Here is a 115343-nt window from a genome sequence, read left to right on the forward strand (position 1 = left end):
ACAATTAGGACACAGATCCTGCAAAACCTGTCTGCAGCTCCTTTATTGCTGGTGAGAGAAAGAACGTCTTTTGCGGAAGGGTGGTTCTTTCTCTCTTTTTTTGTTTTTATGTAACATGTATATACTAAAAAAGCGTGCCGCAAAATGCAACACGCTCTGGTAGGAATATTTAGTTAACTCAGATAATAAAATGCAGTTTTTGTGACGCCGGAGGGAATTTTAATTTGGCGTATGACAGCGAGGACGGCATAGAGATCATATACGAGATGAGATATGAGCCTGCTGATGAGTCTTGAAATTGTGAGAAAATATGAAGAAATTGTGAAATTAGCACTCACCACTTGACAGTGCTAACAAATCGTGATATAACTATAGTCGAAGATCAAGGAAGAGGAAAAATAAAGGATCCGAATCCTGATCGGGGCTGTTCTTACGAAGGAGCACAGATGAGTGAAGCAGGTACCTCGTAAGGACTTCATAAATATCAGGCAGTGCCTGCAGGTTGCAGACACCATAGAGATTGGAGTGATTTGTATGATGATGCCGAGTATTTTTGGAGAAAGCTTATTTGACGATTTTGATGACTGGTTTGATTTCAGGATGCCGAAGATGCCTGATGTGGACAGAGTTCTGTACGGCAGGAATGCCAGGAATATGATGAAGACAGATGTCAGGGAGAAGGATGGCAAGTATGAGATGTCTATCGATCTGCCTGGCTTCGACAAAAATGATGTGAAGGTAGCATTAAATGACGGATACCTCACTATCAGTGCAGAGAAGGGCCTTGACAAGGAAGACAAGGATAAGAATAAGAAGTATCTCAGGAAAGAGAGATATGAGGGCTCTATGACCAGGAGCTTCTATGTGGGTGACGATATCACAGACAAGGATATAAATGCAAGCTACAAGAACGGAGTTCTGACCCTTGAGCTTCCTAAGAAGGATCAGAAGCAGATCGAGAAGAATGATTCTCATCTGATCGAGGTTCACTAAGTCCTGCCGGCGTTAAGCGCCGGAATGGATCTGAATGAGCTGTGAGAACAAGGAGTTTCTCACAGCTCTTTATTTTTGCAAAAAATAAAGGTACAAATATAAAAACGGGCTTTTTATTCTCTGCTGTTTTTAGTATAATAATGAAAGCAACTGAGTAATTTATATTAAGAGAGGAAATGTATCGCAATGAATTATCAGATTATCGGGGACAACGACTGTCCGCTTGTAGAGTTTCGTATGGACAGGGGCGAGGGACTTCTGATCGAGAGAGGATCGATGGCCTATATGAACGGGATTGAGCTTCAGGGGAAGCTTAATTCCAGAGGCGGGCTTCTTGGGGCTATTGGGAGAAGCATCGCCGGCGGTGAGAGCATGTTTATCACAAATGCATGCGCCGTGCAGGATGGTGCTGTACTGGGTGTTGCGCCTGCTATTCCAGGCGAGATAAAGAAGCTTACTGTCGGCAGCAGGCAGTACAGGCTTAACACCGGTGCTTTTCTTGCCTGTGCCAGCTCTGTGAATTACAACATAGTGACACAGAAGCTTTCGCATGCCTTCTTTGGAGGGACCGGAGGTCTTTTCGTGATGGAGACCATAGGCCAGGGGGATCTGCTTGTGAATGCATTCGGGAGTCTGATCACCCTTGAGGTCACGCCGGATCATCCGATCACCGTGGACAATGAGCAGGTGGTCGCCTGGGATGCAAGTCTTGACTACAGGATAGAGATCGCCTCAGGCATGTTTGGATTCATGACCGGGGAGGGCTTAGTCAACAGGTTCAGCGGCAGTGGAGAGGTCATTATCCAGACCAGAAATCTCAGAAGTCTGGCAGATAGCCTGTCAAAATATATACCGAAGGGAAACTGATATGGGAAAGGGGATTACCCTGGACGCAATGTAGACACTTTCTTCTGGTGATAGATACTGCAGATACCGGTGATATCACAAAAAAGCTGTCGTCAAAAGACGACAGCTTTTTTAATGTCCGGATCGCTTCAGTATTAAGGTGGATATTGCGACATAAGGGCCTTTGTAAAATGTCCTGACGATTGAGTTTACAGCGGATTATATATATAATGATGGAAATTGTTCAATAAAAGAAAGGTAATAGCTATGAAAGAGATCTGGAAACCGGGAAATATGCTCTATCCCATCCCCGCTGTACTGGTATCGACGAGGGGAGTCGATGGGAAGGACAATCTTTTCACTGTGGCCTGGACCGGCACCATCTGCACAAATCCTCCAATGGTTTATATATCTGTAAGAAAGAGCAGGTTTTCCTATAAGGCTCTCCATCAGACCGGGGTTTTCGCTATAAATCTGACCACAGAAAAGCTTGCTAGAGCGACCGATTACTGCGGTGTGGTCAGCGGCTCGTCCCATGATAAATGGAAGGAATGTCATCTCACAAAAGAGGAGGCAAAGGAAATCCCGGTATCTCTTGTAGCAGAAAGCCCGGTCAATATCGAGTGCCGTATCACAGAGGAAAAAGAGCTTGGAAGCCATGTATGTATGATGGCACGGGTTCTCTCTGTCCATGCCGATGCAGATTTAATAGATCTAAACGGTGCCTTCAGGCTTGAAGCAGCTCATCCGATCGTATACTCGCACGGGACTTATTTTTCCCTGGGGAAAAGGATAGGGAAATTCGGCTTCGCAGTGAAAAAAAGATCGAGGGATAAGAGATAAAAATGAGCATTATTCTACTTGACATTCCAAATAGATTTGATACAATTAAAAAGTACACAATGTAAATGAGTGTCGGTCTTAAAGGAGAAGAAATATATGGCTACAGTATATGACTTTACAGTAAAGGACAGAAATGGCAATGACGTAAGTCTTTCGGAATACAGAGGTAAGGTCCTTCTGATAGTAAACACTGCTACCGGATGCGGATTTACACCTCATTACAAGCCGCTCGAGGAGATGTATGAGGATCTTAAGGACAGGGGCTTTGAGATACTTGATTTCCCTTGCAACCAGTTCGCGGACCAGGCCCCTGGCAGCGGAGATGAGATCCATGAATTCTGCACGCTGAAGTATGGAACGACCTTCCCGCAGTTTGAGAAGATCGATGTGAACGGTGATAATGCAGCTCCGCTCTTTGTCTATCTGTCTGAAGAAAAACCTTTCAAGGGCTTTGGAAAGGGGATAAAGAACGCGGCTCTTAATAAATTCTCCGAAGTGAACAATAAGAAATTCGGTGAAAAGGCATATATCAGATGGAATTTCACGAAGTTTCTCGTTGATCGTGACGGAAATGTCTTAAGACGCTTCGAGCCTACCGAGGATATGAAGCTTGTCAGAGAAGAGGTAGAAGCTGCTTGTAACAGAAGCAATCCTTCGTGTGAGAATTGATGATCCTCCTTTAGACCCGGTCAGCCTCTGACCGGGTCTTTATTTATAATCAGAATGAAGCTAAAGCCTGAAAGCAGTCCATTCTCTGCCTGCGACAGCCTTCTGATCCTATTGTACACAAGGGGATTGACTTGTCAAATAATCCTTGTAACCATTCCAAAAATTATGATAGAATAATATGAAAAAAGTGAAGAAGAAAAAGGAGAAGCCATGGTAAAGCATATAATTCTCTGGCAGCTAAAGGATGAGCTGTCAGATCAGCAGAAGAGTCAGATAAGGTCGGAGATAAAGAAGGGACTTGAGGATCTGGCAGGAAGGATAGATGGACTTGTGGAGATCCATGTGCAGGATAAGTGCCTGCCGTCGTCGAATGCGGATCTGATGCTTGAAGTCACTCTGTCAGATCAGAAAGCTCTGGAGGCCTATGCGGTAAATCCGCTGCATGTGAGGGTAAAGGACAGCCTTATCGCACCAAATGTCAAGTCCAGGGTATGTATTGATTACGAGGTCTAAGATGAAGCAGGGGGTGGGTGCCATGGATTGTCTTGCGATCTGGTATACATTCCAGTACGGGAAAATAAAGGGGAAGCTTATAGTGATCGCAGTCATATGCCCGGTTCTGGCGGTTCCATGCTGCCCGGATGAAAAAAGGAGGTATATGATGAGGAGCATAAGAGGTATCTGTATGAATCGCTTGAACGGATGAAGAATCCATTCTATGTTGAGAAACTCGTTTACTATGGATATAAGGTGCCGGAGAAGTACAGGAAATACTGCCCGGCTGAAAATATGCCTGTGTCTTTTTATCTGAGAGATGCTTATGAAGAATTTGAAGTTAGATCTTAGGCAGAGAATATGTGTGACGTTAGTTTGTCTTATCATGTCGTCGGGTGTGATCATACAGGCGGTTATGTCATATAAGATAGATATTGCGCAGCAGAAGGAAAGAGCAAGGCTCAATGCAAAGGTGTATGCAGAGGAGCTTAGGAACGATTTCGAGAATGGACATAATATCACTGATGCAGTGGAGGATACGGTCATAGCTTCTAATGGTAAGGTAAATAATTTTGAGGCTGTGGCGTCTCATGAGATGGAGGATTATATATCGAGCATACAGCTGGCTCCTGATTCAAAGGTAGAGTATATATATCCTCTGAAGGGCAATGAGGACGGTAAGATAGACCTTATGGCTTATAAGGGACGCAGGGAGATCGTAAGTTACAGCATCAGGAACAGAAAGGCCTCAATGCAGGGTCCATTTGAGCTGAAGCAGGGAGGCTACGGCATTGCTGTCAGGAATCCTATATATATCAGACAGAAGGATGGGACAAGGAAGTACTGGGGCCTTTCGATAGTGATAATAAAGGTCCCGGATATATTTGACAAGACGCTGGGTGCGCTGGAATCGTTCGGCTATGACTATTGTCTGGATACGACATATTCGCCTATTTCTTTGAAAAGCGTAAGAGTAGCCTCATCCACAGGTGATAATGTAAAGCTTGTCAATCCTGTCAGTGCTAAGTTTCAGGCCGGAGGCTGCACCTGGACTCTTAATGTGGAAAGGGTGGGAGGATGGAGCTCTGCCAGACTTCTTACCGTCTTGCTCTCAGGCCTGTTTTTAGTGATCTTTTCAACTGTGATCACATATCTGCTGCTGCGTACGAAAAAGCAGCATAAGGAGCTTGTGAGGGCGGCTACGACAGATGAGCTGACCGGACTGTTAAGCCGCAGAGGCTTCATAGAGACCTTGACGAAGGAAATGAGCAGGGATAAGGATAAGATGGTGACGGCTGTTTTTATCGATCTCGATGATTTCAAGCAGATAAACGACCTCTATGGGCATGTGACTGGGGACGCTGCTCTTGTGAATCTGGCAAATAATCTGATCGCAGCATTCCCGAAATCGTCTATAATCGGACGTACCGGCGGAGACGAGTTCTGCGTAATGATAATAGGTAAGAGCCCTGAGGAAAGTGAGAGACTTATAAGGGAGGCTGTTGGAAAGGATCAGACCTTCTTTTTCGAGAACAAGAAATACAGCTATACCATATCTGCGGGATATGTTGATTATCCTGGTCAGACTGACGATCTAAAAAAGCTCATCAACTATGCTGATGAGGCTCTCTATTCCGCCAAGCTGGCAGGCAAGCACAGATGCGTGAGGTTCGATAGCTCTATGGCAGATATCAAGCGCACACAGCTTGGCTTCTCGTTCAAGACACTTGCAGAGGGTATACCTGGAGCCTTTATGATATATTGTGCGCAGGGCCGTGAGGATATTCTTTTTGCAAATAACGACCTGATAAATATGATGGGATGCAGGGATCTGGATGAATTTATTTCTCTTACAGGGGGAAGCTTCAGAGGTTTTGTACATCCTGATGATCTGGACCTGGTCGAGACATCCATCTGGCAGCAGATGCTGGAGAGAAGGGATGATCCGTTTCATCGTGATGACTATGTCGAGTACCGGGTGAAGAAAAAGGACGGAAGCATTCTTTCTGTAGTGGATATAGGAAGACTTATTAGCACAGAGAATTATGGTGAGATATTCTTTGTCTTCATCAGGACCAAGGGTGAGCTTGCCATTAACGTCTAAAGAAGACATTAAGCTTCGCGATCTTTGTGGTATTCTTTATCCTGATGGAATATATTTCATTTAAGATAACTAATGCGACCAATGGATTTGAGCTCTCGATAGGAGCAAATGGGCTCAGTTTCTATCAGGCAGGAGATGCGGCAAGAGCGACCGCTTCACTAGCTTTGCAGCTGGGATTTTCGGCCGTGGCAATTGGGCTGTCGTCCTATCTTCTTGACAAAAAGGTGGATCTGTAAGGACAAAGACGCGAGAGATCGCGTCTTTTTGATTTACATTTCCGCTGAGTTGGATTATATTATATCTAGAGGTTGACCGGTTCGAACCGGATTGGATTTATGTCACAATGGTGTGATGAGCAGGAAACGGCAGGATTTTCTTTTTGAGTTTTATGGAGGATTTATGTCGGAATATGACGAGATGACAAGGATGTCTAAAAGAAGTGCTATTGACGATATGACAGGACTGCCGGGAGAAAAGGAATTTTATCAGGCAGCCCTGGTGCTCGCAAGAGAGAAGATGGACTCCGGGGAGTTCGAGAACTTCTGCCCAACTTTTTTTAATGTCAAGAACTTTCGAGCATATAACAGATCATGCGGTATAGAGGGCGGAGACAAGGCAATCGTATTCATTGCGACCACTCTGAGGGAAATGTTCCCGGAGGCACTTATAGGCCATTTTGCCGGGGATCATTTTGCTGCTCTTCTGCCAAGAGAGGGGATCCCGGACAGACTTGATTTGGCTATTGAAAAGATAAATGGTTTCTTTGCAAACGCACTTATCGCGATAAAGGCAGGAGTAGTGATATATGACGGGCCGGTCGATGCAGGAGAGGTCACACATGCCTTTGATAAGGCCAAGACTGCCTGCAGGGCGGCTATGAATGATTCTGATTCATCATATGCTGTCTATTCTGAGGAAATGGATAAGGCTCTTGCTAAGAAGTATTATATCCTCGATAATTTCGATGAAGCTCTGAAGAAGGGCTATATAAAGGTATACTATCAGCCTGTAGTCCGTACTATAACAGAACGGGTATGCAGCTTTGAGGCTCTTGCCCGCTGGGAGGATCCTAAGGAGGGGATGCTCTCTCCCGGACTTTTCATCCCTGTACTTGAGGAGTCAAGGATGATAGGAAGGCTTGATGCCTATATCATAGAGAATGCAGCCAGACTTATCCATGACAGAATAGCAAATGGATGTGAGATGCTTCCTGTATCTATAAATCTCTCAAGACTTGATTTCTCACTGATCGATCCTCTGGCAAGAGTCGAGGAGGCAGTGAAGAAATACGATATACCTAAGCGCTATATCCATGTCGAGATCACAGAGACAGCCGTAGCAAAGAGCAGAGGTGAGCTGGAGAAGGCCATAGAGAGCTTCAGGGAGGCCGGCTATGAGGTCTGGCTTGATGATTTCGGTTCTGAGTATTCGTCTCTTAATGCCCTGCATAATTTCGATTTCGATATGCTAAAGATCGATATGGGATTCTTCAAGAATTTTAATGAAAAAGGAAAGAATATCATCACAAGCGTAGTATATATGGCTAAGTGTCTTGGCATCCATACCTTAGCTGAGGGTGTGGAGACCAAGGAGCAGATGGAGTTCCTCAAGAAAATAGGATGTGAGAGGATCCAGGGCTACTACTATGGCAAGCCTGAGAAATTCGAAAATGACCTGATGGAGTTCGACAGGAAGGGGCTTCTGTTTGAGACAGAGAAGGGCAGCAGGCTGCTTGAGGCAGCCGGTATGGTAAATATGGCTGACCGGTCTCCTGTAGCTATCTTTACATTCGATGGGAATCATGTAAGACTTCTTGCTGCTAATGATGTCTATTGCACAGAGCTTAAGAAGGAAGGGGTAGATGGAGTAGAGCAGGAGAATGAATATCTCTCTGATGACTGCAACAGACAGGTATCCCATATCAGAGCCTTCATGAAGAGGGTATACAATGAGCCTGACACCTATGTCTATTTGAAGAATGACAGCTATATGAGCGTTCATGCCCAGAGGATTGCCGGGGATGAGGACGAATGGATAGGCCAGTCCTCCCTGTTTGCCCTGTCTACTGACAGACAGAAGAAGGCCTGCAGCAGGATTGATGCTCTGACGAGACATATAAGCCAGATCTTTGACGGATACTATTATATGGATCTGGAGTCGGATCAGATAGAGGTGATCCAGCCTATGCATGTAGATATGGGTATAGGTGAGGTGATCAAGGGGATAGATGATTTCAATATAAAATATTCAAAGGAGCTTGTACACCCGGATGACAGGGAGAGATTTCTCACCTTTATAGACCCTGAGAATATTAGAACGGCTGTCAGGGATTCAGGTAAGGGTAAGTCTCAGGATCTTTTCCGTATTAAAAGGAAGTCAGGCAGATATCACTGGGTTGTATTTTCGGCTATACTCATAAAGGAGCCGGGGCAGCATGATTGCATACTTATATCCGAGCATGAGGACCTCTGGGAACATAAGGGCGACAGGTCCGGACTTCTGCCTGTTTTTGCTTCTTCATACAGTGTCTCTGTGCGTACGGATGTATCTGAGCAGAAGAAGGATAAAAATAAAAAACCCGTTCATTATTGGAATGGCACTATTCCTGATCGCAGAGTAGGATACAGGAGAGCATCAGACATAGCTCTTGCAGACTCGAACCAGGCTCTTCTCGGAGTTGAGGCCTGGTGTGATGATGCTATATCAATGGGACTTAGTGAGAAGGACCCGGCTGATGGTATAAGGACATCGATCGCAAGGATTGCTGAAAATCTGCTCGCAGAAAGATTCTTTATTTTTGAAGAAAGAGAGGATGGGACAGTTTCCTGTACCTATGAATGGAATGCAAAGGGCGTAGCCCCTCTTATGGCTGAGCTGTCTGGGATCAGGAAATCCGATCTCGCGCCACTGTATGAACTTTTCAATGATCATAAGGTCGCTATAATAAGAGATTTCAATGAATTCATCAAGCTTCATCCAGATATGAAGCTGCCTGTAGCCGGAGTCAGAAATGTCATTTCCGGAAGACTTACGATCGCAGGAGAGCCGTTAGGCTTTACTGTAGTCATAAATTCTGACTCACAGAGGCTTAATTCCAATGGATATATGCTGTCTACACTGACTAATTTCCTCGCATCAATGATCTCCCATAAGAATGTGATGAATGCGGCAGAGGACAGGACAAGAAGAGATCCGCTTACTGGCAGCTTGAACAGATCCGGACTCAGGCATTATTTCGATAATAGAACATCCACAGGAAAGATAGGCCTTATAGTATGTGACATAAAGGGACTGAAGGATATCAACAACGCAAATGGCTATGATGCCGGAGATAAGGCCCTTGTCCGTGTGGCCTCTGTACTGAAGCGGATAGCCGATGCCGACCATGTCTGCCGTATAGACGGTGACTCCTTTATGGTCATTGAGGAGGATATGGACGACGCAGGCATCAGGTCTGTCGCTTCCGATATCACCAGAGCCTGCTTTGCCGAGGGTGTAAGTGTCTATTCCTCCTACTGCATCCTTACAGGCGCAGTTGATAGGAACCGCTTTGATGCCGCGCTTCTCGTGATGGAGGATGAGATCAATACCCAGCAGAGGAGAGGGGATAGGGTATAGGGTCAGGTAATTGACCATATATCAAGAATCTTCTGAAAGCCTTCATTCACAGCAGCAGGGGTCACCTATCAGCTTACTCCGCATCTGGAAGCTGTTTCATCAGACGATAATTCGTCCGATTCGGATGATTCCGTTCCGGTTCCAGCAAAGGTGACCGGAGTAAAGATTTCTAATTCGAAGGGCCCAAGGGTCAAGGTCTCATTCACAGACCAGGATGATGCAGATGGCTACCAGATCTCATATTCATACAATGGGGTCACAAAGAAGAAGAACGTGAGAGGGGCATCGGCAAAGTTTTTCGTACCTAAGGGCAAAAATGTCACAGTGAAGGTCCGTGCCTATAACTATAACGACAAAGATGAGAAGCAGTACGGCTCCTGGTCTGCGGCCCTGAGCAAGAAGAAAGACAGGAAATAAAAGGCAGCAGGCCTTGTTCCTGAAAAAATGTAATATGGCAGATCATTGATCAGCCGTAGCTTTAATAAGCACCCGATCCAGTTGATGCTGAGTCAGGTGCTTTTTATATCTGTTGCCAGTTCCTGCTGTGTCACCTTTGCATCTTCCCTGAAAGAGGATGGCCTTAAGCCCTATCCCCTCCCAAAGCCATTGTAATTCCTTATATTTTATGATATCCTATTCCCGTTACATGGATTTTACAAATGGGGGTTCATTTACATGACCGAGCAGGAGAAGATCAAATATATCAAAAGACGCAACAAGCGCATGAAAAGAGCGAAGACGCGTAAGAAGAGGAGAAGGATTCTCGGCGTTACCATCGGTGTGATAGCAGCCCTGTATCTGACATTCGTGTTCTGCCCCTTACCATTTATTGCCAGATGGAGGACGGTATATATAGAGACCGCTATGACCACCAATTCGCATAAATGGCTTGCGACTATGTTTATCCCGCACTATATAATCGATAAGGTGATGGATGAGAAGAAGGCTCAGGAGGCTTATCAGAAGAAGCTGAAGAGTAAATGGGATACGGCGGAGGTCGGAGCAGATGCTGGTACGGCAAAGACCGATGAGGAGGCTTTCTTTGACAAGTACTGGGAGCTTGATTCTGAATCCTTCAGGGACTATCTGAAAAGGGAAAGTGTCTTCCTTTCGGATGGATATAACAATCTCCTGATCGATAATATGTATCGCAATCTGCCAATCTATACAGTGGAGGGTGACAGGATCCTTGCGGTGGATGCTGCTAATAACACTATAATAATAGGTGTGAAGGGCGAGGGATATTCAGGAAAGCTGGCTATTGTAAAGAATATAAACCAGGTTTCAGTAAAGAATTCGGCCTATCTGGGTAGTCGCGGAGAGACTTGCGGAGTTTATGCGAAGAGATATGACGCTGAGGTGACTATCAATGCGAGTGCATTCAGGGATGTCGGAGGGCATGGAAGCGGTGGCCTGATACGTGGCGCCTGCGTGGAAAACGGCAGGGAGATAGGTACACCGGAAAGAGGCTACTGGAAGTTCGCCGGAGTCAGAAGCGATGGCAAGATGTATGTGAGTAATTATTATTCCACAGACATAAGCGACTACAGATGGGGCCTGGAATTCTATCCGGCTCTTATAGTGGATGGGAAGAATGTCGTAGACGGTACCTTTGGAATGGGTATACAGCCCAGGACAGCGATCGGACAGAACAGCGCCGGAGACTTCATGATGCTTATAATAGATGGACGTCAGGTTGGCTACTCTCTTGGATGCACGGTTTCCGACTGTGAGAAGATACTGAGCCGTTATAAGGCCTATCAGGCAATAAACCTTGATGGAGGAAGCTCAGCGATCATGTGCTACAAGGGGAAGCAGATCACTAAGCCATCGAGCGTGAGCTCGCTGGGGCGTTTCCTTCCGAATGCTATAGTAGTCAGCAAAGCCAGCTGATGCGATAAGAAAAAATAAGGCGGCAGAATGATATTCTGCCGTTTTTTTTGATTTCAGAATAGGCTACTGAGGCTGGACTGGTCATATTATTTATATTAAAACTGGTTATTTTTCCCTTATCAGAAAACTGGTATAACTATATCCATCAGATCTGAAAGAGAAATATGACCAGATGGGTTGTGATAGGTAATACCAGTTAAAGGAGGACTCAGATGACAGAGAATGCTGCAGATAGGATCGAGCTGAACAGAGGGCTCGCTAAGATGCTGAAGGGCGGAGTGATAATGGATGTGACCAATCCCGAGCAGGCTAAGATAGCCGAGGCTGCAGGAGCATGTGCAGTTATGGCTCTTGAGAGGATACCGGCTGATATCAGAGCTGCCGGCGGAGTTTCAAGGATGAGTGATCCTGCCATGATAAAGGGGATTCAGGAAGCGGTTTCGATCCCTGTAATGGCCAAGTGCCGTATAGGACATTTCGTCGAGGCCCAGATACTTGAGGCGATAGAGATCGATTATATCGATGAATCAGAGGTTCTTTCTCCTGCAGATGATACCTACCATATTGATAAGACTAAGTTCAAGGTCCCATTCGTATGCGGAGCCAGGGACTTAGGTGAGGCCTTAAGGAGGATAGCCGAGGGCGCTTCTATGATCCGTACAAAGGGTGAGCCTGGAACAGGAGATGTGGTGCAGGCGGTCCGCCATATGAGGCTTATACAGAAGCAGATCCACGAGCTGACTTCGCTCCGCAGTGACGAGCTCTATGAGGCTGCAAAGGAGCTGGCTGTCCCGGTCTCACTGGTAAGCTTCGTACATGATAATGGCAAGCTTCCTGTCGTGAATTTTGCGGCCGGAGGCGTTGCTACTCCTGCTGACGCTGCCCTTATGATGCAGCTGGGAGCAGAGGGAGTCTTCGTTGGCAGCGGAATCTTCAAGTCCGGAAATCCGGAAAAGAGGGCGCAGGCTATAGTAAAGGCTGTCACAAACTTTGACAGGCCTGATATCCTTGCCAGACTGTCTGAGAATCTTGGTGAAGCTATGGTCGGGATAAATGCTGACGAAATAGCCCTTATCATGGAGGAGAGAGGAAAATGAGTAAAAGAAGGATCGGCGTCCTGGCCCTGCAGGGCGCCTTTTATGAGCATGAGCGGATACTTGTAAGCCTCGGAGAGGACACATCAGAGGTGAGGAGAAAGGAAGATCTGAAGGGCATCAGTGCTCTTATCATACCAGGAGGCGAGAGCACGACGATAGGGAAGCTCCTTAGGGAGCTTGATATACTCGATCCCCTGAAGGTTATGATAGATAACGGACTTCCTGTGATGGGGACCTGTGCCGGAGAGATCCTTCTTGCAGATTCTGTTGATGGCAGGAAATCAGACTATATAGCAACGATACCTATGAATGTGAGAAGGAATGCATATGGACGGCAGCTGGGAAGCTTTATAGCAAATGAGGACTTTTATGGCATAGACGGAAAGGTTCCTATGTGCTTTATCCGTGCTCCATATATAGAGTCTGCAGGCCAGGGCGTAAGAGTAGTGGCAAGATGTAATGGAAGGGTAGTTGGCGTAAGGTATGACAGCCAGCTGGCTATATCCTTTCATCCTGAGATAAGCGGAGATACGAGGATACACAGCTATTTTCTCAATTCTGTGATGCAAGGCCAGTCTCTATGATATTTGCAGACTTTTCTGCAAGCTCCTTTAATGGCTCCCGGACATCGGGAGCCTTTTTCTTCCATCTGAGATAGATCCCTGTGAGCGCTGACAGATAGCCGGTCATCAGGCTCTGGTATTTTTCTTCCCTGCAGAAATGCATGAAGAATGGGAGAGATGTGACATCGGTGGTAAAGGAGTAGAAAAAGCCGGGATCATCCCCGTAGAGAAGCTTTTTCATAGCGGGATCATCAGTATCAAGAGCCTCGTAGTAGACCTCTATACCCAGGACCAGATCATCTGGATCTATTGCGTCAAGTTTTTCGCTGACTTTTTCAAGATAGTCCTGCTCTATTTCAAATACCAGATCATCAAGTGTCTCGAAATGTGAATAGAAGGTCTTGCGATTCAAGCCGGCATGATCCGTAATAGCTGTTATCGTAATCTTATTTTGCGGCATGCAAAGGACAAGTGCGAGATAAGCTTCCTTAAGGATCTTATCAGATCTGCGGTGTTTCTTTTCATTTCTTTCCGTCTGCATTATTTACAGCTTCCTCTCCTGAATATATGCATTGTTTCTCCTCATTTTCTCACATTAACCTCATTATGTCAAAAATCAAGATTGCTAAAAAGCGCGCAGACTACTATAATGTCAGGAAGTGAGGTGTATTATGACTATAGAAGAAAGAGCAGAAAAGGCAGCAGCTCTAAAGGCTGCCGGACAGTGTAACTGCGCCCAGGCGGTGCTTAGAGTATTTGAGGATCAGATATCTGTCTCTGATCAGGAGCTTATGAAGCTAGCGGCCGGCTTTGCGGCAGGAATGGGATGTATGGAGTCCACTTGCGGGGCGCTTATAGGAGCTGTGATGGTAGCCGGAGCCCTTACTGACGGACGGGGGACTGCTGCCCATGCCAGAAATATGCTATCGGATTTTCGGACCAGCTCCGGGGCTCTTGTCTGCAAGGACCTGAAGGGCCTTGAGACAGGAAAAGCCCTCTGCGAATGCCCGGACTGTGTGAGAAATGCGGTCCTTGCATTAGGCAGAGAGCTTAATATAGCTTAGATATTGAAGCTTCCGACTGTACGGCTCAGGCTGTCTGACTGATTCTTCATGCTGCTTGCAGCTGATACTACAGTCGCACTGCCAGCCGACATGGCCTGGAGGTTTTCGTTTATGTTCTCTACTCCCTCAGAAAGCTGGGTTTGGATCTCTGATATGGTGCTGATCGAGCTTGTGATATTCGTAATGCTTGCCGAGAGTTCCTCGCTTGTGGCACCGAGTGTTCCGGAGACGTCGTTGTAGTAGCGGGCATCGTTTGTATAGGAATCGGCAAGGTCGGAGAACTTATTGTAGTCCGGTATTACATTGTCATTTATGAAATCAAGTATGGCCTGGCTCTTTGCCGAAAGGGTATTGACTCCGTTCAGGACATTTTCTATTATCTCATTTATCTTTTCTATCTCTGTGCTGGTGTTCTGCGACAGATGCTGTATCTGCTCAGCCACGACAGCAAATCCAAGACCAGCCTCACCGGCTCTGGCTGCCTCTATCGAGGCATTCAGTGAGAGAAGGTTGGTCTGATCAGAGATATCGCTTATGCTCTCACTGATCGATACAATATCGTTTATGGAGCGGGCACCCTCTATTGCGTCAGCAAGCTCTTTGCGGCTGGTCTCTGTGATTGATATGGTATTGTCACGGCTCTTTAGAAGCTCTGCGACTATCTTATCTACCTTCTCGATGACCTTTGCAGAATTCTCTGCCATATCACTTGCCTTCTGGGCCAGGTCGCCGACACCAGACTCGACCTCCCGGCAGGCTGAATCGATAGCCTGGATCTTGGCGGTCTGCTCATCTACGCTTGCAGCTGTCTCTTCCATCGTGGCGGAGATCTCGGTGATGCTGTCGTTCATCCTTCCGATCTGTCCTGTCGTATTGTCAACGCTTCCTCCTATATCCCTTGCTATAGCGGAGGTCTGCTTTATTGTCCCTATGAATCTGGTCTTCATCTCGTCCGCGAGATACTTTATCTCCTCGGTCTCTGTCTTCATATGAGGCATCTTGTTTTTTCCGACAACAGCCTCCTTTATGAAATCCATAAAGCCACTTACCGGCTTCAGATTCCTGCTTATCACTATATTCATCACTATCACTGTAATGATTATCGAGATAACTGAGATCAGGCAGGCTATTGCTATAAGCTCAATCACAGAGGAGATAAGGATCCTGTCTGACTGGGTCACGCAGAAGGTAAAGCCATCATCCTTTAGAGTATATGATGAAAGAAATACATTTCCTTTGCCTGAATTATACTCTCCTAAGGTGCCCTTTTCGATCAGTCCCGTGATATTTCCAGATGCCTTCTCATTGACATCCTTAGGGACTGAGATCGCTCCATTTTCATAACGGCACATATAGTTGTTGTTCTTGTCGAGAAGGAATGCGTTTTCTCCGTCCTTGAAATTGATACTCTTAAGGACGCTGTCCTGCTTGCTGAGTGCGAAGTCCTCAGCTATAACGCCTGCTGTATTACCCTGGGTATTCTTTATCTGACAGGAAATAGTGATAAGCAGCTGCCCCGTAGATGCGTCTACATAAGGATCAGATACTGCGACCTTGCTGCCGCTGTTTGCGGCGTCCTTGTACCATTGACGGTCTACGACCTTGAAATCTGAAGGAAGCTTTTCCTCACTGCCTGTCATCATAAAGACTGTATTATCAGAGTAGGCGATATAAAGATCTGTTACCATATCACCAAGCTCACCATTGTAGCTGCGGATAACTGACTTCATCTTCTCCTTATCTTCCAGCAGATCATAGGCCTCGGTGCTTTCTGCGACTCCCTTTACAAAGGTCTTCTGGCTGTTGATCAGGGACTCAAGCTTGGATCCGCTGTATTCTGCCTGCATCTTCACTTCTTTTCTGAAGAGTGCAGCCTTTGAAAAGTTTGCGATCGTGGTCAGGATCGAAGCAAGTAGCAGAAGCACGATCACATTCAAAAGGATCACTGTCCGCGTGATCCGGGATTTGATGGTCAGGGTTTTCCCGTTCCCCCTTTTTACGTTCGTTTCCATAAGGTTACCTCCTTTGGATAATTATGCATTTACTTAAAAAACAGGATACTATATTTTAGCCAGAGTGTAAAGAGGCCGAAAGCACAGAGACGAGAACGAGCGTAAGCGAAGTTCGAGTCCTGTGCGAGGCCGTTCTGCGAGATTAGCGAAAGCAAGCCGCAGGCGCAGCTTGAGCTTAACGAGCAGAACTACCTTAGCCGAAAGCCTGTAGGTGAGAACGAGTCGAAGACGAAGTTCGAGCTTAACGAAGACAGCTTCCTTGTTAATGAGAGCAAGCCAAAGGCGCAGCTCGAGGCCGAAAGCATAGAGATGAAGACGAGCGATAGCGAAGTCTGAATCCTATGCGAGGCCGTTCTTTGAGATTAATGAGAGCGAGCCAAAGGCGAAGCTCGAATTTAGCGAAAAGAACTTCCTTAGCAGAATAGGTGCGAGGTGCAAGGGGTCAGGCTCTAGGACCCAGGCGTTAGGCTAGACGAATAAATATTAGCAAATTGTAGCAATTTTATACATTATAAGATCAACTGACCTGATCTGTGATTTATTTTTCCAGTGCTGCTGGAATCGGACGTTCCTTGCCTGTGTATTCGCTTACGTCGATACGGATCACTGTGACGATCGAGGCCATTTTTTCATTGAATGAAAAGTCCTCACCGGTCTGGGTCTTCATAAGCAGGGAAAGCGAGCGTTCTTTTTCTGCAACATCATCTACTATGACGGCCCTGCCCTGACCGCAGATGGACTTATAGATCATTCCGTACTGGCAGGCCACCTTGCCGGCGAAAAGCTGGGTGTCGCATTCCATTGAAAAGGAGACGCGTGGATTCTTTCTTATCACATCGAGCTTGTAGCCGGCCTTGGCGCAGTGAAGATAGAGAGTGAGCCCTCCATCGTCTGTCATCTCATATCCGTAGTTCATGGGGATCACGTATGGCATACCGTCATCTGAAAGGGCAATGTGTATGACCTTAGCAGTATCCAGTATATACCTGAGCTTGTTTTTATCAGTTATCTCTCTTTCTCTTCTTGTCATAGTAACCGTCCTTTCTTTACCAGATATTTTATCACACATGTCTCCTGGTTAACAGGAGGGAATTGTCTTTTCACTGAATTATGTTAGAATGTCTTTAACATAAAAGGATCAAATCGCTGGATGTCTGCTTGTGAAATGTTTTCGGATCAAATTGTTTAGGAGTACGGTATCTGGCTGGAGGACATAGGTATATAAAATGTATTCATTTTTGCTGGCAGTCATCTATCTGATATTTATAAGCCTGGGGCTGCCGGATTCCCTGCTTGGATCCGGCTGGCCGGCCATGCATACGGCGTTTGGAGTGCCATCGTCCTATGCAGGATATGTATCGATGGCTATCTCATTTATGACGATAATATCAGCGCTTTTAAGCCCGGGACTTCTGAAACGGCTTCATACCAGATGGATAGTTATCATTTCAATAGCTCTTACAGTGATGGGACTTTTGGGTTTCTCATTTTCATCAGAATACTGGATGCTCTTTATCTTTGCCATACCATATGGTCTGGGAGCCGGTGCGATAGACGCATCAGTGAATCACTATGTGGCAAATAATTATTCAGGAGCGGTGATGAATTTTCTCCACTGCTTCTATGGAGTGGGAGCGGTGATAAGCCCTAACATAATGGCACTTGCTCTAAGTAAGGCCAGATGGAACGAAGGATACATATGGACCGCCTTTATACAGCTCGGGATACTTTTAGTCTGCATCATCTCACTTCCTCTCTGGAAGAAAAATGAAAACGGCGAAGAGGATAAGGAGGAGGGAGCCGGTATCAGGGAGGCCATCAGGGTCTCTGGTGTGATCCCTACACTGATAGCTTTTTTTGCCTACTGCTCAGGAGAGGCAACCTGCTTTCTATGGACATCAAGCTATTTCGCAGCTACAAGGGATGGGCTTAGTAAGAGCATGGTAGCTTCATTCGGCTCGCTTGTATTTGGAGGCCTGATGATCGGGAGACTGATCTCCGGCTTTGTCTCAAACAGGCTTGGAGACCGGCTTCTGATCAGGATCGGAATATCGGTAGAGCTTATCGGAATATTCATAGTAATGCTTCCGCTGAAAAGCTATATTCCGGCGGCAGCAGGCTTTGTCCTGATAGGAACTGGCATGGGACCGGTCTATCCGGCCATACAGCATATGGCGCCATATAACTTTGGAAAAAGAAACAGTGCAGCAGTGATTAGCCTTCAGATGGCCTCGGCATATGTAGGAAGTACCTTTATGCCTATGGTATTCGGCAATCTCTCCCGCATCGCCGGAATCGGGATAATGCCTTTTTATCTGCTTGCCTTTGCAGCGCTTAATATGGTCATGCTTGAGAGGACCTATGCCATACTTAGGAAAAGGAAAGCCTGATCAGTTAAGTAATAAAGATATTTCTCCGAAATAGAAATAAGAGAGATTTTTCGGAGGAAGAGAATGCAGATAGAGGATCTTTTATTAAAAAACAGCTCTGACAAAAAGACCGGCATGGCCGCAGAGCTTTTATCAGATACAAAGAATACAGACGAGACAGTAGGGACGACAGGCACAGGTCTTGATGGTGCCAGGGTGAAGGTGGAGAAGGGAGACAAGGTCTTTCGTGCGCCTGTCTATAATAAAAAGGAGATAAGGACAGCCGCTCAGGCCTATGAGAAGCAGGCTAAGGCAGGATCCTCTGAGAAGAATATAAAGGATCAGATGATCCTTGCTGCCCATACCATGTCAAAGAAGGACTACAAGGCCATGATGGAAAATGGCTTTGACCCGGCCGATACGGATTCAAAGACATTTGTGACAATAGCCGATAAGATAAGGATATCGATGGCAAAGGCCGGCAAGGATATGTCTATCACCGGCAAGGTTAAAAGGGCAGCTGTTGAGGCGGTCTCGGGTTCGACTGCTGAGGCAAACGGAATAGAGGAAGCTTTGAAGAAGACAAGCGGCGATTCGGCTTTGCAGGCTGTGCCTAAGCAGAGCCAGGCAGCAGATGTAAACGCTGCTGTTGACAGGACACTTGAATCCCTTTCTAAGGAGGATCTGCCTGTTAGCTCCTCTACAGCATCCGAGGTGAGGGAGGCGGCCTCAATGATATCCCAGCTTCCAGATACCATAAGCGCAGAAAGCAGCATCTATCTGATAAAAAACGAGCTTGATCCGACACTTGATAATGTGATAAGGGCAGCATATGCCGGGAATACTGACCTCTCTTATGATGCTTCCATTTCAGACAGCGACATAAAGGAGCTTCTGCCACAGATCAGCGGAATAATAGAAGGCGCAGGCCTCCTTGCAGATGGGTCCCAGATCGATAATGCAGTATTACTGTTGAAAAATGGAGTAGATCTGACTTCAGAAAACATAAAATTATTTAATGATCTAAACGGCAAGAAGACCATGGATCAAGGCGACCTGCCATGTGCTGTGACCGACACTGTAAAAGAAGGAAAGAGGATAAGCGACATGATGGCGGTAAGCGGCTTTTCGGCTATGGATAAGGCAAGGGATGCCATGCAGACTATAAATGCAGCGGACCCGGACGATGCTTCTCGTATTGTGCTTTCTGGAAAGACCCTTACCATTGCGAATCTGAAGGCATCAATGACAGCCGGATCAGAGGAGCAGCCGCTAGCCAGCGGTCAGGATGCTGCTCTAAAGGTTGTGACTGCCCAGAGGCAGCTTGAGGAGACCAGGCTCCTTATGACTACAGAGGCGAATTTCGACCTGATAAAGCGTGGAGTATCAATAGATACGACGGCTCTTTCTGATCTGGTAGAGAAGCTTAAGGAGCGGGAGAGATCGCTGGGAGAGGTTCTCTTTCCTGATGATGATAAGGCGGCCCAGATATTTGACTATACGACAGAGGCCGTAGGTCAGGCTGGGAATGCTCCTGCAGCCCTTATTTCCTCGTTCAAAAGATATGATGATATTTTTTCGGAAACTCTTACGGACCTGTCTGATAAGGCCACAGGCATTACAGGTCTGAGCAGATATATAAAAGCAGAAAAGCTTTATCAGAAGCTTTCAACGCTGCCGGATCAGATGTATGGAGATACAGTCGAAAAGGCATTTTCTGATATAGATCAGATTCTTGAGGATAATGGCCTTGAGGCTTCTCTGAATAATCGGAGGGCTGTGAGGATCCTTGTCTATAACAACAGGGAGGTAAATGCAGACAGCATAGAGCAGGTAAGGACTGCCGATGAGAAGGTGCAGAGAGTCTTTGGCAATATGACTCCGGGCGTCGTGATGAAAATGGTAAAGCACGGCGAAAACCCGCTTCAGATGTCCATGGATGAGCTCTATGACAAGACTGAGCAGATAAAAAAGGTCATGGCCTCAAGCGGATCACAGGCTGATAAAGATGCAGAGGATTTCGCGGAATTCCTGTGGAAGGCAGAACAGAGCGGAAAGGTCACGGATGAGGAGTCCCAGTCATTTATCGGACTCTACAGGCTGATGCACCAGATCGACGAGACGGACGGAGCACCTATAGGAGCCCTGCTGGCTCAGGGAGCTGACATCACTATGCAGAATCTGATGATGGCTGTCCGTTCTGAAAAGTATGCCGGACATGACTATGTGATAGATGACAGCTTTGAGGCACCTAATTCCCATATCACGAATTCGATCACTGATCAGATAGGAGCTGCCTACAGGAGCAGATGGGCACAGATCCTTTCTGACAGGGAAAGAAACCAGGTCGAGTATCAGACCATGAGGACCCGTGACGCAAAGGCTCTTATGACACCTGACAGGCTTTCGGCTATAGGAGGAGAGGAGGCCTATTTTCCTATGTCGCCGGATGAGCTTGCAAGTGCGCTTGAGGCAGAGGGGCCTGAAGAGGAGAATACAGAATACCAGCAGAGACAGGCTGAGATCGAACAGGCGCTTACAGAGACAGGTCAGGATAGCTACAGGCTTATAAGCTATGCTGGAATCCCTGATTCTCCTTTGAATCTGGCAGCCATAAACCAGATGCTAAGTAGTCACAGGCTTTTTTATACAAGGCTTTATGGAGAAAACGGCAGGAAGACTCAGGGCTTACTTTCACAGAGTATGGCTGATGGGGAACAGATGACTCTTGATGATGGCTGGGAAAAGCTGATCGAGGACTTTTCAGAGGCCATGGATTCTCCGGAGGAGCTGGCCCGTGCCGAGAAGGAACTTTATGATACAGCTGAGAATGTTCTGAGGAAATCACTTGCCGACGATGCATCAGCAGGTCGGATCGATATCAGGCTCATCCAGCAGTCAGTGAGACAGCTTTCCATGATGAAGGAGCTTTCGGAAAAAAAAGAGGAATATGCAATACCTGTAATGGTCGGTGATGAACTGGGCAATATGAATGTCCGGATCGTCCGCGGCAGTGATGAGAAAAAGGGACTTATTGATCTGGCTATGGATTCTGATACTACCGGAGAGGTCTATGCCCGCTTTAAGACTACAGAGGATGGCGGCATCGAGGGCAGGATAAGGACTGACCGCAGAGAAAGCCGCGAGACTCTTAGTGAAAACCTCGGAAGCCTGGCTGCAAGGATACAGGAGAAGCTGAAGGGAACACGGGTATCGCTCGTAGCCGAATATGACCGGGGCGTAAATGCAGCTGCTGTTCTTACCAATACAGATGATCCGGGCTTTGAGACCTCGGATGAGAGGACCAGTCGGGTCCAGACGAAGACACTGTATTCAGTTGCGAGAAGCTTCGTCGAGACAGTAGGAGAGCTGTTCTAAAGGAAGTAAGGTTTCTATGGAAAAAAGCACCAGAAGGGTTATTGTGGCGCTGATCGCAGTGTCAGCGCTTATTTATGCTGTACAGATTGCTGTTTTTCATGATGTGAGGACTACAGCTTTCTATTTCCTACAGGATATGGCCTTTATGCCGATTACTATAGCCATTGCTACTATAGTGGTAGGAGAGATCATAAGCTTACGGGAGAAAAGGGAGAGACTTGAGAAGACCCAGATGCTTACGAGTTCTTTTTTTACAGGGATCGGAGCATATCTTCTGAAGGAGATCATAAGGATGACTGATACCGATCAGTTCATCACTGAGGTCGTGCGTGGCAGCTCATACGATAAAAGGCAGGAAAAGGAGATCCTTGACCGGATAAGAAAAATGGACCTGACTGTACATATAGACAGGGAGGGCTATGACAGGATAAGGCAGATCATCCGGGAAAATCAGACCAATATTTTTATAATCGCATCGAATCCGCTTGTAATAGAGCATGAGGCCTTTACAGATATGCTCTGGGGGATCTTTCATCTGATGGACGAGTACCGGCTGAGAGGTGATTGGGATGATCTTTCGGCTCAGGATATAGAACATTTCGATCAGGATTTCGAAAGAATACTAAGAGCTATGCTGATAAACTGGGTCAGGGATGTTCGCTATCTGCGGGAGAATTTCCCTGACTTCTATGCGGTGGCAGGAAAAAAGATAGGGAGCCTGTAATTAAAGACACGTGATCCATATTGTAATTTGTGATGATGCGGTTGAAAAAAATCCTGATTCTGATATGATGGAAAGGGTATAGGGCGAGATCATCTGGATATTTCAGGAAGGATTTTATGATAGATAGATACGGGTTTGTAAAGAGGATAAAGAGGCATCTGGCTATATCATGTGCTGTGGCGGTGGGCTTTTCACAGGCCATGACCCTGGCAGATGCGACGGAGAGCAGGAGCAGCTCATACAGCAGCATGTATATAAGGACCGGGGACAAGGCAACTGATATGGTAAATATTGCTCTGGCCCAGCAGGGAAGGACAAAGGCTGACTTCGGTTACACTGAGTCCTGGTGCGCCGACTTTGTATGCGATTGTGCGGCCCTTGCCGGAGCGTCTGATGCAGTTCCTTTCAATGGGAAGGTATCTTCTCTTTATAATTCCGTTATAGCTGCCGGCGGAGGAGAGGTCTCATCGCCCGAGAAGGGAGATCTGGTATTCTATTACTGTACTGTTGACGGCTTTGTCCATGTGGGCATCATGGCCGATCAGACCAGGTCGATAGAGGGGAACTATACCAGCAAGGTCACTGTGGTAAGCGGGGTCTATAAGGACACCCATGGACATTCCCTGGCTAATGGCACTGTGATGAGAAGGTTCGTAAGACCGGCATATAATGGAGCAGTGACGCCGGCTCCGGATACAGATAAGAATAATACAGACGACAATTCTAATAAGAATAATTCAGATAAAAAGGCAGATAACAGCAAGAAGGACAATAGCAGCAAAAAGGATACAGACAAGAAGGACAATAGCAGCAAAAAGGATACAGATAAGAAGGACAATAGCAGCAAAAAGGATACAGACAAGAAGGACAACAGCAGCAAAAAGGATACAGACAAGAAGGACAATAGCAGCAAAAAGGATACAGATAAGAAGGACAATAGCAGTAAAAAGGATACGGACAAGAAGCTTGTGTTTTCAAAAAAAGGCGCAGGTGATTATCAGATAGCCACAGAAAGCACGCCACTTACCCTCAGGAAGACTCCTGGTAAATCGGGAAATCCGCTTATTGGTATCCCAAAGGATATGGTCATTGCTGTGACGAAGACCAGTGGATCAAAGAGCGATGACTGGGCTTATACCTCCTATAAAGGTATCAAGGGATATGTGTCAATGGATTTCCTGAAAAGGGTGAAGGCTCCGAAGAAGGGAGATTCCATAGCATATGAGGATGCGCTCTATTCAGTTATCTCAGTATCAGGAAAGAAGGTAAAGGCTGCATATAAGAAAAATACAGATGCAAAGGCTACATCTGCTGTTATACCGGACAGCTTCATAAGAGGAAGCTATACCTATACGGTTACCTCGATAAGGAGCAAGGCGTTTTCCGCCTCAGGGAAGCTTGACAGTGTAGAGATAAGATCAGAAAGCATAACAAGCATTTCAAAGAATGCCTTCAAGGGTCTGGATAAAAAAACTATTATCAAAGTTCCTGAAAAGAAGCTTTCCAAGTACAAAAAGCTGATAAAGAGATCAGGGGCTAAGCTGGAGGTCAGTAAGAAAGCGTAAGGAATAGAAGAGTCTTTATCTGTCAAGTGAAGTCAGCCTTTTACTGATCTCTACCTCCTCTCCCTGATCTGAGGGCTGATAGAAGTGCGTTCCCTGGACTGAGTCAGGAAGATACTGCTGCTTTACATAGTGACCAGGGAAATCATGTGGATATTTGTAACCTATGCCGTGACCGAGCTTTGCGGCGCCGGAATAGTGTGAATCTCTCAGATAGGCGGGTTCCTGATCGGTAATTGTGCTCTTTACATTGTCCATTGCTGCATAGATGGCATTAGTGCAGCTGTTGGACTTAGGAGCACATGCAACATATATAGCGGCCTGTGAGAGGATAAGCTGGCTTTCAGGCATACCGACGCGCTCCACCTCCAGAGCGGCAGAGGAAGCCACGACCATAGCCATAGGATCAGCATTCCCTACATCCTCAGAGGCACATATCATGATCCTTCTGGCAATGAATTTCACATCCTCTCCGGCAGTAAGCATCTTGGCAAGATAATATACAGCGGCGTCAGGATCTGATCCACGCATGCTTTTGATGAAGGCAGAGATCGTATCATAATGACCATCACCATTCTTGTCATAGCCTATGACTCTCTTCTGTATGCATTCCTGTGCTACGTCCATAGTGATATGGATCAGACCATCTCTGTCAGGATCTGTAGTCACTGCGGCCAGCTCCAGCGCATTCAGTGCCCGGCGGGCATCACCGTTTGCCATATCGGCGAGAAAATCAATGGCATCCGGATCGGCTTCTATATTCAGCCGGCCAAGACCTCGGGTCTGGTCGGAAAGAGCACGGGAAAGAACTGCCTTGATATTCTCAGGGGTCAGTGGATGCAGTTCAAAAATGATAGAACGTGACAGAAGGGCAGAATTCACCTCGAAATAAGGATTCTCAGTAGTAGCGCCGATCAGTATGACAGTTCCGTCCTCGACAAAGGGAAGCAGATAGTCCTGCTGTCCCTTGTTGAAGCGGTGGATCTCATCGATGAAGAGGATGGTACGCCGTCCATACATACCTAGAGTATCCTTGGCCCGTGCGACGACCTCCTCCATATCCTTCTTCCCTGATGATGTGGCGTTTATCTGCATGAATTCAGAGCTAGTCGTATTGGCAATCACACGCGCTATAGTAGTCTTTCCTGTGCCGGGAGGGCCGTAAAAGATAACAGAGGACAGCTTGTCAGCTCTGATGGCGCGGTAGAGCATCTTATTATGCCCCAGGATGTCATCCTGTCCCACTATCTCATCGAGTGTCTTAGGCCGCATACGCTCAGCAAGAGGCGCCTCGCTTTTCTTATTTTCATTTGCCATATAGTCAAACAGATCCATTGCAGCTCCTTTAAGAATTCTTTTTAGATATTCTATCACAAACTTTTGTTTTGTGGTAGAATAGGATTTATATCCGATGAAAATATTTTTTGCAGAAAGGAGATAGAATGGCTGATATATATGTGGCGAGTGACAGCCGGTATGACAGAATGAAATACAACCGGGTAGGCAGGAGCGGACTGCTTTTTCCGGCCGTATCGCTGGGCTTCTGGCATAATTTTGGCAGCATAGGCGATTTCGGGAACATGAGACAGATGATGCGGACTGCCTTTGATCTGGGTATCACGCAGTTCGATCTGGCAAATAATTACGGACCGGAGTATGGAAGGGCGGAGATAAATGCCGGCAGGATCCTTCATGAGGACTTCATGCCCTACCGTGATGAGCTCATCATCACGACAAAGGCCGGATTCGATATGTGGCCGGGACCATATGGAGATCACGGCAGCAGGAAGTATCTGATCGCGAGCATCGATCAGTCGCTTAAGAGACTGGGACTTCCTTATGTGGATATATTCTATCATCACAGGCCGGATCCGGATACACCGCTTGAGGAGACCATGGAGGCCCTGCTTCAGATAGTAAGGAGCGGAAAGGCTATCTATGCTGGTATTTCAAACTATAATGCCGAGCAGACCAGGGCAGCAGTCAAGATAGCGAGGAAGATCCATCTGCCTCTTGTCGTGAACCAGAGACGCTATTCCATCTTTGACAGAAAAATAGAAAGGGAGGGCCTTATGGACACCGCAGATGAGGAGGGTCTTGGGATCATAGCCTTCTCGCCGCTGGCGCAGGGGCTCTTAAGTGACAGATATTTAAACGGCATCCCGGCAGACAGCAGGATAGGCCATGACCCAAGGTATCTCCACAGGGAAGACCTGACAGAGAAGAAGCTTACAGCTATTAGGGCACTGGATCAGATGGCCGGGGAGAGAGGACAGTCTCTTGCTGATATGTCGCTTGCCTGGGCACTAAAGAATCCGGCAGTGGCTTCAGTCATCATCGGGGCATCTAAGCCTGAGCAGATAAGAGACAATGTGAACTTCCTGCAGAATGACACATTTACAGATGATGAGCTTAAGAGGATAGATGAGATCACAAAGGATATTTGAGGAAAGGCAAAGGAATGGGAAAAAGAATAGGATTCATTGGCGCAGGCAATATGGGATCGGCAATGCTTGCCGGTATACTTGGGGCAGGACTTGCCAGAGCAGATGAGGTGATCGCCTCGGTAAGGAGTGAGGAGACAGCCGGCAGGATAAGGGATAAGTACGGGATCGAGGTGACCCATGACAATAGAAGAGCAGCAGAGGCATCGATAGTCTTTCTTGCAGTAAAGCCGGCCCAGCTCCCTGGAGTCTGTGATGAGATAAGAGAGACGATAGGGGATCAGCTGATCATTTCTGTGGCAGCAGGCTTTGATCTGAAAAAGCTTCATGCCGCACTTGGACAAGATGCTCATATCATACGTTCGATGCCTAATACACCGGCCATGGCAGGAGAGGCAATGAGTGCGTTATGCACAGATGATAAGGTAAACGATCAGGAGAAGACGACAGCGGTCAGGCTGTTTGAGAGCTTTGGGAAGGCAGAGCTTGTGGCCGAGGATCTGATGGATGCCGTGACAGGAGTTTCAGGATCATCTCCGGCCTTTATCTATATGATAATAGAGGCAATGGCTGATGCTGCCGTTGCAGAGGGAATGCCGCGCCGCCAGGCCTATGTGTTTGCTGCCCAGTCCGTGCTTGGCTCCGCAAAGATGGTACTTGAGACAGGAAAGCATCCGGGCGAGCTAAAGGATGCTGTTACATCTCCGGCAGGTACTACTATAGAGGGATGCGCTGCTCTGGAGAGAGACGGGATGAGGGCGGCAATGATCGACGCTGTCCGTACTGCAGCCAGGAAATCAAGGGAGATGTCCGGAAAATAATAAACAGAATGGCTGTTTGGAGGCCCTGGATTGTGCATAGTGCACAAACCGGGACCTCTATTTTTGTGAACTATTTTGGAAGAAAATGATTGATAAAGACAGAATATCGTGCTAATATTTGAAATGTAATGAAGGGTTGTGATAGGAATTGAAGGATTATAGAAAGGACAGTGGATACAGTGCTTACAGAAGAGAGACTTTCGAGGATACTCTCGCTGGTAGAGACAAAGGGCTCAGTGAGTATTGCAGATCTGCTTGAGGAGCTAGGAACCAGCGAGTCGACTGTAAGACGTGATCTCGACCAGCTCGACAGCGAGGGGAGGCTTACCAGAGTAAGGGGCGGTGCGATCGCTAAGGAGAACAGGCGGCTGCTGCGCGATGATGAGGTAAGCAGGAGAAAGATAAGGATGGTCTCTGAGAAGGAGACCATTGGGTCCATGGCTGCCGGGCTTATAGAGAAGGATGATTTCGTATATATAGATTCAGGCACCACGACAGCTCAGATGCTCGGCCATATATCACAGAAGGAGGCTACATATATCACGAATGGACTAAGCCATGCTATGACTCTCGGTGCACTGGGCTTCAGGGTCTTCGTTCTAGGAGGAGAGTTCAAGAGCACGACTGAGTCGATAGTCGGAGAGGAAGCCGTGGGACTTCTGATGAAGTACAACTTTACCAAGGGCTTCTTCGGTACTAACGGTATCACAGTAAAGGAAGGCTTCACGACACCTGAGCTGAAGGAGGGCATGGTAAAGAAGGCTGCCTTTGAATCGTGCAGACAGAGATTTATCCTTGCAGACAATTCAAAGTTCGGAGTTGTATCTGCGGTAAGCTTCGGGGGATTTTCGGAGGCAGATGTGATAACCGATCATGTGCCGGGGAGCTTCAGAAGATACAGTAACATAAGGATGGCAGAATGAAGGCGGATTCTGCGGATCAGGAGGCAGATCATGATAATGACAGTCACCTTTAATCCCTCGCTTGACTATATAGTAAGCGTAGATGATTTCAGGACAGGACAGGTAAACAGGACTACAAAGGAGCTGCTTTTCCCAGGCGGCAAGGGACTGAATGTGTCTATGGTGCTTAAGAATCTGGGAATGGATTCTGTTGCAGTGGGGTTCATGGCAGGCTTTACCGGCAGGGCCATTGAACAGATGATGGAAAGCCGTGGCATTGATACGAGCTTCATCGAGGTGGAGGAAGGTATCTCAAGGATCAACGTGAAGCTGAGAAGCAGGGAGGAGACAGAGATAAACGGAATGGGACCGGCTATCTCAGCGGAGAATATAGACGAGCTCTATAAGAAGCTTGATGCGCTATCAAGGGATGATATCTTAGTCCTTGCCGGATCAATCCCTTCAGTCATGCCTGAGTCCATGTATATGGATATCATGAAGTATCTTAAGGGACGGGGAGTCAGGATAATAGTGGATGCGACAAGGGATTTGCTCGTGAATGTGCTTCCTCTGCATCCATTCCTGATAAAGCCGAATAATCACGAGCTGGGTGAGATCTTCGGGGTCAGGCTTGAGACAAAGGAGGAGGTGATCCCCTATGCCAGAAAGATGCAGGAAAAGGGAGCGGAGAATGTCCTTATTTCTATGGCAGGACAGGGGGCTTTGCTTATAGACGGGGACGGAAGGGTCACCGAGTCGGATCCGCCAAAGGGCAAGGTCAGAAACTCGGTCGGAGCCGGAGACTCCATGGTGGCCGGATTCATTTACGGCTATCTGACCAGTGGAGGGGATTTTGAAAGGGCGTTTTATACAGGACTTTGTACAGGAAGCGCTTCGGCGTTTTCAGATGATCTGGCCACGAGGCCGGAGGTTGTATCCCTGCTCGATCAGCTGGGAAAAGGAGGTATATTATGAGGGTAAAGGATCTGCTTTCGCCGGAATGCATAGAGCTTTCCGGAAAGGCTTCTGACAAGGCAGATGTGATCAGACAGATGGTCGACCTGATGGTCCGCCGCGGCAATATCAGCGACAGAGAGGCCTATGAAAAAGGAGTATTTGCAAGAGAGGAGGAATCTACTACAGGTATAGGAGACGGTATAGCGATTCCTCACTGCAAGTCAGATGCGGTAAAGGCACCGGGGCTTGCAGCAATGGTGCTGCCGGATGGTGTAGAATTTGATGCACTTGACGGTCAGCCGGTACATCTTATTTTTCTTATAGCAGCGCCGAACACAGAGGATAATGTACATCTGGAGGTACTTGCCAGACTTTCAGAGCTTCTTATGGACTCTGATTTCATAGATGCTCTTTTACATGCAGGATCAAAGGAGGAATTCCTTGCAGTGATCGATAAGGCTGAGAGCGGGCGGCAGGAGGCCGATGTGAAAAAGCAGCAGGCGCCGTCAGATCAGAATGACTATGAGGTCCTTGCGGTTACAAGCTGTCCTAACGGAGTGGCTCATACCTATATGGCTGCAGAGGCTCTTGAAAAGGCCGGAAAGAAGCTTGGAGTAAGGATAAAGGTAGAGACCAGAGGAAGCGGCGGAGCAAAGAATGTAGTGACGGACGCTGAGATCGCCGCAGCAAAGGGGATCGTGATCGCAGCTGACGCAAATGTCCCTATGGACCGCTTCGATGGAAAGCCTCTTGTCGAGGCAAGAGTCGCGGACGGGATCCATAAGCCTGAAGAGCTAATAAACCGTGCAAGAAAGGGTGATGCTCCTGTATATCACTCTGCCAAGGGCGTGGGGCATACTGATGATTCTGCAAAGGGCAGCGCCGGACACAAGATATACACAAGCCTTATGGCCGGTGTTTCAGCCATGCTTCCTTTCGTAATAGGCGGCGGTATCCTTACAGCTATAGCCTTCCTTATAGACACTATTCTAGGCTTCGGCACGACAGGAGGATCAAACTTCGGATCCATGGTGCCTCTGTCGGCCTTCTTCAAGTATTCGGGCGGACTGGCAATGAGCCTTATGGTGCCTGTGCTGGCCGGCTTTATAGCTTATTCGATAGCAGACAAGCCGGGACTTGCGGTAGGTTTTCTTGGCGGACTCTTAGCGGCGAACGGAAATGCTCTTGCGGATAATTTCGCGAAGATATGGCCTGATGGACTCGGAGGCTTTCAGGGCTTTATAGACCGCTTTGCCTTCCAGCACAGCGGAAACACAGTATCAGGCTTCCTCGGAGGTATTGCAGTAGGCTTCCTGGCCGGATATATAGTCCTCTGGCTTGAGAAGAGTACAGAGAAGCTTCCTAAGTCAGTTCAGGGAATAAGACCTATGCTCATATATCCGGTGATCGGAATGTTTATAGTGTCTATTATCATGTGCTTCATATTCAACCCTCTGATCGGACTTATAAACACCGGGCTTTCGGACATGCTTACTGCCCTCGGACGTTCAGGAATGGTATGGCTTCTAGGCATGATTCTTGCAGGAATGATGGCTGTTGATATGGGAGGCCCGATCAATAAGGCAGCCTATGTATTCGGCACATTCATGTTGACAAACGCATCAGAGTATTTAAGCAAGGGAGCTCAGCAGTCTGATCCTAAGGTAGCACTCTGCTATATGTCGATGGCAGCCGTGATGATTGGCGGTATGTGCCCTCCTGTAGGAATAGCTATCGCATCGAAGCTTTTCCCGGGCAAGTTTACCAAAACTGAGAAGGAAGGCTTTGTGTCGAATATAGTAATGGGAGCAAGCTTCATAACAGAGGCTGCTATCCCGTTTGCAGCATCTGATCCGGCTCATGTGATCCCGGCGACCTTCTGCGGATCAGCAGTAGCAGGCCTGCTTTCAGCCCTGTTCGGCTGTACACTGATGGCTCCTCACGGAGGTGTCTTCGTAATAGCTACTATAGGCAGATGGCCTCTCTTCCTGCTCGCATGGCTGATCGGATCCTTTGTCACAGCGATCCTTTTGGGAGTGCTCAGGAAGGAAGTAGCAGAAGACAGATAAGGGTAAAACAGTCTTTAAGAAAGAGAGCATATCTGTTATAATATAAGCAATATTGATTCGGAATAGCACAGATTTTCAGGAGGAAATATCATGAAGGAATTCAAGTACACGATCACAGATCCACAGGGTATTCATGCAAGACCGGCAGGCCTTTTCGTAAAGGCAGCTGCCAAGTATCCATGCAAGGTTACTATAGCAAAGGACGGTAAGGAAGTAGATGCTAAGAGGATCCTGGGAGTTATGAGCCTCGGTGTCAAGCAGGGACATGAGGTAACCATCTGCACTGACGGCGAACAGGAGGAAGAGGCCTGCGCTGAGCTGGAGCAGTTCATGAAGGATAATCTTTGATATTTCGGGTGCCGCAGGAAGTGTCGTGACATATGACAGGTCCTGTGGCGCCTTTTTTGTAATAAGACAAAGAGAGGTAGATAAAGGTGCAGAAGGAATATTTGGGAAAGGCTGTTTTCACAGGAATAGCCATAGGAAAGATAAGCGTCTATCACAAGAAGGATTCAGTTGTAAAAAGGGAGAGGACGGATGACCCCGAGAAGGAGATAAAGCGTTATCACGAGGCCAGCGAGGAAGCCAAAAGGGAGCTTGCCGCTCTTTATGACAAGGCCTTAAAGGAGGTCGGACAGGCAAATGCAGCCGTATTTGAGGTGCACCAGATGATGCTTGACGACCTCGATTATCAGGAGTCAGTCGAGAATATCATCCGTACCCAGAATGTAAATGCAGAGTTTGCAGTGGCTACGACCGGGGACAATTTCTCTGAGATGTTTGCCAATATGGACGATGATTATATGAGAGGAAGGGCAGCTGACGTCAAGGATATCTCGAACAGGGTCGTAGGTATCCTTTCAGGGACAGGCGGATCAGGCTTTACTGCAAAGGAGCCTTCTATCCTGCTTGCTGATGATCTGGCCCCGTCGGAGACAGTCCAGCTTGACAAGTCACTTGTCCTCTCATTTGTGACAAGGCATGGCTCTACGAATTCTCATACGGCCATTCTGGCACGTACTATGAATATACCTGCTCTAATAGGCGTGGATTTCATAGAGGATGATATGGAGGGACATACTGGTATAGTTGACGGATATACAGGAAGGTTCATTGTAGACCCTGATCAGGATGTCCTTAAGGAATATCAGGATAAGAAAAAACAGGAGGAGGAGAAGCGGAGGCTTCTTCTGGAGCTTAAAGGCAAGGAGAATATCACTAAGGACGGAGTGAAGATCAATGTCTTTGCCAATATCGGCTCGGTAAAGGATGTGGCTGATGTGCTGGCAAATGATGCCGGCGGTATAGGACTGTTCAGGAGTGAGTTCCTATATCTGGGCTGCGATGATTATCCATCCGAGGAGGAACAGTTCAAGGCCTATAAGACAGTCGCAGAGAACATGGCTGGGAAAAAGGTGATAATCAGGACTCTTGATATAGGGGCAGACAAGCAGGTCGATTATTTCCACCTGGATCACGAGGACAATCCTGCCATGGGCTTTCGTGCCATAAGGATCTGCCTGAAGAGACCGGAAATCTTCAAGACCCAGCTTCGTGCTCTTTACAGAGCAAGCTATTACGGTAATATCTCCATAATGTTCCCTATGATAATCTCGGTCGATGAGGTGAGGAGGATAAAGGAGATAATAGCCGAGGTAAAGAAGGAGCTTGACCAGCAGAATCTCCCTTATAAGGACTGCGAGCTGGGTGTCATGATCGAGACGCCTGCTGCTGTCTGGATGTCAGGAGAGCTTGCCAGGGAGGTCGACTTCTTCTCCATAGGTACAAATGATCTGACGCAGTATACCCTTGCCTGTGACAGGCAGAATCCTAACCTTGAGGACTTCTCGGATACGCATCATCCGGCTGTATTAAGAGAGATAGAATACACTATAAAGAAGGGGCACGAGGGAGGAGCCTGGGTAGGTATCTGCGGTGAGCTCGGAGCTGACACCTCACTTACCGAGACATTCCTTCGGATGGGAGTTGATGAACTTTCGGTATCTCCATCCAGAGTGCTTGCGGTAAGAGATGCGATCAGGAAGACGGATCTGTCCAGATGAGCCCTCTTTACAAAATTACCCTTTTCCTGTATAGTAAAGATTGCGGCAAAAACGCAATTAAGTTAAGAGAAAGGTTTTTATGGACGTTCCGTTAGAATGTATTGGTCGATTGTATCAGAAAGTGGCTGGGAGGCGAATAAGCCACATAAGTGAGAGGTTCCCGGAAAGGATCGAGGGCGTGGATTCATTGTTCTCGATCCCTGATGTGCTTGATCGGCACGAGGTTGACAGACCTCTTATAGTCACGGATCCGCTTGTTTCAAAAAGCTCCTTTTTCGAGAGCTTCATAAATGACAGGGAGACAGGATACGTCGTATATCACTGGGTCAAGAAGGATCCTACCATATCACAGGCAGAGGAGATAGCGGAGTTCTATCAGAAGAATGACTGCGACTCCTTTATCGCTATCGGCGGAGGAAGCGCCATGGATGCTGCAAAGGGAGCAGCAGCGGCACTGGCAAGACCGGGTAAGCGGCTTTCTGATATGAGAGGCATGAACAGGGTCAGGCATGATACTCCGTTCTTTATAGCGGTGCCTACTACAGCCGGATCAGGCTCTGAGACTACAGGCATGACAGCTCTTGGTGAGAGCACGACAGGCTACAAGATCACGATCAATGATCCTCATCTCATGCCTGATGTGGCGGTTCTTGATCCTTCGCTTCTCATAAGTCTGCCTAAGGAGGAGACAGCCTATTCAGGAATGGATGCTCTTTCCCATGCAATCGAGAGCTATATGAATACGCCGTTTCATCTCGATAATACCGCAGAGGACTGTGAAGACGCAGTAGAGGGAATAATGGACGCCCTTCCCAAGGCCTTCGAGGACGGAGAGGATCTGGCTGCAAGAGAGGAGATGCTTATAGCATCTTTTACTGCAGGAAGAGCTCTGTCGGCAAGCGGGATCGGAAATATCCATGCTATTTCCCATGCGGTAGGAGGAGCATTGTCTCTTCCGCATGGACTTGTCTGTGCGGTGGTAATGCCATATGTGCTTAGAGAGTACGGATCAGTAGCGGTACCATATCTCGCCAAGCTTGCTTCTATATGTGATATAGAAAAGGACGGCACCAGACAGGAACGGGCCATAGGTCTTATTGATACTATTCTTGACATGAACGAGGAGATGGGTATCCCGAAGCATCTTGAAATTGATGAGGCGGATATACCAAGACTCGCGGCATTTGCTTACAGGGAGGTCAATCCCTGGTATCCGGTGCCGGTCAAGTTTGACAAAAAGAGATTTGCAAAGATTTTAAGGCTTGTAAGAGCCTGATACAATGAGAGCGAGGTGACACCTTCATGGAATCGGATAATCATTATCGAGCGATGTATACAGATTTGAAAATGACATGGAGGAAATGTCACTATGTTAGATATATACAGGACCGACGATGCTGTAATACATGAAAGCGATCGTTTTGAGCCCGGCTGCTGGATCAAGCTGACCGCGCCATCTGCCGACGAGTGCGAGGAGGTGGCCACAAAATTTAAAATGGATATAGATGATGTCAGGGCGGCGCTCGATGAGGAGGAAAGCTCCAGAATCAGTGTTGAGGATGACTATACCCTTATACTTATCGATATCCCTACAGCAGAAGAAAGAAACAGCCGCCATACATATACGACTATACCGCTTGGCATCCTTTTACGGGATGATCTGATAATGACCGTATGCAACGAGGAGACATCTGTCCTCCGGTCCTTTATAGACCACAGGGTAAGAGAGTTCTCGACAAAGAAGCAGATGAGGTTTACATATCAGATCCTCTACAATACCAGCATGGTCTATCAGTCGCTTCTGCGAACTATCGACAGACAGCGTACAGAGATAGAGGAGAGGATAAACGGCGATCGTACAGAGGATGGAGATCTGGTGGATCTGCATGAGCTCGAGTCCAACCTCGTTTACTTTGCGACATCACTGCGTGCCAACAATCTCGTTGTCGACAGGCTGACCAGATATACAAAGATCAGGCAGTATGACGAGGATGAGGATATACTTGAGGACGTGATAGTCGAGACCAAGCAGGCTATAGAGATGACATCCATCTACCGTGATATAATAAACGGTACCAGGGATCTGATAAGCACCCTGATCAATAACCGTCTGAATAACGCGATGAAATATCTTGCGGCAATAACGATCGTTCTATCAGTTCCTACTATCATAGGAGGACTCTGGGGGATGAATGTCGATGCCAGATGGATGCCCTTTTCGCATACGCCGTTTGGATTCGCTATACTTTGTCTGCTTACTCTTATCATAAGCATAATAACAGCAATAGTACTAAAGAGAAGAAAGATGCTTTAGGAAAGGAGAGAAATGAAGATCTTAAGCTTCTGTGTACCATGCTATAATTCGTACACATTCATGAGAAAATGTATTGACTCGCTTCTGCCAGGAGGAGAGGATGTAGAGATCCTTATCATTGATGATGGCTCTACGGACAGGACAGGAGAGCTTGCTGACTCCTATCAGAAGGCCTATCCGGGCATAGTAAGAGCGATTCATCAGGAAAACGGAGGCCATGGTGCAGCCGTGAATACAGGTATCCGCGAGGCAAAGGGACTTTATTTCAAGGTAGTGGATTCTGATGACTGGGTGGACAGGGATGCCTATCTTCAGATCCTTGATACATTAAGACGTTTCTCTGAGATGGAGAAGCCGGTCGATATGCACCTGTCCAATTTCGTCTATGAGAAGCTGTCTACAGGTCATCAGAGAAGGATGCTGCTTTCACCTCTTTTCCCGGAGAATCAGATAATAGGCTGGGACGGGATGAAGAGAAATATCAAGGGCTTTTCTATCCTGATGCATTCTGTGATCTACCGTACAGGCCTGCTGCATGACTGCGGTCTCAAGCTTCCTTTGCATACCTTCTATGTAGACAACCTTTATGTCTATATACCGCTTATCCATGTAAAGACCCTTTACTACGAGAATGTAAGCTTCTACAGATACTACATAGGCCGCGAGGGTCAGTCAGTGGCTGAGCAGACGATGATAAAGAGGATAGACCAGCAGCTTCGGGTCAATTATGCTATGATAGACGCAGTAGACCCGTGGCAGGTAGAGGAGCCTCATCTGAGGAAGTATCTTCTGTCATATCTGGAATCAGTGACAGTGGTCTCCACATCGATCGGATATCTGTCAAAGGATCCTGTGAACTATAAGAAGATAGATGACCTCTGGAAATATATCTACGATCACGACAGGAGGACCTATCATCAGCTCAGATACGGAGTCCTGGGCTTTGCGATGAGGTTTAAGGGAGCGGCTGGCAAGAGGTTAGGGATCTTTTTCTATCATCTGGCCCAGAGATTCATTGGATTCAACTAAGGGGATTGACAAAGTTTTAACAGACTTGTATTATGAACGGAGGAGGACGGGGCAGATCCTGTCCCATTCCAAAGCCTTGATGAAGACAAGAGGGACGGTTCCTATGTCTTCGAAAAAATAAGTTAAAAGGACAGGAGACCGTCCTCCTGCCTTTTGGAGGAAAAAATGTCTGATTACAAGAATCTGAAAATCGAACAGGATGGCGCAACAGCAGTGCTTTCCATCTGCAGACCAAAGGCTCTCAACGCTCTGAATTCAGAGACTATCGATGAGCTTAACGACGCCCTGACTGAGATCGAGGCAAATGACGAGATCAAGGTCCTTATCCTTACAGGCGGTCCTTGCTTCAACAAGAAGCTCGGTGGAGACGATCCTTACCGTTCATTTGTAGCAGGTGCAGACATCTCCGAGATGTATGGATTTGATGCTCCGGCAGCAAGGAAGTTCGGAATGAAGGCAAGTGTTCCTTTCTTCAAGCTTATGAACATGAGACAGGTTACTATCGCTGCTGTAAACGGATTCGCTCTTGGCGGCGGCTGTGAGATCTCAATGGCCTGTGATATCAGGATCGCTTCAGAGAACGCTATTTTCGGACAGCCTGAGTGCGGACTCGGTATTATCCCGGGATTCGGCGGCACACAGAGACTTGCAAGGCTTGTTGGAATGGGAAGAGCCAAGGAGATGATCTTCACCTGCGAGAATATCAAGGCAGATGAGGCATACAGGATCGGCCTTGTAAATAAGGTAGTTCCTAAGGAAGAGCTTATGCCGGCTGCAAAGGCAATGGCAGAGAAGATCGAGGCAAATGCTTCATATGCTGTATCAGTAGCAAAGGCTGCTATAAACAACGGCTATGATATGGATATCAAGAATGCAGTTGAGCTCGAGGCAAATCTCTTCGGTGTAGTAAATGATACTCACGATAAGAAGGAGGGCATGGGAGCCTTCTTAAAGATCGACGGAAAGACAGACAAGAACTTTACAGATTTCTGATATAAATGGTGATATAGCCCTTATGTATCCCCGGCGCCATTGACGCCGGGTGATTTTTTAGGAGGAAAAATGGCAAAGAATCCAGTAGTTACAATAAAGATGAGCGACGGAGCCGTAATGAAGGCTGAGCTCTACCCAGAGATCGCTCCGAACACAGTTAATAATTTTATAAGCCTTATAAATCACGGCTTCTATGACGGAGTGGGCTTTCACAGGGTGATAGAGGGCTTCATGATACAGGGAGGAGATCCTGACGGAAACGGTACAGGGGGCCCTGGATATTCTATTAAGGGAGAGTTTGCCTCAAATGGCTTTAAAAATGATCTGAAGCACACAGCAGGTGTCCTTTCAATGGCTAGGACAATGGATCCGGATTCCGCCGGAAGCCAGTTCTTTATCATGCATAAGGATGCTCCGCATCTCGATGGAGAATATGCAGCCTTCGGTAAGATAATCGAGGGCATGGATGTGGTAAATAAGATAGCAGAAACAGAGACCGACTGGTCAGACAGTCCATTGGAGCCACAGGTCATGGAGGAGGTCACAGTAGAGACCTTTGGCCAGACCTATCCTGAGCCAGAAGAGGTATGAGGGCAGCTTTTCTATGCATATTCCATGAGGTGACCGGCCTTTACTGTCCGGGCTGCGGAGGGACAAGAGCACTACGCTTCCTTCTGCACGGCCATCCCCTGCTTTCGCTATGGTATCATCCTCTAGTGATCTATGGCGTTTTTCTTATCATCTATTACTGCATAAGGGCAGTCACGGCCCTTATTGCAAAAGAAAACAGCTCGTCCGGGTCCGGAGGAGCTGTAGTAAGAGCAATAGCTTTGCTTGACAGAAAGCAAAAGCTTCATAGGGATGCTCCCCTCTGGGGAGCGCTTGTCCTGCTTGTTATAAACTGCATATTAAAGAATGCTATCCTGCTGATCGCCGGAGTGGATCCACTGCCATAGATCAGTCTAGCTTAATGCCTGAAAGAAGACTTGAAAGGTCAGTGCCAAAGCCCTTCTTTTCAGGCTTTTTCTTATCATGATGGTCACTGCCCTTTCCCTTCGGACGGTTATTCCTGCGGGCCTTGTCAGGACGTTTGTTGTCTGTCCTGTTCTCATGCTTTGCCTGACTCTGACCGCCGTCTTCTCTCATAGTAAGGGAAATCCGTCCCTTTTCCTTATCTACATCAAGCACGGTAACATCTACTATATCACCTATATTCAGGACGTCGAGCGGATGATTAATATGCCTGCTTGAGATCTGCGAGATATGAACGAGGCCGTCCTCATGGACGCCTATATCTACAAAGGCTCCGAAATCTACGATATTCCTGACTGTACCCTTAAGCTTCATGCCAGGGGTCAGGTCATCCATGGAAAGTACATCGCTTCTAAGCACAGGGCGTGGCATCTCGTCACGTGGATCACGGCCAGGCTTCTTAAGCTCCTTTATTATGTCATCAAGCGTCATCTGACCTATGTTAAGCCTTGTGGCAAGGGAATCGACTGAGGATGCCCTTTTTTCTATATCGCTAAGAGCACCCTTTCTTAAGTCATCCGCGCTATAGCCGAGCAGGGAAAGCAGATCATAGGTCTTCTGGTAGCTTTCCGGATGGACACCGGTATTGTCAAGAGGCTCCTCTCCGTTACGGATACGGAGGAAGCCGGCACACTGCTCATAGGCCTTGGGCCCAAGTCCCTTTACCTTGAGCAGGTCACCCCTTCTGGTAAAGCTGCCGTTTGCCTCACGGTATTCGATGATGTTTTTGGAGGTGGTCTTCGTGATACCTGATATATAGGATAGAAGCGGAGCAGAGGCTGTATTCAGATCGACTCCGACTGAGTTTACGACCGACTCGACTACGCCTGACAGAGCCCCTGAAAGCTTCTTCTGGTTCATATCATGCTGATACTGCCCTATTCCTATGGCCTTTGGATCTATCTTTACATATTCGGACAGAGGATCGATGAGACGACGGGCAAGGGATGCCGCTCCACGTCCCTCTACATCGAGATCAGGAAGCTCCTTTGCAGCAAGCTCACTTGCCGAGTAAACGGAGGCGCCGGCCTCATTTACGATCACGTACTGAAGCGGGCGGGATGATTCCTTTATTATTTCAGCAATGATGCCCTCAGATTCCCTTGAGGCTGTACCGTTTCCAAGAGCAATGAGATCCACTGAATATCTGTCTATAAGAGCCCCGATCTTCTTCTTCGTGCCGTCTATATCATTCTTTGGCTTGAATGGGAAGACCATATCTGTAGTAAGTATACGTCCTGTGCAGTCACATACGGCAATCTTGCAGCCATGGACAAAGCCCGGATCCCAGGACAGAACGGTCTTTCCTGCTATAGGCGGGGAGAGAAGAAGGGAACGGAGATTGGCCTGAAATACCTTTATCGCTCCATCCTCAGCCATATCGGTAAGGTCACCTCTGATCTCTCTCTCGATCGAAGGGGCTATGAGTCGATCGTATGAATCTTTTATGGCATCCTTAAGGACAGGGGTGGTGACCGGATTTTCGACAGTTATGACCTGTCTCGTAAGATAGGATAGAATATCCTCACTGGGTGCAGTAATGCTTACAGAAAGACAGTCCTCCTTTTCCCCGCGGTTCATTGCGAGGATCCTGTGGCCGGGGATGGTGGAAAGCTTTTCAGAATAATCATAGTACATCTCATAGACGCCTGCATCATCTCCTTTTTTCTTTGATGAAGAGATAAGCCCCTGCTTTCTGGTAAGCTCCCTGATATGGCTTCTGTAGCTGGCATTATCAGAAATCGATTCGGCTATTATATCACAGGCACCCTGGATGGCATCCTCAGGTACATGGACGTCGTTTTCAGGATCTACATATCTGCTAGCCTCGTCGATAAGAGGGGTGGTGATCTTCTGCGAGATGATAAGCCGAGCAAGCGGCTCAAGTCCCTTTTCCCTTGCTATAGTCGCGCGGGTACGTCTCTTTGGCTTATATGGCCTGTATATATCCTCGACCTCGGCAAGGGTAAGTGCTGCGTCGAGGCTTTTTGCTATTTCGGGAGTCATGGCTCCTGCTTCCTCGATCGTGGAGCGTACAGTGGCCTTTCTTTCCTCGAGTCCCCTCAGATAGGTCAGGCGGTCGCCTAATACGCGGAGAGCGTCGTCGTCGAGACCTCCGGTGATCTCCTTTCTGTATCTGGCTATAAAGGGAATGGTATTTCCTTCGTCCAGAAGCGTTATCGCAGCATCTACCTGCGATTTCCTGACATTCAGTTCCTGTGCTATTAAAGCGTTAATATCCATTGAAATTTCCTGCTGAAAAGAATTAAATGATACATCGTCAGATTATAGACCAGTTTGATCTGTGCGTCAAATGAACTGAGGACTTGAGAAAAAGACAGGATTTATTTATAATAAAAGCTATGGAAAGATTTGAAAGCTTAAGCGATCAGGATACGAGACGGTTTGCCGAAAAGCTGGCAGAGAAGGCTGCTCCGGGGGACGTTTATACCCTTTCCGGAGATTTGGGCGTCGGGAAAACCGTATTTGCCAAGGGCTTCGCCAGGGGACTGGGAGTGACTGAGCCGGTCACAAGCCCTACATTTACAATAGTTCAGGAATACACAAGCGGACGGCTGCCCTTCTATCATTTCGATGTATACAGGATCTCTGATCCTGATGAAATGGAGGAATGCGGCTTCTATGACTATCTGGACCGCGGAGGAGTCGTCCTTATCGAATGGGCAGAGCTTATAGAGGATGTGCTTCCGAGACCCCGTACAGAGATCACCATTTCAAAGGATCTTGCGGGAGATGATGGCTACAGGCTTATAGAGATAAGGAGACGCTGAAGGGATAATAAGGATGAGGATATTAGGAATAGATTCCTCAGGACTCGTCGCATCGGTAGCGGTTATTGACGATGATGTCCTGCTTGGAGAATTTACAACAGATTACAAGAAGACCCACAGCACCACGCTTATGCCGATGCTCGATCAGCTGATACAGATGCTTGGGATCCCGCTTTCATCGATAGATGCGATAGCTGTAGCAGCAGGGCCGGGCAGCTTTACAGGACTGCGTATAGGAGCAGCGACCGTAAAGGGGCTTGCTTATGCCCTCTCTATTCCGGTGATAGCGGTTCCGACCGTAGATGCGATCGCATACAATCTATACGGATCAAGGAGACTTATCTGTCCTCTGATGGATGCCAGAAGGCAGCAGGCCTACTCGGGACTCTACAGGTTCTCAGAGACCAATAAGTTCATAGTCAGGAAGGAGCAGGCTCCTGAGAGTATAGCCGACATAATCGAAAGGATAAATATTGAGGATCTCCCGGTCACCTTCTTAGGAGACGGGGTCCCGGTATTTAAGGATTTCATAGAGAAAAATACTACTGTGGACTATGATTTCGCTCCGGCCTTCTGCAACAGGCAGAGAGCTGGCGCTGTTGCTTCTCTTGGCAGATTATATTTCGACAAGGAGTTCTATACCTCGGCAGAGGAGTTCAGACCTGTATATCTGCGCAAGTCTCAGGCTGAGAGAGAGGCAGAGGAAAGAAAAAAGGCCGGATCTGGCGCAGGAGGATACAATGCTTGATGTCTGCCTTCTGGGTACAGGCGGGATGATGCCTCTGCCGAGAAGGTTTCTTACATCACTGGCTCTTCGCTTCAATGGCAGGACGCTTCTGATAGACTGCGGGGAAGGCACTCAGGTAGCTATGAAAAAGGCAGGAGTTTCTCCATATCCTATCGACGCTATCTGCTTTACCCACTATCATGCCGATCATATAAGCGGACTTCCTGGTCTGCTGCTTGATATGGGAAATTCCGACAGGACGGAGCCTGTCCATCTCTACGGACCCAGAGGCCTTAAAAGGATAGTATCGGCGCTTACAGTGATTACTCCCCAGCTTCCCTTTGAACTTGTCTGTCACGAATACCACAACGACGAGGAGATCTTTGCAGTCAGCGGTATCAGGGTAAGGGCCTTCAGGGTCTGTCACAATATGATCTGCTATGGATACACAGCAGAGATAGACAGGAAGGGAAGATTCAATGCTGATGCAGCAAGGTCGCTTGGAATCCCGCTTGAGTACTGGCATCTGCTGCAGAAGGGTCAGGAGGTAGGAGGCTTTGTACCGGGTCAGGTAATGGGACCTGACAGGAAGGGACTGAAGGTCACCTATACTACTGATACCAGACCAGTCAGATCGATAGAAGAGAATGCAGCAGGCAGCGATCTCTTTATCTGCGAGGGAATGTACGGAGACCCTGAGAAGGCAGCAAGCGCCAAGGAGAAAAAGCACATGACCATGCAGGAGGCTGCCGGTCTTGCAGCAAGAGCCGGAGTAGGGGAATTATGGCTTACACATTATTCTCCATCTATGACAGATCCGAGGATATATACAAAGGAGCTTGAGAGGATATTTAAAGCCACAACTGTCTGCAGGGATGGATGGAAGAAGGAGCTTGATTTTACAGACGAAGGAGAGGCCTGACTATGAGTGCGAGAAGAACGGCGCGAACGGTTATATTGGTACTTATCTGTGCATGTATAGTAGTCGGATACTACACCTATCTGGACAGGACCACGTCTGAGAAGGCGAATAATTCTGAGAATGTAAGGATCACTGAAAAGGACAGGCTCCTTACTATGGACTTCGAGAAGAATTATCCTCCAACTCCGCGCGAGGTCATAAAGGTATACAACAGATACTTGAATCTATGCTTCGGTGGCAGCAAGCTTTCTTCAAAGGATATAAAGACTCTTGCGGGCAAGATCCGCCAGATGATGGATCCAAAGCTTGCCGATGCGAATCCGGCAGATGACTATGAAAGGAGTCTGTCACAGGAGATAAAGGAGTATAAGAGCAGAAAGTCCAAGATGATAAGCACCGATGTATGTGATACCTCCGATGTGATATACGGTAAGCTTGACGGCAGTGATGTAGCCTATGTCAGGGCGACATATTCCATTAAGGAAGCCTCAAGCTATCAGAGGACCTTTCAGAGGTTTATCCTCAGGATGGATGATAAGGATCACTGGAAGATAGTCGGATTCGAGCTTACTGATGCTGATGGCAATCCATTAGCTCAGGGACACGTGATAAAAGCTGGAGAAAAAACAAAGTGAAGATTTTAGGAATTGAAAGCTCCTGCGACGAGACCGCAGCAGCTGTGGTCTGTGATGGCAGGAAGGTCCTTTCAAATGAGATATCAACCCAGATCCCCATACATACTCTCTATGGCGGAGTAGTACCGGAGATCGCTTCGAGAAAGCATGTGGAGAGGATCACCCAGGTCGTCGATCTGGCCTTGAGAAAGGCGGATGTGAGCCAGAAGGAAATAGACGCGGTTGCGGTTACCTACGGACCGGGGCTGGTTGGACCTCTTCTGGTAGGAGTATCCTTTGCAAAGGCATTTGCTTATGCTAATGGAAAGCCGCTTATAGGGATAAATCATATATCAGGTCACATAAGCGCGAATTACATAGCTTCACCTGAGCTAAAGCCTCCATTTCTCTGCCTTGTGGTATCTGGAGGACATACACATCTGGCCAGGGTTAAGGACTACGGAGTTTATGAGGTCCTGGGCCGTACTGTTGATGATGCGGCAGGAGAAGCCTTTGACAAGGTCGCAAGAGCCATAGGCCTTGGATATCCTGGCGGGCCAAAGATTGAAAAGGCTGCCAGGGAGGGGGATAAGGACGCGATAGATTTTCCTCAGGCTAAGGTAGCAGACCATCCATATGATTTCTCATTCTCAGGACTTAAGTCGGCAGTGCTCAATTATCTGAATCATCAGAAGATGTCGGGCGAGGGTATCTCACGGAATGACGTCGCAGCTTCATTCCAGAAGGCGGTAGTAGAGGCTCTCACAGGTCATGTGTCAATGGCCCTGGAGGAATTCGGTGAGAAAAAGTTCGCTCTGGCAGGAGGGGTTGCTTCTAACGGAGCCTTAAGAGAAGCAGTAAGAAAGGCATGTGAGGAGCACGGAGTGTCATTTTACTGTCCTGATCCTATCCTTTGTACGGATAATGGGGCGATGATTGCCGCTGCCGGATACCATGAATACCTTAAGGGGACGCGGTCCGGACTGGATCTTAATGCCATTCCTTCTCTTTCCTTATGAGAAGATCAGTGAGGGTCTATGCTTAGAGAAAAAGCTCTTTTATACATCGAAAAAAACAGGGAAAATGTGATCGATCTTCTGACCGCTGTGACCGAGATTCCGGCTCCTACCGGAGATGAGGGTGAGCGGTCAGAATTCATATTGAATTACCTTGAGAATAACGGCGCAATCGGAGTATACAAGGATGCAGCCGGAAATGTGATCTATCCATATGGTATCAGAGCCGGAAAGCACAATGCAGTGATGATAGCCCATATGGACACTGTCTTCAAGAGGGATGTAAGCCTTTCCGTAAAGGAACATGACAGTAAGCTGTACTGTCCCGGCATAGGAGATGACACTGCAAATCTTGTCTGTCTGATGCTTCTTGCGGCTTTTGCTGCCAAGGAAAAGCCATCTATCAGATGCGGCATATACTTCGTTTTCGGGACCTGTGAGGAGGGCCTTGGGAACCTGAAGGGCAGCAGGCGATTTATGGAGGAGCATGCTGACAGGATCTCGCATTTCTGGGCCTTTGATCTCTATTACAGAAAGATCTATACAGATGTGGTAGGCTCCCTGCGCTATAGGATAAGGATCAATACCATAGGCGGACATTCATATCTGAATTTCGGAAACCCAAACGCTATTTATGTGGCTTCACAGATCATAGGCGACCTCTACCGCCTGAAGCCTTCTCAGGATGAGGTCTTTACCTATAATGTCGGGACTATAGCCGGAGGAAACTCTGTAAACAGCATAGCTGAGGAGGCCTCGTTTACGATGGAGTTTCGTACCGCTGACCCTATGGTAATGAAGAAATGCGATCAGGCTATCCATGATATACTGAAGCGTTATAAGCCTCTTACCACAGGGATTTCCATAGAGCTTCTGGGAAAAAGGCCATGTGCCCAGGGCGTTCCTGAGGAATCCGTTGAGAAGATGATAGAGCGGGCAAGAGAGAGTATAAGGTCAGTTATAGGGATCGATCCGGAGGAGACCTCAGCATCTACAGACTGTAATATACCTCTTTCGATGGGAGTTCCTGCCATCTGCATAGGACTCTGCGACGGAGCCATGCTCCATACCGAGGAGGAATGGATCTGGAAGGATTCTGTTGCAAAGGGCCTTAAGCTGCTATTTCATCTGACCTACAGATACTATATGGATGAAGATTGAAAGCTGCTTGAGGTTTTTTAAATAAATGATTGAAGCCTGAACTGCTTTTCTTGTAAAAAAACGGGTTTTTCCCGGCCTTTTTTCCGGGAAAACAAAAAAATCACTTCACATTCATTTTCAAACTGATATAATAGCCCTTGGAAACAGGGAAGAGGAAATGCTCCCTGCTCACTATCAATGTTACAAGGAGGAAATAGTTAATGAATTACTTCAAAAAGGGACTTGCAGTTGCACTTGCAGCAGCCTGTGCATTTACCTTTGCACCGGTTGCAGCTACTACACTTGCAGCAAATGCGGAGACAACAGACAAGACAGAGGTAAGCTATTCAGTAAAGGGTGAGAAGAAGACTGCCCAGACTGATGCAGCTCTTAGTGCCTCGAAGAAGACAAATGCGGCTATCGAGCTTGATACAGTTGTAAACAAGACAACTACCATAGCAGTAGCCAACACCTCAGCAGCTGTATACTATATGCCTGAGGACGCTACAGTAGTAAGCGCAAAGCCAGCAGGATCGGATGATAAGACCGCTACTGTTGCCGCTTTAAAGGCAGGCACTACAAAGATCAACATCACTGTAGGAAGTGCAAAGTATTCGATCCCTGTAAATGTTTCATCAACAGGATCTGATGTGGTAAAGACTCAGGTCAATGGAAAGGATGCAAGCGAACTCGATCTTGATTCTTACGCTTCTACAGCACCGAATGCTGTAAAGTCAGTAAAGATTACAGGAAGCTCACTGTGCGGACTGCCTGTAGTATATGATCTTTATACCGATAAGGACGGAAAGGCCATTGCAGGAAATTCAAATGCAATTGCTTCGGTTGCCCAGGATGGTACAGTTACAGCTGGAAAGACAGCAGGAACTGTTTATGTAAAGGTCTACACGGCTGATTCAAACGCAAGGCAGATAAAGGGTGATGCAAAGTGGGTAAAGGTCACTGTAAATACTGACGCCCAGGCCATCATCACAGCTCCGTCAGAGATAAAGCTCGACTTCAAGAACCACTCAAAGGTCGACCTCGCAAAGGAGATCACAAGCAATGCAAAGAACGCTACAGTTTCCTATACAAAGAAGGCATATGACAAGCAGAATGTGAATGCAGCTGATATCACAGGAACTGTCTTAAGTGCAAAGCAGATCGGTGAGATGACTCTTGTCGTAACCGTTGGCAAGGGAACTGATACCCGTGCCACAAGCAAGGAGATCAAGGTTTCTGTTGTTGATGAGATAAAGAAGAGCGCAGCTAAGATCACTGTTGCTCCTAATGTCCGTCTTCTTGTCGGAGGTACGCAGGCTCTTGACGCAGAGACTACAGCTACTGGCGCAGCCATTAGCTACAGTTCTGATAATACTTCTGTTGCTGATGTAGACAGCGCAACAGGAATCGTTACTGCCAAGGCAGCAGGTATTGCAACCATCACCGTAAAGTCTGCAGCAACAAATGACTTCGATCAGGCAACTGCAACGGTTACTGTCATAGTTGACAAGCAGGAGATCGTAGTAAAGCCACAGACAGTAAAGGGTGTGAAGGTCGCTAACGTAAAGGGAGCTAAGGTAAAGGTCAGCTGGAAGAGTCAGGGCGGAAATGTCCTCTACCGTGTATATAAGAAGGTAGGCTCATCAAAGAAGTGGTCTGGAAAGAACGTTACCGGAAGCAGCACTACTCTCGCTGTAAAGAGCGGAGCAAAGGTTACTGTAAAGGTAAAGGCTTATACAGTCGATGCCACAGGCAAGAAGACCTGGGGTCCAAAGGCTACAGTAGCAAAGGCCTTCAAGACTGACAGAAAGTGATCTGGAAAAGACAAGATAAAAAAGGGCACCCATATGGGTGCTCTTTTTTTTAGGCAGAGGCAAGCTCATTTAGTCGTATAAGGAAGCTTGTCTGGTCTGTCACAAGCTCCGAGTCCATACCGAAGGCTCTTGCACCCTCGACATTTTCACTGCGGTCATCGAAGAAGATGCTTTCCTTCGGATCAAGCGAGTATTTCTCACATAGAGCTGCATAGATATCACGGTCCGGCTTTGCCTTATGGATCATGTAGGAGACCATGGCTCCGTCCATATCGTCCATGAAATCAGAATATTGTGTGTGCTTCTTGAAAAGTCCCTCTGGATAGTTGGAGAGAAGGTAGAGATTATAGCCGGCCAGTTTCAGGCGATGTACCATATCCCATATCTTGGGGCGGGGAACATGCATGAATTCACCATGCTCTATGAACCATCTGATCACCTTTATATCAGAAGGATAGAGTTTCTCGAAATCGGCAATGATCTCTTCGTCAGTTTCGATTCCAAGATCAAACTTATGCCAGATACCCTGTGGAGAGTCAAACATTTCGTGACCTACCCGTTCTGCCTGGTCGAGAGAGAGGCCATAGTCAGTTAGCATTGCCCTCCAGCGGTAGAGAAGCAGAACATCTCCCAGATCAAAAATGATATTCCTGTATTTTTTCATCAAAAATTCACCTCGTCTATGGAATTATAACAGTTTTCATGGTAAAATCAAAGTGATAGACAAAGTACAAGGAGGTGCCGGTATGGGAGCTTTTCAGATCACAGGATATGGATATGATCCTTATAGTGCATACCAGAGCTCTTTAGCTACAGGTGCAGGAAGAGATGAAAATACAAAAAAGCCTGTCTTAAATCCCGGTGAGTCGGAGGAGATAAAACCCGGTAAGAAGTCATCACCTGCTGAATGTGAGACATGCAGGAAGAGGAAATACCAGGATGGATCAGACGAAGGAAATGTATCGTTCAAGTCTGCCGCCCATGTGAGTCCTGAGGCTGCCGGGGCTGCGGTAAGAGCCCATGAGGGCGAGCATGTGGCCAATGCTTACAATAAGGCAAAGCAGGGTGGCGGTAAGGTCCTGCAGGCTTCAGTAGCGATACATACTGCTGTATGTCCTGAGTGCGGCAGAGTCTATGTGTCCGGCGGTACCACGACGACAAAGATCGCCTATCCGAACGAGACCAATCCATATCAGAGGAATGCTGCCTCCTATGACAGGGCAAGGGGTCTCGTCGGATCTAACCTTGATCTTACTGCCTAGGCTATGCTGAGGGCAAGCTCCATCATATCGGTGAAGGATCTTTCTCTCTGATCACTTGAGAGTTCCCTTCCGGTCAGGATCTCATCGGAGATAGTGAGTATCGAAAGGGCTTTTTTGTGAAGCCGCGCAGCCTCCATATAGAGGGCTGCGCTTTCCATTTCTATGCAGAGCACGCCCATCCTTATCCAGCCATCATTGGCGTCAGGATCGTCACAGTAGAATGTATCTGATGACAGCACATTTCCAACCTTTACTGAAAGCCCCGATTTCCCGGCGGCTGTATAGGCTGCATTCAGAAGACCGAAGTCGGCTGTCGGCGCAAAGGTTCCCTTAAGTCTGTACTGAGAGGCAAAGGCAGAGTTGGTGCAGGCTCCCTCTGCCAGGACTATATCTCTTACTTTGCAATCCTGACTTATGGAACCGGCTGTGCCTACCCGGATTATCTGATCTACATCATAGAAGCTGAAAAGCTCATGGCAGTAGATCCCCATGGACGGCATCCCCATACCGGCTCCCATTACGGAGATTTCTTTCCCGCCATATGTCCCGGTGAAGCCGAGCATATTTCTGACATCGGTTACCAGCCGTGGATTCTCAAGAAAATGCATGGCTATGAATTTCGCTCTGAGCGGGTCCCCCGGCATCAGGACAGTCCTTGCGAAATCCCCCTTTTCTCCTCTGTTATGTGGTGTTGCCATAGATTCATTCCTCCTAATTTAATAAGCATTTTCAAAGGTTACAGCATGAACAGGCTTCCTTTTTAGAATGTTCAGGTATCTTTATTTTAACAGAAAGAAGAAGTTTTTTCTATCCAGATCTTAGCAACGGAAAGATTTAACTGCTGGTCTGCCAGAAACTTCTACTGGAGCTAGTAAGATTATTGTTATGCTTATGGCAATTGAGAATAGTAATTCCGCTAAGTCATTAACTGCTATTAGTGATGGAAGAAGTATTACTGCGAAAAAGACCGCATAGGAGATCACTTCTATTGATCAGCTCCTATGTCCGCAGCTGTCGAGTGAGTGAAGTAAACGACTGTCTTTCCGAGGTTATAGGAATGATTATATTTACTATCCAGGGATCTCCGGAATTACATGACATGAATCCGTAGTATTTTTCTACAGTATTTCTTATATTTGACAAGCCATATCCATGATCAAATTCATCAGAGGCATCTGAAGAAACAGCTGACATCTTGTCAGGTATGTTATTTTCACATGATATTCGAAACCGGTTATCCAGACCAGTAGACACATCAAATTATATCATAAAAAGATCAGAAAAGATAGAAAGGGTTATGAAAAGAAAGAAATAAGCAGAGAATAATTGAGAAAAGTTATTAAAACCTTTTTTTAGTCATTCATCAGCGCGTTTTGATCATTCATCGCAGATTTCTAAGGTGAAGGGATTTTTGTGCTACAATATATCCATCTGATGGTCAAAATAGATATGAACGTGAGGTGACAAGGTGAAAGAAAAGATTATCAGAATACTAACGGGAATTGGCATTGCTATTTGCTCTTTGGCAGTTATGGTAGCTCCGGTTGCAGAATATGCATGCAGGTTCTATTGGTATCAGCCTAATGAGCCAGGCAATCTAAGGGTTTTATTTTAAGGAATTATGAACGGGAGGATTTTATGAGAAAACCATTCAAAATAGTTTTAGGAGTATTGGCTATGACTTGCATTATGAGTACGGTTGGACAGGCTGTACACGCGAATAATCATACGGATACGCCGTTTGATTTTGAAGTGGATTACTGTGCTGGAACTGATCAGATGGTTGATAAGCCACGCCGTAAAATGGATAACACAGCAAGCTATGTTAAATTGACGGCAAAATCAGATGATGCCTGGCCGAGTTTTAGGGGAACCAATTCCTCTACAAATTATACGTTGGGATTGGATGAGGAAACTGGTTCGTCTAGTAAGCTGAGGGCAGGAAATTATAGATATATATCAAATAGTGCATATCCAAAGTATAAGTACACCTATCTGATGCTTGGAAGTAATGATAATAGGGTCCGTTTTATTGGAAGATGGAGCCCTGATAATATTAGTGGCAGGTATTGATGAGAAAAGGAGATTATCTCTACATCAGATATATTTTCATAGCGGGGCTTCTGATCATGTTGCAGGCAGCCCTGCTTCTTATCGCTATTGATATCGACAGATGGACCGGTCATGGAATGCCAGGATATGCTGATTATATATCCCGATGGTTTCGGGGACCGAGTATCAGGACAGGAGACTTTAAACCGGATATTCCATATTACTGGCTGTCAATTCAGATATGCTATATACTGGGATGTAGCGATGAAATAAGCAGGGATCTGAATGATGGCTGTATAATGAAGCTTATAAGGATACCAGACAGAAAAGTATGGTGGAAAAGAAAGATCAGGCAACTGCTTTGTTATACGGTATCTTTTTTTCTGTGCCTTTATATGATGATCATTATAACTGTGGCAATTACGGGTGGTATGAATTCTGATGCACATATATGGGATGCAGGCTATTCGGATACAAGGCTTCTTAATAAAACGATCATTTGTCTAATCTTTATCCAGGCATCACTTGGTATATGCGCAGGGATGTTTCAGATGCTGATGGAGATGCTCACGCGGCAGACAGTCGGTATATGTATAAATATTTCTATAGCGCTGATGTCGGCCTTTCCAACTGTTGCGGATAAAAGCCCTTATCGCTATACGATGATAGACAGACTTTATGATCTTGCTATAAGCAGCAATTACAGTATATACCTGGTTTCAGTATTGATAATAGCTGTTTTTTCAGCTATAGCAATGATTCTTTATATAATAGGTGGAAGGAGAGCAAAGAAAGTTGAGTTCCTTTAAAAGATCATCAGGTCTTTATATATCGCTATTTATAAGAAAATGGAAGTCGTATTTTTTCCTGGTCTCTATGCTGATACTTCTTGGTGCTGCCATCTATCAGGCTGTGTCAGTCGGTATTGACGGTAGTACAATGACGGTCTACAAGACACCTGTGGATATCTATATATCATGGATCGGAGGAGGCTCGAGAGATAATATTGCCTATTGGTATTATTTCCTTGGACCATTTATAGCTCTTGCATATTTTGTGATAAGCTTTTCATGGGAAAGAGAAAAGGGATATCTGGTACAGACAGGAATACGTCTTGACCGTAAGCATACGGCATTGGTAAGGGGGATTTACGTTTTTATTGGAAGTGCGGCTGCTTTTATAGTGCCAGAGCTTATTAATATGGCTATGATCGCAGTTATACGTCCTGCTTTGCTTCCTGAGCCGCTTGTTGCAATAGGACCGGCATCGGACTTTATAGGAGCAGGCCTTTATTATACACACCCTCTTGTCTATATACTGCTTTATATTCTGTTTGATGGCTTGGCTGTTGGGACAATGGGTCTTATTGGGGCCGTGATCACGCTGATAGCCGACAATGGTGTTGTATCCATGGGCATACTGTTTGGTATCTATTATCTGCTGTTTCTGGTAGCTGGATTTACGGACAACAGTGATTTCTCTCCAGCCCAGTTCCTTATACCAGGGACTGGACTTGGGACTGTATGGCCATTGATATTGATAAGCGTAATCGCCATTGTGTGTATTCTGATCATTGTTTACAGCGGAGAACGACATGAGGACATTTAAAGGGTTTATACCTTTGGTGACATGCATCGTACAGGCAGCGACAATAGTTATTTCTGTTATGACAGAGAACCATGCTCAGATGCCCGTCTCATTCAGGAATTACTCCTTTATGGATATGTATGTTCAGATAAACAGCGCTACAGGAAGTTTTTTTACATCACTTTTTCCTATGCTGCTCGCTCTTTTTCTGATATGCTCGATGGGAGAAAATATCCATGAGCTTTTCTGTTACGGGAGCAGGAAAAGGATGTATTCAGTAACCAGTAGAAGAATAGCGGCCTATTCCTGCATTTATGTACTGGCAGATATTATTTCTACAGGAGTGATCTCAGTAATATATAAAAAGCCTTTTTGCAACTGGCTTGATCCGGGAAGCTATTATACGATGGTGACTGGAGAGGTAAACAGATATGCTGCCTTAATATTCATAGTTCAGACCATGCTTCTGATAATAAGGACCCTTACATATGGGAATCTACTTTATAGTGCGTCAGGAAGAATACGTATAGCAGCATTTTGTGTATGCGCCACACTTGGAGTGCTGGATTTCCTCCATCTGCCTATACCGCTGTTATCCGGGATCAGCTCACTTGATTATTCATTCTGGAGAAGCAGTGGCTTGATACGATCTGCAAGGATAGGCTTATGCATGGTGATATATGTAGTTTCATTGAATATGGCATACAGACAGAATATCCGAAAGGAATACTATTAGATGTATATTGAGATAAAAGACTATACTAAAGTGATAAAGGGAGCAAGGGTACTTGATGACATAAACACTGCATTTGACAGAGGCCATATCTACGGGATACGTGGAAGGAACGGATCAGGAAAAACCATGCTTCTTAGGGCTATATGCGGACTCATATTCCCTGACAAGGGATCTGTAAGTATAGATGGAATGGTAATAGGAAAAGACAGGGATTTTCCGGAAAGCTGTGGCGTGCTTATAGGATATCCTGAATTTATTCCCTATCTGTCTGCCTATGAAAATCTGAAACAGCTCAACCGTATAAGGAAGCTTTCATCCGATGAGAGGATAAAAGAGGTACTTGAGGAGGTTGGTCTGGACAGTAATTCGTCCAAGATATTTCACAGCTTTTCTATGGGGATGAAGCAGAAGCTCGGAATAGCGGCAGCATTGATGGATCATCCGGCCCTGATCATACTTGATGAGCCAACTAATGCGCTTGATCAGGAGAGTATCGACAGGCTTCATGACATTCTGCTAAAAGAAAAGGAAGGTGGTGCCTGCATACTTGTATCCTCACATGACAGGGAAGAACTGTCAGAGCTTTCGGATCATATAATCTCAATGGATTCTGGGAGGATCGTAGAATGAAACGAAAGTATATTGTGATCATTTTTTGTCTGATACTTTTGATGGCGCTATGGGGCAGGCTCATTATCAGATGTAATGAGAAGACTCCGAAGGCAGAAGAGATAAAGACCAGGATGGGTGAATGGGGACGCCTGACTGATGACGTGCTGATCCGCTTTAAGGACGTGAAGATAATGACATCTCAACAGGCTGAAGGAAAATATGGAAGCAGGCTGACAGAGAATGTCGATTCGGATGGTGTGGATTACATGACATTTGTAGTATCAGGAGAGGCAGAAAATACAGGGAGTAAAAGAAGGGATGCTTATCTTTATGACCTGTATCTGGAAAATGATTACTATTCCAATGGTATAGCACAGGATATTCAGTCTCTTCTCAATACACCGGATGTCACCTTGAAGCTGGACAAAAATGAGACCAGAGATTTTTGCATCGGATATATAATCTATAAGAATCAGTTCAGGCCGGCTGTCTGGAAACATATAAAAAATATGGATTGGAGACTGGTGGGCGAGCATTACCCGAAAAAAAGGATATTCGAGCTGGATGCTTCAGCGCCCGGCAATTCTGACAAGCAGGAAACAGCCAAAGAGGACTCTGATGCGGAAAATGCCACTATAGTAAAAATGGCCAATGGTGCACAGTACTGTAATGAAGGAGAGTGGATCAGGGTAAAGAACCTGTCAGTGCGTGTGAATAGGAGCTACTTTACAAAAAAGCAGGATGGATGGGTAGACCTTGCAGAGGTAATGCCGGACCATGAGGCCGATGGGACTATAAAAGGCCCATATACATATCTTGTTGTAGATCTAACCTTTAAGCAGAAAAAAGGCACTGATTCACTTGGGTTCTGCTCCTTTTCAGCCATGCATTACGCAAAGGGTGATCTTCATCCTGCGTGCATCACGCTGACATCATCCACATATTTTTCTGATCATATGACCAGAGAGCAGAGAGAAGACAGGGATGTCCTTCTAACACAGATAAACACAGGAAAAGAGGTTCATACAAAGGTAATCTATACACTTGATGATGCTGATGATATAAGGGATGACAACACCTATGCTCTTCAGGTTACTACGACCGGTCAGATGCCGGAAAATGATAAGCCCAATAACTACAGACTGATATTACTTAAACCGGAAAAGGAGACCTGAGGGTCTCTTTTTTTATTTAGAAAACCAGCCAGATACCGGTATAAAAAAGAAGCTTTTAATTCATCATACTTTGCGTTATTATGTAGCTATGATTACTATAGATTTGATAACAGGCTTTTTAGGCTCAGGAAAGACTACATTTCTCAAGAAGTATGTCAGATACCTGCTTTCACAGAAAGAAAATGTATGTGTGCTCGAGAATGACTATGGAGCCGTAAATGTAGATATGATGCTTCTCTCGGACCTCTATGACGAGGGATGCGATGTGGAAATGGTCGCCGGTGGCTGCGACAGCGACTGTCACAGAAGGAGATTCAAAAGCAAGCTGATAGAGATGGGTATGCTCGGCTATACGAGAGTTGTGGTAGAGCCGTCCGGTGTATTCGATGTGGATGAATTCTATGACAGTCTTCAGGAGGAACCGCTGAACCGATGGTACAGGGCAGGATCGCAGATTACAATTGCAGATGCAGGACTTGCTCTGCCTCTTTCTGATACCTCCAGATATGTATTCGCCTCCGAGGCTGCAAATGCCGGCAGGATAGTGATAAGTAAGGTCCAGCAGAATCCTGCCGATTCCAGTGACAGGATAATTGCTTATTTAAATGAATCCCTTGCCGCGATAAGCTGTGACAGAAGGATTACAAGGGATGATGTGATCTCAAAGGACTGGAGTGAGCTTTCTGATAAGGATATGCAGCTTATTGAAAATGCGGGCTATAGGGATTATTCATTTGAGAAGCAGCAGGTCCTCGATGAGCACAGATATGAGTCTCTTTATTTCATGGAAAAGGGATTTTCGGCTGATGATCTGAAGGAGAAGGCAAGGACAGCTATAGATGATCCCGCATGCGGAGGAATAATCAGAATAAAGGGCTTCTGCGGGGATCGAGGCAGGGGCTTTACTGAAATAAACGTCACTAAGGATGATCTTACTGTAAGACCGGTAAAGGATGGACAGGACATAGTCATAGTGATAGGGGAGGGACTCAGAAAGGAGAGGCTTGCACAGATATTCGGCGAGCCGGCGGAAATCCATGCAGACTGACAGACACGGGCTCCTTCGCGTTGCCAGGGCAGCTCTCCATTTCTGGGAGGAGCCATGTATTTCCGGGACAAGTGGTTCTGGCGCGGTCTTTTTCTGTGGATGCGGACTTCAGTGCGTTTTCTGTCAGAACTACAGGATAAGCCGTGGAGGCGCCGGGAAGAATATCACTACAGACAGGCTTTCGGATATTTTTCTCGAGCTTGCTGAAAAGGGAGCTGATAATATCAATCTGGTGACAGCCGGACATTTCATCCCGCAGGTGACAGATGCTCTTATCAGGGCAAAGGACAGGGGACTTTCTATTCCAGTGGTCTACAATACCTCATCATATGAGAGGGTGGAGGACATAAGACGGCTTGACGGACTTGTCGATGTATATCTTCCGGATTTCAAGTTCATGGATAATGAACTGTCGCAGAAATACACAAGGGTAAGTGACTATCCGGAAACTGCTAAGGAAGCTATCCGGGAGATGGTGCGTCAGACCGGGGAGGCGGTTTTCTATATAAAAGGGGAAAAAGGCAGACTTGACGCAGAGGAGTATAATGAATCAGGAGAGGCTCTGATGAGTCATGGCAAGGAGGTGCTGATGCAGCGTGGTACCATAGTAAGGCATCTTCTGCTGCCGGGATCTGCAGATGATTCGAAGAGGATAATCAGATATCTGCACGACACCTATGGTGATACTATATTCCTTAGCATCATGAATCAGTATACACCTATGCCTCAGACTGCTTCTGATCCGCTGCTTGGCAGAAGGGTAAGGGACAGCGAGTATGATGAGGTTATTGATTTTGCTATAAGCGAGGGAGTATGCAATGCCTTCATTCAGGAGGGCGATGTCGCAAAGGAAAGCTTCATACCTGATTTCGATACGAATCAGGGAGTTTAGATTCAGGAGGAAAAGATGGCTTGTACAACACTTCTTGTAGGGAAAAACGCATCCTGGAACGGATCGACTATGATAGCAAGGAACGATGATTCCGGTTCAGGAAAATTTACAGCAAAGAAATTCACAGTAGTAGAGCCCGAGGACCAGCCAAGGGAATATGAATCTGTGATCTCGCATCTGCATATCACTCTGCCGGATGATCCGGTCAGATATACGGCTATGCCTAATGCGCTTAAAGGAGAGGGAATCTGGGCTGCCTGCGGGATCAACCAGTATGGAGTTGCAATGACAGCTACGGAGACCATCACCTCCAATCCGAGAGTGCTGGGAGCAGATCCTCTTGTGGAATATCAGAAGAAATGGGAGTCCGATAACCTCTACTTCGGTACCGATTCTGTAGTCGAGGAGGAGGGAGAGGATCAGGAGAAGGCTGGTGGAATAGGTGAGGAGGATCTCGTTGTCATTACTCTCCCTTATATACATTCTGCCCGTGAGGGTGTCAGGAGACTAGGAGAGCTGCATCAGACCTATGGTACCTATGAGGAAAACGGAATAGCTATTTCTGATAAGGATGAGATCTGGTGGTTTGAATCAGTGGGAGGACATCACTGGATAGCAAGGAGGGTCGATGATGACGGAGTTGTCGTGATGCCTAATCAGCTGGGTATCGACAGCCTTGATATCGATGATGCACTTGGAGAGCAGGTAAGCAATATGTGTTCACAGGATCTGCTTTCATTTATAGATAAGAATCATCTGGATCTTGAGAACCATTATGATGACGATGAATTCGACAGCGACATGGAAGATGACGAGAGCAGCGATCACTATGTGATAAATCCGCGTATAGTATTCGGAAGCCATGACGATGCAGACCATGTCTATAATACTCCAAGAGCCTGGTATATGCTGCGTTATCTGGAGGGTAAGGATATGTACGAGGGTGACGAGGCTATCTACGGACCTGAGGATGATGACCTTCCCTGGCAGGTATTTCCGTCAGTAAGGCTTGCTCCTGAGGATGTGAAGTATCTGCTTTCGTCCCACTATCAGGGCACAAGATACGATCCTTATCTCAGCTATGGCGACAAGTCCTCTGCCGGAGCCTATCGTTCTATCGGTATCAACAGGAATGATTTCCTGGGCTTTGCGGAGCTGCGTAGCGGCGCTGAACCGATCGAATGGGTAGCATTCGGAAGCAACGCATTCAACGCTATGGCCCCGTTCTATACGAATGTCTCAAGGATACCTGACTATCTGTCGAATACCACCGGAAGAGTGTCAACTGACAATTTTTACTGGACCTCAAGACTTATAGCTGCTCTTTCTGATGCTTCCTATGGAAAATGCCAGAATGTGATCGAGATCTATAATGAGAAGGTCATGTCAAAGGCGCATGCTATAATAAACAGATTCGATGAGAGACTTGCAGAGACCCGTGATACAGACAGGCAGGCCATATGCGAGGAGGCAAACGACCAGATAGCTGATATGCTTAAGGACGAGGCAGACAAGGCTCTTGCCAAGGTTCTTTTCTTCAGGAGCAATGACATGAAAAACCAGTATGCCAGATCGGATCACTGAGGCCGGCTTCTTTAACTGCACGGTGAGTTTGGAGGTGCGAGGTGTGAGGTGTGAGGTGCGAGGTGCGAGGTGTGAGGTGCGAGGTGTGAGGTGTGAGGTGAGAGGTGTGAGGTGTGAGGTGAGAGGTGTGAGGAACGCTAAGTGACTTACCATGGCAACAGCAGATGATCATACGCTTATCTTTGAAAGCTCGATCAATATACCCCAGAAAACACCGACCAGATATAGGAGCAGAGTGATGCGTATATTCTCCTTGGGATGATGGTGGTTAGTGCGGAAAAGAACCAGAAGACCTACACCGGCTCCAACAAGGAGGCCTGCTATCATTGCTCCAAATGACATCATACCAGACAAATATAGCTGGGTTAATACCACAGAGGCACCGCAGTTAGGGATCAGACCAATAAGTGCAGCCAGAAAAACGCTTAGTACAGGAATGGCATTTAAAAATCCGGCTATGCGTTTAGCGCCAAGGGCATCCACGAGGATAGTCAGAATAAAGGCGATCACGAAGATGAAGATCACTATATGGAGAGTATGGGTAAGTGCGGCTCTTATGATCCCGCCCTTTTCTGAGTCCTTATAATCGGCATGCTCTTCTGTACAGAGGTCGTGGATATTCTTTTTGGGATCATTTCTGAATCTGGTGTGACGGATTACAGCATCAATCGACAGGCCGGAGATTATTCCAATAACAGCCTTGATAAGAAGGATAAGAAGAATCCTTTTCAAAGCGACCTGCTCGGAGATGAATATAGGAAGCATCTCGTCTGAGGTCGACAGGAATACAGCAAGCATTGTGCCGACAGAGATAAGGCCTCCTGAATAGAGACTTGCGGCACTGGCCGAAAATCCGCACTGGGGAACTATGCCGAAGAGACCGCCGAACAGGGGACCGGCCTTACCCATATCGGCAAGGATCCTGCTGGTCTTTTGGCCGGCATGGTGCTCCAGAGCTTCCATAAGCAGATATGTAACAAATAGAAATGGTATAAGCTTTGCTGTGTCTATAAGCGAATCAATTAAAGCGTCAAAGATCATTGACATGTATTTTCTCCTTCCTTTTTCCTGCACTCATCACAGAGGCCGACAAGAACTGAATATCCGCAGTCAAGTAAAAAACCGTGATCCTTTTGCAGGTGGGACTGTATGTTTTTCATGAAAGCACAGTCCAGATGTATCACCCTTCCGCAGCTTTTGCAGTAGAGGTGGAGATGGTGGGGACAGTCATGGCCGGCAGACAGATACTGATAGTATTTCTCACCCTTGTCACAAAGCCTGTGCCCTCTGATCGTACCTGCCTCCTCAAGGCGGTCGAGATTCCTGTAGACCGTAGCCTGATTAATCGTAAGACCGTCAGAGCGCATCCTCTCCAGAATGTCTGATGCGCAGATCATCTCATCCTCATGCTTACTGAAAAAATCCCTGATCCAGCTCTTATACTGTGATCTGTAGTCCTTCACTGTTTTCTTCCTTTCCTTGAGTGACATTTGCAAACGATTCGCAGCAATCCTTATTATACACATTTGCGAATGATTTGCAAGAAGCAAATAAAAAAATCCCGCCCGGGTTTTCCGGGCGGGACTAATAACATCTATTTAGTGGAACTGCCTGTTTACAAGAGGAGAAAGCAGCGGGTAGAGGACAGCAGCGATTATTACCCCGAATACTGCCTGAAGCAGATTTGCCGGAATGCCGGCAGCACTTGCGGCAAGAGCTGCGTTAAGTGATGATGGATCAAGCCCTCCCTGAGATGTGAATGCTGTAAGGAAGGTCTCGAAGACGAAGTAGCCTATTATCATGAAGGCCTCGGCGACGACTCCGCCGGCGATCACAGGGATCACATTCCTTCTGTTCTGGGTAAATCTCTGGATCAGGCCAACGAGACCGGAGGCGATGGCAGCTACCAGAGCCTTAATCACGAATGTCGCAGGGACGTAGGTGATGTATCCGCCGATCAGATCAGAGAGCATGGAGCCGAAGCCTGCTGCAAGAGAGCCCCAGAAAGGTCCTAAAAAGATGCCGGACAGGAGTACAAATCCGTCTCCAGGATGTATATAGCCTTTTGTGATAGTAGGAACCTTGATCAGATAAGTTCCAAGGAAGGTAAGCGCGGCAAAAAGCGCAGCTGTGACAGCGACTCTAAGCCTTGAAGCTGATACTGATTCCTGATTTTTGTTTATCGATTCATGTGTAACCATTCTGATACCTCCATTTCAGGTCCAATAGATTTTCCTTGAATTATACTCAGATTATGATACCATGGAAATATCCAGTTTTTAAATATTTGATATGACCAGTTGGAGGCAGATGGATCTTTATGAGGAATAATGAACCAGCATATTTAAGGATATATTACAGACTTCGTGATGCAATAGTAAGGAAGGCATTCAGATATGGCCAGAGACTTCCATCAAAGCGGGCTCTTGCTGAGCAGACCGGCCTTTCAGTGATAACTATAAGTCACGCGCTTGAGCTCCTTGTCGATGAGGGATATGCAGTTGCAAGAGAAAGAAGTGGATATTATGTAAGCTATAATGACGCGGACCCCTTCCTTTCCCAGGAGGAAAGGCCAGAGCCTGTAAGAAGCGGGGAAGTAAGAGAGGAGTTTGTCATGCCGCCCGTCCCGGAATTCTCCTTTAATTCCTATGCAAGGGCGGTAAGGAAGGTCTTAAATGATGAGGGAGAGAGGCTTTTTGTGAAGTCAGAGAATCAGGGAAGGACTAATCTGCGTCAGGCCATTGCAGCATACCTGTCGAGAAACAGGGGGATCAATGTGAGTGCAGATCAGATTCTGGTAGGAAGCGGAGCTGAATACCTTTACGGTATGGCTGTTTCCATGCTTGGAAGGGATATGATATATGCCGTCGAGGATCCGTCCTATCAGATGATAGAAAAGGTCTACAGGCAGAACGGGGTAGCCGTGGAGAAGCTTCGGATGGGAGATAACGGTATAGAAAGCCGTGAGCTTAAAAGAGCTGAGGCAGGTGTCTTACATGTGACACCATTCCATTCCTATCCCTCAGGAGCAACTGCCGATGCCAGCAAGAGGACGGAGTATGTGAACTGGGCAAAGGCAAGGGAAGGCTATATAATCGAGGATGACTATGATTCGGAATTTTCAGTAAAGAGTAGGAGGGAGGATACGCTTTTTTCCATGGAACCAGAGGAGCATATCATTTATATCAACACCTTCAGCAGGACCATCTCTCATGCAACAAGAATAGGCTACATGGTTCTTCCTGAGAAAAAGGCGGCAGCGATGCTTGAAAGGATAGGGTCATATTCCTGCTCTGTACCGGTGCTCGACCAGGAGGTGCTAAGAGAGCTTCTCGATTCAGGAGAGTTCGAGAGGCATATAAACAGGGTCAGGAGAATACTAAAGAAATGAAAAGCGTTTTTTGTTGAGTTCCACTGGTATCTAATGTATAATATGCTCATTGGAGGAAACGGTAATGGGTTTTAATGAGGATTTCGGACGGACCTGTGATCAGATAATAGACAGGGTAACAGACGCAGTAAAGAATGGAAACTATTCCAATCTTAGCTCAGATATCACAGATACTGTAAAGCGCAATATGAGCTCTTCCGCCTACAGGCCATACAGACAGCCGCAGACGGCTAATCCTTATATAAGGAATAATACTATGCAGCAGGTGAACGAGTCAAAGCTGCATTCGACCCCTTTCATGACAAGACCTGCTGACACATCAGCGCTTTCCGCGACTGCGGGACTTCTTCTTGGCTTTACAGTTGTGAATTTCATTGTCGTTGCTGTCTTTATCATCCTGGCGCTGGTTTCCGGTATGGTTCCCTTTCTTGGAGGAGGGCTTAGGATCCTCTTTATAGTGGCAGCCTGTGTGTTCGGAGGCCTCGGCGGAGTTTTTATCCATTTCCTGAGAAAGACTAACAGACAGAAGCAGGCCAGACTGATATTTAACCGATACAGACAGATACTCGGCAACAGCGAATATGCCTCGATCGATGATATTTCTGCAAGGGCGGGAGAACCCCATGAGAAGGTCATAGAGGATCTTAAGACCATGATGGGAGCAGACCTGCTTCCGGGGGCCTCGGTTGATCCTGAGGAGACGACGCTTATTCTGTCGCAGTATGCCAGAGGACAGTACAAGGCTCTTTTATTTAACCAGTCACAGAAGGCTGAGGCAGAGAAGGGTCTTCCGGAGGAGGCTGTAGAGCTTTTAAGACAGGGCGATCAGTATATAGCCAGAATCCACAGGGCAAATGATCTGATTCCTGAGGAGGGTATGTCAGAAAAACTTGACGATCTTGAGGACATAATGAAAAAGATCTTTGCGGAGGTTCGCAGAAGCCCTGAGAAGAGAGATGATCTGCGCAGGCTGATGGATTATTATCTGCCGACTACAATGAAGCTTGTGGATGCATATTCCCAGATGGAGACCAGGCCGCAGACCGATAATATCTCCTCGACAAAGCAGGAGATAGAGAATTCTCTCGATGTGATAAATGAGGCATGTCGCAAGCTGTTTGATACTATGTTTGAGGAGGAAAGCTGGGATATCAGTTCAGATATAAATGTGATGAAGACAATGATGAAGCAGGACGGCCTTGTAGATGACGGGGCATTTGATACTGATAACAAGTAACAGAAAGGAAAAGGGCAATGACGGAAACAAAGGAAGAAACAGGATTCACACTTGAGTTTGAGGCAGCTCCGGAGGCACCGGATGTTACAGCCGGGAAGGGGGCGGAGGCTGTAAATGTGACAGAGGATATGACGAAGGAGGCAGCTCTTACTACAGAGGAGGAGAAGCAGGTTGATGCCTTTGTCGAGAAGATCGATATAACCAATACCTCGGCAGTAATGAATTACGGAGTGGGCACACAGAAGAAGCTTGCGGATTTCTCACAGAAGACTATCGATAATGTGAGGTCGAATGATGTCGGGGAGGTCGGGACCATGCTTTCAGACCTTGTGACCCAGCTCAAGGATTTCGATGTCGATGACAATGAAAAGGGGATAAGGGCTTTCTTTAAAAAGCAGGCCAATAAGGTTACTGCCCTGAAGGCAAAGTATGCGACAGTCGAGAAGAATGTATCGACGATCGTAAAGGAGCTTGAGAAGCATCAGGTCACTCTCCTCAAGGATATCGATGTACTCGATCGTATGTATGATCTGAATCTCAACTATTTCAAAGAGCTTACCATGTATATAATAGCGGGAAAGAAAAAGCTGGAGCAGGTCAGGGCAGGGGAGCTTAAGGAGCTTCAGGATAAGGCTGCAGCGACAGGACTTCCTGAGGATGCACAGAGGGCCAAGGACCTTGCTGACAAGTGCAACCGTTTCGAAAAGAAGATATATGATCTGGAGCTTTCAAGGACGATAGCTCTTCAGACCGGACCTCAGATCAGGGTAGTGCAGACTGCCGATACGGAGATGGCAGAGAAGATCTCGTCCACCATTGTGAATACTATACCGCTCTGGAAGAACCAGATGGTGATCGCTCTGGGAATTGAGCATTCGACTCAGGCCGCAAAGGCAGAAAACGAGGTCAACAACATGACAAATGAGCTGCTCAAGAAGAATGCCGACAAGCTTCATGTGGCTGCGGCAGCCTCAGCCAGGGAGGCCGAGCGTGGAATAGTAGACATAGAAACTCTCCGCCATACCAATCAGGAGCTTATCTCTACTATTGATGATGTGATAAATATACAGAGGGATGGGGCAGAAAAACGCCATGCCGCCGAGGCAGAGCTTTCTGACCTTGAGGGACAGCTCAAACAGAAGCTTCTTGAGGCTTCAAAAGGCTGATGTTGTAAATACAACATACAATAATGCCCCAGGGGAGTATACTGTAGCCGTAGTTTAAAAGAAAAGCAGCAAAGGCTGCCTTAGTATCAGATAAGGAGGTTCTGAAATGGGTGTTCATATGAGAAAGGCCGCTATGATCGGCTGTGGATTTGTAGGAAGCGCAAGCGTTTATTCGCTTATGCAGGCTGCTGTTTTTTCGGAGATAGTTCTTATCGATGCAAATAAGGACAAGGCAGAGGGTGAGGCGCTTGATATAAGCCATGGCCTGCCTTTTGCAAAGCCTATGGATATATATGCCGGGGATTATCCTGATCTTGCTGACGCCGGAGTCATAATTATAAGTGCCGGAGCAGCCCAGAAGCCAGGTGAGACGAGGCTTGATCTGGTAAAGAAGAATACAGCTATTTTCAAATCCATTATCCCTGAGATAGTCAGATACAATAAGGACGCAATAATGATAGTCGTTGCAAATCCTGTGGATATCCTGACTCAGGTTGCCCTTAAGCTTTCAGGCTATCCGAAGAACAGGGTATTCGGCAGCGGTACCACCCTTGATTCGGCAAGGTTCAAGTATCTCCTGGGCCAGCATCTGGATGTGGACAGCAGGTCGATCCATGCATTTATAATAGGTGAGCATGGTGATTCGGAGATCGCTGCATGGTCGTCTGCAAATGTATCAGGAGTTCCGATCCACAAGTTCTGCGAGATGAGAGGCTATACCGATCACGATGCTGAGACGGCCCGCATAGCTGAGGAGGTCAAGAATTCTGCTTATGAAATCATCCAGAAAAAAGGCGCGACTTACTACGGTATCGGAATGAGCGTCCGCAGGATCTGCGAGGCAGTGGTAAGGGATGAGAAGTCGATCCTTCCTGTTTCTTCATATATAGAAGGAAAGTATGGTCTTGACGGTGTATGCCTGTCCATGCCTGCGATAGTAGGCTCTGACGGTGTAGACAGCCTTATTCCATATGAGCTTTCGGATGAAGAACTAAAGGAGCTCCATAAATCAGCAGAGACACTGAAGGAGGTCATGGATAGCCTTGACCTCTGATAGACAGAGCAGATAAGCCGCCTGTATACTTTGTACTTCACATAGTACTTTCAAAATGTCTTAAGTGGTGTTAATATATAGTTGTCTGACGTGCGTTAGGCAACTATAACAATTCTGTAAAAGGAGACATATAAATGGAATTCGGTTTTGGTGGTATGATCGAGAGGCTCAAGAAGGAGCCTAAGTCTATAGTTTACACTGAGGGTACTGATCCAAGGATACTTGAGGCTGCCTCAAGGCTTCTTGCTTCAAACTTCCTTTCACCTATCCTGCTTGGAAATCCTGAGGAGATAGAGAAGGCAGCAGAGGACAACGGTTTTAATATCCGAGGAGCCAGGATAATCGATCCTGCCAACTATGAGAGATTCGATGAGATGGTCGATCTGTTCTGCGAGCTTCGTAAGAAAAAGGGAGTGACACCAGACCAGGCAAAGGAGATCCTTAAGGGGTCCAACTATTTCGGGACCATGCTTGTAAAGATGGGAGAGGCTGACTGCCTTCTCGGTGGTGCCACCTATTCTACAGCTGATACAGTCCGTCCGGCTCTTCAGCTTATTAAGACAAAGCCAGGCAACAGCATAGTAAGTTCTGTTTTCATCCTTGTCCGTCCTTCTGCAACAGGAGAGAATGAGGTGCTTGCCTTCGCAGACTGCGCAATCAATATCAAGCCTTCAGAGGATGATCTGGTAGAGATCGCTGGGGAGGCTGCTAACTGTGCAAGAATCTTTGGTGTAGATCCTAAGGTCGCTTTCCTTTCATACTCAACCCTCGGTTCAGGAAAGGGAGAGGATGTTGACAAGATGAGAAATGCCGCTGCAAAGGCAAAGGCAAAGTATCCTGATCTGCCTATCTCGGGAGAGCTTCAGTTTGATGCTGCCGTTGCTCCTAGGGTAGCAAAGACAAAGTGTCCTGGAGATCCTGTTGCCGGACATGCGAATACCTTTATCTTCCCTGATATCAATGCAGGAAACATAGGCTACAAGATCGCTCAGCGTCTTGGTAATTTCGATGCATATGGACCTATACTCTTAGGACTTAACGCTTCGATCAATGATCTTTCAAGAGGCTGCAACGGACTTGAGGTTTATTCAATGTCGATAATCACAGCTGCACTTGCATAAGACAAAATAAAGGATGGAAGGCTTTTGCCTCCATCCTTTTTCTTTTAATAATCTTCGGTAAAGAAATGTTTTACCCCATCCTTTTTATAGGCTATTACAGTTGACAGATTTACATTTTCCACACTCTTGAATATATTTTTCTCAACGTTGGGATTGACCCTTTTTAGCTCGCGGATAAGCTGCTTTATCTCCATTCTCTTTGAATTGGTATGTCCCTCAGGATCGATAGAGGAACAGGTATCGGTGAAATGGCAGGCGCACTGAATAAAGTGAAGCCCGTTGCTGTCACGCCATAGCTTGATGTCATCCTCGCGTATGAGATAGAGGGGCCTTATAAGCTCCATGCCTGGGAAATTGGTAGAATGAAGCTTGGGCATCATCGTCTGCATCTGGGCGCCGTAGAGCATGCCCATAAGGATGGTTTCGATCACATCATCATAGTGGTGGCCGAGAGCTATCTTATTGCAGCCAAGCTCCCTTGCTTTGGCATACAGATGGCCTCTGCGCATCCTTGCACACAGATAGCAGGGATTCTTTGGTACTGTGTCAACTATATCAAATATATCCGAATCAAACATAGTGAGAGGGACATCGAGAAGTCTGGCGTTTTCCTCGATTACTGCCAGATTGGTCTCGTTGTATCCCGGGTTCATACAGATGAAGGTCAGGTCAAAGTCGAACTTATGGTGGCGCTTTATTTCCTGAAAAAGCTTTGCCATAAGAAAGGAATCCTTCCCGCCCGATACACAGACAGCCACATGGTCGCCGGGTGAAAGCAGCTCGTATGTATTAAGAGCCTTTGCGAATTTTGAAAAAATACGCTTGTGATAGGTTTTCCTGATGCTTTCCTCGACCTGTTTTTTCTTTGATTCGCAGTGCTTTATATCAAAAACTACCCATGAGGAGTAGCCTCCGGCAAGTGAATAGGCCTCTACCCCGATTTCTCTTAGCCTTATTACAGGCCAGGCAGTAAGCTGTCCGCTCATGCAGTATAATATCACAGGAAGACCGCTAGTCTTCCATTCTGCAGCATGGCTTATAAGTTCATTCTCATCGATATGGATTGCGCCCGGTATCATGCCATAGCTTCTGGCACTGTCATTTCTAATATCCACGAGTATATAGGACGACAGCCGCTTCTGTGACATCTGGTCTGGAGATATTTCATAATCATTCATCCTGATCACCTCTGTATGCATCAGGGCCATTAAGAGCCTTTTGCCTCAGGGCTCTTCCTGCCCGGATCAGCTCGCGGTTCTTAAGCTTTTTCTTCAGGTCAGCCTCTTCTCTTGCCCTGTGGTCAAAGCCTATAAGGTCGGTCGTAACTTTTGATGCTATAAGAAGGCCGGCTGCAGGAGGAACAAAGGGAGATGAGGCTGGGATAGAGCGTCTGTCATTACAGGACCTGGGTGAATTAGGAGGGCAGACGCAGTGACTCCTGCAGCTTATAGCATCATCCTCAATAGGAGACAGGGCTGTTTCTGTAGAAAAAAGGACCGTGCATTTTCTTATCCCGCGTTTTTTAAGCTCTCTTCTCATGACTCTGGCAAGTGGATCCTTTTCAGTCCTTGATATATCAGTTATTCTGAGTGCCTGCGGATCAATCCGGTTGCCGCAGCCCATACATGAAATCACAGGAACTCCTGCCTCTTTGGCCTTTTCTATGATAAGCAGCTTGGCGGTCACGGTATCGACCGCGTCTATACAATAGTCGTAGCTGGTGAAGTCAAATCCGTCACATGTTTCAGGCAGAAAAAAGGTCTTGTGGGTCCTTACCTCTGCATGGGGATTTATCATACCTATCCTCTCAGCCCCGGCCTCGACCTTGGCCTGACCTATGTTTTTTATCGTTGCAAGTATCTGCCTATTTATATTGGTAAGACAGACCACATCATCGTCTATAAGATCGAAGTGTCCGATACCGGCCCTGGCCAGGGCCTCCAGGACATAGCCGCCGACTCCTCCGATCCCGAAGATCGCGACAGTTTTGTTCTTTAATGTATCCATTGCCTCTGCTCCGAGAAGCATCTGGGTTCTTGAAAACTGGTTTTGCATTTTATCCTTTCCTTTGACCAGTGACAGGTATTATCCTGCCATCTGAAATACCATATTCTGTTTCTGCTCCCCAGTCCAGCACAGCTCTGCCGGAGGTCATATCATTAAGCTCCTTCTCTATCTGGTCATGGCTTTCTGAAGGGATCATCAGTCGGATCCTGACATTGGCACCGTAATCAGTTGCGGTAGGGATCAGATGATTTTCATTCAGGAAGAAATCAACCCTGCCATAGTCATTGTAATCCATAGTCACAGAAAGAGGAAAGCCCCATGCAATGCTAATAAGCCCTGCATCCCTGATTGCTTCCTGGCCTGCGCTTGTATAGGCCCTGATCAGGCCTCCAACTCCAAGAAGGATACCACCGAAATAACGGACCACTGCAATCAGGCAGTGGTCGAGCTCTTCATGCTCAATCAGATCAGCAATAGGGCGACCGGCAGATCCCTGAGGCTCACCGTCATCAGATGACTTTATGACAGAGCCTATCCTGTAGGCATAGCAGACGTGTCTTGCGTCATAATGCTTTTTTTTTAGAGCTGCGATCGCCTCAGCGGCTTCAGATACACTGTCGGCCGGGATGACATATCCCAGGAATCTGGATTTCTTTTCGGTTATGGTAGAAGTGCCTTCTTTAAGGATCCTTTGCATAGCATCTCCATATCTTTTTGGAATTTACGACTCTTTATTATACAGGAAAATTCTGATATAATAAAGACATGAATTACGGCAGGGAATACGTTAAGAACTACAATTCGCCCAAGTCCAGGGACAGGCGTTCATCTATAAGGCAATTCAGCACCTCTCTGATAAAGACCCTTCTTATCCTGATACTCATACTGATAGCAGCATCCTGCCTGGGGGCCTTCTATTATGTCAGGTCCCAGATCAGGGAGCTGCCAGATATCAGTGAGATAAATATCACTCCGTCCGGACAGGGGGCCAGGGTATATGACGCAAAGGGAAGACAGATAGCGACTCTTTCAGCCGGTGGAGCCAACAGGGGGCATATAGGTATAAGCAAAATCCCAAGGGACCTGCAGCTGGCCTTTGTCGCCTCTGTGGACAGGAATTTTTACAGGCATAATGGAGTCGATACAGGAGAGGCTATAAGGGAGATATTCAGGAGTCTGGTAAGCGACGAAAAGGCAAATGACGGGACCATTACAGAACAGCTTATCACAAATAATTATTTTTCAAAGCAGACCAGAAGGAAGGGGCTTTCAGCCTGGATCAGCAGGAGAATTAAGACCCAGTATCTGGCAGTTGCAGTGGAGAAGACCAATTCAAAGGATAAGATACTTGAGGACTATCTGAATTCAATCTGTCTCGGTGATAATATAATAGGAGTAGAGGCCGCCTCGCAGAGATATTTCAATAAAAATGTAAGTGCACTCAATCTGTCTGAGTCAGCCGTGCTTGCAGCGACAGCAGAAAACCCGCAGAAATATAATCCGATCGATCATCCGAAGAATAATTCCATACGCAGGGAGAAGATCCTTAGAAGCATGCTGCTTCAGGGTTATATATCCCAGGAGCGATACAGGGAGGCGATGGATGACAATGTTTATTCAAGGATAACAAAGGCAGTCCCGGACTATGGCAATGATACATCCTATTTTATCGAAGCGATGACAGATCAGGTGGTTAAGGATCTGATGTCGGCATATGATATTTCCTATACAGAGGCCTATATCAAGCTCTATACCGGAGGCCTTGTCATCCGTTCTACACAGGATTCAAAGGTTTCGGCCATAGCGGAAAAGGAGGTTAATAACAGGGACAATTATTCCGTAAACCCGGGATATTCAATGACATTTTCGATCACGGTAGAAAAAGAAAATGGGATAAAAAGATATTCCCAGAAGACCATGATTTCCTATCTGAAGAAAAAGGGAATCAGGAACAACCTTGTTTTTCCTTCCAGAAAAGAGGCCAGGCAGGCCTATCGTGACTACAGGAAAATAGTGACAAAAGGCGGAAGAATACCTGAGGGCGGTGAGCACGTGGTCTATACCCTGCAGCCTCAGGCAGCAATGACTATTATTGACCAGCAGAACGGAAGGGTTAGGGCTATAGTCGGGGGACGGGAAGAAGGAAAGGGAGAGAGAACGATAAACCGGGCAAAGGATCTGACCAGACAGCCGGGAGAGACGCTTGGGATCCTCTCCACCTATGCTCCGGCCCTCGATTCAGGAGGGATGACACTTGCTACAGTAGAGGATGACGCACCTCTCAAGTATCAGGACGGAGAGGCAGTAAAGGATATGGGTAAGAGCTACAGGGGATTTACCACTATAAGGTCAGGAATTGCCGACTCGGTAAATGTCGTTGCAGTAAAGGCCCTTACCGATATAGGAACCGGACTCGGCTACCAGTATGTGAAGGATTTCGGTATCAATACCTTAAGAGAGGGAGATGACAACCAGCGCCTGGCTCTCGGAGAAATAACCTCAGGAGTAAAGAATATTGAGCTTACTGCAGCCTATGCAGCGATAGCGAATGGCGGTATCTATAACAAGCCGGTCTTCTATACCTCAGTGGAGGATACAAGCGGGGAGAGGATCCTTGATACCACCCGCAGACAAGGGAAGAGAGTGATCAAGAAAACAAGCGCCTGGCTTCTCACATCGGCAATGGAGGAGGCAGTCAGGAGAGGCAACGCAAAGAATGCAGGATTCACCCAGATGGGAGTCGCAGGCATATATAAGGGCAGGGGAGATGACAGGATGTTTGCAGGCTTTACTCCCTATTATACCTGCGTGATCTGGGGCGGAAATGATGATGGGACCGCACTTATTTCCTCTCCCTTTGCAAAAAACATCTGGAGATCGGTAATGCTTCAGATAAACCAGGGTAAGGAAAAGAAGGATTTTTCCATGCCAGGGGCCATAGTAGCAAAAAGGGTGTGCAGAAAGTCCGGCAAAGTCCCTGTGGAGGGGGTGTGTGATCATGACCCCAGAGGGGATATGACATATACAGAATATTTCGAGAAAGAAAGCGAGCCGACAGAGACTTGTGATCATCATATAAATCTTACCATATGCAGCGAGTCGTCTCTTCCTGCGACTGAGTTCTGCCCCAAGACAGTTGAGAAGGTGTTTATTACCGGAGGAAGTTCTGGTACAGATGACGGAAAGTATCTGCTGGATCCTAAGCTTTCTGATAAGACATGCCCCCTGCATCCCGGCCCACCCCACTAGGAATTGTATTAAAAAAAATACTTGCTTATTCTTCGGAGATGAGTATAATGAATTTTGTTGTCAGTCATTGGCCCATAGCCAAACGGTAAGGCAGCGGACTCTGACTCCGTCATTTCAAGGTTCGAATCCTTGTGGGCCAGTATTTAAGGAATCGCTTATGCGGTTCCTTTTTTTTATCCATGTTTGCCATAGAGAGCTAATAATGATAAAATATCATTCTGTAAAATGACTGCTGCCGGTAAGGCAGCCTAGTATCAGAAAGGCATGGACAATGTATGAAATGAAGACCCGGGTGGGCTTTTCCACAACGGATGAGAATCTCACCCTTCCACTTACAGGGATAATAAATCTGCTACAGGATTGTGCAACCTTCCATTCACAGGATACAGGATATACATCTCAGTGGCTTAAGGCCAATAACAGAGCCTGGTTCGTGACAGACTGGCAGGTCAGGCTGCATAAGCCGGTTACTATGGGAGATAATGTGACAGTAAGAACATATCCCTATAAGGCAAGGGGCGCTCTTGCTTCGAGATATTTTACTATAACCGACTGGAATGAGACACCCTTTGTGACTGCCAATTCCCTCTGGATATATATGGATCTGGACAAGATGTGTCCTGCAAGGACCCCGGACGAGATGTTTATGGCATATGGCATAGGTGCTGCTCCGACGGAGCAGTTCGGAAACAGGAAGATAAGGTTTCCTGAAAAGACGGAAACCATCTCCTCTATCAAGGTCGACAGGACAATGATAGATTCGAATGGTCATGTGAATAATGGTAAATATATTTCTATAGCAGAGGATTTCCTTTCAGATCAGGGCTATTTTGATTTCTTCAGGATAGAATACAAGAGTCAGGCCCATCTGGGAGATCTGATGCTTGTAAAGATGGGAAATGAAAACGGAAATGTATATCTGGATATAACTGATGATGAGAATACCTCCTTTATGAGGCTTGAGGCAATAAATGAGAGCAGAGATCAGTCCTATGCCGACTCTTCGGCTGGAAGAATATAATAAAAAAAGGGAGAGCTACAGAGAAGCAGGACTTAGAGCTATTGACAATGGGGAGCTTGCGCTCCTGCTGCTTGCCGGTGGAATGGGCATCAGGCTTGGCTACGACGGTCCCAAGGGGACATTTCCTATAGAGCCAGGGAGATCCATTTTTTCATGCCTGTTTGACAATCTCCGTGATGAGCTGGGAGAGCGGTCCATACCATTCTTTATAATGACATCCGATAAGAATGATCAGGCAACAAGGGATTTCTTTCTGGAGAAGGATTATTTCGGTTATGACAGGGATCAGATAAGGTTTTATAAGCAAGAGATGGCTCAGGCCACGGATCTGGATGGGCAAGCGCTCTATGAGAGCGAGGGCCATCCTGCAGTCTCTCCGAATGGAAACGGCGGCTTTTTCAGATCGCTTATAAGTGCAGGCTACGGAGACTGCCTTAGCGGAGTCAGATGGCTTAATGTATTCGGTGTTGACAATGTACTTGCAAGGATCGGGGATCCAGGCTTTCTGGGCTCTCTCATATGCGAGGGCAAAAGCGCCGGAGTCAAGGCTGTGATGAAGGTGTCTCCGGATGAGAAGGTAGGAGTAGTCTGCAAAAAAAACGGCCGCCCGTCTGTTATCGATTATACACAGATGACTGAGGAGATGTGCAATGAAAGGGACGCGGATGGCAATCTGGTCTATGGTGCAGGAGTAAGCGTCAACTATCTTTTTGATACTTCAATTCTTTTAAATACAATAAATGACGGGCTGCCCGTTCACAAGGTAAAGAAAAAGATCCCTTATCTGGCTGCCTCTGATGGCAGACCATGGAGGCCGGGGATGGAGCCTGGAGTTCTTGTGGATCCATCGGAGCCTAATGGATATAAGTATGAGATAATGATAACCGATCTGATAGAGAATTTCCCGGATTTCCTCCCGGTAGAAGTGGAGAGGGAAAGGGAATTTGCTCCGGTCAAGAATCTGCATGGAGTTGATTCTGCTGACAGTGCGCTTGCGCTTCTGAAGAGGAATGGAAAATAAGATGGAGCTTGAGAGGATCCGCTTTTCAATAATAATAGGTGCTTATGAGACAAACGCTGTTTTTTTCAGACAGGGCTTATCCTCTGCCTGTGCGATAAAGTGGAAGAATCTGGAGATCCATGTGTTAGACGCCTGTCCAGGGGCAGGACTTGATGAGGTTACCAGGCAGACAGCAGGAGACGACTACAGGGTAAGCTACCACAGGATAAGACCCAGAGGCTCGCTGGCTGATGTATTCAATGCCGGGATAGGGATGGCAAGAGGTGACTATCTCATCTTTCTGGGTCTTACAGACAGGCTGAATACCATGATCTTAAGGTACTTGAGCGATCATATAATGCTTCACCCGGATGATCAGATCATATATACAGATCACGATGAAATCAGGGACAAGAGCCGGATGAATCCATATTTTCTACCTGATTTCAACAAGGAGCTCCTGCTGGGGGACAATTATATAGGCGATACCTTTATAGTAAAGCGGGATGCATTTTCAAGGACAGGCTTTTTCAATAAGAATCTCAGATTTGCCTTTGACTATGATCTTTTCCTTAGAGCAATGGCAAAGGGGATAAGATTCGGCCATGTCGCTGCCCTGCTCTGGCACAGAATGGAATATGACCTTCCTGACAGCCCGGAGATCAGGGAGCTTAGACGGCAGAGCTTAAGGGAACATATAACTGTTGCAATGACCTATTTCAATCAGGCCGGGGTAGCTGCCTCCATAAGTCAGGGCATTCTCGGAGATTCCTGGGAGGTCCGCTATGACGGAAGCGGATTTGAGGCGCACAGGTCGGATGTGATACTGATAAAGAACAGGCATGTAAGGGTGCTTACAAGACGGGCTGCCCAGAAGCTCTACGGCTATGTCTGTCAGCCTGATATAGCAATAGCGGCAGGGAAATTTATACATGGGACGCACATATTAAACTGCGGATACATATTTGACCAGAATGGTATCACCTATCCGGCCTGCAGGGGCCAGGGGATTTTTTCAAGCGGACTCTACGGGAGAAATATAAGGCCCCAGGACGTCTCTATGGTGGATTTTTCGTTCTGTATGATAGATGCCAGTTTCTTTAAGAGATCAGGCGGATTTGATACGAGGCTGAAGGGGAATGATATGTTTTTGGATCTATGCCTGAAGGCCAGGGCTGGAGGACTGAGGGTTGTCTATGTCCCTGGTGTGATCACAGGACGGCAGGAGGCAGAGGAGAGCGGAGACGAGGCCTCGAGGAAGATCCTGCTTGACAAATGGTCAGGAACTATCCCGGCGGGGGATCCGTTTTACAACAGGAATCTTCCGGCTGGTATCGACAACTATGTTCTATGAGAATTGACAAATGAAGAGAATCGGGGTATCATTCAGAGGTTAATATCTATCAGGAAAGAAAAGGAGAGTTAAGGTACAGATATATGAGTGAACATGATACAGTGCGACCATCCAGGAAGAAGAGACGAAGAAGGAGAAGGAAGGTCCTTCTTATCATAGAGATAATCATACTCCTCCTACTGCTTTTAGTGCTTTTCGTATGGCTTAAGTTCGGAACGATCAACATGAAGGACTTAGGCAAGATAAAGGCTGGAAATATATCAAAGAAGACGGAGGAGGTCCTGTCCGGCTATACCAATTTCATGATATACGGGGTTGATAACCGCTCGAGCGGCAATTATTCAACAGGTAATACCGACGTGCAGATCCTGGTGAGCATAAACAATGATACCAAGAAGATCCGTATGGCCTCGGTTTACAGGGATCTCTATCTGGATGTGGATCCGACCAACGGTACCCGCTTCGCCAAGTCAAACGCAGCCTATGCCAGAGGCGGTGAGAAGGAAGCAATGGAGATGATCAATGAGAACTTTGATCTGAATGTCGACAAATTCGTGACTGTGGATTTCGCTGCTGTTGTTGATGTCATTGATGATGTAGGCGGAGTGGATATTGACGTATCAAACGATGAGCTGGCTGCCCTAAACAGCAGGAGATATCCGACGATACCTGAGGTGGCAAGGATTTCCGGCAAGAAGGCGACCTATGTTACAAGAGCCGGCAAGCAGACTCTTAACGGAGTGCAGGCCTGCGCATACTGCCGCATAAGGCACGGAGCAGGAGATGACTGGGGACGCGCAAGAAGGCAGAGAGCCGTAATGAGCCAGCTTTTTGCAAAGGTAAAGGGCGCTTCAGGATCTCAGCTCAGCAGGATAATAGACGATGTATTCCCAAAGGTTTCTACAAACTTCTCTGCAACAGAGATGATCTCTCTGGCAAGCGCCGTTAAGTCGTATCAGATCGACAAGTCATTCGGCTTCCCGTTCGATGAGACCAATGTGAAGATAAATGGCAGCGATACTATGATTCCTTGTACTCTGGAATCTAATGTGGTAAAGCTTCATCAGAAGATGTTTGATGAGGCTAACTATGCTCCTAGCCAGACGGTAAGAGCCATAAGCTCACAGATAGCACAGCAGACAGGAACAAGCGAGAGCTCTGCTCAGAATTACAGCAAGCTCGAGGGCAATATCGGAGTCGATGATACTGACACTACAGAGGATACCACTGAAAAAGGTACTGCATCGACACAGTAGAAAGACAGAGGCAGATAGATGTGCGGAATAGTTGGATACATAGGTGAGGATCAGGCTGCGCCTATACTTCTTGATGGTCTTGAAAAGCTTGAGTACCGTGGATATGATTCGGCAGGAATAGCTGTTTTTGACGGCAAGGAGATCGAGATAAAGAAAGCAAAGGGACGTCTTAAGGTCCTTGAGGAGCTTACCCACGACGGAGCCAATATGCCAGGTTCCGTTGGAATAGGACATACCAGATGGGCCACTCACGGGGAGCCGTCTGATATAAATGCCCACCCTCAGTACAACAAGGACAAGACCATTGCAGTAGTCCATAATGGGATTATAGAGAACTATCAGAAGATAAAGGACAAGCTTACTGCAAAGGGATACAGTTTCATCTCGGAGACTGATACAGAATCCGTTGCCCAGCTGCTTGACTACTATTATCAGGGCAATCCTCTCGAGGCTATCATTAAGGTGATGCTCCGTATAGAGGGGAGCTATTCGCTAGGTATAATGTTTGCAGATCATCCTGACAGGGTGTATGCTGCAAGAAAGGATTCTCCTCTTATAGCCGGTATTGCCTCTGACGGAAGCTATATAGCATCAGATGTCACAGCAATATTAAAGCATACAAGGGATGTCTATTATATCGACAATCAGGAGATCGCCTGCCTTTCAAAGGATTCGATAAGCTTTTTCAATATAGACGGAGAGCCTGTCGAAAAGGAGTCGAAACATATAGACTGGGATGCCAATGCCGCTGAGAAGGGCGGATATGAGCATTTCATGCTGAAGGAGATGTATGAACAGCCTAAGACTGTAAGGGATACACTCTCACCAAGGATCAGGAAGGATCATGTGGTCATTGATGATCTCGGCATGTCAAATGAGGATATCAGGAATATTAGACGTCTCCATATAGTTGCCTGCGGAAGCGCATACCATACAGGTGTTACTGCCAGATATGTCTATGAAGGCATGGCAAGGATACCTGTAGATGTTGATGTGGCAAGTGAATTCAGATACAGGGATCCTATCCTTGACAGCAGGGATCTGGTCATAATAATAAGCCAGTCCGGAGAGACGGCCGATACCCTTGCAGCCTTAAGGCTTGCCAAAAAGAAGGGCATACCTACTCTTGCTATAGTAAATGTAGTGGGCTCATCGATTGCTCGTGAGGCAGACAGTGTAATGTATACCTGGGCTGGCCCTGAGATAGCTGTTGCGACGACAAAGGCATATTCAGCCCAGCTGATCTGTCATTATCTGCTTGCCATTCGCTTTGCAAAGGCAAGAGGCGAGATAAATGACGATCAGGAAAAGGCTTATATAGCTGACCTTGAGAAGCTTCCTGATCAGATAGAGATGCTTCTTAACAATAAAAACAGGATTCAGAAATTCGCAAACCGCTATGTCGGAGCCAAGGATATATTCTTTATTGGCAGAGGAATAGACTATGCCATTTCACTTGAGGGCTCCCTGAAGCTGAAGGAGATATCATATATCCATTCTGAGGCCTATCCGGCAGGAGAGCTTAAGCATGGTACTATCTCTCTTATAGAGGATCAGACCCTTGTGACAGCGATCGCCACCCAGAAGGATCTCTATCCCAAGACTGTATCCAATATTGTCGAGGTTCGTACAAGAGGAGCCTTTGTGCTTGCGGTCACAAATGAGGGCGATACAGATATGGAGGAGAACGCGGACTATGTGATTTATATTCCTCAGACCAACAGGTATTTCACAAATTCGCTTGCCATCATTCCGCTTCAGCTTTTTGCCTATTATGTAGCTGTCGGCAAGGGCTGTGATGTCGATAAGCCTCGTAACCTCGCTAAGTCAGTGACTGTGGAGTAAGTTTCACATAAATAAAAATTTATCTTCACAGATCTTACATATTTGACTGTTAATATAATAGCTGTCAAAAGGAAATGACTTCAGTTGAAAGCGAGGTAAGGATATATGAGTAATTATCAGTACTATGAATATCAGCCGGGTGGTGATGACGGCAGCAATAATCAGGACAATGGCTATAATCCATACAATGGCCAGTATAACGGGCCCGAGCATCCGAGGAAGGAAAAGAAGCCTCATCCTGCAGCAAAGTTTGTAGGAAAGGCTGTTGCAGCAGCTCTTATCTTCGGGCTTGTAGCAGGTCCCGTCACCTACGGAGCCAACAGACTGACCAGCCATATTGCCGGCGGCGATCAGAGCGAGCAGACCAGTAGCGGAACAGACTCGTCCAATCAGATCTCCTCGACAGCTACATCAAAGAATGAGGCAAATGATGATGTATCAGCAATAGCAAGTGAGACGCTTCCTTCTATTGTACAGGTGACCAACATGTCACTTGAGAAGGTCCAGAGCTGGTTTGGCACTTCGTCAACGCCTACCAAGAGCCTTGGAAGCGGAGTCATCTTCAAGCAGGATGACAAGTATCTCTACATTGCTACCAACAATCATGTGGTAAGCAATTCCAACAGCCTTTCTGTTACCTTCAATGACAACAAGAGTGTGACTGGTGAGGTCGTTGGTACAGATGTGCAGTCAGATCTGGCAGTGATAAGGATCAAGCTTTCATCGATCAAGGACAGCACAAAGAAGGCTATCAAGGTAGCTACATTAGGATCTTCTGCATCACTTAAGGTTGGCCAGCAGGCAATAGTTATCGGAAATGCTCTAGGATACGGCCAGTCCGTTACCACCGGAGTCGTAAGTGCTCTGAACAGAGAGGTTTCCATCCAGAATGAGGACAATGGAAAGACCTATACCCAGGAGATGATCCAGACATCCGCAGCCGTTAACTCAGGAAATTCAGGCGGTGCCCTTCTCAATTCAAAGGGTCAGGTCGTAGGTATAGTATCCGCCAAGTATTCAAGCAGCGGTTCATCTACCAATGCATCGATCGAGGGCATGGGATTTGCCATTCCTATCGACAATGCAAAGACTATAATCGACCAGCTGATGTCCACAGGAAAGGTAACAAACAGACCAGGCTTAAAGAACCAATCCTCCTCGTCCTCTTCTGAAAGCACCAGTGATCAGGGCTTCTTAGGAATCCAGGGAGCTGATATCTCATCTGAGATGGCTCAGTCCTACAACATGCCTCAGGGTGTCTATGTGACAAAGGTCGTTTCAGGCAGCCCTGCAAAGAAGGCCGGCATCAAGAAGGGTGACGTGATAACCGGAGTCGATGGCAATAATATTTCATCGATGTCATCCTTAAGAGAGTATATCTCAAGCAAGAAGAAGGGTGATAAGGTAAAGGTTGCTGTTGCAACTGTAGAGAATGACTATAAGTCAAAGAACGTGACCGTCACTCTTATATCGAGACCGACTGACGATTCGGATTCCGGAAGCAGCGGAGACGACAATGGCAGTCAGTACGATGAGGGTAATGATGACAACAGCTTCGGTAACGGCGGTCTCTATGACTGGAGCCAGATATTCGGGAACTGATTCTTAATTTTCCATATTTTCCACATATAAAGGAGTGCTTCTATTATGAAGCATTCCTTTTGTGTCCGTTCTTTCCTTTTTCGGATGGTGACTTTTTGACTTATTGGTTTTAGCATACGATGCAAATGCTTGTATTTACAGGAGATAAACTATATAATAAGGGGGCGCGGAAGATACCGTGCTCCCTTTGTCATGCAAGGCAAGGGAATCTGTCTGAATGGTTGGGGGCAGAGTATATGCCCTAAGAAGGAGATTTATGGACAAGAAAAGAATTGTTATCGCACTTGGTCATAATGCGCTTGGTACAACACTTCCTGAACAGAAGGAGGCTGCAGCCAGAAGCGCAAGGGCAGTAGCGGATTTTGTTTCGCAGGGATATCAGGTAGTAGTGACTCATTCCAATGGTCCTCAGGTAGGGATGATCCATACCGCAATGAATGAATTTTCCCAGAACTATCCTGAGTATACTGACACACCTATGAGTGTATGCTCAGCAATGAGCCAGGGATATATAGGCTATGATCTCCAGAGTGCAATAAGGAGTGAACTTATCAATAAGGGAATATACAAGACTGTAGCAACTGTTCTGACACAGGTGACCGTTGATCCTTATGATGAGGCCTTCTACAGACCGACAAAGATAATCGGAAGACTTATGACAAAGGATGAGGCGCTTGCCCAGGAGAAGAAGGGCAACCATGTGACAGAAGTCGATGGAGGCTACAGGAGGATAGTAGCTACACCGAAGCCGCAGAGCATAGTTGAGATAGATGCTATAAATGCTCTGCTTGATGCTGATCAGGTGGTCATTGCATGCGGAGGAGGCGGTATCCCGGTCCTCTCCCAGGATCATCTGTTAAAGGGCGCATCAGCTGTCATAGAAAAGGATACGGCAGCAGGAGTTCTGGCCGATCAGGTGGATGCAGATATGCTTATCATCCTCACCGGAACCAATAAGGTCTGCCTGAACTTCGGCCAGTCAGATGAGAAGGCCCTTGATTTCATTTCAGTATCCGATGCCAGGAAGTATTTAGAACAGGGCCAGTTCGAGGCCGGTACTATGGCTCCTAAGATAGAGGCAGCAATAAGCTTCATCGGCGACTCTGCGATCAGGAAGACACTTATAGCAAAGCTCGATCCTGACAGACCGCTGGTCGCAGGCCGTGACGGCACAATGATAGCGAAATGACCGAAAGCTTCGAGATGAGAGCAAGCCAAAGGCGAAGCTCGAGGCTGAAAGTTTCGAGATGAGAGCAAGCTGAAAGCGAAGCTCGAATCCGAAACGAAGCCGTTCTTTGAGATTAATGAGAGCGAGCCATAGGCGAAGCTCGAATTTAGCGAAAAGAACTTCCTTGTTAGAGAGAACGAGTCGAAGACGAAGTTCGAGCTTAACGAAGACAGCTTCCTTGATCAGGAATCAGGGAAGTAACTTTTACTTATATAATAGAATATTAGGAGAAACAATGGAATACCGAAGAAAAACCAAGATAATATGTACACTGGGCCCGGCCTCTGAGTCGCCTGAGACCATGAAGGAGCTTATAGAGGCAGGTATGAACGTGGCCAGATTTAATTTTTTTCATGGAAGCCATGAGGAGCATCTGGGAAGACTTCGTACCTTAAGACAGCTGAGGAAGGAGACAGGTAAACCTGTAGCGGCTCTTCTTGATACCAAGGGACCGGAGATCAGGTTAAAGAATTTCAAGCAGGGAGGAGTGGATCTTGTCGATGATCAGATCTTTACTCTTACGACGAGGGATGTCGAGGGAGATAAGGATATAGTATCGATCACATATAAGGATCTGCCCAAGGATGTGTCTGAGGGAGTCCATATCCTGATAGATGACGGGCTTGTGGAGATGGTAGTGCAGAAGGTGAGCGAGACAGATATCACCTGCAGGGTCGTAAATGGCGGCCATATCTCAGACAAAAAGGGTGTAAATGTCCCTAACGCAGAGCTTTCGATGCCTTTTGTAAGCCCAAGGGATTACAAGGACCTGGTGTTCGGGGTAAAGGAGGACTTCGATTTTGTCGCAGCTTCATTTACCAGGACAGCCGATGATATCAACGATATCAGAAAAATTCTGAAGGAGCATGGCGGAGAAAAGATCCAGATCATAGCAAAGATAGAAAATAATCAGGGAATCAAGAATATCGATTCTATAATAGATGCAGCGGATGGAATAATGGTTGCCCGTGGAGATATGGGAGTTGAGATTCCGCTTGAGGATGTGCCTGTGATCCAGAAGATGATCATCAAAAAGGTATATGAGGCGGGAAAATTCGTTGTAACAGCAACCCAGATGCTTGATTCCATGATCACACATCCGAGACCGACAAGAGCCGAGGCGACAGATGTGGCAAATGCTGTCTACGATGGCACATCAGCCATAATGCTTTCCGGAGAGACGGCAGCCGGAAAATATCCGGTTGAGGCAGTGCGTACAATGGATAAGATCGCAAAGAGAACAGAGCAGGACATCCATTATCTGAACAGGATGATAAAAAACGAAAGGGAAAGAAGCGGTGAGAATTCCATAACTGACGGAATCACTCATTCGGCCTGTATGCTTGCCGGTGACCTGAATGCTACAGCTATCGTCACGGTAACCAAGTCGGGACGCACTGCCCATGCGGTATCAAAGTTCCGTCCTGCATCACCGATCATTGCAGGATGCATAGACGAGAAGGTATGCCGTCAGATGAATCTCTGCTGGAGCACAACTCCTATAATGATCTCTGAGGAAAAGGATGCTGAGGAGCTCTTTGCACATACATTAAAGAAATGTGAGGAAGAGGGACTGCTTACCGAGGGTGATGTGGTCGTTCTTATAGCAGGCGTCCCTCTTGGGATTTCTGGTACAACAAATCTGATCAAGGCTCAGATGGTCTGAGAACCTTGTCTTCATACAGAGCATAGGCCTTTTTTATGGCCTCAAAGGTCTCGGAAGAGACATAATGCTCCATTCTGCAGGCGTCTCTGGTGGCTATATCCTCAGGGACGCCCATTTTTTTGAATGCATTTGAGAGGAACTTGTGCCTCTCATACATCTGCTTAGCTATTGCGAGCCCAGAATCTGTAAGAGTGATATGATTGTGCTCGTCTATATTTACATATCCATTTTCCTTAAGCTGCTTCATGAAAACTGAAACCGTAGCTCTGGCATATCCGAAATAATTACATATATCTGTAGCACGGACATAATCCTTCTGCTCTGAAAGAATAAGAATGGATTCCAGGTAATCCTGCGCTGATTCCTGCATTTTCATAAAAAATTCCTCCTTTATCGTATCCTTATAATGATACAACATCCAACTCTTAAAAGCAAACCCGCCATTTTGTTAGGGAAGACTTATTTTTCTTGACAATGATGTTAGTCTATGCTAATATAACTGATGCAAGGCATGACTAACAAATAGAAAGAAGGGAAAGCTATGTTGCCATTATCTTTTGCACGAACTGGAGAGGAAGTTATGGTATCAAAGATCTCTGGCTCCGATCAGATGAAGCAGCACCTCTGCGATCTGGGCTTTGTCATTGGAAGCAGGGTGAATATAATCAGCCAGTCAGGAAACGGAAATATGATCGTAAATCTGAAGGGTTCACGACTGGCCATTACCGATCAGATGGCTGCAAAGGTTTTTGTGGTTTTGTCAGAGACAAAAAAAGCGGTAGAAATGGAGGTATTCAAGTGAGGACGCTGCGTGATATAAGGGTAGGGGAGACTGCCAGAGTGAGATCGATCCACGGAGCCGGGGCTCTTAAGCGCAGGATCATGGATATGGGGATCACAAAGGGCACAGAAATATATGTCCGTCGTATAGCTCCGCTGGGGGATCCTGTAGAGGTAACTGTTCGGGGATTCGAGCTGTCGCTTCGAAAGGATGATGCGGATATACTTGAGATGGAATAAAGGATGATCAGGAGGAAACGATGGAGATAAGGATCGCGCTTGCGGGAAATCCGAACTGCGGTAAAACAACTCTCTTTAATGCGCTTACAGGTGCCAATCAGTATGTGGGTAACTGGCCGGGCGTTACTGTAGAGAAAAAGGAAGGACGTCTTAAGGAAAATAAGGATGTGATAATTCAGGATCTGCCTGGTATCTATTCACTTAGTCCTTATACCCTTGAGGAGGTCGTCGCAAGGGACTATCTTGTAAAAGACAGACCCGACGCCATTTTAAACATTATAGATGGAAGCAATATAGAGAGAAACCTCTATCTGACCACCCAGCTTATCGAGGTCGGCATTCCTGTTGTAATGGCGATAAATATGATGGATGTCGTCCGTAAAAACGGGGATAATATCGATACAAAAAAGCTTGCCGATGCCCTTGGATGTCAGATCATAGAGATATCCGCCCTCAGGGGAGAAAATATCACAGAGGCCGCACGACTTGCTCTAAAGGCTGCCATGACAAAGAAATCCGGTGAGCTGCCTCACGTCTTCACAGGCTCTGTAGAGCATGCGATCGCCCATATAGAAGAGTCCCTGGGCAGATATGTTCCGAAGGATCAGGAGAGATGGTATGCTATAAAGACCTTCGAAAGAGATGAGAAGGCCTTAAAGGACTTTGCGATCCCTGCAGCAGTAATGGACGAGATCGAGGGCCACATAAGGGACTGCGAGAAGGAGATGGATGATGATGCCGAATCGATAATCACGAATCAGAGATATAATTATATCACCGGGCTGATCAGTAAGTGCGTGAAGAAGGGCCATGAAAAGGGAGCACTTTCTGCCTCTGACAGGATCGATAGGATAGTGACCAACAGATGGCTGGCCCTTCCTGTCTTTGTCGGAATCATGTTTCTCGTCTATTATGTAGGCCTATCGCTTGCAGGCGGACCGCTTACGGACTGGACAAACGATACACTGTTCGGAGCCTGGATAGAGGATGGATTCATGCGTCCGCTTCTGCACCACATAGGAGCATCCGCATGGGTAGAGTCCCTTGTCGTAGACGGAATAATAAATGGTATAGCAACCCCTCTGGGCTTTGTGCCTCAGATGGCCATCATCTTTCTTCTGCTTGGTTTCCTTGAGGACTGCGGATATATGTCGAGAGTGGCATTTATAATGGACAGGATATTCAGAAGGTTCGGACTTTCGGGAAAGTCATTTATTCCTTTCCTCATCTCATCAGGATGCGGGGTTCCGGGCATCATGTCGACTCGTACTATAGAGAGTGAGAAGGACCGTCGCATGACAATGATGACCACTACCATGATACCGTGCGGAGCCAAGCTTCCGGTCATTGCAGCTATAGGCGGATATGTACTCGGAGCTGATAAATGGTGGTTTGCGCCCGTCTGCTATTTCGCCGGGATCGGAATTGTGATAATATACTGTATTATCCTGAAGAAGACAAAGGAGTTCGCGGGTGAGCCTGTACCTTTCGTAATGGAACTTCCGGCCTATCATCTTCCTACTATAAGGAACCTCCTGCTTCATATGTGGGAGAGACTGTGGGCCTTTATAAAGAAGGCAGGAACGATACTCTTCTTCTGCTGCGCAGTGATGTGGTTCCTCTCATCGTTCGGAATAGAGGGCGGAGCCTTTGGACTGGTTGACAATACAGCAAATTCCATCCTTGCAGCTATAGGTGGATTCCTGGCTCCTGTATTCTATCCGCTTGGCTTCGGCCACTGGCAGGCGGTTGGGGCTACTCTTTCAGGATTTGTTGCAAAGGAGCAGCTTGTCGGAACACTTTCTATCGTATCAAAGCTCGGAGCGGACGTGACAGACGCAGTGACTCAGAGCGGCTATCATTTCAATGCACTTCGTGATGCCTTCAGTGAGTTCTTCGGCTATGGAAGTGCTCATACCGGGGCTACGATGGGAGCGATCGCCTTCCTTGTATTCAATATCTTCGACAGCCCGTGCCTTGCAGCTATTTCCACAATGGCAAAGGAAATGGGCGATCGCAGGAAATTCTGGAAGGCAATAGCATTCCAGAATATATCAGCCTGGTGTGTGACCTATATGGTATATCAGATAATTGGACTCTTCAACGGAGTACCTTTCACAGGCTGGACTATCGGGGCCTTCATAGTGCTTGGGATCTATATCTATCTTCTGGTGAGGCCAGATCCTGACAGGAAGTATATACAGGAAGAGAGGACTGCGAAAGTGCCTGAATGACTTTGACAAAAAAGGAGGCTATAGCTATGGCGGATATAATAGTTCTTATAATACTTGGAGCTGCAATGGTTCTTGCGCTTTCTTCCGTGATCCGCGATAAAAGAAACGGGAGAAGAACCTGCGGATATGCCTGCGGAGACGAGGTATGCAGGGGCAGATGCGGATATGTGAATACCGGACATCTGTCACGAACTGAAAGAAAGGAAATAAAGGAGGCGGTCCGTAACCTTAAGGCAAAGCAGAAGGCCGCTTCCAGAGGCTGATCCATGAAAAAGATTGTTCTTACAATAGATGGCATGATGTGCGCAATGTGTGAGGCTCATGTGAAGGATGCCATAAGAAGCAGATTTCCCGGAGCTAAGAAGCTTAAGGCGGATCATTCATCAGGTCATGTGTCTTTTATACTTGAAGAGGATATGCCCTTTCAGATCTTAAAGCACGATCTTAGGTCAGCTCTTGACAGCACAGGATACAGACTTTTGGATGCAGAGGAACAGGACCCTGCACCCAAAAAGGGCTTTTTCGCCAGATTTAAAAACCGCTGAAAAACCAGCCCGGCATCAGCCGGGCTGGTTATATTTACTGTTAAAAGTCTCCCTCGGTTTTTGCCTGAATCACCTGTATTGCTTCCAGTTGTAATAATATCCGCTTCCCTTTGAATGGTCGGAGTATATATCATAGGGCTCTTTTGATACGGTAAGCTCATTGGAAGTAAAGAATTCCCTTGTGGCCTTTGAGTATGAGTGCTCATTTGAGGCCGGATATTTCCATGGGATACCATCTACGATCTGTCTGAATGTTCCGGATTTCAACTGGTCAAGGGTCTTTTGTGAACCGAGCAGGAACTCGTCTACATTTTTGCCGCTTCCATCTGATCCTCCGGTCTTGTCATACCAGGTCACATCTACAAAGTAGTTCTTCTTTTTTATCGTCACAAGATTCCAGGTATGGTCGCTGCTCGAAACTATCTTTGACCTTATCGTCTTGTCTGAAAAGACCGAATGATCCATGAGATACTGGAAGGCTCTGGTATATCCCTGGCAGACAACGTTTGTATTCGGATCATTATCAAATACGCTTATCATATCGTAGGGCCTGTAGTCACGCAGATATGAGCTTCTGTCGTTATAGGCCGCATGATCATAGACGACGTTTTCTGAGATCCAGTCGGCATAGGCCTTTATCTTTTGCGCGTCAGGCAGGTGGGCATAGTAATTCAGGACAGAGTCAGCGTTAGCGAGGGCTTGCCGGATAGCAGTAAGTGAGCTGCCGTTTATTGCATAGGAATTGTTGCCGTACATATAAGTAGGGCTTACTACCCAGTAGATCGTTATCCTTCTCAGGGTATATCTGCTCCCTACATATGTGTAGTCATATGTAGGCGCGGCTGCAAGATTGCTCCAGGACAGAAGCTCGGGATGGTTCTGTCTGATGTATTTAATGACTCTTTTGCCGCAGGCGTCTGCACGCTTTTTTATTGATGAAGCGGAGCCCGTTACTTGCTGTGAGGAAGGGATATCATAGCTGCATGCTGTGCTAATACTACTGCCCTTGCCATTCTTTAGTATGTTCAGAAGGAAGTTGACATTGGTATAATAAACAGATCGGGTAAGACCCTTAAGCCGCTTCTCATGCCAGGTCGATGCATTCGCATCCAGGGCTCCTGAGCGGATGACCGATAGAGCCAGGACCATACCCAGAATGCAACAGATGATTTTCTTTTTTGCTTTCATTTAGTTATCCCTCCATGATAATAAAAAATATAGCCGCCCCACAGACAAAAGGGACGGCGATTGCGATAAGTAATAAGCAAGCGACGGGAGTCGGACCCGCGTCCTCAGCTTGGGAAGCTGATATAATAGCCGTTATACGACGCCTGCGTAAAATAAAAAAGCAGGTGATGAGAATCGAACTCACGTATCCAGCTTGGAAGGCTGGTGTTCTACCATTGAACTACACCTGCATATGCCCAGTTCCGGAATCGAACCAGAGACACGAGGATTTTCAGTCCTCTGCTCTACCAACTGAGCTAACTGGGCATGTCCGTTTCAAACGAACAAATAGATTTTACGGTATTTGCCCAATTAAGTCAAGTATAAATTTACAATTTTTTCGAAAAATGCTACAATACATTTACTGCATAAATATGCAGATATGACGAACAGAAAATAACTAACGGCGGCGGGCCGCTGTTACAGATTCAGGGAGAAAACAGATGATTAAGCTGAATGACTATCTGTATAAGGGGGATACGGTCTTGAAGATCATAGATGCCTATGCCTCGGATCTGCTGGCAGAGGCGGGCAGGACAGGCAGTGAGGTCGATCGCGCCCACGGCAGATATCTTGCGGATCTTGAGAGCCTTCTGATACATAATGATTTCCTTACATCCCAGTCACAAAGGATCAGGGAATTCTATATGTATATGGTGGGCAGGTACCCCTATCTTGCATTTTCCTTCAAGGGAAGGATAAAGTCACTGATAAGGGCAGAGGAAAAATTCAACAGAAAGCTTCTGACCTGCTACGGAGATGCTTATCAGAGGGATGGCAGGCTTACAGAGGATAGCGAGGCGGCCGCCAGTGCAGTCTCGGTCAGGGATCTGATAGCCTACAGGATAATCATATCTATCCCCAGATGTCATCTGAAGCCGGGAGAGGATGAGGAAGAGGAGAGTATCAGGATTCTCTATCAGATAGCGGAGGAGCTGCCGGTTTTCTTAAAGACTCAGGATTTCGTGCCTCAGAAAAACCGCTTTGCCAGAGCGCATCCTTCTTCGACGATCTCGGATCAGGCCAGGGAATACTATAAGGATTATGTCGAGTACAGGAGTACAAAGGGATATCAGTCGCTGCATATTTCCTTCCTTGACAAGCTGTCTGGAAGTGTCTTTGAGATACAGCTACGTACCAAAAGGATGGACGACTATGCGGAGATAGGTCAGGCAGATCATTTCTCGTACGAGGAGGGACAGCATCTGAGGGAGAACAGGAGAGTCATACCTCAGGGGATGAAGAGAGAATATGATGAGGCATATGAGAGGCTTGATTCGATAAGGAAGCTCGATCTGACAAAGGTCGATGTCAATATGTTTACTGCAGCAAGCAATATCCTTATCAATGATAGCTGCGGACTGTTCAGAGGACGTCTGATCCTGCCTTATGAGCATCTTTCCAGATTTCAGAACGACAGGATCAGCTGAAAATAGTATTGGCAAGAGGCTTATGTTTCTGATATAATCAGTATAACTATGTAATCGCAAGGAGGTCATATTTATGGCAGAGAATACATTCACGGTAGAGAAGGGAGTTACCGTGACCGATGAGGTCATGGCAACTATCGCAGGACTTGCAGCAAGCGACGTTGAGGGACTGGCTTATATCGGAAACGGGCTCACAAGGAGTAATATCACCAAGGCCGGAGCGAATAAGCTTTCAAAGGGTATCCATATAATCAGGGAGGAGGACGGCTCAGTCACAGTCAGACTGGCTATAGTACTCAGATATGGATATGAGGTGCCGAATGTCTGCCGCGAGATCCAGGACAAGGTAAAGACAAATGTCGAGACCATGACAGGAATAAGTGTCAGAGAGGTAGATGTGAGGATTGCGTCGATAGAGGTCGCTGACGCGGGTGCAAGGGTATGAACCAGAGCAGGAGACGAGAGGAAAGCTTCAAGAGGCTCTTCATGGCCCAGTTCTATCCGGATGATCAGTTTGATGATGTTTTGAAATCATCCGATGAGCTTGAGAGGCTGGACTGGGATTCGGATGCAAGACCCTATATAGAGCCGGAGCTTGGGAACGGGATAAAGCCATCTGATCTTAAGCTGATAAATGATAAGGTTATGGCCATAAGGGAGCATATAGATCAGATAGATGATATCTTGAACAGCTGCATGGAGGGCTGGAAGACCAGCAGGCTTTCAAAGGTGGATCTGACGGTGCTCCGTCTTGCAGTATATGAGATAAGGTTCGACGACAGGATACCGGTCAAGGTATCGATCAACGAAGCGGTAGAGCTTGCGAAGAAGTACGGCACAGAGAAGTCGGGAGGCTTCGTGAACGGAGTTTTAAGGAGAGTCGCAGAGAGTGAACCGGGTCTGGACAGTAGCAAAGCTGAATAATTATATATCAGGACTTATTGAGGATGACCCTGCGTTTGCTCCTCAGATAGTAGTTGAAGGGAATGTCTCTCTCGGACCGAAGGGATATTCCCGTTTTTCACATATATACTTCACACTTATAGACCCTGACGATCCGGCTCCTGATTATCAGAAGGCCAAGCTTTCCTGTGCAATGTGGAAGAGCACGGTGGAAAGAGGCGGTCTTACCTATGAAATGAAAAACGGTGACAATATCCGGGTCACAGGAAGGATTGCCGTCTATGGGGCGAGGAGTCAGTACCAGCTGATTGCCACAAGGATAGAAAATGCCGGAGCCGGTAAGCTTGAGGAGGCAAAGAGGGCTCTGTTTAATGAGCTTAGAGCCAGGGGATATTTCGAGGCAGACCATAAGAAGCCTATACCGGCATATATCACCCGGGTAGGTATAGTTACCTCTCCGACAGGTGAGGCTGTCCATGATATAATCAGGAATATTCAGCTAAGGAATCCTCATGTGGAGATATATCTGGTACCTGCACTTGTACAGGGAGATGAGGCAGCTCGGTCTATCGCAGAGGCCCTTTATATAATAGACAGGCTCGGAATGGATGTGATCATCTGCGGAAGAGGAGGAGGAAGCCCCGAGGACCTGATGGCCTTTTCATCAATAGAGGTAGCTCAGGCTATTTATGACTGCGAGACACCTGTGATCTCTGCGGTAGGACATGAGCCGGATATGTCGATATCCGACTACGTTGCCGATCTTCGTGTGGCTACTCCTACGGCTGCAGCAATGCAGATCTTTGATTATAGAAGCTTCTGTGAGGATCTTGACCGTCGGAGAGATGAGCTTAAGGGCAGGATCAACCACAGGATCATGGAGGCAGAGCTCCATCTGAGAAGAGTAAAGGAGCAGGTGGATAAGGGCGCACCAGATCTTTTTCTTGCCAGAATGGAAAAGGAGCTTATACGGCTTAGGAAGACGATCGAATACAGTATTTCTGACAAGCTTAAGGACAGGGAGACTGTTATGTCCGGATACGGCCCTTTCCTTAAGAATGCCCTTGATCTAAAGCTTGGCTCAGTCACAGGCGCTCTGTCCCTTGCAGCGGCCTCGCTTCCTCAGGCTATGGGGAAAAAGCTTGAAAACCGGACAAACACCCTGCGCCTTGCAGCACAGAAAATAGAGTATTCCTCTCCGCTAAAGAAGCTTTCAGATGGATATGCCTATGTAGAGGGGGATAAGGGAAGGATCACAAGTGTCAGTCAGGTGAAAAGGGATGACCAGATAAGACTCACTCTTTCAGATGGTATGATCGAGTCCAGAGTTGATAAGATAAAGGAGAAGGACATTGCCGGCAAAGAAGAATAAAAGTGTCACAATAGAGGAAAACCTGGAGGAGCTCGACAGGATAGCTGCTCAGATGTCTGATCCCACGGTAAGCCTTGAGGATTCCTTCAGCCTCTATGAGGAGGGTATCAGAAGGATAAAGGAATGCAATCAGGCTATAGCCAGCGTCAGGCAGAGAGTAGAAAAGCTCGAGGCAGATGGAACGGTATCGGATTTTTTGGGTGATGAGCAATGAAGACATTTGATGACAGAAGAAAAGAAGCGGATCAGATCATAGAGGGTTTTCTCCGTGAGGAAAAGGGATATGACAGGACTCTGATAGAAGCGATGAACTACAGCATAAGGGCAGGCGGAAAGAGACTGCGCCCTGTACTGCTGCAGTCCTTCGGCCGTATGTACGGAGCGGATGAGAAGAGACTCCATCCCTTCATGGCTGCGATAGAGATGATCCATACCTATTCTCTGGTGCATGATGATCTGCCGGCAATGGATAATGATATGCTCCGCCGTGGAAAGCCTACTACACATGCCAGATTCGGAGAGGCAATGGCTATACTTGCAGGAGATGCTCTTTTGAATGAGGCCTTTACAATAATGTCTGACGAGACAAAGAGGACTCTTTTCGCTGAAGACGGACCCCTGCTCGACGAGTGCTTTGGAGAGGTATATGCGACAAGCTTTATCAGTAAATATGCCGGAGTCGATGGGATGGCCGGAGGGCAGAGTCTTGATGTCGAGACGGACAAGCTGGGACGGGATGTGACAGGAGAAGAGATTCATTATATATACCGGAACAAGACCTCAGCCCTGCTTGAGGCTTCTATGCTGGCAGGAGCAGTGCTTGGAGGATCCGGCGTTGGAAAGGATATTTCCCTTATCGCCAGTGCAGGAAAGGACATAGGATTCGCCTTCCAGATAAGAGATGATATCCTGGATATAGAGGGAGATGAAAGTATCATAGGCAAGGAGACCGGTCAGGATAAAAGGAACGGCAAGAGTACCTTTGTATCGATCCATGGAATAGAGGAAAGCGAGGCCTTCATAAGGGACTATACCGAGGAGGCAAAGACTCATATTTCAAATCTCGAAAATGTAAAGGATGAGGAAGAAAGGATCTTTGTACTGGATCTGTTTGACGCTCTTACAGAAAGAAATCACTGATGCTATTAGAGAAGATAAACGAACCAAACGATATCAAAAAGCTTTCTCCCGATGAGCTTCCTGTTCTTGCCAAGGAGATAAGGACCTTTCTTTTAAAGACCCTGTCTGTTACCGGGGGACATGTAGCGAGCAATCTAGGAGACGTTGAGCTTACGATCGCTCTTCACAGGGTGCTTGATTTCCCATCTGACAAGCTGATCTGGGATGTAGGACATCAGAGCTATACCCACAAGATACTTACAGGACGACGGGACCAATTTGCCTCCTTAAGGCAGTATGGCGGTATATCCGGATTTATGAATCCGGATGAAAGCAGCTGCGATCCCTTTATTTCAGGACACAGCTCGACCTCTATAGCAGTCGCCTCAGGGCTTGCTCAGGCAAGACAGCTGAAGGGAGGCAGGGAGAATGTCGTAGCCGTGATAGGAGACGGAGCCCTTACGGGAGGACTCGCATATGAGGCATTGAATAACGTCTCCCGCCTAAAAAGCAATCTGACCATTATCCTGAATGACAACCATATGTCTATCTCTGAAAATGTCGGAGGCATGAGCACACATCTAAGCTCCCTTAGAACCTCATCAGGCTACAAGGGACTAAAGAATGATATAGAGGAGAGCTTAAGAAAGATACCTGGCGGCGAGCAGGCCATAAAAAGGATAAGAAGGACCAAGAACGGGATCAAGCAGCTACTTATCCCCGGCATGATCTTTGAGAACATGGGTATAATGTACTTAGGCCCGGTCGACGGTCATGACATAGGATCCATGATCCGTCTCATAAGGCAGGCACTGACTGTCGAGGGGCCGGTGATAGTTCATGCTGTCACGAGAAAGGGGAAGGGATATCTGCCCGCAGAGAAGAATCCCTCTCTTTTCCATGGTATAGGTCCCTTTGATCTGGCAACGGGAAAGCCGCTCCAGAAAAAGGAGAAGCCTGACTATACGGATATATTCTCAAGAACACTTGTAGGCGAGGCAGAGAGGGATAAAAGAATAGTCGCTGTTACAGCTGCAATGGGGATCGGGACAGGACTTCGCAGGTTCAGAAGGGATTTCCCGGACAGATATTTCGATGTAGGGATAGCTGAGGGCTATGGGACCACCTTTACTGCAGGACTTGCAGCAGGCGGAATGCTGCCTGTTTTTGCGGTATATTCCTCATTCCTTCAGAGGGGCTTTGACCAGCTGATACATGATGTGGCGATAGGCGGCTACCACTGCGTGTTTGCTGTAGACAGGGCAGGTATAGTAGGACGCGACGGGATAACCCATCAGGGCATTTTCGACTTGTCATATCTGACTATGGTCCCCGGAGTTACAGTAATGGCTCCCAAGGATGGCAGGGAGCTTAAGAGGATGCTTACATTTGCCATCAGGGAGATGAATTCTCCTGTAGCGATCAGATATCCGAGAGGTGAGGCGGCTGACCTCTCAGAAGAGAGTCTGTTCGGAGATGGTGAGCCGATAGAGTATGCAAGGGCAGAGATCATAAAGAAAAAGAGCAGCGACCGGGTATTGCTGTTTGCGATCGGAAGCATGGTAGGGACCGCTATAGAGGCAGAGGCCATTCTAAATGATGCCGGAATTCCTGTCAGCGTGGTAAACGCCAGATTTGCAGCGCCGCTTGATAAGGATTTTCTTACCCGTGAATGTGACGGATATGATCTGATCGTTTCTATGGAGGAGAATGTCAGATCCGGCGGCTTTGGAGAAAAGGTCCTGTCAGTGCTTGCCCAGTCAGGCTACAGAGGCGACTTCCTAAATATCTCCATTCCCGATGAGTTCGTTCCTCATGGCAGTTGTGAGGAACTGAAACGTGAGACTGGGCTTGATGCCAGCTCTGTTGCAGCCGCCATCATCAAGCGGATAGAGGATCAGAAGATACGTGGAGGCTCTAGATGAAGAAAAGACTGGATGTCCTTTTAGTCGAGAGAGGACTTGCTCCGTCAAGAGAACGTGCCAAGGCATACATAATGGAGGGCAAGGTCTATGTAGACGAACAGAAGGAGGATAAGGCCGGGACTACCTTTCCAGAGGATGCGAGGATCGAGATCCATGGCAGGAAGCTTATCTATGTAAGCCGCGGAGGGCTTAAGCTTGAAAAGGCCATAAAGACCTTTCCTATAGATCTTACTGGAGCAGTCTGCATGGACATAGGAGCCTCGACAGGGGGCTTTACCGACTGCATGCTGCGTAACGGCGCTTCTAAGGTCTATTCTGTTGATGTGGGCTACGGACAGTTCGCTTATTCGCTGAGACAGGACGAGAGGGTTGTCGTGATGGAAAGGACCAATGTCAGATATATGAAGCCGTCTGATATAGGAGAGCTTCTTGATTTTGCCTCATGTGATGTATCCTTTATTTCTCTTTCAAAGGTGCTTCCTGCTGTATATCCAATGCTAAGGGACGGGGCCGGAATGGTCTGCCTTATAAAGCCCCAGTTCGAGGCAGGCAGGGAGAATGTAGGGAAGCGCGGAGTGGTGAGGGATCCGGCCGTACACAGACAGGTGATAGAGAATGTTTTTTATTTTACTAAAAAGACCGGCTTTTCTGTACGGGGGCTGACCTACTCTCCGATTAAGGGCCCGAACGGCAATATAGAATATCTGATGTATATTGCTAAAAGCGATGACAGGGAGAATGATACCCGGGAAATGATAGATGACGTGGTAAGAGAGGCTCATAAGGAGCTTGATAAGAAATGAAGAACTTTCTGATACTCACTAAAGAAGACAGTCCCAGGATGGAGTCATTCATCAGAGAGATAATCACCTTTCTAAATGATAATGGCGCAAAGGGGCAGAGCGCAGTCTTAAGAAAGGAGGACGCCAGCAGGCCTATAGAGGTTTTTGATGGCTGTGAATGCATAATCACTGTCGGCGGAGACGGAACTATGATAAGGGCTGCTGTAAGGACAGTTGAGGCCCAGGTCCCGCTTATCGGTATCAATAAGGGACATCTTGGGTATCTCTGTGATCTGGATCAGACCTCCTACAGGGAGGCTCTTAAGAGACTTATCGAAGGAGACTACGATGTAGAGGAGAGGATGCTTCTCGAGGGAAGGGTCGTCTCAGAGGACGGCTCGCCTAAAAGCGGCAGCATAGTGGCTGTAAATGATATAGTGATCACCAGTCATAACGGGCTTCAGGTCGTGCATCTGTCTGTAGATGTAAACGGAGAGCGGCTGACCTCGTTTAATGGAGATGGTATCATCTTTGCCACACCGACTGGATCTACAGCCTACAATCTTTCCACAGGAGGCCCCATAGTAGATCCCAAAACCTCGCTAATCCTGATGACGCCTCTGAATGCCCATGTGGTAGGGATGAGAAGCATAGTCCTTGATGATACAGCCATGATCAGTGCAAGGGTGACCAGGAGGAATCAGGATGAGCTAAACGCTGCAGCCGCCTTTGACGGCACGACTTCTATCATGCTTAAGGACGGAGACATGGTTCAGGTAAAAAGATCAGGAAAGACTGTTAAATTTGTCAGGCTCTCAAGGATCAATTTCCTTGACAGGATCAGGAGCAAGCTGCCATACTGATATAGGCCGCCTGCCGGTTAATTGGAGAAAGAATGAAGAATACCAGACAGAAAAAAATACTAGAGCTCATTATAAAGTATGAGATCTCGACACAGGAGGAGCTTTTGGAAAAGCTTCGAGAAAGCGGCTGTGACGTGACTCAGGCCACTGTTTCGAGGGATATAAGGGAGATGAAGCTCACAAAGATCGAGACAAACGGAAGACTCCGCTATGTTGCCTATAAGGAAAGCGATGGCGATCTGAATGAGAAGTACAGGAAAGTGCTAAGAGAGGGCTTTCTGTCGATGGACAATGCTATGAACATTCTTGTGATAAAGACCATATCCGGAATGGCTATGGCGGTCGCAGCTGCCCTTGATTCGATGGAATATAATGAGATAGTCGGATGTATCGCAGGGGATGATACGGTAATGTGTGCAGTAAGGAGTGTTTCGGATACAGTTAGTCTGATGGATAAGCTCCGCAGGATAATAGACAGATAAAATGTCAAGGGAGGTATGCAGATGCTGGAGAATTTACGGGTAGAGAATCTGGCTCTTATAGATCATGAGGAAATTGAGTTTACAGAAGGACTTAATGTAATGACCGGAGAGACCGGGGCAGGAAAGTCGATAATACTTGGAGCTCTTAATCTGTCTCTTGGTGGAAAGATAAACAGGGGTATGGTAAGGGACAACGAAAGGGATGCCTATGTCGAGGCAGTGTTTACGCTTAGTCCCGCCGAGGAGAAGAGACTTACTGACCAGGGCTTTATGGTCTATGACAGTCAGCTTATCCTGTCGAGAAGGATAAAGGGGGCAAAGAGTGTCGCCAGGATAAATGGGGAGACAGTACCGGCTGCAAGGCTTGCAGAGGCAGGGAGGGAACTTATAGATATATACGGGCAGAGAGAGCATCAGTCTCTTTCTGATCCAAGAAAGCATCTGGCGATCCTGGATTCATTTGTGAAAAATGAGCTTGATCCTCTGCTCGATCAGCTCGCCCCTGTATACAGGGAGTATTCTGCTCTCTGCAGGGAGGCAAAGGAAGCAGACATGGATGAGTCCGAGAGAAAGAGGGATATATCATATCTGACCCATGTCTCGAATGAGATAGAAGAGGCAGGCTTAGAGGACGGAGAGGATCAGGAGACAGAGGATAGCTACCGCAGGATGTCGGGCGCAGAAAAGACTGCCAAGGGTCTTTCCCAGATAGATGGCCTTCTTTTTGAACAGGCTGATGTGCTTTCACTTATAGGACAGTCACAGAGGGTCTTATCAGAGATAGCTGACGGCGACAGCTCACTCTCCTCGCTTTCATCGACTCTTGATGACGCATATGATATTCTGGATGGATTCTCCCATGATATAAGAAAGGCAGCGGACGATCTGACATTCGAGCCGGAGGAATTCAGGCAGGTAAGCGAGAGACTGGACCTGATAAATGATCTGAAGGCCAAGTACGGCAGGACCATAGACGATATCAGGAAGACAAAGGAGGACGCCGACAGAAGACTAGAGCAGCTTCTGGATCATGAGGCATATATGAAGTCCCTTGAAAAAAGGATCGCAGACACAAAGGAGAGGCTTGAGAGTCTGTGCATAAAGGCGGAGGAGATCCGAAAAAAAGGAGCCGATGACCTGTCTTCTCAGGTGAAGAAATCGTTAAATAATCTTAACTTCTTAAAGGCTGACTTTTCGGTATCGCTTAAAAGAAAGGGATACTCACAGACAGGATTCAATGACGCAGAGTTCCTTATATCGACAAATCCTGGCGAGCCGGTGAAGCCGCTGTCACAGGTGGCCTCAGGAGGAGAAATGTCAAGAATAATGCTTGCAATAAAGACCGTACTTGCATCCTCATACGATACAGGCACTATGATATTTGATGAGATAGATACAGGTATAAGCGGACGTACAGCCTCGGCGGTGGCGCGTGAGCTTGATAAGGTCTCAAAGGGGCGCCAGGTCATCCTGATCACCCATCTTCCTCAGATAGCAGCTCTTTCAGACAGGCATTTCCTGATAGAGAAGTCGGCATCGGACGATTCGACGGTATCAAGTATCAGGGAGCTAAGAGAGGATGAGATCATAGACGAGCTGTCAAGGATGATAGGGGGAGACGTGATCACCGACGCAGTAAGGGAGAGCGCGAGGGAGCTAAGAGAGGCAAAGGTTAAATCTGTATAAATGTATTGCGGTTCATAGTCATTTTGGCTAAAATGTGGATGGGATAGAAAGTGAGGTTATAAAATGCCAGACAGGTATATTAAGGAACTAGTAAACTATGGTATCTCATCCGGACTTACGCCTGAGTGCGAGAGGATCTATACCACGAACCTCCTGCTAAGGGAAATGCATGTTGACAGCTATGATGATTCGGTAGAGACATTTGATGATGATCTCGAGACCATACTTGGTGGTCTTCTTGATGATGCAAGGAGCCGCGGGATAATAGGCGAGGGCACTACAGAGGGGGATCTGTTTGATACTGCCCTTATGAACACTCTTATTCCAAGACCATCGGAGGTTACGAGGATATTCTGGGATAAGTACAGCAGGTCAGCTTTGGATGCTACAGACTGGTTCTATGATTTTTCAAGAAAGACCAATTATATCAGGACCTATCGTGTCGCAAGGGATATGAAGTGGAAGACCTCCACTCCTTATGGGGACCTTGATATCACGATAAATCTCTCAAAGCCTGAAAAGGATCCAAAGGCAATAGCAGCAGCCAGGAACAATAAGAATGCATCATATCCGAAATGCCAGCTCTGTATGGAAAACGAGGGATATGCCGGTAGACTTGATCATCCCGCCAGAGAGAACCACAGGATCATACCTCTTACTATAAACGGCAGCAAGTGGGGCTTCCAGTATTCACCCTATGTATATTTCAATGAGCACTGCATTGTCTTCAACGGGCAGCATACCCCTATGAAGATAGACAGGGCGGCATTTGAGAAGCTGTTTGATTTCATTTCACAGTTTCCTCATTATTTCCTCGGATCAAATGCAGATCTTCCTATAGTCGGAGGGTCGATCCTCACCCATGATCATTTCCAGGGAGGACATTATACGTTTGCGATGGAAAAGGCAGAGTTTACAGATATGTTTACCGTGAATGGATACGAGGATGTGACAAGCGGTATCATAAAGTGGCCTCTGTCAGTGATCAGACTTCAGGGAAGGGACAGGAAGCGTGTCATAGATCTGGCTGACCATATCCTTAAGAGCTGGAGAGGCTATACGGACGAGTCTGCCTTTATCTTTGCTAAGACAGACGGAGAGCCTCATAATACCATCACTCCTATAGCCAGGAAGCATGGAGATATATATGAGCTCGATCTTGCGCTTAGGAATAATATCACCACAGAGGAGCATCCGCTTGGAGTATTTCATCCGCATGAGAAGCTCCATCATATCAAGAAAGAGAATATAGGACTTATCGAGGTGATGGGACTTGCAGTCCTTCCTTCAAGGCTTCAGAAGGAGATCTTCGTTGAGCTTGCAGATGCGCTTGTAGACCATAAGGATATAAGCTCTATAGAGGATCTAAAAAAGCATGCCGACTGGGTAAGAGAGTTTGCTCCTAAATATCCGCAGGGCTTTACCCGTGAAAATATAGACGGTATCCTGAAGGAGGAGATCGGACAGGTATTCCGTGAGGTTTTAGAGGATGCCGGAGTGTTCAAGCTGACAAAAGAAGGACACGAGGCCTTCCTCAGATTTGTGAATATATTATGATACAGGTACCACATCCTTTATGGATGTGGTATACTTTTGCGTGGAAAAATTGTCATGAAGGGATCTGATCCTTTCTACGGAGAATGGAGGAAATAATGCGTCATTGTATGAGCCCGCTCGATTTCTCGGTTGAGGAGATAGATGAGCTGATAGGACTTGCAGCGGATATAGAGGCTGATCCGGCCAAGTATGAGAAGGCCTGTGCCGGGAAAAGGCTTGCGACCTGCTTCTATGAGCCAAGCACCAGGACAAGACTTTCGTTTGAATCGGCAATGCTGCGTCTGGGCGGGGCTACCTTAGGCTTCGCGTCTGCAGATTCTTCATCTGCAGCAAAGGGCGAGAGCGTCTCGGATACTATAAGAGTCATTTCGGCATATGCTGATATCTGTGCTATGCGACATCCCAAGGAGGGCGCCCCGTTCGTTGCCGCCCAGAAGTCAGAGATTCCGGTGATAAATGCCGGTGACGGCGGTCATAATCACCCTACACAGACGCTTGCCGATCTCTCAACTATCCATTCACTTATAGGAAGACTGGATCATTTTACAATAGGACTCTGCGGCGATCTGAAGTTCGGACGTACAGTGCATTCACTTATAAGCGCACTGGTAAGATATAGTGGAGTCCGCTTCGTGCTCATCTCTCCTGAGGAGCTTAGGATCCCGTCCTATATCAGAGAGGACGTGCTCGTCAGATCCGGGGCTGCCTTCGAGGAGGTCGAGAGCCTTGATGACGCCATGCCTTCTCTTGACGTCCTTTATATGACAAGGGTCCAGAAAGAAAGATTCTTCAACGAGGAGGATTATGTCAGATTAAAGGACAGATATATACTTACCAGGGAGAAGATGAAGCTGGCTAAGGATTCGATGATAGTCCTCCATCCTCTTCCAAGGGTAAATGAAATAGCTGTGGATGTAGATGATGATCCGCGTGCCATGTATTTCACTCAGGCGAAGAAGGCAGTATTTATCAGGATGGCGCTTATACTTACCCTGCTCGGGATCCATGTGGACCCGAGTATACCACAGCCGGACAACAGATAAGGATCGGAGGAAAAAATGCTTAATATCAGCGGAATCCATGAGGGCTATGTACTAGATCATATCAAGGCCGGAATGAGCATGAAGATATATGACTATCTGAAGCTTGACGAGCTGGGAGAAGCGACAATAGCCATGATAATGAATGCAAGAAGCCAGAAAATGGGCCATAAGGATATAATAAAGATCGAATGCCCGCTAGGCTCTATAGACCTCGACATACTAGGCTATATAGATCATAACATAACGGTTGATGTGATAAAGGATGACCGTATCATAAAGAAGGAAAAGCTCTCCCTTCCAAAGCAGGTAGTAAATGTGATAAGGTGCAAGAATCCGCGCTGCATAACAAGCATAGAGCAGGGCATTGACCAGGTATTTGTGCTTGCAGATCAGGAGCACGAGATCTACCGCTGCAAGTACTGCGATGAGGCATATTCCGGCAAGTAAAGGATACGAAATATTACTCAAGGAGTTTTTAAGAAAAGTTTAATGGCAATTACAGGGGAATAGTATTATATTAGTGGAAAAGATGGTTATGTTGTAACGTGTAATACTCTGCTCCAGGGATGTGATACTATGTTCGGATATGTGATTGCAGACAGACAACAGATGTCTGACAAGGAAAAGGGAGAGTATAGATCATACTACTGCGGTCTTTGCAAGGAGATACAGCGAATAGCCGGTCTTAGGGGTTCTGCTGTATTAAGCTATGACTGCACCTTTCTATATCTGCTTCATTCTGGCCTTTATGAGCCGGAGAATACAGTATCGATGGAGAAGTGCAGCGTGCACCCTTTCAGGAAGCACAGGATATTAAGGAATCAGATAGCAGATTATGCAGCATCGATGAATATCCTTCTCGGATACTATAATCTGCTGGATGATTACAGGGACCTGCATGATCTGAAGAAGAAAACGCTTGCGGATTATCTCGGCAGATATATGGATGATATCAGAGCCAGATATCCAAGACAGTGTGAGGCAGTAGAGAAGAATATCGAGCTGATCACCCAGGCTGAGATCCGCCATGAGGAGAATATCGATATTGCCGCTGGCAAGACCGGGCAGATGCTTGCCGAGATCTTTGCCATGAGGGAGGACGAGTGGCAGAATATTTTAAGGAATATGGGATTTTATCTTGGGAAGTTCGTCTATGTGCTCGATGCCTATCTGGATATCGAGAAGGATGAGAAGACCGGGAACTATAATCCGCTGATCCAGAAGAAGAAAAGCGATCCCAAGGGCTTCTGCGATTATATTGAGATGTCGCTTACATCGATGATGTCTGAGACCGCCAGATCCTTTGAGAAGCTGCCGATTGTAGAGGATGCCCCCATACTGCGAAATATTCTTTATTCAGGTGTATGGACGTCATTCAGGGCACACAGATACAGATACAGAAAGAAGCTTGAAGAAAAAAAGAGGGAGGAAGGTTTTGGATCCGTACAAGGTGCTAGGCGTACCGTATGATGCTACAGACGACCAGATCAAGAAGGCCTACAGGCTTTTAGCCAGGAAGTATCATCCTGACGCCAATATGGACAACCCCAATAAGGCTGATACAACTGCTAAGTTCGAGCAGATCCAGAGAGCCTATGACGAAATAATGAGAAGAAGGCAGGATGGGAGCGACAGTTATGTCTACGGCGACGGCCAGCAGTGGAATGAAGGCCCGGATCGTGGCTTCGGTGATCAGGATTTTGACTACGGCAGATACAATGATTCCTTTGGACAGGGCGGATACGATAATGACCGCAATGGCCGGGGAGGCTTTGATTCCGGCTGGTATCAGAGACAGACAAAACGATACGGATATGATAATTTTGATCCTGCCGATTTCTGTCTCACCTGGCTTCCATGTTGCTTCTGTTATTTTCCATGCTGTTAGTAGTGTTTTATGAATGAAAAGGAATTAAACGAGCTAAGTAAAGCCCGTATTTTTAAAAGAATAAGCAATGCCGAGATAGAATCCCTTATGGACTGTATACAGGGAAGGATCAGGACATACAGCAGGAACAGCTATGTTTTTTCGGCAGGCGATGAGATAAGGGAGATCGGTATCGTGATGGAGGGACAGCTCGAGGTACTGAATACCGATTACTGGGGCAATGACGCTGTGATCAACCTTATAGGCCCGGGAGAGATATTCGGAGAGGCCTATGCCTCCGATGATTCGGAGCCGCTGCCGAATGATATCAAGGCTCTTAAGGATTCAAAGGTCCTGTTCATGAATATGACAAGGATACTTACCACCTGCCAGAAATCCTGCTCATTTCATAATCAGCTGATCCAGAATCTCTATATGATAGCGACCAGACGAAACCGCTATATGAACAGGAAGATAAGTCATATGAGCAAGCGGACGACAAGAGAGAAGCTTCTGGCTTATCTATCGGACGAGGCCAGGATGCAGGGAAGCAGGCATTTCATGATCCCGTTTGACAGACAGCAGCTCGCTGATTACCTGTCGGTCGAGAGGAGCGCTATGAGCGCCGAGCTGTCAAGGATGCAGAAGGACGGACTTATTTCTTTCCATAAGAATGAATTTACTCTCAGATGAAAAAGAGGATCAGTCTCTTTTTCATCTTTTTTCATTTGGAGAAATAGAGTATAATTGACAGGATTGGAGGAAGCTATTATGACAAAGAAATTAAGCGCTCTGATAGAGGACGCAGGTTATACAGTAAGCAGGGGACCTCTTCAGGCAGATATTACTTCACTTGTATATGATTCAAGAAAGTCAGTAGCGGGAAGCCTTTTTGTAGCCATGCCAGGAGCCAAGGCCGATGGGACTGCATATATACCTCAGGCCGTCGAAAACGGTGCTGTTGCAGTGGTGGCAGAAAAGGAGGTCGATCTGCCTGAGGGAGTTTCTCTCATTCTTGCGGATGATTCAAGAGAGGCTCTTGCAAGGCTTTCAGCAGCCTGGTTTTCTCATCCGGCAGACAAGATAAAGGTGATCGGTATCACCGGGACCAAGGGTAAGACCACGACCACCTATATGATAAAGTCCATTCTCGAGAATGCCGGCAGGAAGGTTGGACTTATCGGGACCATTGAGGCCATTATCGGAGATAAGCATATACCATCCCTTAACACTACACCTGAGAGCTATATAGTACAGGAGTATCTGTCCCAGATGGTAGATAAGGGAATAGAGATCGCTGTAATGGAAGTAAGCTCACAGGCACTGAAGCTTCACAGGGTAAGCGGGATGACCTTTGAGATAGGTATCTTTACAAATATATCTCCGGACCACATAGGGCCTGCCGAGCATAAGGATTTCGCAGAATACCTGTATTGCAAAAGCCTGCTTTTCAGACAGTGCAGACACGGGATCTTCAATGCAGATGATAAGGAGCTTGAGGAAATATTAAAGGGACATACCTGCACGGTAAATACCTATGCTATCGAAAATGACGCTGATTTTAAGGCGGAGGATATAAGGCTTGTCCACAGGCCAGGCTATCTGGGAGTAGACTACAGGGTTAGCGGCAGGGAAAATTTCCCTGTGACTATAGATGTACCCGGAAGGTTTTCGGTCTATAATTCCCTTTGTGCCATCGCGGTCTGCCATTTCTTTGGCGTGGAGGCGTCTGCAATGCAGAAGGCCTTGAAGGCAGCAAGAGTAAAGGGAAGGATCGAAATGATCCATGTATCAGATGATTTCGCACTGATGATAGACTATGCCCATAATGCAATGGCGCTTGAAAGCCTGCTTTCGACTATACGTGAATATAATCCGGGAAGGATAGTGACTGTATTCGGCTGTGGCGGAAACCGTTCAAAGCTCAGGAGATATGAGATGGGGGAGGTCTCAGGGAGACTTAGTGATTTCACGATCATAACGTCAGACAATCCGCGCTTTGAAAAGCCTCTTGACATAATAAAGGATATAGAGACAGGTATAAAAAAGACAGACGGCAAATATATAGAGATCCCTGACAGGAAGGAAGCCATCAGATATGCCATAGAAAACGGGCAGAAGGGCGATGTGATAATCCTTGCTGGAAAGGGCCATGAGGACTATCAGGAGATAAAGGGAGTAAAGCATCCTATGGATGAGAGAGTCCTGATAAAAGAGGTGCTAGAGGAACTTAAGGGCTGATGTATGCACAGGTTTATCTGAAGATCGGAGTGACGAAGCTTGACCGGCCCTTTACCTACAGGATCCCGGATGAGCTTATCGGGGCAGTAGTTCCGGGCTGTGAGGTAAGGGTGCCATTTGCCTCAAGGAAGCTTAGAGGCTTCGTCATATCGGTAGACGATAAGACCGATATCGACCAGTCTTCAATAAAGGATATCATATCAGCAAAGCCATTTGATCCAGGCTCAGACGGAGCTCTTTTTGCTCTTGCGGGATTTGTGCACGAAAGATATGGTGGTACACTGGGGCAGGCCCTGTCAACGGTTTTCCCTCAGGCTGCAAAGGCAAAGGGCAGGAAGGAAAAGCCGCTTAAGAATCCCTTCGAGGGACTTGATCTCCCGGAGAAAGGACCTGTGATAGAGCTTAATCCTGAGCAGAAAAGAGTGATCGATACATTTTCGGCTGACAGGGATAAGGGAAAAAGCCCTGTCTATCTTCTTAAGGGAGTGACAGGCAGCGGAAAGACGATCTGCTATATCAGGATGATAGAAAAGGTCATATCAGAGGGAAAGCAGGCCATAGTCCTGATACCTGAGATAGCACTTACCTTGCAGAATATCATGAGGTTTTACAGCTGCTTTGGAGAGAAGGTCTCAGCCATTAATTCAAGGATGACGCCGGCGATGAGAAGGGATCAGTTCATCCGGGCCAGACGTGGGGAGATTTCTGTTATGATAGGGCCGAGAAGCGCTCTTTTTACTCCGTTCGGGAAGCTTGGTCTGATCATAGTCGATGAGGAGCATGAGACAAGCTACAATAGCGAGAATCCTCCTAAATATCACGGAGTCGATGTGGCTGTGGAAAGAGGAAGGATAGAAAATGCCTCTGTAGTCTTAGGATCTGCAAGCCCTTCTGTCGCTTCCTATTATCATGCAAAAAAGGGCGATTATAAGCTTCTCTCACTTGAGAAGAGGGCCAATTCTGCCAGCATGCCAAGGGTAAGTATAGTGGACATGAGACAGGAGCTGAAAAACGGCAACAGATCCATGCTCAGTCAGGCTCTTTTTGATGGGATAAAGGAAAGGCTTTCGCGCCACGAGCAGACCATGCTCTTTATCAACAGGAGAGGAGTGGCCGGAACCGTATCTTGCAGAGAATGCGGTCAAGTGATAAAATGCTCTCATTGCGATGTCCCGATGTCGCTTCATAAAGACGGATATCTCTACTGCCATTACTGTGGTAACAGGATCCCTTTCAGGGGGGAATGTCCCTCCTGTCATTCAAGGCTTATCGGGACCATGAGGGCTGGCACCGAAAGGATAGAAAGTGAGATCATAAGGAGTTTCCCCGGAGTCAGGACACTCAGGATGGATGCTGATACAACAAAAAGCAGGGACAGCTACAGCCATATCCTTAAGGCATTTAAGGACAGGAAGGCTGATGTGCTGATAGGTACCCAGATGATAGTAAAGGGGCATGATTTCCCAGGCGTTACGCTGATGGGGATCCTGGCTGCTGACCTATCACTCAATGTTGCAGACTACAGGGCCAGTGAAAGGACCTATGATCTGCTGCTTCAGGCGTGTGGCAGGAGCGGCAGGGGAGAGAACCCGGGAGAGGCTATCATACAGACATATCAGCCGGACAACTATGCGATAGAGGCGGCGTCACGAGGAGACTACACGGCCTTCTATGAGAAGGAGGCTGCCTTCAGATCCATGATGGATTATCCTCCGTTCGGTCATATGCTTTCGGTCCTTATAACCTCATATGATGAGGACAGGTGCAGGCAGATGGGAGATTATCTGAAGGCGGAGATTCTTGCTTCTGATGAGGGGATCTTTATCTCGGGACCCGCCCCCTCGTCAATTACGAGGATAAAGGATCAGTACCGTTACGAGCTTTTGCTAAAGGATGCCTCGATCAGCCGGCTGTGTCAGGCCAGAAAGACAGCTGATCGGGCTGTACTTTTTAATAGGGCGCCAAAGGGCGCTGATATATGGTATGATTTTACTTAGGAAAGGATGATATTGATGGCGCTTAGAGAGATTAGGATAGATGGAGATCCGGTGCTTGAGAAGGTTTGCAAGCCAGTGAAGGAGATGACTCCGAGACTTGAGGAGCTTGTGGATGATATGCTTGAGACGATGTACGATGCCAACGGAGTGGGACTTGCTGCTCCTCAGGTCGGAGTGCTAAGACGCATAGTGGTTATTGATGTCGGAGATGGCCCGTACGTTCTGGTGAATCCAGAAATAATCGAGAAGGATGGAGAACAGACAGGACAGGAGGGCTGTCTTTCGGTTCCTGGAAAGTACGGCATTGTTACGCGTCCTATGCATGTAAGGGCAAAGGCTCTTGACAAGGATATGAAGGAATACAAGATAGATGCAGAGGGACTTTTTGCAAGGGCAGTCTGCCATGAGCTCGATCATCTCGATGGAAAGATGTATACAGAGCTTGTGGAGGACGGTCTCCACAGCTATGATGATGAACCTGAAGAGGAAGAAAACGAATGAACGTGATCTTTATGGGAACTCCTGATTTCGCAGTTCCCGTGCTGGAAGCCATAAAAGAGGCAGGACATAATGTGAGGCTGGTAGTCACCCAGCCTGACAAGCCTAAGGGCAGAGGGAAAAAGGTAGCCTGTTCTCCGGTAAAGGAATGGGCACTTCATCAGAATATCCCTGTTTACCAGCCAGAGAGGATCAGGAATCCCGAGGCTATAGAGATGATCACAACGATACCGGCTGATGTATGCGTTGTGGCTGCATTCGGTCAGATCCTTCCAAGGGAAATCCTTGATCATCCAAAGTATGGCTGTGTCAATGTCCATGCCTCCCTACTGCCTAAGTACAGAGGGGCTGCTCCTATACAATGGGCCATTCTTAACGGAGATGAATATACTGGAGTCACTACTATGCAGATGGGGCCTGGACTTGATGACGGGGATATACTTCTGCAGGCAAGGGTTGACATAGCGCCCGATGAGACAGGCGGAAGCCTGTTTGACAAGCTCTCCCATATAGGAGCAGATCTGCTTGTAGAGACGCTTGCCGGACTCGCACAAGGTATAATAATACCCAGACCTCAGGATGAGAAAAAGGCCTCCCATGTCGGCATGATAAGAAAGGACATGGGAAAACTGGACTTTACGGTTCCGGCTGCTACGCTTGAAAGACATGTCAGAGGCCTCTATCCATGGCCGGGGACCTATACCTATCTCGCTGGCAAAAGCCTTAAGGTATACAGAGCATCATATATAGCTGAGGAGGATCTTTCCGGAAAGGGAAATGCAGCTGTAGGAGAAGTGATAGATACGGATCAGGATGGAGAGGGAAGCATTGCTGTCCGCTGTCAGAACGGAGCGCTTGCCCTGCATGAGATCCAGCTGGAGGGAAAGAAAAGGATGTCAGTATCAGCCTTCCTGAACGGACATCCGATCGAGGAAGGAACTATACTAGGCTGAAATAGATATTGCCCGGGAGAGGCTGCTGTGTTATAATATCTCCGCCTTAAGCAGCAGGTGCCGGAGGTCTTTGATGCGGATATCCCATTCTGCTGACAGGATTCCCCGGTGAAAAGGGAAGTCGGGTGAAAGTCCCGCGCGATCCCGTCACTGTAATAAGAATAAAGGCCATATGCCACTGGAACTGGTCCGGGAAGGCGGCTTTTTCTGTGTAATTCTTTGAGCCAGGAGACCTGCCTGCTGTATAAGCAAAGCTATAACACGATGTATGTTTATTTGCGAAAGGAGAAACACAGCAATGAGAAAGAGAATTCTCACTCTTCTTGCCGCCGTTTCAATGACCTTTACGACAGCCTTTACGGCTGGTGCTCCTGTATATGGTCAGACGGTAAAGAAAACAGTAAAGACAGGGAAGAAAACGAAGCTTTCAGCAAAGCAGAAAAAAGCAGCCTCTGACAGGAAGGCAGCAGACAGGGTTCAGGCTCTTATAGACAAGATCTATGTCCAGAATGAGACGAAGACAACCGATGCTGATTGCAGAAAGGCAAGGCTTGAATGGGACAAGCTTACAAAGGCGCAGAAAAAGCTGGTAGATGATTATGACTATTTCGGAAGGGATACAGGAGACGCAGCCTGTGATAATCCTCTGAACTGGAACCATATCGGTAAAAACGAGATACTTGTCGTATCATTTGGCACTTCATTTAATGACAGCCGCGAGAAGGATATAGGAGGAGTAGAAAGAGCTCTTTCAGACGCATATTCATCCAAGGGATGGTCAATTCGCCGTGCATTTACCTCACAGATAATCATAAATCATATAAATGCAAGGGATAATGAGAAGATCGATAATGTAGATAAGGCACTTTCCAGGGCAGTTTCCAATGGAGTGAAAAATCTCGTGATCCAGCCTACGCATCTGATGCATGGAAAGGAGTATGATGAGCTTAAGGCAGAGGTGGAGACCTATGCTGATAAGTTTGACCATATAATCTTTTCTGAGCCTCTTCTCGGAGAGGTCGGGACCGATTCGTCCTCAGTAAATGCAGACAAGGAGAAGGTAGCAAAGGCCGTTACAGCTGATGCTGTAAGGACAGCGGGGTTTGCTTCACTTGACGAGAGTGCAAAAGCAGGTACAGCCTTTGTATTCATGGGCCACGGAACTTCTCATCAGGCAAATATCACCTATGATCAGATGCAGACTCAGATGAAGGAGCTTGGATATAAGAATGTCTTTATCGGTACAGTCGAGGGTAAGCCGGCTGATACAGCCTGCAAGGAAGTCATAAATAAGGTAAAGGCAGCAGGCTATAGTAAGGTGGTACTTCGTCCTCTTATGGTAGTAGCCGGAGATCATGCCAACAACGATATGGCAGGATCTGATAAGGATTCATGGAAGAGTCAGTTCGCTAATGCATTTGGTAAGAAGAATATAAGCACACAGATAGCCGGACTCGGAAGGATCCCAGAGATAGAGAGCATATATAAGGATCATCTGGATGCAGCCCTTGCAGCAGAAAAGGGATTTTCTGTAAATGCAGCTACAGGCTCATCAATCTCTGTATTAAGCTCACAGGTGCTTGCAACTAAGAGGGGCCTTAAGGATGGCAGCTATAAGGTGGATTTCACTACGGATCTTCCTAGTATGTTTTATATGAATACAGCTTATAAAAAGGCTAAGCTTACCGTTAAGAACGGTAAGATGACTGCCTTCGTTCCACTTGCTTCGACCGGGATCGATAAGCTCTATGTCGGCTCTGTTTCCGGAGCAAAAAAGTCAGGAGCAAAATACTGCAAGAGGAAGACTGTGACGGTAAAGGACTCTGATGGAAAGAAGAGCAAAGTCTATGCCTTTTATATACCTGTAAAGCAGCTCGGAAAGGAGTTCACCGTTTCCATCCACGGAAAGAAGAGCGGAAAGTGGTATGCTCATCAGGTAAAGATCAGCCGTTGAGAAAACGCATGAAATTATCGGGAAGAGTTATTTTATTATACATGGTCTGATATTGCTCAGACGAGAATTCAGTTATATAATTTTTTGTATAATTTTTCTGGAAGCCGTGTGACCATAACAGGTCCACGGCTTTATTGTATGCAAGAGCAGCCTCCTCAGGAGTCTTGAAGGTCCCAAGGGAATAGTATCCGCGTATATGGATCCTGGCCTCGAAGCCTGCAAGCCTAAGCCCCTCTACAGCTCTTACCCCGGTGTAGGGGTTTTTTACTATTATATTTTCATAGCGCAGATCATATGGGTCGCCGTTGGCAAAATCATAGTCGGTGCCGGCGACTGCGTAGCTTCTGATACCATATCGCTGGAAAAGTGAATACTGACTGCCGTAATCATTTACATAGAGATGGCCGTCATGCACAAGGATCCGGTGAGTGGAATAATAGAAGAGATCGTCATTATCAAATTTATATATTCCCATTCCTTGAAGGAAATACAGGAAATATCCGTTCATCAGGTAGATAGGGGTCTTGAAATAGACTCCCCTGTCCCTGTGATTGATGATCGATACTGCCTTGTCTGCGGAAATATGATGGAGACGGCTGGCGAAATTCCAGATGGTGACAGAGGGGTCATCATAGAATCTCAGAGCCTCGTCAAGAGAGGCCTCTGCTTCACTTAGAGACCTGTAGCTTCCTATGGATATGTGCTTTTTTTCGTGATAGAAGCTGACACGGTAGCTCGGTGAGCCGTCCCTGCGCTTTGTCTTGTAAATTCCGTAGGCCATAGCCATATTTTAACATAAAAAAAGAAATATGAACATATTTCGAATAAACTGTGTAAGAAATTTATATCTTTTTATGGTATAGTAGTGAGGTAAAGACTCTAAATAAGGATGATCACAGATGAAGATAAATGCGGCTATGATCGTAAGGAATGAGGCAGACAGGATTAAGAGGTGTCTTCTGGCTGCCGGACCTTTTTTTGACAGGATAATAGTTGTGGATACAGGCTCAGTAGATGACACCTGCGACATTGCATCATCATTTGAGAATACCAGCCTCTACCACTTTGACTGGGTAGATGATTTTTCTGCGGCCAGGAATTTTTTGCTTCAGAGATCTGAGGATTGGGGGGCGGATTATTCTCTGGTGCTTGATGCTGATGAATATCTGAGAAAGCCGGAGGAGGATATAAGGCTTTTTATCGAGCAGGCAGAGAAAAAATATGCCGGCAGATGGGCAGGGTATCTGACAAGATACGACAGCTTTCGCAATGAGGAGGGCAACATCGACATATCAAGGACCAGGATAACAAGGCTTCTTCCGCGAGGAGTAAGATACAGCGGTATCATACATGAGCAGCCGGTTTTTGACGGGATAAAGATATATACTCCGTTTGAGGCGGATCATGACGGGTATCTCGATACAGACAAGGGCAGACGTGATCTGCCCTATCTGTTAAAAGCTATAAAAGAGGATCCGTCTGATCCCTATCTCTACTATCAGGCGGGAGCGGCATATAAGAGTGAGAAGGATAAGGAGCAGGCAGTCAGATATCTGGGCAGCTTCTATCAGATGATAGCCGGTATTCCTTCGGCCTTTGAGACTGATTATGTAAGAGACGGCGTGATAAGATATCTGTATGCGCTTATGGATCTGAATACGGAGGAGTCCATGACAAGGGCGCTTTCTGTGACAGAGGCAGTGAAAGGGTACTATAAGGACAATAGCGACTACTGGTTTTTCTGCGGGGTTTTCTATATGAAGCTCGCACTTTTTGATACCAGAAGATACATGTCCTATGTACCTATGATAGAGGGCTGCTATAAGAGATGCATAGAGATAGGGGAGGATAAGAGGACAATGACAGTGCGTGGGACTGGCTCATTCAAGGCCTACCATAATCTGGGACTTTATTACCAGCTTACAGGAGACGAAAAAAGGGCCCGGGAATGTTTTAAGAAGGAAAAGGAGGCCGGGATTGACTTTTAAGATTTCCTTATTTATTATAAAAACAGTTGTAAAGGCGGGGAATGATTTATAAAAGGTTTTATTTATGAGAGATAATGATAAAAAAGGACTTGACCAGTATATTGCAGAGAATATAGATCGGGCTATAGAAAACGGCTGGATACAGGTTTACTATCAGCCTGTAGTAAGAGCCCTTACAGGGAAGCTGTCAAGCGTAGAGGCGCTGACCAGATGGATAGAGCCGGTCCGTGGGGTCATTTCTCCCGGGGTCTTTATTCCTGTACTTGAAAAGACAAGGCAGATCCAGAAGCTGGATCTGTTTGTGATAGATCAGGTCGCAAGGATGATCCGTGACAGGAGCGACAAGGGTGAAAGCATAGTACCTGTTTCCTTCAACCTGAGCAGGGTGGACTTTGCTGAGTCAGATCCATATCAGGTGACAGAGGATTGTGTGAAGAAGTACGGGATCAACAGGCGGCTTCTGAAGGTCGAGATCACAGAGAGTACACTGATATCAGATCCTGACAAGCTGCATTCCATGTTCGGGCTTTTCCATGATCAGGGCTATGATATCTGGATGGATGATTTCGGAAGCGGCTATTCTACTCTCAATGTGCTAAAGGACTACAGCTTCGATGAGATAAAGATCGACATGGCCTTTCTTCGCGGATTCAATGAGCGCGGGAAGAATATAGTGGCCTCGATAGTCCGTATGGCCAAGTCGCTTCAGATCCATACTCTTACAGAGGGAGCCGAGACCAGGGAGCAGGTGGACTTCTTAAAGAAGATTGGCTGTGAGAAGATCCAGGGATATTTCTACGGGGCACCGATGCCTTACGATGTCCTGTTGCAGCACTGTGCTGACTTCGGTCTGGAGGCAGAGACAGCTGATGAGGCCTATCTCTATGATGTGGCAGGAAGCGTCGATTTCTTAAGTGAGGAGCCTGTCATCCTGCTTGAGGAGAAAAAAGGCAATTTAAGCATAGCTTATTTTAATGACAGGTCCAGACAGCCGATCGCCGAGATAGCCAGGTCTATGGGACTGCCTGAGGACAGCCGAGATGTATTCTCGTTTGATAAGAGGCTAAGTGACAGGATGGCTGCCCTGCTCGATACTGCAAAGAGAAGCGAAAAGGACGAGGTATTCAATCTCGTCTACAGCGGTCAGTACTACAGGCTCCATATCAGGACACTGGCCGGGGTGAACGATCATTACATGCATCTCCTCTCTATGTATAATATCACTTATGATATCACTCAGAAGGAGAAGCGGCACTTCAACGATCTTTTAAGGGAGACAACACAGATATATTCCAGGGTATATCTGGTGAATCCAAAGGAGGATACGGTCGAGGTAGTAGAGACGGATTCGTCGGATGAGAAGGCCGGAGATATATATTTCAAGATCAGACAGAGGTTTAACGAGCTGGCAGACACTATAGTCGACAAGAGTGACAGGGACAGGTTCATAGAATTTTTCTCGCCTGTAAATATCAAAAAGACTCTTAAAAGGGTGGGCGACAATCATACCGGAGAATGCTTTAAGGTCAGGAAATATGACGGCACCTTTCGCTGGGACGAGTTCGATGTGCTCGGCCTTCGCGGCGGAGACTCCGGAGAATATCTGGTGCTGCAGAGGAAATCTATTCTAAATGATTCTGTCGACCCTGTCGGGGTTATCAACCGGATTGATGATACATTTAAGCTGTCAGGAAGCCATAAGCCGGAGATCTTTGATGAGATAGCGACCTGGAAAAGTATTACTGAGAATTCAAGGATCAAGTTTTTCTGGAAGGATGATAACCGCCGTTTCAGGGGGGTGAGCCAGTCATTCCTCGACTATTACGGCATTGCAAATGCCGATGATATTCTGGGCAAGACAGATGACGAGATCGGCTGGCACGTGGATGATGAGCCGTACAGAGATGATGAGCTTGCTGTCATAAGGCATGGTAAGCGTATAATCGATTCAATAGGACACACAGTGGTAAATGGTGAGGTCAGGCTGATCTCTGCAAGCAAGTTCCCGGTCTATAGGGCGGACCGGATAGTGGGTCTTGTCGGATATTTTCATCAGATAAATGACAGTACCGATATGGGAGACGGGACAGAGATCTTCTCGGATCAGGTCACTTCGCTTATGAATTCGCGAGGCGTCCTTCTGTCCCTTGTGAATTTCTATGACAACTACAGACGCCATAAGGAAAGGTTTTCAGCAGCTCTTATCGATATAGTGGACAACAGCTGGGACAGACATAAGGATTCGGAAAACTATAAGCAGAAATACTACCGCTTCCTCTCTGAGCAGCTTAGGACAACCTTCTCCAGATCCTATGTATGCGGAAGGGTGGATGCATCCAGATTCATCGTGATCTCCAAGGAGGAGCCGGCTGAGGTAAGAAAGAAGGTCTTCGCGCTCTACTCAAGGCTTTCGGATACAAAGCTTATAGCAGATCTGCCTGCAGAGCTTCAGATGACATATTCTATGGTCGATTCCACCGAAGGATATCGACCTGAGGAGTATCTGTCGGTGCTCGAAAGGAGGAGGGCCGGTGAGTCTGCAATGGAGACTACAGCAGGTGCGGACAGGATCGTAGTCACTTCCGATCAGATGGAAGGTGTAGACGAGAGGATATACTTTGCAGATTTGAACA

110 protein-coding genes, 4 tRNA genes and 1 riboswitch (1 of these 115 running past the window's edge) are annotated in these 115343 nt (G+C 46.9%); of the genes, 94 read left to right on the top strand and 20 right to left on the bottom strand.

Translation table 11 applies throughout. The annotated features are described in order from the left end of the window. Positions 1 to 534 precede the first annotated feature (534 nt). The 14 genes from ACTNCK_RS03530 to pdxT all read left to right on the top strand — a co-directional run bounded on the left by ACTNCK_RS03530 (position 535) and on the right by pdxT (position 13142). Positions 535 to 993 carry an Hsp20/alpha crystallin family protein gene (locus tag ACTNCK_RS03530; protein WP_441081127.1) on the top strand — a complete coding sequence of 153 codons (459 nt, stop codon included), beginning with the start codon at positions 535 to 537 and terminating at the stop codon, positions 991 to 993. Between the two features lie 186 nt (positions 994 to 1179). Then, entirely contained in the window at positions 1180 to 1860 is a 681-nt protein-coding gene (locus ACTNCK_RS03535; protein ID WP_441080999.1) for a TIGR00266 family protein, read from the top strand. 246 nt (positions 1861 to 2106) lie between these two features. Further along, positions 2107 to 2682, top strand: coding sequence for a flavin reductase family protein (locus tag ACTNCK_RS03540; protein WP_441081000.1), 576 nt, complete (start codon positions 2107 to 2109; stop codon positions 2680 to 2682). 96 nt (positions 2683 to 2778) lie between these two features. Then, complete coding sequence (locus tag ACTNCK_RS03545) at positions 2779 to 3351, top strand: glutathione peroxidase (RefSeq protein ID WP_441081001.1); 573 nt, start codon at positions 2779 to 2781, stop codon at positions 3349 to 3351. A gap of 210 nt (positions 3352 to 3561) precedes the next feature. Then, positions 3562 to 3864 carry a Dabb family protein gene (locus ACTNCK_RS03550; protein WP_441081002.1) on the top strand — a complete coding sequence of 101 codons (303 nt, stop codon included), beginning with the start codon at positions 3562 to 3564 and terminating at the stop codon, positions 3862 to 3864. 1 nt (position 3865) lies between these two features. Then, positions 3866 to 4057 (top strand): hypothetical protein, encoded by a 192-nt coding sequence (locus ACTNCK_RS03555; protein ID WP_441081003.1) that lies wholly within the window; start codon positions 3866 to 3868, stop codon positions 4055 to 4057. Further along, entirely contained in the window at positions 4054 to 4197 is a 144-nt protein-coding gene (locus tag ACTNCK_RS03560; RefSeq protein WP_441081004.1) for a hypothetical protein, read from the top strand. Before ACTNCK_RS03555 ends, ACTNCK_RS03560 begins: the two co-directional genes overlap by 4 nt. A gap of 64 nt (positions 4198 to 4261) precedes the next feature. Next, positions 4262 to 5950, top strand: a complete 1689-nt coding sequence (locus tag ACTNCK_RS03565) for a diguanylate cyclase domain-containing protein (protein WP_441081005.1) — start codon at positions 4262 to 4264, stop codon at positions 5948 to 5950. Positions 5951 to 5994: 44 nt separating this feature from the next. After that, complete coding sequence (locus tag ACTNCK_RS03570; RefSeq protein ID WP_441081006.1) at positions 5995 to 6186, top strand: hypothetical protein; 192 nt, start codon at positions 5995 to 5997, stop codon at positions 6184 to 6186. Between the two features lie 163 nt (positions 6187 to 6349). Further along, complete coding sequence (locus ACTNCK_RS03575; protein ID WP_441081007.1) at positions 6350 to 9568, top strand: EAL domain-containing protein; 3219 nt, start codon at positions 6350 to 6352, stop codon at positions 9566 to 9568. A 150-nt stretch (positions 9569 to 9718) separates the two neighbouring features. Next, the gene (locus ACTNCK_RS03580; protein WP_441081008.1) at positions 9719 to 9985 is read left to right on the top strand and encodes a hypothetical protein; all 267 of its coding nucleotides are present in this window, start codon (positions 9719 to 9721) and stop codon (positions 9983 to 9985) included. Positions 9986 to 10243: 258 nt separating this feature from the next. Continuing rightward, positions 10244 to 11461, top strand: a complete 1218-nt coding sequence (locus ACTNCK_RS03585) for a phosphodiester glycosidase family protein (protein ID WP_441081010.1) — start codon at positions 10244 to 10246, stop codon at positions 11459 to 11461. Positions 11462 to 11673: 212 nt separating this feature from the next. Further along, positions 11674 to 12558: a pyridoxal 5'-phosphate synthase lyase subunit PdxS gene (gene pdxS, locus ACTNCK_RS03590; RefSeq protein ID WP_441081011.1), complete on the top strand. Its 885-nt coding sequence runs from the start codon at positions 11674 to 11676 to the stop codon at positions 12556 to 12558. After that, positions 12555 to 13142, top strand: a complete 588-nt coding sequence (gene pdxT, locus ACTNCK_RS03595) for a pyridoxal 5'-phosphate synthase glutaminase subunit PdxT (protein ID WP_441081012.1) — start codon at positions 12555 to 12557, stop codon at positions 13140 to 13142. The genes pdxS and pdxT overlap by 4 nt, the downstream gene beginning before the upstream one ends. Here the strand turns inward: pdxT and ACTNCK_RS03600 are convergent. Beyond that, entirely contained in the window at positions 13111 to 13662 is a 552-nt protein-coding gene (locus tag ACTNCK_RS03600) for a TetR/AcrR family transcriptional regulator (RefSeq protein WP_441081013.1), read from the bottom strand. The genes pdxT and ACTNCK_RS03600 overlap by 32 nt on opposite strands. 130 nt (positions 13663 to 13792) lie before the next feature. Here ACTNCK_RS03600 and ACTNCK_RS03605 point away from each other — a divergent pair, with 130 nt between their 5' ends. Then, positions 13793 to 14185, top strand: a complete 393-nt coding sequence (locus tag ACTNCK_RS03605) for a C-GCAxxG-C-C family protein (RefSeq protein ID WP_441081014.1) — start codon at positions 13793 to 13795, stop codon at positions 14183 to 14185. Here ACTNCK_RS03605 and ACTNCK_RS03610 read toward each other — a convergent pair. Together ACTNCK_RS03610 and ACTNCK_RS03615 are read right to left on the bottom strand one after the other, a co-directional pair. Beyond that, positions 14182 to 16197: a methyl-accepting chemotaxis protein gene (locus ACTNCK_RS03610; RefSeq protein ID WP_441081015.1), complete on the bottom strand. Its 2016-nt coding sequence runs from the start codon at positions 16195 to 16197 to the stop codon at positions 14182 to 14184. The two genes, ACTNCK_RS03605 and ACTNCK_RS03610, sit on opposite strands and share 4 nt — an antisense overlap. A 538-nt stretch (positions 16198 to 16735) precedes the next feature. After that, the gene (locus tag ACTNCK_RS03615; protein ID WP_441081016.1) at positions 16736 to 17227 is read right to left on the bottom strand and encodes a pyridoxamine 5'-phosphate oxidase family protein; all 492 of its coding nucleotides are present in this window, start codon (positions 17225 to 17227) and stop codon (positions 16736 to 16738) included. Between the two features lie 196 nt (positions 17228 to 17423). On the opposite strand from ACTNCK_RS03615, the gene ACTNCK_RS03620 reads away from it, so the two are divergent. From ACTNCK_RS03620 to ACTNCK_RS03635, 4 genes are all read left to right on the top strand, one after another. Beyond that, positions 17424 to 18587, top strand: coding sequence for an MFS transporter (locus ACTNCK_RS03620; protein ID WP_441081017.1), 1164 nt, complete (start codon positions 17424 to 17426; stop codon positions 18585 to 18587). A 63-nt stretch (positions 18588 to 18650) separates the two neighbouring features. After that, positions 18651 to 21944: a DUF6240 domain-containing protein gene (locus tag ACTNCK_RS03625; RefSeq protein ID WP_441081018.1), complete on the top strand. Its 3294-nt coding sequence runs from the start codon at positions 18651 to 18653 to the stop codon at positions 21942 to 21944. A 16-nt stretch (positions 21945 to 21960) separates the two neighbouring features. Continuing rightward, complete coding sequence (locus tag ACTNCK_RS03630; RefSeq protein ID WP_441081019.1) at positions 21961 to 22668, top strand: hypothetical protein; 708 nt, start codon at positions 21961 to 21963, stop codon at positions 22666 to 22668. 116 nt (positions 22669 to 22784) lie between these two features. Beyond that, positions 22785 to 24233, top strand: coding sequence for a hypothetical protein (locus ACTNCK_RS03635; RefSeq protein ID WP_441081020.1), 1449 nt, complete (start codon positions 22785 to 22787; stop codon positions 24231 to 24233). A gap of 15 nt (positions 24234 to 24248) precedes the next feature. On the opposite strand, the gene ACTNCK_RS03640 is transcribed toward ACTNCK_RS03635, so the two are convergent. Then, the gene (locus tag ACTNCK_RS03640; protein WP_441081021.1) at positions 24249 to 25565 is read right to left on the bottom strand and encodes a replication-associated recombination protein A; all 1317 of its coding nucleotides are present in this window, start codon (positions 25563 to 25565) and stop codon (positions 24249 to 24251) included. 107 nt (positions 25566 to 25672) lie between these two features. Here ACTNCK_RS03640 and ACTNCK_RS03645 point away from each other — a divergent pair, with 107 nt between their 5' ends. The 13 genes from ACTNCK_RS03645 to ACTNCK_RS03705 all read left to right on the top strand — a co-directional run bounded on the left by ACTNCK_RS03645 (position 25673) and on the right by ACTNCK_RS03705 (position 38778). After that, the gene (locus tag ACTNCK_RS03645) at positions 25673 to 26677 is read left to right on the top strand and encodes an aldo/keto reductase (RefSeq protein WP_441081022.1); all 1005 of its coding nucleotides are present in this window, start codon (positions 25673 to 25675) and stop codon (positions 26675 to 26677) included. Between the two features lie 14 nt (positions 26678 to 26691). After that, the gene (gene proC / locus ACTNCK_RS03650; protein WP_441081023.1) at positions 26692 to 27495 is read left to right on the top strand and encodes a pyrroline-5-carboxylate reductase; all 804 of its coding nucleotides are present in this window, start codon (positions 26692 to 26694) and stop codon (positions 27493 to 27495) included. Positions 27496 to 27665: 170 nt separating this feature from the next. Beyond that, a complete protein-coding gene (locus tag ACTNCK_RS03655) occupies positions 27666 to 28418 on the top strand; it encodes a DeoR/GlpR family DNA-binding transcription regulator (RefSeq protein ID WP_441081024.1) in 753 nt (250 codons plus the stop codon). A gap of 30 nt (positions 28419 to 28448) precedes the next feature. After that, positions 28449 to 29372: a 1-phosphofructokinase gene (pfkB, locus tag ACTNCK_RS03660; protein WP_441081025.1), complete on the top strand. Its 924-nt coding sequence runs from the start codon at positions 28449 to 28451 to the stop codon at positions 29370 to 29372. Next, complete coding sequence (locus ACTNCK_RS03665) at positions 29369 to 31423, top strand: PTS fructose transporter subunit IIABC (RefSeq protein WP_441081026.1); 2055 nt, start codon at positions 29369 to 29371, stop codon at positions 31421 to 31423. The genes pfkB and ACTNCK_RS03665 overlap by 4 nt, the downstream gene beginning before the upstream one ends. 90 nt (positions 31424 to 31513) lie before the next feature. After that, entirely contained in the window at positions 31514 to 31771 is a 258-nt protein-coding gene (locus ACTNCK_RS03670) for an HPr family phosphocarrier protein (RefSeq protein ID WP_441081027.1), read from the top strand. 86 nt (positions 31772 to 31857) lie between these two features. Further along, positions 31858 to 33486, top strand: coding sequence for a phosphoenolpyruvate--protein phosphotransferase (gene ptsP, locus ACTNCK_RS03675; protein ID WP_441081028.1), 1629 nt, complete (start codon positions 31858 to 31860; stop codon positions 33484 to 33486). Between the two features lie 178 nt (positions 33487 to 33664). Continuing rightward, a complete protein-coding gene (locus tag ACTNCK_RS03680) occupies positions 33665 to 34762 on the top strand; it encodes an iron-containing alcohol dehydrogenase (RefSeq protein WP_441081029.1) in 1098 nt (365 codons plus the stop codon). Between the two features lie 93 nt (positions 34763 to 34855). Beyond that, on the top strand, positions 34856 to 35800 hold the full coding sequence (locus tag ACTNCK_RS03685; RefSeq protein ID WP_441081030.1) for a magnesium transporter CorA family protein: 945 nt from the start codon (positions 34856 to 34858) through the stop codon (positions 35798 to 35800). Between the two features lie 12 nt (positions 35801 to 35812). Continuing rightward, positions 35813 to 36829 (top strand): glycosyltransferase family 2 protein, encoded by a 1017-nt coding sequence (locus ACTNCK_RS03690; RefSeq protein ID WP_441081031.1) that lies wholly within the window; start codon positions 35813 to 35815, stop codon positions 36827 to 36829. A gap of 165 nt (positions 36830 to 36994) precedes the next feature. Further along, positions 36995 to 37822 (top strand): enoyl-CoA hydratase-related protein, encoded by an 828-nt coding sequence (locus tag ACTNCK_RS03695; RefSeq protein ID WP_441081032.1) that lies wholly within the window; start codon positions 36995 to 36997, stop codon positions 37820 to 37822. Between the two features lie 69 nt (positions 37823 to 37891). Beyond that, positions 37892 to 38413 (top strand): peptidylprolyl isomerase, encoded by a 522-nt coding sequence (locus tag ACTNCK_RS03700; RefSeq protein WP_441081033.1) that lies wholly within the window; start codon positions 37892 to 37894, stop codon positions 38411 to 38413. After that, positions 38410 to 38778, top strand: coding sequence for a DUF2752 domain-containing protein (locus tag ACTNCK_RS03705; protein WP_441081034.1), 369 nt, complete (start codon positions 38410 to 38412; stop codon positions 38776 to 38778). Before ACTNCK_RS03700 ends, ACTNCK_RS03705 begins: the two co-directional genes overlap by 4 nt. Before the next feature lies 1 nt (position 38779). On the opposite strand, the gene ACTNCK_RS03710 is transcribed toward ACTNCK_RS03705, so the two are convergent. Beyond that, positions 38780 to 41098 carry a Tex family protein gene (locus ACTNCK_RS03710; protein ID WP_441081035.1) on the bottom strand — a complete coding sequence of 773 codons (2319 nt, stop codon included), beginning with the start codon at positions 41096 to 41098 and terminating at the stop codon, positions 38780 to 38782. A 119-nt stretch (positions 41099 to 41217) separates the two neighbouring features. Here ACTNCK_RS03710 and tsaE point away from each other — a divergent pair, with 119 nt between their 5' ends. The 7 genes from tsaE (at position 41218) to ACTNCK_RS03745 (ending at position 47879) form a co-directional block, all read left to right on the top strand. Continuing rightward, on the top strand, positions 41218 to 41646 hold the full coding sequence (tsaE, locus tag ACTNCK_RS03715; protein WP_441081036.1) for a tRNA (adenosine(37)-N6)-threonylcarbamoyltransferase complex ATPase subunit type 1 TsaE: 429 nt from the start codon (positions 41218 to 41220) through the stop codon (positions 41644 to 41646). 13 nt (positions 41647 to 41659) lie between these two features. Continuing rightward, a complete protein-coding gene (tsaB, locus tag ACTNCK_RS03720) occupies positions 41660 to 42394 on the top strand; it encodes a tRNA (adenosine(37)-N6)-threonylcarbamoyltransferase complex dimerization subunit type 1 TsaB (protein WP_441081037.1) in 735 nt (244 codons plus the stop codon). Next, a complete protein-coding gene (locus ACTNCK_RS03725; RefSeq protein ID WP_441081038.1) occupies positions 42387 to 43295 on the top strand; it encodes a ribonuclease Z in 909 nt (302 codons plus the stop codon). Before tsaB ends, ACTNCK_RS03725 begins: the two co-directional genes overlap by 8 nt. A gap of 2 nt (positions 43296 to 43297) precedes the next feature. Continuing rightward, the gene (locus ACTNCK_RS03730) at positions 43298 to 43930 is read left to right on the top strand and encodes a DUF6715 family protein (RefSeq protein WP_441081039.1); all 633 of its coding nucleotides are present in this window, start codon (positions 43298 to 43300) and stop codon (positions 43928 to 43930) included. After that, the gene (gene tsaD / locus ACTNCK_RS03735) at positions 43927 to 44928 is read left to right on the top strand and encodes a tRNA (adenosine(37)-N6)-threonylcarbamoyltransferase complex transferase subunit TsaD (RefSeq protein WP_441081040.1); all 1002 of its coding nucleotides are present in this window, start codon (positions 43927 to 43929) and stop codon (positions 44926 to 44928) included. Before ACTNCK_RS03730 ends, tsaD begins: the two co-directional genes overlap by 4 nt. Positions 44929 to 44946: 18 nt before the next feature. Further along, positions 44947 to 46086: a M20/M25/M40 family metallo-hydrolase gene (locus tag ACTNCK_RS03740; protein WP_441081041.1), complete on the top strand. Its 1140-nt coding sequence runs from the start codon at positions 44947 to 44949 to the stop codon at positions 46084 to 46086. 200 nt (positions 46087 to 46286) lie between these two features. After that, positions 46287 to 47879 (top strand): Ig-like domain-containing protein, encoded by a 1593-nt coding sequence (locus tag ACTNCK_RS03745; protein ID WP_441081042.1) that lies wholly within the window; start codon positions 46287 to 46289, stop codon positions 47877 to 47879. A 49-nt stretch (positions 47880 to 47928) separates the two neighbouring features. On the opposite strand, the gene ACTNCK_RS03750 is transcribed toward ACTNCK_RS03745, so the two are convergent. Continuing rightward, complete coding sequence (locus ACTNCK_RS03750) at positions 47929 to 48543, bottom strand: HAD family hydrolase (protein ID WP_441081043.1); 615 nt, start codon at positions 48541 to 48543, stop codon at positions 47929 to 47931. 82 nt (positions 48544 to 48625) lie between these two features. Between ACTNCK_RS03750 and ACTNCK_RS03755 the strand changes: the two genes are divergently transcribed. Next, positions 48626 to 49141, top strand: a complete 516-nt coding sequence (locus ACTNCK_RS03755) for a hypothetical protein (RefSeq protein WP_441081044.1) — start codon at positions 48626 to 48628, stop codon at positions 49139 to 49141. Here the strand turns inward: ACTNCK_RS03755 and deoD are convergent. Both deoD and ACTNCK_RS03765 read right to left on the bottom strand, forming a co-directional pair. Then, a complete protein-coding gene (deoD, locus tag ACTNCK_RS03760) occupies positions 49138 to 49839 on the bottom strand; it encodes a purine-nucleoside phosphorylase (RefSeq protein WP_441081045.1) in 702 nt (233 codons plus the stop codon). The genes ACTNCK_RS03755 and deoD overlap by 4 nt on opposite strands. Positions 49840 to 50140: 301 nt before the next feature. Next, positions 50141 to 50395, bottom strand: coding sequence for a GHKL domain-containing protein (locus ACTNCK_RS03765; protein WP_441081046.1), 255 nt, complete (start codon positions 50393 to 50395; stop codon positions 50141 to 50143). Between the two features lie 214 nt (positions 50396 to 50609). Between ACTNCK_RS03765 and ACTNCK_RS03770 the strand changes: the two genes are divergently transcribed. From ACTNCK_RS03770 to ACTNCK_RS03815, 10 genes are all read left to right on the top strand, one after another. Further along, a complete protein-coding gene (locus ACTNCK_RS03770; RefSeq protein WP_441081047.1) occupies positions 50610 to 50756 on the top strand; it encodes a cyclic lactone autoinducer peptide in 147 nt (48 codons plus the stop codon). A 23-nt stretch (positions 50757 to 50779) separates the two neighbouring features. After that, positions 50780 to 51214 (top strand): hypothetical protein, encoded by a 435-nt coding sequence (locus ACTNCK_RS03775; RefSeq protein ID WP_441081049.1) that lies wholly within the window; start codon positions 50780 to 50782, stop codon positions 51212 to 51214. After that, complete coding sequence (locus ACTNCK_RS03780; protein WP_441081050.1) at positions 51214 to 52002, top strand: hypothetical protein; 789 nt, start codon at positions 51214 to 51216, stop codon at positions 52000 to 52002. Before ACTNCK_RS03775 ends, ACTNCK_RS03780 begins: the two co-directional genes overlap by 1 nt. 67 nt (positions 52003 to 52069) lie before the next feature. Next, positions 52070 to 52801: a hypothetical protein gene (locus tag ACTNCK_RS03785; protein ID WP_441081051.1), complete on the top strand. Its 732-nt coding sequence runs from the start codon at positions 52070 to 52072 to the stop codon at positions 52799 to 52801. Further along, the gene (locus ACTNCK_RS03790; protein ID WP_441081052.1) at positions 52788 to 53516 is read left to right on the top strand and encodes a hypothetical protein; all 729 of its coding nucleotides are present in this window, start codon (positions 52788 to 52790) and stop codon (positions 53514 to 53516) included. The genes ACTNCK_RS03785 and ACTNCK_RS03790 overlap by 14 nt, the downstream gene beginning before the upstream one ends. Continuing rightward, positions 53517 to 54146, top strand: coding sequence for an ABC transporter ATP-binding protein (locus ACTNCK_RS03795; protein ID WP_441081053.1), 630 nt, complete (start codon positions 53517 to 53519; stop codon positions 54144 to 54146). Next, a complete protein-coding gene (locus tag ACTNCK_RS03800; protein WP_441081054.1) occupies positions 54143 to 55303 on the top strand; it encodes a hypothetical protein in 1161 nt (386 codons plus the stop codon). Before ACTNCK_RS03795 ends, ACTNCK_RS03800 begins: the two co-directional genes overlap by 4 nt. Before the next feature lie 88 nt (positions 55304 to 55391). Next, entirely contained in the window at positions 55392 to 56351 is a 960-nt protein-coding gene (locus tag ACTNCK_RS03805; RefSeq protein ID WP_441081056.1) for a GTP-binding protein, read from the top strand. Next, complete coding sequence (locus ACTNCK_RS03810; protein WP_441081057.1) at positions 56341 to 57243, top strand: radical SAM protein; 903 nt, start codon at positions 56341 to 56343, stop codon at positions 57241 to 57243. Before ACTNCK_RS03805 ends, ACTNCK_RS03810 begins: the two co-directional genes overlap by 11 nt. 15 nt (positions 57244 to 57258) lie before the next feature. Then, the gene (locus ACTNCK_RS03815; protein WP_441081058.1) at positions 57259 to 58827 is read left to right on the top strand and encodes a C69 family dipeptidase; all 1569 of its coding nucleotides are present in this window, start codon (positions 57259 to 57261) and stop codon (positions 58825 to 58827) included. A 168-nt stretch (positions 58828 to 58995) separates the two neighbouring features. Here ACTNCK_RS03815 and ACTNCK_RS03820 read toward each other — a convergent pair whose 3' ends face one another. The 3 genes from ACTNCK_RS03820 to ACTNCK_RS03830 form a co-directional block, all read right to left on the bottom strand. Next, positions 58996 to 59874 carry a putative manganese transporter gene (locus ACTNCK_RS03820; protein WP_441081059.1) on the bottom strand — a complete coding sequence of 293 codons (879 nt, stop codon included), beginning with the start codon at positions 59872 to 59874 and terminating at the stop codon, positions 58996 to 58998. Beyond that, a complete protein-coding gene (locus ACTNCK_RS03825) occupies positions 59865 to 60317 on the bottom strand; it encodes a Fur family transcriptional regulator (RefSeq protein WP_441081060.1) in 453 nt (150 codons plus the stop codon). Before ACTNCK_RS03825 ends, ACTNCK_RS03820 begins: the two co-directional genes overlap by 10 nt. 108 nt (positions 60318 to 60425) lie before the next feature. Continuing rightward, the gene (locus tag ACTNCK_RS03830) at positions 60426 to 61028 is read right to left on the bottom strand and encodes an ECF transporter S component (RefSeq protein ID WP_441081061.1); all 603 of its coding nucleotides are present in this window, start codon (positions 61026 to 61028) and stop codon (positions 60426 to 60428) included. A gap of 119 nt (positions 61029 to 61147) precedes the next feature. Between ACTNCK_RS03830 and pdxR the strand changes: the two genes are divergently transcribed. The 5 genes from pdxR to pta all read left to right on the top strand — a co-directional run bounded on the left by pdxR (position 61148) and on the right by pta (position 66796). Further along, on the top strand, positions 61148 to 62218 hold the full coding sequence (gene pdxR / locus ACTNCK_RS03835; protein ID WP_441081062.1) for a MocR-like pyridoxine biosynthesis transcription factor PdxR: 1071 nt from the start codon (positions 61148 to 61150) through the stop codon (positions 62216 to 62218). Between the two features lie 64 nt (positions 62219 to 62282). Next, positions 62283 to 63455, top strand: coding sequence for a 5-bromo-4-chloroindolyl phosphate hydrolysis family protein (locus tag ACTNCK_RS03840; RefSeq protein WP_441081063.1), 1173 nt, complete (start codon positions 62283 to 62285; stop codon positions 63453 to 63455). 17 nt (positions 63456 to 63472) lie between these two features. Further along, entirely contained in the window at positions 63473 to 64621 is a 1149-nt protein-coding gene (locus ACTNCK_RS03845; protein ID WP_441081064.1) for a toxic anion resistance protein, read from the top strand. 106 nt (positions 64622 to 64727) lie between these two features. Then, positions 64728 to 65675, top strand: a complete 948-nt coding sequence (locus ACTNCK_RS03850) for an L-lactate dehydrogenase (protein WP_441081065.1) — start codon at positions 64728 to 64730, stop codon at positions 65673 to 65675. 134 nt (positions 65676 to 65809) lie between these two features. Further along, a complete protein-coding gene (gene pta, locus ACTNCK_RS03855) occupies positions 65810 to 66796 on the top strand; it encodes a phosphate acetyltransferase (protein WP_441081066.1) in 987 nt (328 codons plus the stop codon). A 44-nt stretch (positions 66797 to 66840) separates the two neighbouring features. On the opposite strand, the gene ACTNCK_RS03860 is transcribed toward pta, so the two are convergent. From ACTNCK_RS03860 to ACTNCK_RS03870, 3 genes are read right to left on the bottom strand one after another with little or no spacing between them, the layout of a single operon-like run. Next, positions 66841 to 67974, bottom strand: coding sequence for an ATP-binding protein (locus ACTNCK_RS03860; RefSeq protein WP_441081067.1), 1134 nt, complete (start codon positions 67972 to 67974; stop codon positions 66841 to 66843). Next, positions 67967 to 68851, bottom strand: a complete 885-nt coding sequence (locus ACTNCK_RS03865) for a tRNA threonylcarbamoyladenosine dehydratase (protein ID WP_441081069.1) — start codon at positions 68849 to 68851, stop codon at positions 67967 to 67969. The genes ACTNCK_RS03860 and ACTNCK_RS03865 overlap by 8 nt, the downstream gene beginning before the upstream one ends. A 1-nt stretch (position 68852) precedes the next feature. Further along, on the bottom strand, positions 68853 to 69500 hold the full coding sequence (locus ACTNCK_RS03870; RefSeq protein WP_441081071.1) for an IMPACT family protein: 648 nt from the start codon (positions 69498 to 69500) through the stop codon (positions 68853 to 68855). Between the two features lie 68 nt (positions 69501 to 69568). On the opposite strand from ACTNCK_RS03870, the gene ACTNCK_RS03875 reads away from it, so the two are divergent. The 10 genes from ACTNCK_RS03875 to pyk all read left to right on the top strand — a co-directional run bounded on the left by ACTNCK_RS03875 (position 69569) and on the right by pyk (position 83024). Beyond that, positions 69569 to 72052: a transglycosylase domain-containing protein gene (locus ACTNCK_RS03875; RefSeq protein ID WP_441081072.1), complete on the top strand. Its 2484-nt coding sequence runs from the start codon at positions 69569 to 69571 to the stop codon at positions 72050 to 72052. A 68-nt stretch (positions 72053 to 72120) separates the two neighbouring features. Then, positions 72121 to 72192 (top strand) — tRNA-Gln (locus ACTNCK_RS03880). A gap of 140 nt (positions 72193 to 72332) precedes the next feature. Next, positions 72333 to 73073: an acyl-[acyl-carrier-protein] thioesterase gene (locus ACTNCK_RS03885; protein WP_441081073.1), complete on the top strand. Its 741-nt coding sequence runs from the start codon at positions 72333 to 72335 to the stop codon at positions 73071 to 73073. Continuing rightward, positions 73024 to 74094 carry a UTP--glucose-1-phosphate uridylyltransferase gene (locus ACTNCK_RS03890; RefSeq protein WP_441081074.1) on the top strand — a complete coding sequence of 357 codons (1071 nt, stop codon included), beginning with the start codon at positions 73024 to 73026 and terminating at the stop codon, positions 74092 to 74094. The genes ACTNCK_RS03885 and ACTNCK_RS03890 overlap by 50 nt, the downstream gene beginning before the upstream one ends. Next, complete coding sequence (locus ACTNCK_RS03895) at positions 74084 to 75427, top strand: glycosyltransferase family 2 protein (protein ID WP_441081075.1); 1344 nt, start codon at positions 74084 to 74086, stop codon at positions 75425 to 75427. Before ACTNCK_RS03890 ends, ACTNCK_RS03895 begins: the two co-directional genes overlap by 11 nt. 83 nt (positions 75428 to 75510) lie before the next feature. Further along, a complete protein-coding gene (locus tag ACTNCK_RS03900) occupies positions 75511 to 76683 on the top strand; it encodes an LCP family protein (protein ID WP_441081076.1) in 1173 nt (390 codons plus the stop codon). Positions 76684 to 76701: 18 nt separating this feature from the next. Continuing rightward, positions 76702 to 78528, top strand: coding sequence for a glutamine--fructose-6-phosphate transaminase (isomerizing) (glmS, locus tag ACTNCK_RS03905; protein WP_441081077.1), 1827 nt, complete (start codon positions 76702 to 76704; stop codon positions 78526 to 78528). A gap of 105 nt (positions 78529 to 78633) precedes the next feature. Then, entirely contained in the window at positions 78634 to 80130 is a 1497-nt protein-coding gene (locus ACTNCK_RS03910) for a S1C family serine protease (protein ID WP_441081078.1), read from the top strand. 256 nt (positions 80131 to 80386) lie between these two features. Beyond that, the gene (arcC, locus tag ACTNCK_RS03915; protein WP_441081079.1) at positions 80387 to 81319 is read left to right on the top strand and encodes a carbamate kinase; all 933 of its coding nucleotides are present in this window, start codon (positions 80387 to 80389) and stop codon (positions 81317 to 81319) included. A gap of 274 nt (positions 81320 to 81593) precedes the next feature. Then, the gene (pyk, locus tag ACTNCK_RS03920) at positions 81594 to 83024 is read left to right on the top strand and encodes a pyruvate kinase (RefSeq protein ID WP_441081080.1); all 1431 of its coding nucleotides are present in this window, start codon (positions 81594 to 81596) and stop codon (positions 83022 to 83024) included. On the opposite strand, the gene ACTNCK_RS03925 is transcribed toward pyk, so the two are convergent. After that, positions 83005 to 83400: a metal-dependent transcriptional regulator gene (locus tag ACTNCK_RS03925; protein ID WP_441081081.1), complete on the bottom strand. Its 396-nt coding sequence runs from the start codon at positions 83398 to 83400 to the stop codon at positions 83005 to 83007. The two genes, pyk and ACTNCK_RS03925, sit on opposite strands and share 20 nt — an antisense overlap. Positions 83401 to 83565: 165 nt before the next feature. Between ACTNCK_RS03925 and ACTNCK_RS03930 the strand changes: the two genes are divergently transcribed. From ACTNCK_RS03930 to ACTNCK_RS03950, 5 genes are read left to right on the top strand one after another with little or no spacing between them, the layout of a single operon-like run. Further along, the gene (locus ACTNCK_RS03930; RefSeq protein WP_441081082.1) at positions 83566 to 83826 is read left to right on the top strand and encodes a FeoA family protein; all 261 of its coding nucleotides are present in this window, start codon (positions 83566 to 83568) and stop codon (positions 83824 to 83826) included. Then, a complete protein-coding gene (locus ACTNCK_RS03935) occupies positions 83823 to 84044 on the top strand; it encodes a FeoA family protein (RefSeq protein ID WP_441081083.1) in 222 nt (73 codons plus the stop codon). The genes ACTNCK_RS03930 and ACTNCK_RS03935 overlap by 4 nt, the downstream gene beginning before the upstream one ends. Before the next feature lie 20 nt (positions 84045 to 84064). Then, entirely contained in the window at positions 84065 to 86278 is a 2214-nt protein-coding gene (gene feoB, locus ACTNCK_RS03940) for a ferrous iron transport protein B (RefSeq protein WP_441081084.1), read from the top strand. A 26-nt stretch (positions 86279 to 86304) separates the two neighbouring features. Next, positions 86305 to 86541 carry a FeoB-associated Cys-rich membrane protein gene (locus tag ACTNCK_RS03945; RefSeq protein WP_441081085.1) on the top strand — a complete coding sequence of 79 codons (237 nt, stop codon included), beginning with the start codon at positions 86305 to 86307 and terminating at the stop codon, positions 86539 to 86541. A gap of 3 nt (positions 86542 to 86544) precedes the next feature. Further along, positions 86545 to 86823, top strand: a complete 279-nt coding sequence (locus tag ACTNCK_RS03950) for a heavy-metal-associated domain-containing protein (protein ID WP_441081087.1) — start codon at positions 86545 to 86547, stop codon at positions 86821 to 86823. Positions 86824 to 86892: 69 nt separating this feature from the next. Here the strand turns inward: ACTNCK_RS03950 and ACTNCK_RS03955 are convergent, their stop codons facing one another. The 4 genes from ACTNCK_RS03955 to ACTNCK_RS03970 all read right to left on the bottom strand — a co-directional run bounded on the left by ACTNCK_RS03955 (position 86893) and on the right by ACTNCK_RS03970 (position 88317). After that, on the bottom strand, positions 86893 to 88011 hold the full coding sequence (locus ACTNCK_RS03955) for a hypothetical protein (RefSeq protein WP_441081088.1): 1119 nt from the start codon (positions 88009 to 88011) through the stop codon (positions 86893 to 86895). A 75-nt stretch (positions 88012 to 88086) separates the two neighbouring features. Continuing rightward, positions 88087 to 88158, bottom strand: a tRNA-Gly gene (locus ACTNCK_RS03960). 12 nt (positions 88159 to 88170) lie between these two features. Then, positions 88171 to 88241: transfer RNA gene (locus tag ACTNCK_RS03965), tRNA-Gly, on the bottom strand. A 3-nt stretch (positions 88242 to 88244) separates the two neighbouring features. After that, positions 88245 to 88317: transfer RNA gene (locus ACTNCK_RS03970), tRNA-Phe, on the bottom strand. 176 nt (positions 88318 to 88493) lie between these two features. Here ACTNCK_RS03970 and ACTNCK_RS03975 point away from each other — a divergent pair. The 22 genes from ACTNCK_RS03975 to ACTNCK_RS04080 all read left to right on the top strand — a co-directional run bounded on the left by ACTNCK_RS03975 (position 88494) and on the right by ACTNCK_RS04080 (position 110722). After that, entirely contained in the window at positions 88494 to 89480 is a 987-nt protein-coding gene (locus tag ACTNCK_RS03975) for a guanosine polyphosphate pyrophosphohydrolase (RefSeq protein WP_441081089.1), read from the top strand. 73 nt (positions 89481 to 89553) lie between these two features. Then, on the top strand, positions 89554 to 89925 hold the full coding sequence (locus ACTNCK_RS03980) for an Asp23/Gls24 family envelope stress response protein (protein WP_441081090.1): 372 nt from the start codon (positions 89554 to 89556) through the stop codon (positions 89923 to 89925). Next, positions 89922 to 90404, top strand: coding sequence for a transcription antitermination factor NusB (nusB, locus tag ACTNCK_RS03985; RefSeq protein WP_441081091.1), 483 nt, complete (start codon positions 89922 to 89924; stop codon positions 90402 to 90404). Before ACTNCK_RS03980 ends, nusB begins: the two co-directional genes overlap by 4 nt. Further along, positions 90370 to 91755 (top strand): exodeoxyribonuclease VII large subunit, encoded by a 1386-nt coding sequence (xseA, locus tag ACTNCK_RS03990; protein WP_441081092.1) that lies wholly within the window; start codon positions 90370 to 90372, stop codon positions 91753 to 91755. Before nusB ends, xseA begins: the two co-directional genes overlap by 35 nt. Further along, positions 91736 to 91969, top strand: a complete 234-nt coding sequence (xseB, locus tag ACTNCK_RS03995) for an exodeoxyribonuclease VII small subunit (protein ID WP_441081093.1) — start codon at positions 91736 to 91738, stop codon at positions 91967 to 91969. The genes xseA and xseB overlap by 20 nt, the downstream gene beginning before the upstream one ends. Next, positions 91966 to 92895: a polyprenyl synthetase family protein gene (locus ACTNCK_RS04000; RefSeq protein WP_441081094.1), complete on the top strand. Its 930-nt coding sequence runs from the start codon at positions 91966 to 91968 to the stop codon at positions 92893 to 92895. Before xseB ends, ACTNCK_RS04000 begins: the two co-directional genes overlap by 4 nt. Beyond that, entirely contained in the window at positions 92895 to 94799 is a 1905-nt protein-coding gene (gene dxs / locus ACTNCK_RS04005) for a 1-deoxy-D-xylulose-5-phosphate synthase (protein WP_441081095.1), read from the top strand. Before ACTNCK_RS04000 ends, dxs begins: the two co-directional genes overlap by 1 nt. Beyond that, positions 94796 to 95602 carry a TlyA family RNA methyltransferase gene (locus ACTNCK_RS04010; RefSeq protein ID WP_441081096.1) on the top strand — a complete coding sequence of 269 codons (807 nt, stop codon included), beginning with the start codon at positions 94796 to 94798 and terminating at the stop codon, positions 95600 to 95602. The genes dxs and ACTNCK_RS04010 overlap by 4 nt, the downstream gene beginning before the upstream one ends. Next, complete coding sequence (locus ACTNCK_RS04015; RefSeq protein ID WP_441081097.1) at positions 95599 to 96444, top strand: NAD(+)/NADH kinase; 846 nt, start codon at positions 95599 to 95601, stop codon at positions 96442 to 96444. The genes ACTNCK_RS04010 and ACTNCK_RS04015 overlap by 4 nt, the downstream gene beginning before the upstream one ends. A gap of 32 nt (positions 96445 to 96476) precedes the next feature. Beyond that, positions 96477 to 96926: an arginine repressor gene (argR, locus tag ACTNCK_RS04020; protein ID WP_441081099.1), complete on the top strand. Its 450-nt coding sequence runs from the start codon at positions 96477 to 96479 to the stop codon at positions 96924 to 96926. 21 nt (positions 96927 to 96947) lie between these two features. Further along, positions 96948 to 98612 (top strand): DNA repair protein RecN, encoded by a 1665-nt coding sequence (gene recN, locus ACTNCK_RS04025; protein WP_441081100.1) that lies wholly within the window; start codon positions 96948 to 96950, stop codon positions 98610 to 98612. A 63-nt stretch (positions 98613 to 98675) separates the two neighbouring features. After that, on the top strand, positions 98676 to 100169 hold the full coding sequence (gene galT, locus ACTNCK_RS04030) for a UDP-glucose--hexose-1-phosphate uridylyltransferase (protein ID WP_441081101.1): 1494 nt from the start codon (positions 98676 to 98678) through the stop codon (positions 100167 to 100169). Between the two features lie 95 nt (positions 100170 to 100264). After that, positions 100265 to 101212: an aspartate carbamoyltransferase gene (pyrB, locus tag ACTNCK_RS04035; protein ID WP_441081128.1), complete on the top strand. Its 948-nt coding sequence runs from the start codon at positions 100265 to 100267 to the stop codon at positions 101210 to 101212. 15 nt (positions 101213 to 101227) lie between these two features. Next, positions 101228 to 101659, top strand: a complete 432-nt coding sequence (locus ACTNCK_RS04040; RefSeq protein ID WP_441081102.1) for an aspartate carbamoyltransferase regulatory subunit — start codon at positions 101228 to 101230, stop codon at positions 101657 to 101659. 129 nt (positions 101660 to 101788) lie between these two features. Continuing rightward, positions 101789 to 102682 carry a DUF5685 family protein gene (locus ACTNCK_RS04045; RefSeq protein ID WP_441081103.1) on the top strand — a complete coding sequence of 298 codons (894 nt, stop codon included), beginning with the start codon at positions 101789 to 101791 and terminating at the stop codon, positions 102680 to 102682. Then, entirely contained in the window at positions 102648 to 103100 is a 453-nt protein-coding gene (locus tag ACTNCK_RS04050) for a DnaJ domain-containing protein (protein WP_441081105.1), read from the top strand. Before ACTNCK_RS04045 ends, ACTNCK_RS04050 begins: the two co-directional genes overlap by 35 nt. A gap of 9 nt (positions 103101 to 103109) precedes the next feature. Next, on the top strand, positions 103110 to 103772 hold the full coding sequence (locus ACTNCK_RS04055) for a Crp/Fnr family transcriptional regulator (RefSeq protein WP_441081106.1): 663 nt from the start codon (positions 103110 to 103112) through the stop codon (positions 103770 to 103772). A gap of 78 nt (positions 103773 to 103850) precedes the next feature. Further along, positions 103851 to 105320, top strand: a complete 1470-nt coding sequence (locus tag ACTNCK_RS04060) for a UDP-N-acetylmuramoyl-L-alanyl-D-glutamate--2,6-diaminopimelate ligase (RefSeq protein WP_441081107.1) — start codon at positions 103851 to 103853, stop codon at positions 105318 to 105320. Next, positions 105320 to 107317, top strand: coding sequence for a replication restart helicase PriA (gene priA, locus ACTNCK_RS04065; RefSeq protein WP_441081108.1), 1998 nt, complete (start codon positions 105320 to 105322; stop codon positions 107315 to 107317). Before ACTNCK_RS04060 ends, priA begins: the two co-directional genes overlap by 1 nt. Before the next feature lie 15 nt (positions 107318 to 107332). Next, a complete protein-coding gene (gene def / locus ACTNCK_RS04070) occupies positions 107333 to 107818 on the top strand; it encodes a peptide deformylase (RefSeq protein ID WP_441081129.1) in 486 nt (161 codons plus the stop codon). Then, complete coding sequence (fmt, locus tag ACTNCK_RS04075; RefSeq protein ID WP_441081109.1) at positions 107815 to 108768, top strand: methionyl-tRNA formyltransferase; 954 nt, start codon at positions 107815 to 107817, stop codon at positions 108766 to 108768. The genes def and fmt overlap by 4 nt, the downstream gene beginning before the upstream one ends. 46 nt (positions 108769 to 108814) lie before the next feature. Then, a riboswitch (cobalamin riboswitch) is annotated at positions 108815 to 109017 on the top strand. Positions 109018 to 109066: 49 nt separating this feature from the next. Beyond that, positions 109067 to 110722, top strand: coding sequence for a sirohydrochlorin cobaltochelatase (locus tag ACTNCK_RS04080; RefSeq protein ID WP_441081110.1), 1656 nt, complete (start codon positions 109067 to 109069; stop codon positions 110720 to 110722). On the opposite strand, the gene ACTNCK_RS04085 is transcribed toward ACTNCK_RS04080, so the two are convergent. Next, a complete protein-coding gene (locus tag ACTNCK_RS04085; protein WP_441081111.1) occupies positions 110712 to 111503 on the bottom strand; it encodes a hypothetical protein in 792 nt (263 codons plus the stop codon). The two genes, ACTNCK_RS04080 and ACTNCK_RS04085, sit on opposite strands and share 11 nt — an antisense overlap. Positions 111504 to 111621: 118 nt before the next feature. Between ACTNCK_RS04085 and ACTNCK_RS04090 the strand changes: the two genes are divergently transcribed. Together ACTNCK_RS04090 and ACTNCK_RS04095 are read left to right on the top strand one after the other, a co-directional pair. Then, the gene (locus ACTNCK_RS04090; RefSeq protein ID WP_441081113.1) at positions 111622 to 112710 is read left to right on the top strand and encodes a glycosyltransferase; all 1089 of its coding nucleotides are present in this window, start codon (positions 111622 to 111624) and stop codon (positions 112708 to 112710) included. A 64-nt stretch (positions 112711 to 112774) separates the two neighbouring features. Next, positions 112775 to 115343 carry the 5' portion of an EAL domain-containing protein gene (locus ACTNCK_RS04095; RefSeq protein WP_441081114.1) on the top strand. It continues 1253 nt past the right edge of the window, so only the first 2569 of its 3822 coding nucleotides appear in the window; the start codon lies at positions 112775 to 112777; the stop codon falls past the right edge of the window.

The sequence above is a fragment of the Candidatus Weimeria sp. HCP3S3_B5 genome, assembly GCF_052064335.1.
Classification (GTDB): domain Bacteria; phylum Bacillota; class Clostridia; order Lachnospirales; family Lachnospiraceae; genus Weimeria.

What these genes read in the sequence shown, in the direction of transcription:
- ACTNCK_RS03860 (WP_441081067.1), bottom strand. Translation starts at nt 67,974, where the DNA reads ATGAATGATTATGAAATATCTCCAGACCAGATGTCACAGAAGCGGCTG.
- ACTNCK_RS03780 (WP_441081050.1), top strand. Translation starts at nt 51,214, where the DNA reads ATGAGAAAAGGAGATTATCTCTACATCAGATATATTTTCATAGCGGGG.
- ACTNCK_RS03790 (WP_441081052.1), top strand. Translation starts at nt 52,788, where the DNA reads ATGAGGACATTTAAAGGGTTTATACCTTTGGTGACATGCATCGTACAG.
- ACTNCK_RS04085 (WP_441081111.1), bottom strand. Translation starts at nt 111,503, where the DNA reads ATGGCCTACGGAATTTACAAGACAAAGCGCAGGGACGGCTCACCGAGC.
- ACTNCK_RS03820 (WP_441081059.1), bottom strand. Translation starts at nt 59,874, where the DNA reads ATGTCAATGATCTTTGACGCTTTAATTGATTCGCTTATAGACACAGCA.
- ACTNCK_RS04015 (WP_441081097.1), top strand. Translation starts at nt 95,599, where the DNA reads ATGAAGAACTTTCTGATACTCACTAAAGAAGACAGTCCCAGGATGGAG.
- ACTNCK_RS03560 (WP_441081004.1), top strand. Translation starts at nt 4,054, where the DNA reads ATGAAGAATCCATTCTATGTTGAGAAACTCGTTTACTATGGATATAAG.
- ACTNCK_RS03870 (WP_441081071.1), bottom strand. Translation starts at nt 69,500, where the DNA reads ATGCAAAGGATCCTTAAAGAAGGCACTTCTACCATAACCGAAAAGAAA.
- ACTNCK_RS03615 (WP_441081016.1), bottom strand. Translation starts at nt 17,227, where the DNA reads ATGACAAGAAGAGAAAGAGAGATAACTGATAAAAACAAGCTCAGGTAT.
- ACTNCK_RS03620 (WP_441081017.1), top strand. Translation starts at nt 17,424, where the DNA reads ATGTATTCATTTTTGCTGGCAGTCATCTATCTGATATTTATAAGCCTG.
- ACTNCK_RS04045 (WP_441081103.1), top strand. Translation starts at nt 101,789, where the DNA reads ATGTTCGGATATGTGATTGCAGACAGACAACAGATGTCTGACAAGGAA.
- ACTNCK_RS04010 (WP_441081096.1), top strand. Translation starts at nt 94,796, where the DNA reads ATGAAGAAAAGACTGGATGTCCTTTTAGTCGAGAGAGGACTTGCTCCG.
- ACTNCK_RS03610 (WP_441081015.1), bottom strand. Translation starts at nt 16,197, where the DNA reads ATGGAAACGAACGTAAAAAGGGGGAACGGGAAAACCCTGACCATCAAA.
- ACTNCK_RS04055 (WP_441081106.1), top strand. Translation starts at nt 103,110, where the DNA reads ATGAATGAAAAGGAATTAAACGAGCTAAGTAAAGCCCGTATTTTTAAA.
- arcC (WP_441081079.1), top strand. Translation starts at nt 80,387, where the DNA reads ATGGACAAGAAAAGAATTGTTATCGCACTTGGTCATAATGCGCTTGGT.
- ACTNCK_RS03540 (WP_441081000.1), top strand. Translation starts at nt 2,107, where the DNA reads ATGAAAGAGATCTGGAAACCGGGAAATATGCTCTATCCCATCCCCGCT.
- pta (WP_441081066.1), top strand. Translation starts at nt 65,810, where the DNA reads ATGGAATTCGGTTTTGGTGGTATGATCGAGAGGCTCAAGAAGGAGCCT.
- priA (WP_441081108.1), top strand. Translation starts at nt 105,320, where the DNA reads ATGTATGCACAGGTTTATCTGAAGATCGGAGTGACGAAGCTTGACCGG.
- ACTNCK_RS03850 (WP_441081065.1), top strand. Translation starts at nt 64,728, where the DNA reads ATGGGTGTTCATATGAGAAAGGCCGCTATGATCGGCTGTGGATTTGTA.
- ACTNCK_RS03910 (WP_441081078.1), top strand. Translation starts at nt 78,634, where the DNA reads ATGAGTAATTATCAGTACTATGAATATCAGCCGGGTGGTGATGACGGC.
- ACTNCK_RS03555 (WP_441081003.1), top strand. Translation starts at nt 3,866, where the DNA reads ATGAAGCAGGGGGTGGGTGCCATGGATTGTCTTGCGATCTGGTATACA.
- ACTNCK_RS03795 (WP_441081053.1), top strand. Translation starts at nt 53,517, where the DNA reads ATGTATATTGAGATAAAAGACTATACTAAAGTGATAAAGGGAGCAAGG.
- ACTNCK_RS03800 (WP_441081054.1), top strand. Translation starts at nt 54,143, where the DNA reads ATGAAACGAAAGTATATTGTGATCATTTTTTGTCTGATACTTTTGATG.
- ACTNCK_RS03955 (WP_441081088.1), bottom strand. Translation starts at nt 88,011, where the DNA reads ATGAAAGCAAAAAAGAAAATCATCTGTTGCATTCTGGGTATGGTCCTG.
- ACTNCK_RS03775 (WP_441081049.1), top strand. Translation starts at nt 50,780, where the DNA reads ATGAGAAAACCATTCAAAATAGTTTTAGGAGTATTGGCTATGACTTGC.
- ACTNCK_RS04040 (WP_441081102.1), top strand. Translation starts at nt 101,228, where the DNA reads ATGCTTAATATCAGCGGAATCCATGAGGGCTATGTACTAGATCATATC.
- ACTNCK_RS04080 (WP_441081110.1), top strand. Translation starts at nt 109,067, where the DNA reads ATGAGAAAGAGAATTCTCACTCTTCTTGCCGCCGTTTCAATGACCTTT.
- dxs (WP_441081095.1), top strand. Translation starts at nt 92,895, where the DNA reads ATGCTATTAGAGAAGATAAACGAACCAAACGATATCAAAAAGCTTTCT.
- ACTNCK_RS03975 (WP_441081089.1), top strand. Translation starts at nt 88,494, where the DNA reads ATGATTAAGCTGAATGACTATCTGTATAAGGGGGATACGGTCTTGAAG.
- ACTNCK_RS04000 (WP_441081094.1), top strand. Translation starts at nt 91,966, where the DNA reads ATGAAGACATTTGATGACAGAAGAAAAGAAGCGGATCAGATCATAGAG.
- pdxR (WP_441081062.1), top strand. Translation starts at nt 61,148, where the DNA reads ATGAGGAATAATGAACCAGCATATTTAAGGATATATTACAGACTTCGT.
- ACTNCK_RS03930 (WP_441081082.1), top strand. Translation starts at nt 83,566, where the DNA reads ATGTTGCCATTATCTTTTGCACGAACTGGAGAGGAAGTTATGGTATCA.
- ACTNCK_RS03950 (WP_441081087.1), top strand. Translation starts at nt 86,545, where the DNA reads ATGAAAAAGATTGTTCTTACAATAGATGGCATGATGTGCGCAATGTGT.
- ACTNCK_RS03630 (WP_441081019.1), top strand. Translation starts at nt 21,961, where the DNA reads ATGGAAAAAAGCACCAGAAGGGTTATTGTGGCGCTGATCGCAGTGTCA.
- ACTNCK_RS03695 (WP_441081032.1), top strand. Translation starts at nt 36,995, where the DNA reads ATGTCTGATTACAAGAATCTGAAAATCGAACAGGATGGCGCAACAGCA.
- galT (WP_441081101.1), top strand. Translation starts at nt 98,676, where the DNA reads ATGCCAGACAGGTATATTAAGGAACTAGTAAACTATGGTATCTCATCC.
- ACTNCK_RS03745 (WP_441081042.1), top strand. Translation starts at nt 46,287, where the DNA reads ATGAATTACTTCAAAAAGGGACTTGCAGTTGCACTTGCAGCAGCCTGT.
- ACTNCK_RS04060 (WP_441081107.1), top strand. Translation starts at nt 103,851, where the DNA reads ATGACAAAGAAATTAAGCGCTCTGATAGAGGACGCAGGTTATACAGTA.
- ACTNCK_RS03565 (WP_441081005.1), top strand. Translation starts at nt 4,262, where the DNA reads ATGTCATATAAGATAGATATTGCGCAGCAGAAGGAAAGAGCAAGGCTC.
- fmt (WP_441081109.1), top strand. Translation starts at nt 107,815, where the DNA reads ATGAACGTGATCTTTATGGGAACTCCTGATTTCGCAGTTCCCGTGCTG.
- ACTNCK_RS03685 (WP_441081030.1), top strand. Translation starts at nt 34,856, where the DNA reads ATGTTAGATATATACAGGACCGACGATGCTGTAATACATGAAAGCGAT.
- ACTNCK_RS03570 (WP_441081006.1), top strand. Translation starts at nt 5,995, where the DNA reads ATGGAATATATTTCATTTAAGATAACTAATGCGACCAATGGATTTGAG.
- ACTNCK_RS03710 (WP_441081035.1), bottom strand. Translation starts at nt 41,098, where the DNA reads ATGGATATTAACGCTTTAATAGCACAGGAACTGAATGTCAGGAAATCG.
- ACTNCK_RS03750 (WP_441081043.1), bottom strand. Translation starts at nt 48,543, where the DNA reads ATGAAAAAATACAGGAATATCATTTTTGATCTGGGAGATGTTCTGCTT.
- ACTNCK_RS03640 (WP_441081021.1), bottom strand. Translation starts at nt 25,565, where the DNA reads ATGGATCTGTTTGACTATATGGCAAATGAAAATAAGAAAAGCGAGGCG.
- proC (WP_441081023.1), top strand. Translation starts at nt 26,692, where the DNA reads ATGGGAAAAAGAATAGGATTCATTGGCGCAGGCAATATGGGATCGGCA.
- ACTNCK_RS03845 (WP_441081064.1), top strand. Translation starts at nt 63,473, where the DNA reads ATGACGGAAACAAAGGAAGAAACAGGATTCACACTTGAGTTTGAGGCA.
- tsaB (WP_441081037.1), top strand. Translation starts at nt 41,660, where the DNA reads ATGAGGATATTAGGAATAGATTCCTCAGGACTCGTCGCATCGGTAGCG.
- def (WP_441081129.1), top strand. Translation starts at nt 107,333, where the DNA reads ATGGCGCTTAGAGAGATTAGGATAGATGGAGATCCGGTGCTTGAGAAG.
- deoD (WP_441081045.1), bottom strand. Translation starts at nt 49,839, where the DNA reads ATGGCAACACCACATAACAGAGGAGAAAAGGGGGATTTCGCAAGGACT.
- ACTNCK_RS03700 (WP_441081033.1), top strand. Translation starts at nt 37,892, where the DNA reads ATGGCAAAGAATCCAGTAGTTACAATAAAGATGAGCGACGGAGCCGTA.
- argR (WP_441081099.1), top strand. Translation starts at nt 96,477, where the DNA reads ATGAAGAATACCAGACAGAAAAAAATACTAGAGCTCATTATAAAGTAT.
- ACTNCK_RS03740 (WP_441081041.1), top strand. Translation starts at nt 44,947, where the DNA reads ATGCTTAGAGAAAAAGCTCTTTTATACATCGAAAAAAACAGGGAAAAT.
- ACTNCK_RS03875 (WP_441081072.1), top strand. Translation starts at nt 69,569, where the DNA reads ATGAATTACGGCAGGGAATACGTTAAGAACTACAATTCGCCCAAGTCC.
- ACTNCK_RS03545 (WP_441081001.1), top strand. Translation starts at nt 2,779, where the DNA reads ATGGCTACAGTATATGACTTTACAGTAAAGGACAGAAATGGCAATGAC.
- tsaE (WP_441081036.1), top strand. Translation starts at nt 41,218, where the DNA reads ATGGAAAGATTTGAAAGCTTAAGCGATCAGGATACGAGACGGTTTGCC.
- nusB (WP_441081091.1), top strand. Translation starts at nt 89,922, where the DNA reads ATGAACCAGAGCAGGAGACGAGAGGAAAGCTTCAAGAGGCTCTTCATG.
- ACTNCK_RS03575 (WP_441081007.1), top strand. Translation starts at nt 6,350, where the DNA reads ATGTCGGAATATGACGAGATGACAAGGATGTCTAAAAGAAGTGCTATT.
- ACTNCK_RS03825 (WP_441081060.1), bottom strand. Translation starts at nt 60,317, where the DNA reads ATGTCACTCAAGGAAAGGAAGAAAACAGTGAAGGACTACAGATCACAG.
- pyk (WP_441081080.1), top strand. Translation starts at nt 81,594, where the DNA reads ATGGAATACCGAAGAAAAACCAAGATAATATGTACACTGGGCCCGGCC.
- ACTNCK_RS03705 (WP_441081034.1), top strand. Translation starts at nt 38,410, where the DNA reads ATGAGGGCAGCTTTTCTATGCATATTCCATGAGGTGACCGGCCTTTAC.
- ACTNCK_RS03755 (WP_441081044.1), top strand. Translation starts at nt 48,626, where the DNA reads ATGGGAGCTTTTCAGATCACAGGATATGGATATGATCCTTATAGTGCA.
- ACTNCK_RS03635 (WP_441081020.1), top strand. Translation starts at nt 22,785, where the DNA reads ATGATAGATAGATACGGGTTTGTAAAGAGGATAAAGAGGCATCTGGCT.
- ACTNCK_RS03815 (WP_441081058.1), top strand. Translation starts at nt 57,259, where the DNA reads ATGGCTTGTACAACACTTCTTGTAGGGAAAAACGCATCCTGGAACGGA.
- glmS (WP_441081077.1), top strand. Translation starts at nt 76,702, where the DNA reads ATGTGCGGAATAGTTGGATACATAGGTGAGGATCAGGCTGCGCCTATA.
- ACTNCK_RS03730 (WP_441081039.1), top strand. Translation starts at nt 43,298, where the DNA reads ATGAGTGCGAGAAGAACGGCGCGAACGGTTATATTGGTACTTATCTGT.
- ACTNCK_RS03645 (WP_441081022.1), top strand. Translation starts at nt 25,673, where the DNA reads ATGGCTGATATATATGTGGCGAGTGACAGCCGGTATGACAGAATGAAA.
- ACTNCK_RS03830 (WP_441081061.1), bottom strand. Translation starts at nt 61,028, where the DNA reads ATGGTTACACATGAATCGATAAACAAAAATCAGGAATCAGTATCAGCT.
- ACTNCK_RS03550 (WP_441081002.1), top strand. Translation starts at nt 3,562, where the DNA reads ATGGTAAAGCATATAATTCTCTGGCAGCTAAAGGATGAGCTGTCAGAT.
- ACTNCK_RS03535 (WP_441080999.1), top strand. Translation starts at nt 1,180, where the DNA reads ATGAATTATCAGATTATCGGGGACAACGACTGTCCGCTTGTAGAGTTT.
- pfkB (WP_441081025.1), top strand. Translation starts at nt 28,449, where the DNA reads ATGATAATGACAGTCACCTTTAATCCCTCGCTTGACTATATAGTAAGC.
- ACTNCK_RS03865 (WP_441081069.1), bottom strand. Translation starts at nt 68,851, where the DNA reads ATGCAAAACCAGTTTTCAAGAACCCAGATGCTTCTCGGAGCAGAGGCA.
- ACTNCK_RS03605 (WP_441081014.1), top strand. Translation starts at nt 13,793, where the DNA reads ATGACTATAGAAGAAAGAGCAGAAAAGGCAGCAGCTCTAAAGGCTGCC.
- ACTNCK_RS03895 (WP_441081075.1), top strand. Translation starts at nt 74,084, where the DNA reads ATGGAAAATAAGATGGAGCTTGAGAGGATCCGCTTTTCAATAATAATA.
- ACTNCK_RS03690 (WP_441081031.1), top strand. Translation starts at nt 35,813, where the DNA reads ATGAAGATCTTAAGCTTCTGTGTACCATGCTATAATTCGTACACATTC.
- ACTNCK_RS03945 (WP_441081085.1), top strand. Translation starts at nt 86,305, where the DNA reads ATGGCGGATATAATAGTTCTTATAATACTTGGAGCTGCAATGGTTCTT.
- pyrB (WP_441081128.1), top strand. Translation starts at nt 100,265, where the DNA reads ATGCGTCATTGTATGAGCCCGCTCGATTTCTCGGTTGAGGAGATAGAT.
- pdxS (WP_441081011.1), top strand. Translation starts at nt 11,674, where the DNA reads ATGACAGAGAATGCTGCAGATAGGATCGAGCTGAACAGAGGGCTCGCT.
- ACTNCK_RS03600 (WP_441081013.1), bottom strand. Translation starts at nt 13,662, where the DNA reads ATGCAGACGGAAAGAAATGAAAAGAAACACCGCAGATCTGATAAGATC.
- recN (WP_441081100.1), top strand. Translation starts at nt 96,948, where the DNA reads ATGCTGGAGAATTTACGGGTAGAGAATCTGGCTCTTATAGATCATGAG.
- ACTNCK_RS03530 (WP_441081127.1), top strand. Translation starts at nt 535, where the DNA reads ATGATGATGCCGAGTATTTTTGGAGAAAGCTTATTTGACGATTTTGAT.
- ACTNCK_RS03890 (WP_441081074.1), top strand. Translation starts at nt 73,024, where the DNA reads ATGAGAGCAGAGATCAGTCCTATGCCGACTCTTCGGCTGGAAGAATAT.
- ACTNCK_RS03805 (WP_441081056.1), top strand. Translation starts at nt 55,392, where the DNA reads ATGATTACTATAGATTTGATAACAGGCTTTTTAGGCTCAGGAAAGACT.
- ACTNCK_RS03900 (WP_441081076.1), top strand. Translation starts at nt 75,511, where the DNA reads ATGAGTGAACATGATACAGTGCGACCATCCAGGAAGAAGAGACGAAGA.
- feoB (WP_441081084.1), top strand. Translation starts at nt 84,065, where the DNA reads ATGGAGATAAGGATCGCGCTTGCGGGAAATCCGAACTGCGGTAAAACA.
- ACTNCK_RS03725 (WP_441081038.1), top strand. Translation starts at nt 42,387, where the DNA reads ATGCTTGATGTCTGCCTTCTGGGTACAGGCGGGATGATGCCTCTGCCG.
- ACTNCK_RS03625 (WP_441081018.1), top strand. Translation starts at nt 18,651, where the DNA reads ATGCAGATAGAGGATCTTTTATTAAAAAACAGCTCTGACAAAAAGACC.
- ACTNCK_RS03980 (WP_441081090.1), top strand. Translation starts at nt 89,554, where the DNA reads ATGGCAGAGAATACATTCACGGTAGAGAAGGGAGTTACCGTGACCGAT.
- pdxT (WP_441081012.1), top strand. Translation starts at nt 12,555, where the DNA reads ATGAGTAAAAGAAGGATCGGCGTCCTGGCCCTGCAGGGCGCCTTTTAT.
- ACTNCK_RS03925 (WP_441081081.1), bottom strand. Translation starts at nt 83,400, where the DNA reads ATGAAAATGCAGGAATCAGCGCAGGATTACCTGGAATCCATTCTTATT.
- ACTNCK_RS03885 (WP_441081073.1), top strand. Translation starts at nt 72,333, where the DNA reads ATGAAGACCCGGGTGGGCTTTTCCACAACGGATGAGAATCTCACCCTT.
- ACTNCK_RS03585 (WP_441081010.1), top strand. Translation starts at nt 10,244, where the DNA reads ATGACCGAGCAGGAGAAGATCAAATATATCAAAAGACGCAACAAGCGC.
- ACTNCK_RS04090 (WP_441081113.1), top strand. Translation starts at nt 111,622, where the DNA reads ATGAAGATAAATGCGGCTATGATCGTAAGGAATGAGGCAGACAGGATT.
- ACTNCK_RS03665 (WP_441081026.1), top strand. Translation starts at nt 29,369, where the DNA reads ATGAGGGTAAAGGATCTGCTTTCGCCGGAATGCATAGAGCTTTCCGGA.
- ACTNCK_RS03810 (WP_441081057.1), top strand. Translation starts at nt 56,341, where the DNA reads ATGCAGACTGACAGACACGGGCTCCTTCGCGTTGCCAGGGCAGCTCTC.
- ACTNCK_RS03670 (WP_441081027.1), top strand. Translation starts at nt 31,514, where the DNA reads ATGAAGGAATTCAAGTACACGATCACAGATCCACAGGGTATTCATGCA.
- ACTNCK_RS03840 (WP_441081063.1), top strand. Translation starts at nt 62,283, where the DNA reads ATGGGTTTTAATGAGGATTTCGGACGGACCTGTGATCAGATAATAGAC.
- ACTNCK_RS03785 (WP_441081051.1), top strand. Translation starts at nt 52,070, where the DNA reads ATGCTGATACTTCTTGGTGCTGCCATCTATCAGGCTGTGTCAGTCGGT.